Source organism: Candidatus Spyradosoma sp. SGI.093 (assembly GCF_050314555.1).
In the GTDB taxonomy this organism is placed as follows: domain Bacteria; phylum Verrucomicrobiota; class Verrucomicrobiia; order Opitutales; family UBA953; genus Spyradosoma.
The window spans coordinates 1-115,343 of the sequence record NZ_JBNPNH010000003.1; the positions used below are offsets into that span (position 1 = coordinate 1).

Here is a 115,343-nt window from a genome sequence, read left to right on the forward strand (position 1 = left end):
AATTTTTAGAAACACTCGCCCGCAACCCAGCAAAAACTCCACCAAAACACCCCTAGGCGCCCCCGGACACACCAAAACACTCCCGAACACTCTGAACCAACCCCCAAAAGGACCGAAAGGACGGAAAGGACAAAAAAACATTCGGATTCAAATGATGATATGCGTATCTGAATTTTAATTACAAATTGTCCAGAAGGAAGGCTCAAAAAAATCCGCCGCGATTCGCGCGGCGGATTTCAAAGCGGACAGGCGTGAATCAGCCTTCCAGTCCGAGAACGGCTTCCATGCCGTAAACCGCCGGATCCTTGCCGACGACCCAGCCCGCCGCGTGAACGGCACCATTCGCGAAAATCGCGCGCGACTCCGCCTTGTGCGTCAGTTCCACGCGCTCGCCCTCGCCCGCGAAAATCACCGTATGGTCGCCGACGACGCTCCCGCCGCGCAGCGCGTGCACGCCGATTTCCTCGCGGGAACGCTCGCCGACCAGCCCCGCGCGTCCGTGGCGCTCCGCGGACTTGTCCAGCCCGCGCGCCGCCTCGACGACCGCGAGCAGCTTTTCTGCCGTGCCCGAAGGCGCGTCCTTCTTGTGCCGATGGTGCATTTCGAAGACTTCGATTTCGAACGACGGATCGAGCAGCTTCGCCGCCTTGCCGACGAGCCAGTTCAGCACGTTCACGCCGACGGAATAATTGCCCGCCCAGACGATCGGGATTTTTTTCGCCGCCGCTTCGATGCGGGAACGCTCCTCCGCCGTGTGCCCCGTCGTGCCGACGACGAGCGGCTTGCCCGCGGCCGCGCACGCCTCCGCGAGCGCCGGCGTCACTTCGTGAAACGAAAAATCGATCGCGACGTCGCACGCCGCGACCGCTTCCGCCGTGAACGTTTCGCCCACGTCGCATTTCGCGACGACTTCCGCGCCCGCGTTCTGCGCCGCGGTGAGAATCGCCTGCCCCATTCGTCCCTTGTAGCCGTTGACCAAGATTTTCATAAGTAATCCTCTTTAATCATGTTGCCGCGCGTTTTTCAACCGGCGAAAGTTCCGTGCGCCGGCGTGAACTTCTTCAGCCGCTCCCACATGGAATCCATGGATTCCACGAGCGTCCGCGTGTCGGAAATGACCGGCATGAAATTGCTGTCGCCCTCCCAGCGCGGAACGATGTGACAGTGCAGATGCTGCGGAATGCCCGCGCCCGCCGCCGCGCCGAAATTGAAGCCGACGTTGAAGCCGTCGGGCTTGAGCGCGTCGCTCAGAATCTTTTCGCCGAGCACGACGAGATCCACCAGCTCCGCGCGCTCTTCGGCGGAAAGATCCGCGAGCGCGGGAACGGCGCGATAGGGCGTGACGAGCAGATGACCCGCGTTGTACGGGAACGCGTTCATGACGATGTAGCACGTCTTGCCGCGATAGATCAGATGGACTTCCTTTTCGTCCGCCTGATTCGGAATTTCCGCGAACGGATCCGCCCACTTCGGACCGGACTTGTTCGCCTGAATGTACGCCATGCGCCAGTAAGGATGTAAGTGATTCATGATTACAAAAAAAACAAGGATTCGGACGCGCGGAGAAACCGCTTCAGCGCGCGATTTCCAGTAGATCGCGCAGATCGACGCGCTTTTCGTAAATCGCCTTGCCGACGATCGCGCCGTCGAGATTCGCGTACGTTTCCGCGAGCCCGCGGAGCCGCACGACGTCCTCGCGCCGCGACACGCCTCCGGAGGCGACGACGTTCGCGGACGTGCTGCGCAGCATCTCCTCCAGCGCCGAGAAATTCGGTCCTTTGAGCATGCCGTCGGTCGCGATGTCCGTGTAGATGATCGTGCTCACTCCGAGCCGCGCGGCCGTTCCCGCGAGCTCCGTCGCGCGGCGCGTCGTCACGTCCACCCAGCCCTTGACGGCGACGAAGCCGTTTTTCGCGTCGATGCCGACGGCGATTTTCTCGCCGCCGAAACGCGCGACGAGCTCGGCGACGAAAGCGTCGTCGTGCGCCGCCTTGGTGCCGACGATCGCGCGAGCCGCTCCCGCGTCGAGCACGGCGCGGACGTTTTCCGCGGTGCGCAGACCGCCGCCGAATTCGACCTTGAGCCCGGTCGCGGCGATGCGCTCGAGCGCGGCGAGATTCTTCGGCGCGCCCTCGAAGGCGCCGTCCAGATCGACGACGTGAATCCAGGCGCTCCCGGCGTCCGCGAACGCCTTCGCCGGCTCGGCGGGATCTTCGAAATAGCGCGTGGATTCGTTCGCCAGTCCCTGGCGCAGACGGACGCAGTGCCCGCCCTGAATGTCGATTGCCGGATAAATGTTCATGCCGCCATTATTAGTCCGCGCGGCGGAATTATCCAACCTTTAAAAAGGCGGCGCGCGTTCAGACTTCCACGCGCAGACCGTCGTAGGCGAGCTCGACGCCCGCGGGCAGTTTCGCGCTCCATTCGGCGTGATCGACCTGCCACGTCATGTGGATGAGAAACGTGCGCGCCGCGCCGATTCTGCGCGAGACTTCCACCGCCTCCTGCACGGAAAGATGCGTCGGATGCGGCTTCGGGCGCAGACCGTCGATCACGAGCACGTCCGCGCCGCGCGCGAGCTCGACCGCGGCGTCGGGCACTTCGCGGCAGTCCGTGTAATACGCGAGTTTTTTGCCGCTCGATTTTTCGGTGAAGACGAGGCCGAGCGTCGAAATCTTCTTCCCGTGCGGCAGCGTCGTCGTCTCGACGCGCGTTCCCGCGGGCAGCTCGAAGCGCTCCGGCGCGACGCGCGGCTGCAGCGCGACGTAGCCGTCGGAAGCGCGTTCGCGGATCGCGTAGTCGAAAAGCGTCTCCACGCGCGCGACGCCGCCCGGCGTCGAAAACACCGGAATCGCCTCGCCGCCGCGCAGCGCGCAGTAGCGGCGCAGATCCTCCATGCCGAGAATGTGGTCGGAATGCTCGTGCGTCAGAAAAAAGAAGTCCACGGCGGGAACGCGCTCGCGGATGCACGCGACGCGGAATTCCGGTCCCGCGTCGATCTGCACGTGCGCGCCGTCCGCGACGAGATGCGCGCACGAGCGCCCGCGGAAATTCTTCGGATTCGACGCGTCGAAGCCCGCGCAGTCGCGTTCCCACTCGATCATCGGAACGCCCTGCGACGTTCCCGTGCCCAAAAACAAAAGCTCCATGATTCCCGCGAATCTACCACCGCGCGCGCGGGCCCGCGAAGCAAAAAGAATGTTTCCAAGCGGCGCGCGAGCCCGTAGAATCCGCGCACGTTTTAACTGAAAATTCACGATTCCCTTATGAAATCAGAACAGAAATTCCTCATCTCGTGCGCCGCGCTGCTCGCGGCCGGAACGGCTTTCGCGCAGGAGCAGACGAACGTCGCGGCTCCCGCGCCCGCTCCCGAAAAGAGCGGCGGCACGAAAATCGTGCTCGAACTTCCCGAGCTTCCCTCCGCCGACAAAATCAAGGTCAAGGTCTCCGGTCTCGTCCAGGCGCAGTACGTTTACGCGAACGCGAGCGGCGCAAAGGCGTCCGACCAGAACGGCTTCTCGATCCGCCGTTCCAGCATCGGCGTCTCCGCCGACGTCGGCGACGCCTGGAGCGCGAAGATCGTCTATGAGTTCGACAGCACCGCGAACGGCGGAAGCAATTACAACGACTACATCGACACGGCGATCATCTCGCGCAAATTCGACGCGGGAACGCTGACCGTCGGCCACAAGAAGACGCACTTCATGCACGAAGAATATTCGCCCTCGTCGAAATTCCTCTGCCTCGAGCGCTCTCTCAACTCCAATTTCGTCAGCGGGAACAAATACGCGAAAGGCCTCGCCGGCTACCACATCGGCGTGTTCTGGGACGGCAAGCTCGACGAGGCGATCGACTACGGCGTCTCGCTCACGAACGCCGTGGACAAGGACTACGACAGCCGCTCCAACGACCTCGCGCTCACGGGCAACGTCGGCTACACGATGAAGCTCGACGGCGACGCGAAGCTCTACTTCGGGCTCAACGGCACGGTGAACTTCGGAAACGACGGCGAAAGCGGCGCGAGCACGAACAAAGGCACGGTGTACGGCATCGAGCCTTACGTGCAGTTCACGGACGGCGGGCTGACGCTGCTCGCCGACGCGTATTACATCGACGGCGAGAGCGCCGCGGATCTGCATTCGTTCTACGGTCTGAATCTCACCGCCGCCTACCGCCTCGAATGCGGCCTCGAGCCCGCCGTGCGCTTCACCTACCTGAACACGGATTCCGGCGTCGTGAACGCGAACATCCAGAACCGCGTTCCAGCAAGCGGGAACCACGACAACGCGACGACCTACTACGCGGGCGCGAACTACTACTTCAACAAGTACGTGAAGCTCGCCGCCGGCTTCGAATACGGCCACTACTTCGGACAAGGCGCTCACGCGGACGATTCCTTCTCCTTCCGCACGATGCTCCAGGTCTCCTTCTGACCGCAAGCCCTTCGAGGGGACGACGCTGCCGCCGTCCCCTCGAAAATTTCATTCGAACGGGCTTTCTCTTCCCGTTCCCGCGTACTCTGATTTCTTCAAGGCGGTCTCCGGAAAATCCCCGCCGGACGCGCATCAAAGTTCGCGGCCGCGGATTTCGGGGACGACCTCGGCGGAAAGAATCGCCGCGCGCGAGACCGCGTAATCGACGCGAAGCTTTTCCGTCTTGCGCTCGGGCAGATACCAGTACTGCCGCACGCCGGGACGCACGCGCACGACGCTCTCGGGCAGCAACTCCTCGCCCGCGTCCGTGCGCACGCGGAAGGGCTGCCAGAACAGCGCGCCGGGCGCGGAAAGATCCGCAGCGCCCTCGATTTCGAGCACGAGCGCGGGCATGCCGTTCGCGAGCGTGCGGTAGTATTTTTTCTCCGCGTAGGCGCGGACGCGGACGCGCGTTCCCGCGAATTCGAGCGTCGTCGGCACGCGGGAAAGCTTCAGCTCTTTGAAAGAGCGGATTTCCTCCGGCGCGAACGCGAAACGGCGCACGAGCGCGACGCGCACGCTCCACGCCTCGTCCGCGCCCGGGAACAGCGTCTTGGCGAGCGGCGAACGCAGCACGCCGTCCTTCAGCGTCTCGAAAGCCTCGCCGTCGGTGAAGCGCACGTTGACGCCGAGCGCGTCCGGCTCGTCCCAGGAGACGGAGCGCGTCTCCTCGCCCGCGGGCGCGGCGATCGCGACGTTTTCGACGCTCCACGCGCGCGCGGGCGTGCGTTCGTCGCCTTCGATCGCGACGCCGAGCCGCGCGAACGCGTCGTGAAGGTCCGGACTTTCCGAGAAAAAGCGCGCGTGCTCCGGGAGCGAAAATTCGACGAGCTCCGCCTTCGCGGGAACGCGGTCGGGCAGCGAAAACGCCTCGTCGAGCTCGCTTTCCGAGAGCGTTTCTTTCGGCGAAACCGGCGACGGCGGCGCCGCGGGAGCGCCGTTCCCGCCCTTCAGCGCGCACGAAAACGGGATTTCGCCGAGCGTCCGCCAAAGCCCGTTCCCGCCGCGCGCCTCGATCTTCAGCGAAAATTTGCCGGACGCGGGCGGCTTGTTCAGCACGGGCAGCGCGCAGATCGCCTCGCCCGTCTTGGCGTGAAAAATCGTGAACAGCGCGGGCGAAATCTGCACGGAAAATCCGCTTTCGTCCGCCAGCGAAAAGCAATAGCGTTCCCGCGAAAACAGCGACTTGCCGTAGCTTTCGAAGGCGCGGTCCTTCTCCTCGTCCGTGCGCCCGCGGGCGTAGATCCACACGGCGGGAACGGCGACGAAGCGCGAGGCGGCCTCTTCGTTCCCGAAAAATTCCGTCGCGAGCTTTTTGCGCATTTCCCCGCGCGCCGCCGTGAGCGAGAGCCCGAGCCGCCGCATGCGCACGGAAAAATCCTCGCCCGAAAAACTTTCGCGCATGCGCCCGCCTTCCTCGACGCCGAGCACGGCGAACTCGACGAGCTCGTCCCCGCATTCGGCGCGGAAGCGTTCGTCCCACGTCACGAAAAGCCAGACGGCGGCGACGATGATCGCCGCGGCGAGCCACAGGCGCAGAATGACGTTTTTCGGCGGGTTGAGAATGCGGTCGATGCGGTCCATTTTTTCAGTCCACGATGAAGTATTTCAGCCATGCGGCGTAGGCGTAACCGAGCTCGGCGGCGCGGCGGAAGCTCCAGAACGCGCGCGAAAATTTTTCGGGATGCCGGCGCTGAAACGCGATGCGGTCGGCGTCCATCGAATAAATCTGCACGTCGCGGAAGCCCGCCTTTTCGAAAAGAAATTTCGCGCGGCGTTCCTGCAGGCGGCTGCTCGTCACGATGAGTCGGCTCTCGGGCGTGACGCCGGGCAAGAGACAGATCGTGCGCGGGTGGTCGATGGTGCGCCGCGCGAGCGGATCGACCGAAATCGCCTCGTCGGGAACGCCCGCCGCCGCGAGCGCGTCGAGCAGGAAATCCTCGTCCGCGCTGACGACGACGCGCGGCGCGAGCCCGGCGCGGAACGCCTTCGCGGCGCCGAGCGCGCGCGTGCCTTCGTCGCCGCCGAGAATGACGATCGCGTCCGCTTCGCGCAGCTCCGCGAACGGCGTGCAGCCGACGCGCTGCAGATCTTCGAGCGCGTCGCCGAGCGGCCTCGACGCCGCCGCGAGCACGAGAACGCCCGCGACGAGCGTTCCCGCGACGTAGAGCGCGAGCGCGCGGCGGCACCACTTCCTGCGGGCTTCGGGAGAAAAAAGCTTCATGCCGCCATTATCGTGCATCGCGCCGCAAATAGCCAATTATTTTCCGGGAAGAAACTTCCATCGGCTTCAGAAACTTCCGGTAAAATCTCTGCGAGAGCGGATTTCGCGGGCAAGCGGGCGCGTGCCCCGCCCGCCAAAAATTCCGCGTTTGCGGTTTCGGCGGGAGCACGTATGCTTGCGCGCAGTTTATGACGTTCACGCCCGACAATTATCTGCTGATCGGCTCGCTGCTGCTTCTGGGAAGCATCTTCGCCGGCAAGGCGACGCACAAGATCGGCGCGCCGCTGCTCCTGCTCTTCCTCGGGATCGGTCTGCTCTGCGGCGAAAAAATCTCGTTCACGGATTCGGCGGCGCTCAGTCTGCTCGGCGAGCTCGCGCTCGTGTTCATTCTTTTTTCCGGCGGGCTCGACACGAAATACGCGGACGTGCGCCCCGTCGCCGTGCGCGGCGGCGTTCTCGCGACGTTCGGCGTTTTTCTGACGGCGCTTTTTCTGGGCGCGTTCATCTTCGCGGTCTCGAAGCTGGACTTCGTGCCGCTGAATTTTTCCTTCGCGGAATCGCTGCTGCTGGGCGCAATCGTCTCCTCGACGGACGCGGCGTCGGTCTTTTCGATCTTCCGTTCCAAAAACACGGGGCTGAAGCACAATCTGCGCCCGCTGCTGGAGCTGGAATCGGGCTCGAACGACCCGATGGCGTACGTGCTCACGGCGACGCTGGTCTCGCACGTCGCGGCGTCCGGGCAAGGCGAAGCGCCGGCGGCGTTCTGGACGGCCGTTCCCGCCGTGCTGATGAATCTCGGCGTCGGCGCGCTCGCGGGCGCGCTTTTCGGGCTCGTCTTCGTGCGGCTCATCAACCGCATCAATCTGATCGTCGAAGGGCTTTATCCCGTGATGATGGTCGCGCTGACGGCGCTGACGTTTTCGGCGACGAAGACCTGCGGCGGGAACGGCTTTCTCGCGGTTTACGTCGCGGGCATGATCCTCGGCAACGCGCCGTTCGTGCACAAGCGGCTCATCACGAAATTCTACGACGGCTTCGCGTGGCTGATGCAGCTTTCGCTCTTCCTCACGCTCGGGCTGTTCGCGGACGTTTCGGCGATAAAATCCGTCGCCGCGGGAGGCATTCTGATTTCGCTTTTCCTGATCTTCGTCGCGCGCCCGCTCGCGGTGGGCGTGTGTCTCGCGCCGTTCCGCCCGAGCGCGCGCGTGTTCGCGTTCACGTCGTGGGTGGGGCTGCGCGGCGCCGTGCCGATCGTCTTCGCGCTGATTCCGCTGACGACGCCGGGCGTCGATCCCGAGACGGCGAAGATGATCTTCAACACCGTGTTCTTCATTTCGGTCTCCTCGCTCGTCATTCAGGGGACGACGCTTTTCGCCGCGGCGAAACGGCTCGGGCTCACGGTCGAGGAAAGCGCGCCCGCGCCTTCCGCGTTCGACAAGGAGACGGAGGCGATCGACGCCGGCTACGCCGAAATCGCGATCGCGGGAACGGCGTCCGTCGTCGGCAAAACCCTCGCGGAGCTGGCGCTGCCTCGGGGCGCGCTCGTCGTCATGATCCGCCGCGAGAACCGCTTTCTCACGCCGACCGGCGCGACGCGGCTCGAGGCGGACGACATTCTGCGGATTCAGGCGGACACGCCGGAACACCTCGCCGCCGCGCGGGAACGCCTGGAAGGGAGCGCTGAGGCATGAGACGCGGACGCGACGGAACGGCGGCGCGCACGGGAGCGAAAAAACAGGGATTTCGGGGATTTTAAGGGATTCGATCCGGCCCCGCGAAGCGCCCCGCCGAAGCGGGATTGAAGTTTCCGTCCGCGGATTTCGTCGGGCAAGCGGGACGCTTACCCTCCTATTATCAAAAAATCTGCGAAAATCTGCGTCATCTGCGGGAAAAGTTTGTGCGGGCGGATTTCCGAGGAAGCAGTTGGAAAGCCGCCTTTCCCATATAAACTTTCTTTAACTTCCTTTACCTTCGCGGTTTTTCTTTGCGTTCTTTGCGTTAAAGAAGTTTGTATCCGCAGATTTCCGAGGGCAAGCGGGACGCTTACCCTTCCACAAAAAAAGCCCGCGGGGTGCGGGACCTCGCGGGCGTTTTCGCGTCGGGAACGCGGCGGAATCAGCCGCCGGTCATCGTCTTGATGACGGAGATGATCGGCAGGAACATCGCAACGACGATCGTGCCGACGACGACCGCAAGGAAGACGATCAGCAGCGGCTCGATGACGGAAGTGAGCGCGCCGACGGCGTTGTCCACTTCTTCGTCGTAGTTGTTCGCGACGCGGTTGAGCATTTCCGGAAGCTGGCCGGTTTCTTCGCCGACCTGCACCATGGAGCAGACCATCGGCGGGAACACCTTCGCCTGTTCGAGCGGCGCGGCGAGCGTGTCGCCGTCGCGGACGCGGTCGTGAACTTTTTCGAGCGCCTCCTGAAGAACGACGTTGTCGAGCGTTTCCGTGGTGATCTTCATCGCCTGCAGAATCGGGACGCCGGAGGACATCAGCGTGCCGAACGTGCGGCAGAAGCGCGAGACGGTGACGACCTGCAGGAACGTGCCGATCTTCGGCATGCGGAAGAGCACGCGGTCGCGGAGCGCGGTCATCTTCGGGTTCTTGAACATGAAGCGGATGCCGAAGACGAGCACGGCGATGATCGCGAGCGTAAGGATCCAGTGGTCGCGGAGCGCGTTGCCGATGCTCATGACGAACGCCGTCAGCGCGGGCATATCGCCGCCCTGAGACGCGATCATGGACTGGAAGGACGGAACGACGAACGTGAGCAGCACGTAGACGATGACCGCCGCGACCGTGACGACGACGCACGGATAGACCATCGCGGACTTGACCTTCTTCTTGATGCGTTCGGACTTTTCCTGGAACGAGGCGAGACGGTCGAGCACGGTGTCGAGCACGCCGCCGGCCTCGCCCGCCTTGATCATGTTGACGTAAAGGCGGTCGAACATGCGCGGGTACTGCGAGAGCGAATCCGAGAGCGAATTGCCGGACTGGATGTTGTCGCAGATGTTGTCGAGCGCGGTCTTGAAGTTCGGGTCGCGTTCCTGTTCGGCGAGAATCTGCGTCGCGCGCAGCAGCGGCAGGCCCGCCTGGAGCAGCGTGGCGAGCTGGCGCGTAAAGACCGTGAGCTGCTCCGTCGTGATCTTCTTGTTGAAGGCCTGCGTCTTCTTGCCGGACTTCTTTCCGAAGGAAAATCCGTCTTCGGCGATGGAGGAGACCATGAGGCTCTTGCGCGTGAGCGCGGCGCGCGCCTGCTCTTCGTTGACGGCCTCGACGGTGCCGGAAACCTGTTTTCCCGAGCCGTCGATTGCTTTGTATTTAAATTTTGCCATGGGTTTGGAGGGGTGTCTGATGAACGGTTGAATTAGGTATACTTTAAGACTTCTTCGATGGTGGTCAATCCGTCAAAAATGCAGCGCAGCCCGTCGTCGCGCAGCGTGCGCATGCCGTTTTCGATCGCCTTCTGCTTGAGGACGAGCGTCGGCGCCTTCTTGGTGATGAGCTCGCGGACGGCGTCGTTGATCATCATCAGCTCGAAAAGCCCCTGTCGGCCCTTGTAGCCCGTGCGGTTGCACTCGGAGCAGCCCTTGCCGTAGAAGAACTGCTTTTCGGCGATTTCGAGCGGATCGACCTGAAGCATGTTGATGACGGCCTGGTCGGGCTCGTACGCGGTCTTGCAGGAACGGCAGATGCGGCGCAGCAGTCGCTGGCCGAGCACGCCTTCGAGCGACGCCGCGATGAGGAACGGCTCCAGGCCCATATCGACGAGTCGCGTGACGGCGCCGGGCGCGTCGTTCGTGTGCAGCGTGGAAAGCACGACGTGCCCCGTGAGCGCCGCCTGGACGGCGATCCCGCCGGTCTCCTGGTCGCGGATTTCCCCGACCATGATCGTGTCCGGGTCCTGACGGAGGAAGGAACGCAGCGCGGACGCGAACGTGAGCCCGACCTGGTGGTTGATCTGCACCTGCATGATGCCCTCGATCTCGTATTCGACCGGGTCTTCGGCGGTGAGGATCTTCACGTCCACGGTGTTCACTTCGCGGAGCGCGGAATAAAGCGTCGTCGTCTTGCCGGAGCCCGTCGGTCCCGTGACGATGAAGATGCCGTTCGGCCGGTTCACAAGCTCGCGGATGCCGCTCATGATCTCGTCCGTCATCGTGAGGTTTTCGAGGTCGAGGTTGACGACGCCCTTGTCGAGAATACGAAGCACGACGGATTCGCCGAACTGCGTCGGGAGCGTGGAGACACGGAGGTCGATCGGGCGCCCGCCGACGGTGGTCTTGATGCGGCCGTCCTGCGGAATGCGGCGCTCGGCGATGTTCAGACCGGACATGACCTTGACGCGCGCGGTGACGGAGTTCGCAAGCGACTTCGGCGGCGGCGCCATTTCGTAGAGCGCGCCGTCGATGCGGTAGCGGATGCGGAACTGATCTTCGAACGGCTCGAAGTGAATGTCGGACGCCTTCGCCTTGACGGCCTCCTGCAGCACGACGTCCACGAAGCGGATAATCGGCGCCTGATTGGCGGAATTGGAAAGCGCGTTCTCGTCGTCCCCGCCGAGGTCGAGCCCCTCGATTTCGCTCAGCACCGCGTCCATCGACGAATTTTCTTCGCCGTAGTACTTGATGATGGCGTCCTCGACCTTCGCAGGATTGCACACGGAGAATTCGACGGAATCGCGGCCGAGCAGAAACGCGACGTTCTGCGCCGCGGGGAAGTTGAAGGGATCCTTGGCGAGAAAGTAAATCTGGTCCGCGTCCGCCTTGTAGGGCACGATGCCGTATTTGTGCGCCTGCTCCGCCTTGAGGATGCGGATGAGGCTGGCGTCGATGGCGTCGGGAACGTCGGGAACGCAGGAGACGCCGATCCGCTCCGCGACGACTTCAAGAATCTCGTCGCGCGTGAAGTATTCGTTGTCCTCGACGACGTCCGTGAAGGGCTTGCCGGTTTCGTCGTGCTCCGTCCAGCATTCCTTGAGCTGCTCCTCGGTGACTTTCCCGGTGTCCTTCAGGTAGGTGATCAGATCTTCGCTGTGCTCGTCAAACATAACGGTGTGGCGTTGGGGGTTAGTAATTCATTTCGCGCAGTTTCTGCCGCATTTCGTCCGGCTCCTGCGCGTAGGTGATCGCCTCGGCGGGCTCGATGACGCCCTCTTCGACGAGGTTGAACAGGTGCCCGTCGAGCGTGCGCATGCCGAGCGCGCCGCCGGTCTGGATTTCCGAGGTGATGCGGTAGGTCTTGTTGTCGCGGATGAGCGCGGACGTCGAGTCCGTGTTGACCATGATTTCGTAGCCCGCGACGCGCCCGCCTTCCTTGCGGCGGCAGAGCACCTGCGAGATGACGGCGACGAGCGACGAGGCGAGCTGCATGCGGATCTGCTCCTTCGTGTCCGCCGGGAACGCGTCCACGATGCGGTCCACGGTTCTCGCCGCGCCCGTCGTGTGCAGCGTCGCGAAGACGAGGTGCCCCGTTTCCGCGGCGGAGACGGCGGCGGTGATCGTCTCGAGGTCGCGCATTTCGCCGACGAGGATGATGTCCGGGTCCTGGCGGAGCGCCGCGCGGATCGCGTCCGAGAACGTCGGCACGTCGCGCCCGATTTCGCGCTGGGTGACGACGGAACGCTTGTGCTCGTGGAAATATTCGATCGGGTCTTCGATCGTGATGATGTGGCGCTCCTCGTGCTCGTTGATCCAGTTGAGCATCGACGCGAGCGTGGTCGATTTGCCCGAGCCCGTCGGTCCCGTGACGAGAATGAGCCCGCGCTGCCGCATGAGCAGCGACTTCACCTTGTCCGAAAGCCCGAGCTGCTCGAGCGTGAACATGTCGTGCGGGATCTGGCGCAGCACGATGCCGTAGGCGTTCGCGTCGCCGAAGCCGCTGCGCGCCTTGAAGCAGCTGACGCGGAAACGCGCCTTGTTCCCGAAGGAAAAGCCGAAGTCGCAGCCGCCCAGTTCCTCGAGGCGCTTCAGATGGTGCGGCGGCGTGATTTCCTTGACCATCGCCTCCGTGTCCTCCGGCGTCAGCGGAACGCCTTCGACGGGAACCATGCTCCCGGCGATGCGCAGCACGGGAGCCTGGTCCACGTGCAGGTGCAGGTCGGAAGCTTTTTCGGCGACCACGAGGTCGAGCAGATCGTTCAAAAGATAATTCATTTTTTCAAAAGCCTTTCTGTATCGTTTCTTGGTGTCCGCGGGAACGCTCAGTCGACGCTGACCGTCGTCGAGAGCACTTCCTCGATGGTCGTGATGCCGGCGGCGATCTTGCGGATGCCGTCCTCGCGCATCGTGCGCATGCCGAGGTCGCGCACCTTGCGGCGCAGATCGACGAGCGTCGCGTTCTGGTAAATCATTTCCTGGATCTCCTCGTTCACGAGGAAGAGCTCGAACACGCCGCGGCGCCCGCGGTAGCCGGTGTCGTGGCACTTCACGCAGCCGCGGCCCTTGCGGAAATTCGTGTCCGAAAGGTCGCTGACGGTCATGCCGATCGAAATCAGCTCCTTTTCCGTCGGCGTGTAGGATTCCGAACAGTCCGGACAGATGCGGCGCACGAGGCGCTGCGCCAGCACGCCGCGCAGCGACGCGGAGACGAGGAACGGCTTCACGCCGATGTCCACGAGTCGCGAGACCGCGCCGGGAGCGTCGTTCGTGTGCAGCGTCGAGAACACCATGTGACCGGTCAGCGACGCATTGACCGCGATTTCCGCCGTCTCCAAGTCACGGATTTCACCGATCATGATGATGTTCGGCGCCTGACGGAGCATGGAACGCAGCGCGGACGAGAACGTCATGCCCACTTCGCGACGCACCTGCACCTGGTTGATGCCCGCCATCTGGTATTCGACAGGATCCTCGACCGTGATGATCTTGCGGTCCGGCTGGTTGATGTAGTTGAGCGCCGAATACAGCGTCGTCGATTTGCCCGAGCCCGTCGGTCCCGTGACGAGGAAGATGCCGTCCGCGCCCGTGATGATCTTCATGAAGACCTCCTGGTCGTCGGAGAAGAAGCCGAGCTCCGGAAGCCCCAGCTTCAGCCCTTCCTTGTCGAGAATACGCATGACGATCGATTCGCCGTAAACCGTCGGGAGCACCGAGACGCGCAGGTCCACGTCCTTCCCGCCGACCTGGATCTGAATGCGGCCGTCCTGCGGAATGCGCTTTTCCGCGAGCGAGACGTTCGCCATCAGCTTCAGGCGCGCGATGATCGACGCCTGCAGGCGCTTCTGCGGATTCTCCACTTCCTGCAGCACGCCGTCGATGCGGTAGCGCACGCGGAAACGCTTCTCCAGCGGCTCCATGTGAATATCGGACGCGCGCCGACGGATCGCCTCCGTGATCAGCTTGTTGACGTACTGAATGATCGGCGCGTCTTCCAAGCGCGCGTTCTTGTCGTCGTTCCCGGGAATCTTGACGTCCGAGCCGCTCGGATTGTCTCCGAAAATCTCGCTCAGCGAGCCGTCGCCCTGCGTTCCCGCGGAATCGTAGGCGGCGAGCACCGCCTCCTTGATCTCGTCCGGCGGCGCGACCTTGAAATTGAGCGTCTTGCCGACGAGGCGCCCCAGCTCGTCCATCGCCTCCATCGCCAGCGGGTCGCCGATGACGACGAGCAGGAACGAGCCTTCCAGCTGGAGCGGCAGCACGTTGTAGCGCAGCGCGGCGTCCTGCCCGACGATCTGCAGCGCCTCGTCCGTCGGGCGCACCTGCGAAAGATCCGCGGTCTCCATGTCGAACTCTTCGGCGAGCGCGGAGGAAATCGCCTTCCACGTCGTGTAGCCTTTTTCGACGAGCAGCCGGAGCACGGCCTCGTCCGCTTCGCTTTCGCGCGTGCCTTGTCCGAGCACTTCCTGACGCGCGACGCCCACCGTGTCGGGGCTCACGAGCTCTCGGTCCTGAATCAGTTGAACAACGTAATCGTCGGCGGAAAAAATCATAGTCGAGCCTGAAAATCTGTGAACTGGATGGGGAAAAACTTTGGTTGGCGTTCGGCGTTCCCGAACAGGGTAAGAATGCCGGAATTTCTAACAGGTCCTCCCCTCCCGCGCAACAAAATTGAACACGAAGCCCTTCTCGCGCGCGCGAAGGCGGCCCCAGTTTGCTTTTGCAAAAGAGGCGGAATTGCGTCAGCATCGGGGACTTTCCTTTTCACATGTCCGATTCCGAACAAGCGCCGTTTTTCGAGCCCGACGAAATGCCCGCAGAAGTTCCCCTGCCGGAGCCTCCGCCGGAGCGGAGCGCCGCGCCCGCGGCGGCGTTCCCGCGTCCGCGCCGTTCCCGCAGGGACGCGCCCGCGTTCGGCGAGGGCGCGACGTCGGTCTTCGCGGACCGGATTCCGCCGCACAGCGTCGAGGCCGAACAAGGGCTGCTCTCGGCGATTCTGCTCGACGGCGGCGGCGACATTCTGGCGGAATGCCAGACGCAGAAAGTCGTTCCCGAGACCTTTTTCCGCACGGAGCACCAGCTCATCTACGAAGCGATTTCCGCGCTCAGCAACGCGGGAACGGGCGTCGATTCCATCACCGTGCTCACGAAGCTCGCGGAGCTCGGCAAGCTCGAAGCCGCCGGCGGTCCCGTCTATCTGCGCGAGCTCGAAAACAAGGTGGCGACGACGGTGCACGCGCCGCACTGGCTCGAAATCGTCAAAGAAAAATATTTCCGCCGCAAGCTGATCGCGACCTCGGTGCAGACCGTCGAGCGCGCGTTTTCCGACGGCGACGACATCCGCATGATTCTCGACCGCGTCGAGAAGGCCTTTTTCGAAATCGCCGGCGACAACGTGCAGGATTCCGCGGAGAGCACGGACCAGACCGGTCCCGGCGGCCTCACGGCGCGCACGATGGAGATTCTGCGCCAGATGGAAAAGAACCGCGGCGCGATTCACGGCGTGCCGACGGGCTTCACGACGCTCGACCAGATGACGTTCGGCTTTCACCCGGGCCAGATGATCGTCGTCGCAGCGCGCCCGGGCATGGGAAAGACGTCCATCGCGCTGAACTTCATCGAGGCGGCGCTGTTCGACAGAAAGCGCGAAGCCGCGGGAACGCCGCCGCGCACGGTGCTCATGTTCAGTCTCGAAATGACGCGCGAGGACCTGATGCTGCGCCTGCTCGCGTCGAAGTCGCGCGTGAATCTGCGCAACATCCAGAAGGGCTTCGCGCAGCAGGGCGACACGCAGAAGCTCTTCGAGGCGAAGAAGGATTACGAAAAGCGCAAGCTGATCATCGACGACGTCGGCGGGCAGACCATCATGGAAATCCGCGCGAAGGCGCGCCGCATCCACGCGCGCACGCCGCTCTCGCTCATCGTCATCGACTACCTGCAACTCATCAACGGCACGGATTCCCGCATGCCGCGCGAACAGCAGATCGCGGAGGCGTCGCGCTCCATCAAGGCGATGGCGAAGGAATTCGGCGTGCCGATCATCGCGCTCGCGCAGCTGAACCGCGATTCCGACAAGGAAGACCGCAAGCCGCGCGCGAGCGACCTGCGCGAATCCGGCTCCATCGAGCAGGACGCGGACGTCATCATGCTCATCGACATCAAGCGCGGCGGGCAGCGCAAGTCGCCCACCGAAGACGAAGAGGAACGCCAGCGCGACGTGCGTGAACGCGTCCTCATCATCGCCAAGCAGCGCAACGGTCCGACGGGTGACATCCCGCTTTACTTCCACAGCAACATCACGCGTTTCGAAACCCCCGCGACCAATATCAGCGAACCGAATTACTGATGAACCCGACCGCCGCCAGCCGCCACAAAACCGCCGCGTTCGCGGGAACGCTCGCCCTGCTCCTCGCCGCGGGAACGCAGACCGCCTTCGCCGAAGCCGCCGCGACGCCCGCCGCCGCGGGAACGCAGACCGCCGCAAAGCGCGAAGCCGGCAAACTCTACGTCCGCAAAGTCCTCTTCAAAAACGAAGGCGGCCCGAAAATCGACGAGGCGCTCATCGCCGCGCACGTCTCGCTCAAGCCCGGCGACGAATTCTCCCGCCCCGCGCAGTCCGCGACCATCCGCTCGCTCTACGCCACGAACCTCTTCGACTTCATCACCGTCGAGCCGATTCCGGACGTGGACGCCGCCGCCGTCGATCTGCGCGTCTCCTACGTCGCGCGCCCGCTGCTCGTCGGCATCTTCTTCGAAGGCAACAAGGAATGGGACGGCGGCACGCCCGAAGCGCAGACCGAATACGAGCAGATCATCGTGAACAAGCTCGATTCGACGCGCCCGGAAGGCGGCGGCAACGGCGGCGTGATCGAATTTTTCCGCGGCAAGCTCATCAAGGAATGCACGGACGCGGGGCTGACGGTCGGCGCGCCGCTCGACCGCGTTCTCGTCGCCCGCGCCGAATCCAAGATCCGCAAGAAATACGCCTCGCGTTTCCCGTTCGTGAAGATCTCTCACGCCGTGAAGACGGACGCCGACGCGGGAACGGCGACGGTCACCTTCTTCGTCGAGGAAAACCTCGACACACGCGTCACCGAAATCAAATTCGTCGGCAACAAGGCGTTCGACGACTACACGCTGCGCTACGCGATGCAGACTTCGACCTGGGCGTACACCTTCGATTTTTCCGAGTGGCCCGGCAACCGCTTTCTGAAGTTTTCGCCGATCCGCGATCTGGGACGCTTCGACTACGACACGTACCGCCGCGACCTCGTCGCACTGAAGAATTTTTACCAGAACGCCGGCTATCTCGACGTCGAAATTTACGGTCAGCCGCGGGAAGAGCTCGAAGAAGGCTACTCCTTCGTGAACAACGAGGAGACCGAGGGCGACATGCCGCTCGAAATCACGATTTCGGAAGGCATGCGCTACCACCTCGACGCGATCAGGATCAGCGGGAACGATCTCGGCAAGCAGCACGCGCGCTTCACCGAAGAGGCGATCGTCGCGATGCTCGCTCAGTATTCGCCGCGCGGCGTGCGCCGCGGGAACGAGGAGGATTTCGACCTGCTCTTTCCCGGCATGCCCTATTCGCCGCAGGCGGTGAACGTCGCCGTCGAAAAGATCCGCGAATACTACGGCCAGGTCGGCTATCTGAACTGCCGCGTCGCCGTCACGCGCGAGCCCGACGTGGACACGGGCAAGGTCACGCTGAAATTCAAGATTTCCGAAGGCGAGAAATCCTACCTGCGCTCCGTCGTCGTCGAAGGCAACACGACGACGAAGTCCGAAATCATCCTGCGCGAACTCGTGCTCGCGCCGGGCGAAGTCTTCGACATGGTGCGGATGAAGACCTCCGAATCCCGCCTGAAGAACACGAGCTATTTCCGCCAGCCTTCCGGGCAGGCGAGCGTCTCGCTGCGCGCCGCGGACACGCCCGTCGCCGGGCAGAAGGATCTCGTCGTCTCCGTCACCGAAGCGCCCACGGGCTCGTTCAACTTCGGCGGCGGCTTCTCGACGGTGGACAGCCTTTCCGCCTACGTCGAATTTTCCGAATCGAACTTCGACCTCTTCAACTGGCGCAACCATTTCCGCGGCGGCGGGCAGAAATTCCGCTTCCGCATTCAGGTCGGCACGAACTCCACCACCATCGAGCAGTCCTTCGAGGAACCGATGATCTTCGGGCGCGAAATCGCCGTCGGCTACGACGCGTATTACAAGTCCGACACCTACGTCAGCTCCAGCTACAACACGGTGGACGCGGGCGTGAAGCTCTACGCGCGGCGGCGCCTCTTCGAGCGCGTTTACGGCACGTTCTACTACAAGATCGACAACTACGAGATCAAGGACATCGAATGGGACGTGCCGCAGTTCGTCTGGGACGAAGCCGGCTACACGCTCCTTTCCCGCGGCGGGATCACGCTCTCCCGCGACACGCGCGACAGCTACCTGTTCCCGAACACGGGAACGAAGATCGCGCTCACGAACGAGCTCGTCGGCGGCCCCTTCGGCGGCGAATGCACGTATTACAAGATGCGCCTCGACGCCGCGCGCTGGTTCCCGATCTTCAACTACCAGGAACAGACGCTCAAGCTGCGCATGCGCGCCGACACCGCCCACGCCTTCGGGAACAGCTACGTGCCCTTCTTCGAAAAGATCAAGTACGGCGGCCCCTACAACCTGCGCGGCTTCCGTTACGCGCACGTCGCGCCCTTCATCGGCGACGAGCCCTACGGCGGCGACTCCGGCTTCTTCGTCTCCGCGGAATACACGATCAAGCTCCTCGAACAGCTGCGCTTCGCGCTCTTCTACGACGGCGGCTTCGTGAACGCGGACTCCTTCGACTTCTCGCCGCGGGAATGGAACGACGACGTCGGCTTCGGCTTCCGCATGCTCATCTGGGGCGCCCTGCTCAACCTCGACATCGGCTTCCCGATCAACACCTCGGACGACAACGACGACGGCATGCGTTTCAACATTTCCTTCGGCACCAGCTTTTAAATCCTAAAAAATCATGATCAGAAAAATCACCACCATCGTCGCGGTTCTCGCGCTCTCCGCGGGAACGCTCTTCGCTCAGGCCGCCAAGACGGCCGTCATCAACATGGAAGAAGTCATCAACGGCTTCTCCAAGACCTCCGCCGTGCTCGAAAGCCTGAAGGCGGACGTCGCCCTGATCCAGGAACAGGAAAAGAGCGCCGTCGCCGAGCTCAACAAGAAGGCGGAAGAGCTCCAGAAGAAGATCAAGGAAATCGAAAATCCCCTCAACAGCGATTCCGCCAAGAAAAAGGCGGAAGCCGAAGCGCGCGAAATCAACAAGGCGCTCCTGAAGGAACGCCAGGAACTCGCCGCCGCGCTCGACCAGGCGAAGCGCGCGCTCGACGAAAAACGCCGGAGCAAGCTCAACGACCTCCTCAAGGAAATCGCGCCCGTCATCAAGGAATACGCCGAAAAGAACGGCATCGAAATCGTGCTCAACGTCGCGAACGGCGCCGTCGTCTACGCCGCGCCCGCGGCGGACATCACCAAGCCCGTCAACGCCCTGCTCGCAGAACGCTTCCCCGCGGAAAAGAAGACGGAAGCCGCGCCCGAAGCGAAATGACGCGCTTCGCGGAAACGTTCCCGCCGCTTTCCGCGCGCGGGAACGCTCTCCCGCGAGTTTCTCCGTTGACGCGAAACGTCCGAAAGCCGATTATGGCGACTTAATTCTTTCGTAAACACATTCAAAATACATGGCGAATTCCGAAGGCATCATTGAACTGGAAGGCAAAATCATCGCGGTGCTCCCGGGAACGATGTTCCGCATCGAGCTCCCCAACAAGCACGTCGTGCTCGGGCACATCTCCGGCAAGCTCCGGAAGAACTTCATCAAGATTTTCGTAGGCGACACCGTCCGCGTCGAAATGGATCCGAAGGATCTCACGCAGGCGCGCATCACCTACCGTCTTCGCAGCTCCGCGCCGAAACCCGCGACGCCCGCCGCCGCCCCCGCGCGCCCCGGTCAGCGCCGCCGCTGAGCGCGGAAAGAAGCGGCATGGCTCCACGCTTCGCTCATCAGCCGCTTCGTCGAAATCCCTCCCGCACAAATTTTTCTCCCGCAGATTTCGCGGATTCGCGCGGATTTCTTATCCACGAATTGCACGAATTCCACGAAAAGGCGGGTACGCGTCTCGCGTGCCTTCGAAATCTGCTCGCACAAACTTCTCTTTAAGCTCTGCCCCTTAAGCTTTAAGCTCTTTTGACACGGAGCGCCGGAGCTCCGCAGAAACGCGCATCGCTCCCATGCGCGCGAACGCCGCGCCCCGACGGGGCGAAACAAGCGTAACCCCATGCGCGACGCGAAGCGCGCGCTTGGGGAAAAACCGCACATGCGCCGCGCCTGAAGGGCGCAACCGCCCGACGCGCGAGGCGTTTTCGCGACACGCCGTTCCCGCGGGGCTGTTGCGCTTTTCAAGCGCGTGTTTTTTGCGCGGACGCTGCCCCAAGCGGCGTTTCGCCGCATGGGGTTATTTTTGTTCCGCATTTCATGCGAACGCTTGGGGGCGAAGGCATTCCTGCCTTCGTCCGTGAGGCAGGCTTTTTCCCTTTCCCGCGGCGAGGCGCTCCGCGGGACTGAATCAAATCCCTTAAAATCCCCGAAATCCCTGTTCCTTTTCCCGGACCACGAAAACTCACGGCAATCTCCACGGAAAAGCGCCGAAACGCCGACGCCTCGAAATCGCCGCGCGTTCCCGCGGAAAAAAACGTCCCCGAGGATCTCTCCCCGGGGACGCACACACTAACTAACACACACTAAGAAAAATGGATGAGGAAAAGTTTAGAAGTGGAGGAGTTTAAAAAGTTGAAAAGTAATTACCTTTTAAACTCCTCAACTCCTGAACTTTTAAGCTTTCCGGCGGCGTCGGCGCGTTCCCGCGAGCGCGAGCGCCCCGAGTCCCGCCAACAGCCCGAACACCGACGGCTCCGGAATCGCGATGGAAAGCGTTCCCGCGCCGACGTTCCACGAACCTTCGACGTAAGCCCACTGCAGGTCTTTGACCCACGAGCCGTCTTCACCGTACGTGCCGACTTCGACCGCCGAGAAGAAGGAATTGTCGAACGCGCTTGCCGCCGCAATCGTCAGCGCCACTTGCTCGCCCGTCAGAACCGTTTCCGTCAGCGCACCGATGTCGAGATAAAGCACGGCGCCCCCCGCGACCGTGAAGTTGCAGCTCGCGTCCGCCGTCAGCTGCGCGGAATTGTTCGCGAGCAACGAAACGTCGTGAAGCACGACGTTCGCCGCCGCCGCGTTCACGCTCCCGCCGAATGTAATCGTGCCGTGATCGGGATACGTCACGCTCACATCGGAAATCTTGAGCATTCCCGAGCCGAGAGCGTTCGCGTGTTCGGCGCTCACTTTGACGCCGGAGACCTCAAGCCCGCCCGAAAAACGGTTGTCGCCCGCAAGCGTCAACGCTTCGTTCTGAGAAGCATAATACGTCGCCTTCAGCGAACCCGCGCCGGAAATCACGCCCGTAAGCTTGTTTCCGTCGTTCTCGGATTTCAAAGTCAACGTCTTGCCGGAAGCGACGGCGACATTGTTCGCGACCGTCAGCGCTGCTCTGCCGCTCGTTTCTCCAATCTGCAACGTCGCGTCGCCCGTGAGGTTCACAGTGTTCGTGCCGAGCCCTCTCGCGTTCCGCACTTCGACCGTTCCCTCTTCAACGCGTGTTCCCTGGTTATAGGTGTTCGTGCCGCTCAAAACCAGCGTGCCCTTACCCTGCTTCACGAGAACAGAGTTTGTATCTTGGGCTGCCGAAGAAGGCGTCAAAATATCGCCTGAAATCGTCAAGGTCGCGCCGTCGTTCACCTCGAAAGCGAGGGTCGCGCCAGTCTCATTGTGGCGGCGAATCGTCATATTCGCGGCGATTTCGGAATCCGCAGTCACCGTCACGGTGTTGCTTTTGATGAAGTCCATGGCGTATCCGTGCGAATCGCTTGAGCCGTCGCCGGTAATCCTTCCGCCGTTAAGTATGAACTTCACATAATTCGTGAATGTCTGGCGATACGCGCCGAGAGCCAAGACGCCGCCCTCGTTGAGCTCGATGTTTTGAATCGTGTCGTTGTTGTAATTAAAAATATCGGTCCGCGAGGAAACGTTCACCGTCGCGTTTCCTATCGTCAAATTCCCGGAAAGCGAAGTGGCTCCCGTAAAACTAATCGTCGAAGCCGTTCCCGTTCCCGCGAGCGTCAGCGACGAACCCAACGCCATAGACGAAATCGTTCCCGTGACAGCGTTGGCGCCCGAAACGTCGATGACCGCTCCCGTGCCGAGCGCGCCGGAAAGCGCCACCGTGCTCGCGGTCGAGCCGCCGAGGATGAGCTTCGAGTTCGCTCCCATGGACGTGATTTTAATGTTATCGGCGCCGCCGGTGCCGCTCGTCTTCAGCGTGACGCCTTCGCCGAGCGCGATATTTTTGTTGTCAGCCGTGAGGCCGCGAATCGTCCCTTCCGTCACGTCGAGCACGCCTCCGTTGCCGGAAATCGTCGTGTTCACGAGGACGAACGAGCCCCCGCCGCTCTTCGTCAGCTTGTGCGCGCCGAGATCGAGAGTCGTCGCCTCGTGAGCACTCTTCACAAGACCGAAGTCTTTGCCGGAATCGGCGACGACGGAGGAATTCGCCGTCAGCACGATGGAATCGAACTGCCGAGCGCCCGTCCCTTTGCTCTCGCCAGTGTTGGTGAGTTTGCCGCCGGCGAGCGTCACGGTCGTCAGTCCGCCGTAGGACGCGCCGCCGACGCCGTTCATGTCCAACGTGCCGCCCGAACGCACTTCCACTTCGCCGGCGACGTAAGCGCCGTCGTCACTACTTGTGCTCACAGGAGAGAGCTTCAGCGTCGCTCCGGACTCCACGATGAATTTGTCCATAGCCGTGACCTTCCCGCCCGAAAGCGTGACTGTACCCGCCGTGATTTTCACCGTTCCCGCGGTGACACCTGTAGAGGCGACCGTCACCGCGACGTCTCCCGACATGGCGAACGTCACGTTGTCGTTGTTGACGAACGCCGTATTCGCGCCGCCCATCGTCCACGGCATGTTGTCCTCGGCGTAATTCCAAGTTCCGGAGGGTCCTCCGTTCCAAACGAGGTCGCCAGCCGTACCATCGGTGACCGTCATGGTCCCGTCGGCGTTAAAGGTCGCACTCGCGCCGCGAGCAATGAAATTTGTTCCCGTGAAATTGAGATTCGTCGCGTTGAGACTGTCCCACGTAAGCGCCGCCCCGCTTGCGAGCGTAAAGAGCCTGAAGGTCGTGGAGCCGTCCTCGTTGGCCTTTCCGGTCAACCCCGAGAGCGCGAATTTGACGCCGCTCGTCGTGACCGCCGCGCCGCTCGCGACCTCGATCGCATTGGAAAGATTGACCGCGCCCGCGAGCTCGAGCGTTCCCGCCGAAACGGTGATTTTACCGCCGTTCGTCGTCGTAAGCGCCTGATTCGTGCCTTGCGTAAATGTGCCGCCGGAAACCGCGAAATCGAGAATCGAGCCGTCGCCGTTGACCGTCACCGCGCCTGTGCCGAGCGCGTTCGCATGACGCACTTCGACCTCGCCGCCGTTGACGTCGAGCCCGCCGGTGAAGTTTTCGCTCGGTGCGCTCTCACCTTCTCCGTATGTACGGAGGTCAAGCGTCATCTTGCCCGAGCCGGTTTTAATGATTTTTTTGCCGGCTGCCGCGTTCCCGATTTTCCCGGTGATGTTCAGCGTCGCGTCTCCGATGACGTTGAGCGTCAGATTGTTACGCAGACGAATCGACGCGGAAATGGTCGATTCCTTGCCATAGGAATTCAATACGTTGAGCGTTTTCGCCGCATTGAAATCGAGATTGCCGTAGTTTCCGCTCTGGCTTGATCCCGTGATGTTCCCGCCGTCGAGCAAAAGCGAATTATTGGCGTTGAACGTCCAGCGATTGCTGCCGAGAGCGAGCGTGCCGCCGTCCTTGACGACGATGGAAGTCGTGCCGTCGTAGTTCAGCTGATCGCTTTTGTCGTCTCCTTTTTGAATGAACGTCGAGCCGTCGCCGGTAATCGTGATGTTTCCCGAGAGAACCTTGCCGCTTTCTATTTCGTGTTTAACAACGGCTCCTCCGGAAACAATCAAATTTCCGCCTGCGGAAAGCGTTCCCGAAAACGTGTTCGGAGCGGCCGTCGTCCCCGCGGATGCGATTTCGAGCGTCGCTCCCGAGGAAATCGTGCCCGAGTAGGTCAGCACGCCCGTACCGGTTTTCTTGAGCGTTCCCGAGCCGCCGAGATTCGCGGAAAGCGCCATGTTCGACGCGAGATTCAGAGTCGCCGTCTTAGTCCCGGCGACGGCGACAGCGGTCGCGGAGAGCGAACCGGAAGCGCCGACGTTGAAAGTGTAATCTTCCGCGACGGAAATCGTTCCCGCCCTGACGGCGGAATCGATCGCCACGGTTTTCGCGAGCGTGTCTCCCGCGCCGAAGAGCACGTTTTTGTCGTTCTCGAAAGCGATGCTCGTCGAACCGCCGTCCGTCGTCCAATTCTCCGCCGACGTATCCCAGACGGAGTCGTCGGCGGCGGTCGCGTTCCACGCGTAAGTCGTTCCCGCGACGACGTAGGAGACGCTGTAGCCGGAAGAATCTTTCGTGAGCTTGTAGGAACCGGCGTCGGCGCCGGAAATGTTTTCCACGCGAGTAAGCGTTCCCACGCCGGCGCCGGCGGTCATCGTCACGGTCGTGTTCGTGGAGTCGAAAGAAACGTTGTCGCCGAGCGTGATGAGTTTGCGCGTGTAAACGGTGTTTCCGTTGGCGTCGATGGTGTAGCTGTCGAAATCCGCCGTGTTCAGCGTAGCGTTGAGCGTCGAAACTTTGGCGGTTCTCGCAGTAGCATCATACGCGGAAAAATTCAGCACGCCGCCGTTGCCGAGATTGGCGACGAACCCGCCGCCGGTGTAGTTTTTGTCGAGCTTCAGATTAAAGACGCCTTCCGTGTTGACCGTCACGTTCCCGGCAAGCGTACCACTGCCGTTGAGCGTCATCGAGAGAACCGAAGCCGCGTCCAGATTGAGCGTGCAGCCGCCTTGAAATTTATTCAGAGTCGTGACCGTGAGGTTCGCGTTCTGAAGCGTGAGCCCGAGCGCCCACCCTTCGAACGTGCCGACAGTGCCGGAAGCGTTCGCGACCGTCACGCCGTTCCAGGCGTTGGAGTACGGCGTCAGTGGTCCGGCCGCGCGCGAATCCGACGTCGGCCAAGTCGTGCCGTCCGTCAGCGTCCAGGAGCTTTCCAATTGCCACAGATCTGGTCTGATGGCTGCTCCGCCGTTCCAGACGAACCCGGCATACGCGGAGGTCCCCATCGCCGCGGCGGCGAGGAGTGAAGTGATAAGCAATTTTGATGTTTTCATTGTGTGGATTTGTTTTTGGTTTTCGTTGAATTTTTCCGCAATCCTACCCCGGTTATGAATACCGAGGGGTAAACGCCTCCGAAGCCGCATAACCAAAAGGAAGTGAACGACCGTTGAATATCGCTCAAAGGAGGGACGAAATTCCCGACGCTCCCGCGAAAATACTTTTAAGCAAATCTCGGCAAAGCGACAGGAATGTCGCTTCTCCCCTGCGCTCCCGCGAATTTTCACCAAATGACAAATTCCGTGCTTTTCCGTGTTTTCCGTGGTTAAAACTTTTCGCTTGCCTCGGTATTCATAATCGGAGGAACGGCGTAAGGCGGAGAAAAAGCCGGAAACAATGCAGGGGGATTTTCGAGGGCACTCGAGACGGTTACCCTCCGATAAAAATTCGTGGATTCAGGATTCTTCGCGTCTTGGCGTCTTTGCGGGAGAACTTTGCGTTCCTGCGAACGTCCGCGAAAAAATTTCCGCGCTTTTCCGTGGTCAAAAATTCGGGCTTGCCTCGGTCTGCGTAACCGAGGGGCGACGCGGGAACGCCGCTCCCGGAAGTCACTTCTTCACTTCGAGATGGATGGTGGCATCGACGCCGAGCTCGGTGAGGACGGCCTTCTCGATTTTGTCGGCGCAGGCGTGGGCGTCGCGCAGGGGCGTGTCGCCGTCGAAGCGGATGTGGAAAGTCACTTCCGTGTGCGCGCCGTATTCGTGAAAATGCAGGTGGTGCAGATCGAAGTCGTCGCGGCCGCCGACGCGCGCGCAGAGCTCGCGGATCTTCGCCTCGACGTCCGCGGGAACGCGTCCGCCGAGCAGACGGTTGGAGGCGTCGCGCAGAACCGTCCACGCGAGGCGCAGCAGCAGCGCGCCGACGACGCAGGAGAGCGCGCCGTCCATCCACCAGAGCGCACCGCCGGAGAGCTTCGCGGCGATCATGCCGACGAGCAGAATCGCGGAGCTGAGCGTGTCGCTGCGGTGGTGGTAGGCGTCCGCGCGCAGGGAATTGAGGCGCGTCCGGCGCGCCGCCCAAAACGCGTACTGCGCCATGGCCTCCTTCACGACGATGGTCGCGATCATCGCGGAGAGCGCGAGCCAGCCGAATTCGACGGATTCGCGCGCGAGGATTTTTTCGACGCCGCCCTTGCCGAAGGAGACGCCGATGCCGGCGAGCATCATGGCGATGACGACGGAGCTGATGAGCTCCGCGCGCCCGTGCCCGAAGGGATGTTCGGCGTCGGCGGGCTTTTCGGAAATCTTCAGCCCGATGATGAGCACGGCGGAGGAAAGGCAGTCCGAGAGCGTTTCCCAGGAATCGGCGAGCACGGCGAGCGAGCCCGTCACGACGCCGACCCAAAGCTTGAAGGCGCCGAGCAGCGCGTTCCCGCAGATGGCGACCACGCCTTCGCTCTTGGCGACGGCGAGATTGCGCGCCTGCAGGGCGGCGAAAGTTTCGGCACGGGAATTTTTCGGCATGGCGCGGACGTTCCCGCGGCGGCTGCGGCGTCGCGCGGGAACGCAGGAAAATCAGTTGATGTCGCCGAGATAGTCGGTCGGGATCTCCAGCTCGTTCTTGTCGTTCAGAAACGTCTTGAAGAGCGAGGGGAAGAAGCGCGTCTCGCGAAGCTCCGCGAGCGGAATCCATTTGTAGCCGACCTGGCGGGAATCTTCTTCGGAGCCGTGCCCGATGTTGCCTTCCTCGACCAGATCGCAGGCGAAGACGACCTCGACCTGGTGGAAATGCTTGTGGCGCGCCGCGAAATCGTGATTCTTGCCGATGTATTCGCGGACGTAGAGCATCTTGTAGGGCTCGACGGAGATGCCGAGCTCTTCCGCGCACTCGCGGCGCACGGTGTTGTAGAGCTCTTCGCCGTGCTTCTGACCGCCGCCCGGAAGCACGTAGAACGGACCGCTCTGGTCGCGGAGAATGACGGCGAGCAGCTTGTTGTCCCGCACGACGACGGCGCGCGCCGCGACGCGGATGGGATTGCTCGGCACGAACGGTTTCGGGCGTTGCGGACGTTTGTTGTTTTGCGGAGGCGGTTTCATGGGTTCGGGAAATTGGAACGCGGACGGCGGGAACGCCCGGAGGCGCCGCGCGCCGTCCGCTATGCGAAGATGCGCGCGCGGACTCAGTCCAGCAGCGATTCGTCGAAGTCGTCGTTGGAATAGACGGCCTTGACGTCGTCGAGGTCTTCGAGCGCGTCGATGAGCTTCTGGACTTTCTTCGCCGTTTCCGCGTCGGAAATCGGCACGGTGACGTTCGGCAGATAGACGATGTCGGATTCCGCCGGCTTGACGCCCTTGTCCTCGAGCGCCTTGGCGACGTTGTCGTAGTCGGCGATCGCGGTGATGATTTCGTAGTGGTCGCCGTTGTTCTTGAAGTCTTCGGCGCCGGCTTCGAGCGCGAGCTCCATCAGCTCGTCTTCGCCGATGCCTTCCGCGGGAACGAGAATCTGTCCCTTGCGGTTGAAGTTGAACGCGACGGATCCGGAGCTGCCCATGTTCCCGCCGTTCTTCGTGAACGTCGAGCGCACTTCGCCGACGGCGCGGTTCTTGTTGTCCGTCGTGACTTCGACGATGAGGCTGACACCCGCGGGAGCGTAGCCTTCGTAAACCATTTCTTCGTAAACGACGCCGGGAATCTCGCCCGTGCCCTTTTTGATGGCGCGGTCGATGTTGTCGTTCGGCATGTTCGCCGCTCGCGCGCGCGTCAGAATCGAGCGCAGGCGCATGTTGGAGTTCGGGTCGCCGCCGCTTTCGCGCGCCGCGAGCGTGATTTCTTTGGCGAGATTGCTGAAAATCTTGCCGCGTTTAGCGTCCACCAAACCTTTGTGGCGCTTCGTCGTAGCCCATTTGCTGTGTCCGGACATAAGTGAATCGAATGGTTGAAAATTGTGCGGGAACTTTATTCTCAAAGCGCTCCCGCGTAAAACGAAAAAATCAGCGCTTCAGCGTTTTCAGGTAGCGCTCGATGCGCGTGCAGGCTTCGTCGATGTTCGCGTAGGAGGTCGAGAAGCTCGCGCGGCAGAACCCTTCGCCGCATTTGCCGAACGCCGTGCCGGGCACCATCGCGACGCGTTCCGCCGCGAGCAGCCCCTTGGCGAAATCCATCGAGCTCATGCCCGTCGAAGTGATGTCCGGGAACGCGTAGAACGAGCCGCGCGGCGAGTGGCACTTGAGCCCGAGCTCGTTGAAGCGGCGCACGATGAAGTCGCGGCGTTCGCGGTATTTCTCGCGCATTTCGAGCATCGCCGGGCGACCGTTGCGCAGCGCCTCGATCGCCGCCTCCTGCGAGACGATCGGCGCGCAGAGAATCCCGTACTGGTGGATTTTGAGGATGCCGTCGATGATGTCCGCCGGGCCGCACGCGTAGCCGACGCGGAAGCCCGTCATCGCGTACGCCTTGGAAAAGCCGTGCAGGAAGACCGTGCGTTCCCGCATGCCCGGAATCGAGGCGATCGAGGTGTGATCGCCGTCGAACGTGAGCTCGGAATAAATTTCGTCGGAGATGACGAGCATGTCCTTCTCCACGGCGAACTTCGCGATTTCCTCGAGGAGCCCGCGCGAGGCGGTGCCGCCGGTAGGATTCGTCGGGAAGTTGATGAGCAGCGCCTTCACGCCGGGCTGCCACGCCTTGCGCAGCGCGTCGATCGTGATCGCGAATTTGTCCTCCGCCTTCGTCTCGACGGCGATCGCTTCCGCGTGGCAGAGCTTGATCGACGGGCAGTAGGAGACGTAGCAGGGTTCGTGGTAAATGACCTTGTCGCCGGGATTGAGAATCGCGCGCAGCACGGCGTCGAGCGCTTCGGAGACGCCGACGGTCGTGATGATTTCCGTCTCCGGGTCGTATTCCGCGCCGTAGTTGGCGGCGACGTATTTGGAGATTTCCCTGCGCAGCGCGATGAGCCCGCGGTTGTCCGTGTAGCTCGTGTGCCCGCGTTCGAGCGCGGAAATGGCGACGTCGCGGATGTGGAAGGGCGTGACGAAGTCGGGTTCGCCGATGCCGAGCGAAACGGCGTCCTTCATCTGCGAAACGATGGCGAAGAAGTCGCGGATGCCCGATTTGGGCATCGTGCGCACGTGTGAAGCGAGAAAATCTCTCATGACGAATAACGGATAGTTGAAAATTGATGACGGATAGTTGATGAGCGAGAACGGATAAACGAGTGACTGGTCGCCGGAAACTGGTGACTGGAGATTACTTTGGGAAGCATTTTCGAAAGGTTTTGCCGGAGCAAAACCCGCAATGCGCCAGCTACCAGTTACAAGTCACGAGTTTCAGCCCGTTCCCGCGCGCGGAAATGAATTTTTGCCGCCCGCGTGCGCCGCTTATTGAGAAACCGCGGGGCGCTCCGGCTTTTCAGGGGCGGCGATCGCGAAACCCGATTCCTTGTAGGCGCGGAGCATGAAGTGCGTTCCCGTCGAAAGCACGCCCGCGATGCGCGCGAGGCGGTTGTGGACGAAGTTCGCCACCTTGTAGAGGTTGTCCGCGTTCACGATGACGAGCAGGTCGTAGGCGCCCGACATCAGGTAGCAGCTTTCGACCTGGTCGAACTGGCTGATGCGCTCGGCGACGCGGTCGAACCCGCCGCTCACGTCCGGCGAGACCTTCAGCTCGATGACGGCGCGGACGCGCGTCTCTTCGTCGAACGAGGGATTGAGCACGGGGCGCCACCCGAGCAGGATCTTTTCGTCCTTGAGTTGCGCGAGCTGGGCTTCGACTTCGGCGGGCGTGAGCTCGAGAATCCGCGCCATCTGCTCGGTCGAAAGCTGTTCGCCCTCCATGATGAGTTTGAGAACTTTGTTGTTCATGATCGTTGCGGGAGAATCTATCGTTTTCGCGGGAACGCGCAAAAGAAAAAATCCGCCGCGCTTTCGCGTCGACGGATTTTTCGCGGGAAGACGTGAAAAGGCAATTACGCTTTTTCGACGAGACCGGCCTTAAGCGCCTTGACGGAAACCCAGAGACGCTTGATGCTGCCGTTCGGGAGCTTCACGCGGATGCGTTGAAGATTCGGCTTGAACGTGCGCTTCGTCTGTTTGACGAGCTGGAGCCCGATGCCGCCGCTCTTCTTGCTCTGACCTTTGTGAACGATGCTGCGTCCCTTGGTCGGACGCTTGCCTGTGATTGCGCAAACTCGTGACATGATGTTTTCTGGTTTGAAAGGTTGTACTTTTTAAAAATGAGGCTCAACTATCGCGGGAAATCGGCGGCTTGGCAAGCTCTTTTTTCGCGGAACCGAAAAAAACGCGTTTCCGCGCCGAAAAAATGTTTGACGCGCGGGGGCGAAAAAGCCATGCTTTCCTTTCACATTTTCCAATTCGAACCATTTTCAACAGAAACAAGTCAAACCAATGCCCGTAGAAATCAAGATTCGTAAAGGCGAAAGCATGGACAAAGCGCTTCGCCGCATGAAGAAGAAGCTCGACCGCGAAAACATCATCCGTGACGTCCGCGCCAAGCGCTACTTCGAAAAGCCGTGCGAAGAACGCCGCCGCAAGAAAAAAGCCCAGGCGTTCAGCAACATGCTCCGCCAGCGCTACGAAAACATGTAATTCACCGACAACGCAAGGAGACTGTAACCATGTCGCAACACGCCAGCTTCAAAAGCGCCGCCGCCGGTTCCTCGAACCGCACCGTGCTCAAACGTTTCGAACGCGTCGATCTGCTCAAGAAACGCGGTCAGTGGTCCGACAAGCGCACGCGCTTGACGAACCTCCCGAAAACCCGCCCGGAAGAATAATCCGCCGATCCGGTTTTCCGAAAATCCCGTTCCCGCCTCCGCGGAACGGGATTTTTTCGCGCCCGCCGCGCGGGAACGCCGCGCGCTCACTCCGCGAGGACGCGGGTGATTTCGCCGGAGAGCGTGGTCACGGTCGCGGAGGAAATCTTCACGGAGACGAGCTTGCCGAGGAAGGATTCGTCCGCCGGGAACACGATTTTCCTGTTCCCGCCGTTGCGCCCTTCGAAGATGCCCTCGCCGCGCTTGGCGCGCGATTCGACGAGCACTTCCTGCTCCGTGCCGACGAGCGATTCGTTGCGCGCGAGCGAGTCCTTTTCGAGCACGGCGAGCAGCTCCTTGTTGCGCGCGTCCTTTTCCGCCTCGGAAATCGGGTCGCCGAGCGCCTCCGCCGGCGTTCCCGCGCGCACGCTGTAGCGGAAGATGTACGCCATGTCGAATTTCACTTCGTCGAAGAGCGAGCGCGTGAGCTCGAAGTCCTCGCGCGTCTCGCCGGGGAAGCCGACGATGACGTCCGTCGAAAAATACATGTCCGGACGCGCCGCGCGCAGCGCGCGCACGAGCTCGACGAAGCGTTCCCGCGAATACGGGCGGCGCATCGCCTTGAGGATCTTGTCCGAACCGCTCTGCGCCGGCAGGTGAATGTAGCTGCACAGCTTCGGCAGGCGGCGATACGCGTCCACGAGGTCTTCGCGGAAGCCCGACGGATGCGGCGACGTGAAGCGGATGCGCCAAAGCCCCTCGATTTCGCTGAGTTTTTCCAACAGCTGCACGAAAGGCGACTTGCCGTCGACCGCCGGAAATTCGCGGATGCCGTAGCGGTTCACGATCTGCCCGAGCAGCGTGACTTCGCGCGTTCCCGCGGCGACGAGCTCCCGCGTCTCCTCGACGATTTCGTCGATCGGGCGCGCGCGTTCGTGCCCGCGCGTCTTCGGCACGATGCAGTAGGCGCAGCGCATGTCGCAGCCCTGCATGATGGAGACGAACGCGGAAACCTTCCGCCCCGGCGTGTGCGCGCGGATCGTGTTCTGCGAGCCCGCCTCCTCGTCGAGATCGACGATGCTCGACGGCCGCGGCCCGAGTCCGCGCAGCGTCGCGAGCAGCTTGTCGAGGTGCTCGGGAACACGGTGAAACTTCTGCGTGCCGACGAGCAGATCGAGGTCGGGCAGCGAATCGAGCAGCGCGCGCCCGCGGTTCTGCGCCATGCAGCCCATGATGCCGACGATGCGCCGCTTGCCGCCGTCGGCGTCCGTGCGCAGGCGGTTTTTGCGCGAAGGCAGCAGGCGGTACGCCTTGCCGATCGCCTTCTGCTCCGCCTGATCGCGCACGCTGCAGGTGTTGAGCAGAATGACGTCGGCCTCGTGCTCGTCGTCCACGATGGAATAGCCGCGGGCGCGCAGCATCTCCGCGACGGCCTCGCTGTCGCGCTCGTTCATCTGGCACCCGTAGGTTTTGATGTAGACTCGGTTCATGGGAAAAGCGGAAAGTCTCCCGCAAACGCGCCGTCCTTTCAACCGCAAAGCATCGGCCCGCGGGAACGCTTTTTTCGCGCGCGGACGAAAAGATTTCCGGGGCCTCCGCGGGCGCGCGCCCTGCCCGTTCCCGCGATTTTTGGAGTTTACAAAAACGGGAAGCGAGAGTTTAATGCCTATAAATTTGTAATCATTACAAAGCAAAGGAAAACCATGGAAAACGACAAAAAACTCACCAACGAGGTCGGCGCGCCCGTCTCGGACAACCGCAACTCTCAGACCGCCGGCGCGCGCGGTCCGATCACGATGCAGGACGTGTGGCTGATGGAAAAGCTCGCGCACTTCGACCGCGAAGTCATTCCCGAGCGGCGCATGCACGCGAAGGGCAGCGGCGCGTTCGGCACGTTCACGACGACGCACGACGTCACGCGCTACACCTGCGCGAAGCTCTTCTCCGAAGTCGGAAAGAAGACGGACGTCTTCGTGCGCTTCTCGACGGTCGCGGGCGAACGCGGCGCCGCCGACGCCGAGCGCGACATCCGGGGCTTCGCGATCAAGTTCTACACCGAGGAAGGCAACTGGGACCTGGTCGGCAACAACACGCCGGTGTTCTTCATCCGCGATCCGCTGCAGTTCCCGGATCTGAACCACGCCGTGAAGCGCGACCCGAAGACGAATCTGCGCTCGCCGCAGAACAACTGGGATTTCTGGACGATGCTTCCGGAGGCGCTGCACCAGATCACGATCGTGATGTCCGACCGCGGCATTCCCGCGAGCTACCGCCACATGCACGGCTTCGGCAGCCACACGTACAGCCTCGTGAACGCCGCGGGCGAGCGCGTCTGGGTGAAGTTCCACTTCATCACGCAGCAGGGCATCAAAAACCTGACCAACGAAGAGGCGGCGGCGATCATCGCGAACGACCGCGAAAGCCACCAACGCGACCTCTTCGACGCCATCGAACGCGGAGACTTCCCGCGCTGGACGCTCTGCTTCCAGATCATGACGGAGGAACAGGCGAAAAATTATCGCGAAAATCCCTTCGACATCACGAAGACCTGGAGCCACAAGGAATTTCCGCTGATCGAAGTCGGCGTGCTCGAACTCAACCGCAATCCCGAAAATTATTTCGCCGACGTCGAACAGGCGGCGTTCGCGCCCGCGCACGTCGTCCCCGGAATCGGCTTTTCGCCGGACAAACTCCTGCAGGGACGACTTTTCTCTTACGGCGACGCGCAGCGCTACCGTCTCGGCGTGAATCACGATCAGATCCCCGTCAACCGCGCCCGATGCCCGATGCACTCCTACCACCGCGACGGCCTCATGCGCGTGGACGGAAACGCGGGAGCAACCAAGGGCTACGCGCCCAACGGCTTCGGTGAATGGGAGGCGACGCCCTCCGTGCGCCCGCCGCGCCTTGAGACCGACGGCGCGGTCGATCACCACAATCCCTACGAAGACCGCACGGACGACTGCTTCCGCCAGCCCGGCGACCTTTACCGCCTGCTCGCCGAAGACAAAAAGGCGCTCCTCATCGCGAACACGGCGGCGGACATCGCGCCCGTCACCGACAACGTGAAGTACCGCCACGCGGCGCACTGCTTCCTTGCGGACAAGGACTACGGCACGCGCCTCGCCGCCGCGCTGAAGCTCGACCTCCGTCGCGTCGAAGAACTCGCCGCGATGAGCGAAACCGACCGCCTCGCCGCCACGCGCTCGGCGTAAAACGGCGCCCCTCGAAAAAACGGCGTTCCCGCGGGAACGCCGTTTTTCGTCCCCGCCCCGCCCGCGCGCTCAGAGGATGACGTCCGCGTCGGGGCGGAAGCCGGGGTTCGCGCCGTGGTGTTCGACGCGGCGGTCCCAGTTGTTCCCGAGAAAATAGAAGCGCAGCGAATCCTCCCGCGGAGAAAAGTTCTTCAGCAGCTGCGCCTTCAGCGAAACCCACTGCGCGGGATCGACGCGGCATTCGAAGACGGAGTTCTGCACGCGCTGGCCGAAGTTCTTGCAGATTTTCGCGATGCGGGAGAGCCGCCGCGTTCCCGCGGGCGTGCTCGTGGAGACGTCGTAGGCGACGAGGACGAACATTTTTTCGCGCTTTCTTTTCGGGTTAAATCTTCATTTCCACAGAAACGGCAGGTAGTGCGCGAAGTCGCCGCGCAGATGGCGGGCGAGCAGGCGCGCCTGCATCAGCGGCACGAGGCCGAGCGGCATTTTTTCGCCGAGCGTCGGGTGCGTGATTTCCTCGCGCTTGCGTTCCTGCCAGACCTGCAGCAGCGTCCGGCGCGCGTCGTCGGAAAGCAGCACGGAACCGTTTTCGAAAAAGCGGAAATCCCGCGACGAGAGCTGGCGGCGGTTGATGAGCGAGAGCGCGACGCGGTCGGCGAGCACGGGGCGGAATTCCTCCATGAGATCGAGCGCGAGCCCCGGGCGCCCCGGCCTGTCGGCGTGCAGAAATCCGATCTGCGGATCGAGCCCCGCGGCGGCGCAGGCGGAGCGGCAGTCGTGCGCGAGCAGCGTGTAGAGAAAACTGAGCACGGCGTTCACGGGATCGCGCGGCGGACGGCGGGAACGCCCCGCGAGGCGCATTTTTTCGTCGGGCGAGACGATGAGCGCGTTGAAGCCGCGGAAATAATGCGCGGCGGTGTCGCCTTCGATGCCGCGCAGCTCGTCGGTCGTCGCGGCGCGGAGCGTTTCGGAAATGCGGTTTCGGTGAATGTCGGCGCAGAGCGAGAGCGCGGCGGCGGCGTCCGCGTCTTTCGCTTCGCGGGCGGCGCGACGCAGGAGCGTGCGCGTGTTGGAAAACTTCGCCTGGATGCAGCGCCGCGCGATGTCGAGCGCCGCCGCGGGATCGTCCGCCGCGCGGTGCTGACGGCGGCGCAGCAGCACGTTCCCGTTCGGATAGCCGTGAACGGCGGCGAGAAATTTTCCGTGCGGATTGAGAAAAGAGACGGCGATTCCGCGTTCGGCGCAGGCGCCCATCAGCGCGGGCGAGCACGCGATGTCCCAGCCGAGCGTGACGATGCCCGCGAGATTGATGAGCGGAAAACGCCCCAGCGATTTCCCGTCGAGGCGGACGTCCGCGCTTTCGCCGTCCAGGCGGACGTAGGCGTTTTCTTTCGTGACATAGAGCGTGTTCTGCAGGATTTTCATGGCGGGAGAAATGTCAGTCGGCGAGCAGGCGGGAACGCCACGCGCGCTCGAGTTTTTCGGCGGCGTCTCCGCATTCGGGAAGGCAGAGTTCGCGCAGGGAACAGGAATCGCACTTCGCGGGATCGTATTGAGCCCGGGGCGTTTCGCCGCGTTCCCGCAAGGCGTGCGCCTCGGCGGCGAGCGTGCGCGTCTTTTCGCGCAGCGCCGCGTCGATGCTCACGTTTTTCCGCCGCCGGGTCTTGCCGTAAAAAAGCGCTCCCGCGGGAACGGCCCGCCCCGTCATTTCTTCGAGACAAAGCGCCTGCGCGCAGAGCTGGATTTCGTCGGAGCCGTGCGGGTTCGGCCTGCCGTGCTTGTATTCGACGGGGAACGGCGTGCCGTCGGGGAGAAATTCCACCGTGTCGGCGACGCCGTAGAGCCCGAGCGCGTCCGAGGCGAGCGGCATCGCGCGCACGACGAGCGTTCCCGCGGTCGCGTGCGCAGCGGGAACGTCCGTCTTTTCGTGCATCAGGCGGCCTTCGGCGGTCAGGCGGTTTTCCGCCCACAGCCGTTCGACGTGTATCAGCGCGAACTGCCGCCCGCAGAACCGGAAATGCTGCAGCGCCGAAATCGCGAGCTTGTCCTCGTCGTCCATCGGAGCGCGCATTCCCGCGAATTTTCTCGCGGGAACGCCGTTTTTCAGAATCCGGGGATTTCTTCCGGCGCGAGACCGGCGAGCGGCGAAAGCGTGTAGGAGCCGTCGGGCTTGACTTCAAGCGTCCGATGGACTTTCGCGGACGAATACTGACCGGATGCGCAATTGTGCTTCCACCAAAAAACGGTCTTCACTTCCATGCTGCCTTCCGGGCGCGCGGAAGAGGCGTCGCCTTCGAAGAGGCGCGGGAGGACTTTTTTGAGCGCTTCCGCGTCCGCGTCGGAAAATCCGGTCAGCGACGCGAGCTGCGGATTGACGGCTCCGAAGAAGACGTAGGTCGCGGCATCGACGCTGTACTTCATGCCCATGGTGTCGGAGGTTTTCTTCGAACCGTCTCCTTCATTGCTCGTGCTTTTGGTGATCTGCATGCTCGTGATGTTGACCTGTTCCACGGAAAACGCGGGCTGAACGGAAACGGGACCGCGAATGCCGATGGAGACCGCATCGGAACCCTCCGCTTCTTCTTCGCCGTCTTTTTTCTTTCCCGTCCCCTTCTTGCCTCCGGCGGGTTTGTAGGCAAAAACCTGCCCGAACGCGCGGACGTCGAACCAGCGCCTGTTCGCGGCGGCGACGATTTCCGCCTTGCCGGCTTTCGCGAGCTTTTCGTCTTCGAGCATTTTTTCGAATCGCGCCTTCAGCGTTCTGCAGCCGTCGTCGCAGCGGTCGTCGGACTGGACGAAAATCGTCTGCCCGTCCGCCTGCAGCCTGTCACGAATCTTGCGTTTCAGGCAGACGTCGGAAATCTCTCCGTGATCGTCGAGCGTGACGCGCGGGCGATTGCCGTTCAACGGATCCCCGTTCGGGTTGGCGTGCTTCACCGTGAAGATTACGGCGAAATCTATTTTGTTCTTCAATGTTTCGTTGCTCATGGAATTTTACTCTCCTTCGGATTCGTTGTTCTGATTCTGATTTTTCTTTTCGAAATTGCGGCGGCGCTGGCAGTGGTAGCCCAGCAGAAATTCCCCGCTGAGCGGCGCGTCGTTCGTGAAGTCTTCGTCGCCGGAAAGCGATCCGAAGATCGTCATCACTTCGTCGATGTCGCTTTCGATCCGTCTCAGCAGACCTTCGCCGGCGTTCTTGCGCAGAATCGCGCGGTAGGGCGTAAGCGAGAGTTCGATCGTGCGCCAGGTCGAGTACGGTCTGAGCGCGAATCGCGACATCAGCTGTTCCGCCTTGGTCTGGCGCGGATTTTTCGAGTCCGCGATTCTCAGCGCTGCGGCTTCGAGATGCTCGCCCAAAGCGAGCAGGCGACCGTAGAGATAGTCGCGCGTTTTTCTGGATTCATCGAGGTTCATCGTCAATTTTTCCTGTGGGTTTTCTTGGTTGAATCTTAAACGGAATACGGCGCAGGCGACGGCGAGCGCGTTTTCCCAATCTTGCTTTTCCTTGAAGGAATTCGGATTCGCGGCGCGCGCGACGCAGGAGTCCGCGAGGTCGCGCGGGAACGCTTTCCGCTCGATGATGCAGGGCAGAATCCGCATCACGGTGCTCTGCAGCAGCTTGTTTTTCGAGGAGACCGCATTCCCGTAAGCGCAGAGCGCAATCTGCTGCGGCGTCGGCGTTTTCGCCGCGGCGGGAAATTCCCTCGTGCGGGGAAACGGCCAGCGGCAATCCGTGTACCAACGGGACAGATTTTCGAAATAAAGCGACTGCGGGAACGACCTGTAGCAGACGAGGGCGAGACGTCCCGGAGAAGCGGAATCCACCGCCGCCACGAAGACCGTGCGGATTTCCTGCGCGGTGAGCTTCGCCGGATAACCGAGCAGATTTTTGACGATTTTGTTTCCGACCGCTCGATTTGCTCCCAGTGTTCTCGTCTCCTCCGTCGGCGGCGTTTCGGGCTCGTCGTCGAAGTCGTCATCGTCGAGGAAAAGCGGGACCTTAACCGTTCCCGCACACCAGGCGACGACGGCGAAGTCCGCGTTGATGAGCGTGCCTTGGCGGGAAATCAGCCATCGGAGCGCACTGTGCGCTTTTTGCGAAACCTCGGCGGAAACGCTGCAGACTTCGCCGGATTCCGCGAAGCGCCCGCGGTACGTGAAGCCGTCGGCGTCGTTGGAGGAAATGAGTTTCGCGCCGTCTCCCGGATTGCGGATTCTCGCCGCGTGAAATTTCGGGAGCACGGCGTTCTCTTTCCCGGAAACGTAGCAGAATCCGCGCGACGTCGAAACGCTCTCGCGAAATTTCGCCCATGAATCGAAGAGCTCGAAATCGCGCCAGACGGCGGGCTCCGTCTCGTTCGGAATTTCAACTTCCCAGCGAATCAGCGCCTTGTACTGCTCGGTCTGTTTGCCGAGCGCCTTCGCGAGCTCCTCGTTCCCGGCGCGCGCGCTCACTTTCCCGTTTTCGTCGAGAGTGACGATTCCCTTGGCGACAAGGTCGGAGACGAGCGTGCCGCGTGCGATGTAATCGCGGACCGCGCGCAGTTTACGCGTCGCGAACTGAGAATCCGCCCACGCGTTCAGCGTTTCAAAATAGCCGACGACAAGGCGCGTTTTGTCGTTCCCGCCCGCAAACGCGAGCCGCGCCGTTTTTTCGTCCACGAAAAAATCCGGACGATTTCCCGCGAGATACATCAGCCGGTCGCAGAGCGCGTGCGGAGCGATTTTCGCACCCGAACGCGCTTCCGATTCCTCGGTCGCGGGAAGAATCGTCTGCGGATTTTCCGTCACGACGCGCGCGTCCGCGAATTCCCCCTTCGCGTTCAACACGACGGTGACGTGGGCGTTCTGCGCGATGTGGAAAATCGGGAAAAGCGGCGTAAGCGCGAGCGTGATTTCCTTGCCGCCGCGGCCGACGAGCGATTCGGTCTCGTATTTGCCGACGAGTTTGCGGTTCGCGTCGTACGTTTCGTAAAGAGCCTGAAGCCAGTGCATCGTTCTCTCCCTCCATGTGTTCAGACAAGCGTCGCGTCGTCGAGTCCGCGGGAACGCGGACGGGCGGGCTTCATCGGTCGGACGGCGCGCGAGAACGGGCATTCTTCCGGACGCGGGAACGTCAGAACGCCTTTCCTCATCACGGGTTTCCAGAAGTTCGCGCGAAGCACGTTTTTTTCCTGCTCGGGAGCATTCGGATTCGGGTATTCGTCTGGATAGGTGAAGCCGTGAAACATCAGACCGAACGCGAGCTCGGGAACGTCGTCGTAGGCGCCGCGGCCTTCTCCGAAAGCGCAGGGCTCGACGTAGCCCTGACATTCCCGCGTGCCGAGACAGATGTCGCGGCGTCCGCCCTTTTCGATCATGCGCCGCGCGACCTCGAAGTGTTTTCCCGCGATTCGGTCTTTCGCCATTTCGGGATAGTTCAGATTCCACTCGAAATGAGCGCGTACCTGATATTCCACGTCGACGAGATACGTGAAGATGGACAAGTCCGGCGCGGATTTCTGGAAGGGGCGCAGCTTGACGCTCTTCGCGGCGGTCTGGATGATCTTCATCACGCGGACCTGGTCCACGAACCACGAAAACGTCGGCTTGAAATAAATGCTTTTCGTGATGCCTTTGAGCGCTTCGTAAGTGGGTATCTGGTAGCTGCCGCGTTCGCCGCCCATGCGCGTTATGGGGTCCGAGAAAAGTGCGAATCGGCCGTGGACTTTGTATTCCACCGTGTTCTTTGGCGTGTCGTGTTTCATGGAAAATCAGATTGATGATTAAAGAATCAGCGTTCCCGCGAGTTCCGGTGCGAGACCGACGGCCGCGGGCGCGGAATCGTAAAATTCGGGAGAGAGCGAATAAAATTCAACGGCTCCGCGATTCAGCATGAAAAAGCGCGCCCCCGCTTCTCCGCCGATCTTTTTTTCGTGAACGGCGACGGTGAATTTCTGCGCGAGGCGCAGCAGCTTCTTAGCGCGCGTCCATTCGTCCGGCGTCTGCGGGTTGCGCAGATCCTGGAGCGCGGCAAGCAGCTCGGCGCCGGTTTTCTGTTCGTCGGGCGGTTCTTCCTCGCGCGTGTTCCCGTTCCCGCGTCCGTCGGGCGTTCCCGTATAGGGCACGAGCACGGAAACGGTTTTCTCTGAAATCGGCGAATAGCCGCTTGCCGTCGTGTCGAAGGCCTGCGGGAGCGGGAAACGTTCGCGCCCGCGGTCTTCGCGGAAAGCGTCTGCGGCCGCGGCGTTGTCCGTCAGCAGCGCACACGCGTCGAGCCCGTCGTTCATCGGGTAGTAAAGCTCGTCCGCGAATCGCGTGAAATAAAGCGAGAAGTAGCGATTGAGAAAGTCTTCGCCGAGACACTTTTCCGCGCTCAGCTCGCGAATCGTCTGCGCGGCCTTGCGTTTTCCTTCCGCTATCTGCGGAATGGCGTCGGCGTTTTCGAGGGTTTTCGTCGGATGGACGATGAACGCCCTGCCGCCGTCCTTGAGCGCGCCGTCGCGGTTGCAGCGCCCGAACGCCTGGGCCAGAGAATCCGCGCCCGCGATGCTGCGCACGACTGCGTTGAAGTCCACGTCCACGCCGCATTCCACGACTTGCGTGCTGACGCAGAGTACCTTCTTTCCGCGACGGGTCGCGTCTGCGAGCGCCTTGCGCGATATGTGCTTTTCAATCACATGGGCACGGTGCGCGGAGCACATCGAATTGCTCAGATGAAACGTTTCCACGTCGTCGTCCGCACGTTCGCGGGCGCGTTTGAAGAGCGCCGCCGCGAACGGTTTCGTGTTCACGACCGCGAGCGTATGTCCGCGCTCCCGTGTCGTTTTGAGCAGGAATTCCGCGAACGCGTCCAAGTCCCAGCGTTCGGATTCCGGAACGTCGCAGACGAGGATTTTCCTGTTCTGCTCGAACGACGGAAAATAGCGCGCATAGTCGGGAATGACATGTGGATCTTCCCGAAGCGAAAGCGCCCAGAATCCGTCGGGAACGCGGTCGAGCAACGGCTGCGTCGCCGTGCACAGCAGAGCGGACGCGCCGCAGAAATCACACAGAAAATTCAGAGCGCCGTTGAAGAGATAGACGGAGCTCGTCGGCAGCGCCTGGATTTCGTCGAAGACGACGACGGCGTTCCCGAGCTTGTTCATCCGGCGCACGCAGTCCGCGCCTTTCGCGTAGAGGGCATTCAGAAACTGAACCGCAGTCGTGAGCACGATCGGAGCGTTCCAGGATTCCGTCTGTTTCCTGTAGGCGTCGACGTCCGATTCGGGAACGACGTTGGAATGGTGTTCCAGAACGCTTGCGGCGAAATCTTTTCCGACGGCGCGGCGGATGACGTCCGCGTTTTGGCTCAAAATCGACGTGTAGGGAATGACGTAGAAAATGCGTTCCGCGCGATGCGCCTTCGCGTGCGCCACGGCGTAGCGCAGCGACGCCAGCGTTTTGCCGCTTCCCGTCGGCAGCGTCAGCAGCGCGATGCCTTTGGAACGGCGCGTTCCCGCGTCGCGGCAACGTTCGGAAATTTCCGTGCGCAGAGCCGATATCTTTGAATCGTTTCTGAAGCCCGAAATAAAGCGCTCCACGGAGGCTTCGACTCTTCCCCAGTCGGGGACGCTCGGCGGAGGCGCGAATACGGCTTCCCCGGCGGCGCTCGTGTGGTCTGCGTCAATCAGACAACTCAGAAGAAAGCGCGCGGTGCTTCCGAGCGCGAACAGCTTTTTCGCCCGGCGGCGATTCTTCGCCCCCTCCCGTGCTGCGAAATTCTTCAGACGTTCGCGGAATTCCCTCAGCTCGCTTTCGAATGCTGCGGATTCCATAGTTTCGGAAATTTCATTTCGGAGTTTCGGCGGGATTCGCTCGGAAACTTCGTTGAAATGCGTCTTCAGCTCTTCCTCGCGGATGCGGGAAAAGACGGAGGGACGGCTCGCGTCCGGAGGCGCGCAGTCGATGAGCGTTCCCGCATGGTGCGAAAAGCAGCACAGAGCGACGATTTGCCGAAAAGCGAGCTCCGAAAAATTGGCGCTTTCGGGGAAGTGCGCCAACGCCCAAAGCCCGCCGGCGCTGGAATGATTGCCGCCGGATTTCGCATGCCCGCCGATGTAGCTTTGGAAGACCTTGCTGAATTTGCCGAGGTCGTGCAAAAGCCCGATGAGCCGCCCGATGCTCGGAAGCCCGATTCGCGACGCGTCGGCGGACGCAATCGCCGCGCACTCGTGCAAGTGCGTTTCAAGCGTTTGCCCGGGACGGGCGATGGCGTCAGATTCGTTCATCTTTGTTGTTCGACAAGGTAGAGAGGTGTGAAAAGGAAGTCAAATAGATTTACTAAAACATAAATAGAATATTATTTATGGGGCGCGCGGTTGACCACGCAACCTTTATTAAAACAAAAATAGTTTCAATCCGCGCTCCCGTGAGGGAGCGATGCTCCACAAGGCTTACGTGTTCGCCATCGCGAAGTTTCATTCCACGCTCCCGCATGGGAACGACCGAAGAAACGTCGAGTTTCGCACAAACGGGGCGGATGTGCGAGCAGGATTTTCCCGGGCGGATTGCGGTAGTTCGAGAAGTCATTGTGCCGCCATGATTTCCCGCACGAATTTTTTTGCAAGAAAAATTTCGAAATCCCCCGAAACCCTCAGGAAATTAAGGGAAACTTTTTTGCGTCCCGCGGAACATCCGCTCTAAAAGGAGCTACGGACGGATTCAGGCGTCCGTCGGCGCAGAATCCGCATTTTCCGCCGGAGTCGATCCGGCGTATTCCGCATTAAGATGCCTTCCTTCCGGATAAACGAACGCCCAGTGCACGCGGTCTCCGATGCGCCTCCCAAGCGCCACGGACTTTTCGCGCGCCTTCACATGCGAGGGCGCGTAGCAGATAAACGGCATCAGCTTGAACTCTTCGAGATTCCCCTTTTTCGCGAGAACCCAAAGCAAATTTTTCCACGTCCACGCCTTGCGAAGCAGCTTGGAAGCTCGCGCGATTTCGTCAAGAACGCGAACTCCGAGATTCCCGGAATCAAGCTGGATATGCTGTGGAAAATACCTTCCCGGCCCGGAGTAAATGTTCGCAGCGTAAACACCCATTCTTCCAAGGTAGAGCGCCTGATCACCGACAATCGCGATTTCGTTCCCGAAATCCTTGCGCAGACGTTCAATCAGCGCCTTGCGGATTTCCGGATCTTGCGGAAGATTCTCCGCAATCACGTCGCGGGAGAATTTTTTCCCGCTTCCGCCGTCTTCAAATTTTTCGCACGGCGCAGAATCGTCGACCGCATTCGGCTTTCCTTTCGGATACGCGCCGCAGCGCCACGCCTTTGCGCTCTTGTGGAAGGCAAAGGCATGTCTGCACCACTGACAGACGATGTCGTCGTTCGGGCTTTTCCACGCTTCCGGATCGAGACCGCACATGCGCATCTGGGATTCGTTGACGAATTCCAAAACGGTGCCGTCCGGATATGTGTGAGTGATTGCCATTTACATTTTCAAAGATAGCCAAACGACGACACGCTTCAAGCCATTTTCGTGACGCTTCTTTCGTTTTTCGGTGATGGATTTCGCTCCCGAGGTAATCGCCATATCCAAGTGCTCCCGGAAATGGCGGGAGGTTCGCGAATGCGTCTCATCCCGCATGAAATCTAAGCTCTGGCGTGGTCGTTCGAGGCGAGCGTTCGTCGCCGCTGCGAAACCGGCTCGGGTTCGCGAAAGATCCGCTCTTGTCTTTGATTTTTCCCTGTGCGATTCTTCTCCAGTCGCTCCCCTCGCGGGAGCGTGGATTGAAACATAATTTTTATTGTTGGTTTGTTGGTTTGTTGGGTCGCTCCCCTCGCGGGAGCGTGGATTGAAACTTGCGGACGCTAATTCTGCTCGCGATTTGATTTGTCGCTCCCCTCGCGGGAGCGTGGATTGAAACACAGACTAGCCCCGCCATTGTGGCGGGGAACTCGTCGCTCCCCTCGCGGGAGCGTGGATTGAAACACCAAGGTGGGCAAACGCAGGATAGTAAAAGTCGTCGCTCCCCTCGCGGGAGCGTGGATTGAAACGTCGACAGGCTCAAAATCTTCCTGCTCCCGAGCCGTCGCTCCCCTCGCGGGAGCGTGGATTGAAACATCGAGTCGCCAACCCTCGCCAAATTGTGGCCGTCGCTCCCCTCGCGGGAGCGTGGATTGAAACAGAAGCGTATTCTCGAGGACTCCAATTCCGCGCGGTCGCTCCCCTCGCGGGAGCGTGGATTGAAACTTCATTTTTTTTAACCTCCTTTCCGCTTCGAGGTCGCTCCCCTCGCGGGAGCGTGGATTGAAACATTTTTGTCCTCCTTTCCATTACGGGCCTCGAGGTCGCTCCCCTCGCGGGAGCGTGGATTGAAACGACGCCAGCGGGCGGAGGTGGCAACCCTGCCGGGTCGCTCCCCTCGCGGGAGCGTGGATTGAAACAACACGCCTATGGCGGCGCCTAATGCTACCCAAGCAGTCGCTCCCCTCGCGGGAGCGTGGATTGAAACCAACCTTTGCCGGCCTGAGAGGTGCCGGTAGAGTCGCTCCCCTCGCGGGAGCGTGGATTGAAACGTTCCCGCGCGCCTCACGTGGGCCCATTGGGTCGTCGCTCCCCTCGCGGGAGCGTGGATTGAAACACCATTGCCAAAAAGCACCTGTGCACCAAGCACGTCGCTCCCCTCGCGGGAGCGTGGATTGAAACCAGACACGCCAGTACGCGCGCAAGGGTAACGCGCGTCGCTCCCCTCGCGGGAGCGTGGATTGAAACCGAGTGGTATGAGCTGGTCAAAATGGCGCGGGAGGTCGCTCCCCTCGCGGGAGCGTGGATTGAAACGTCCGCGGCGGGGACACCGTCGCGGATTTTTTTGTCGCTCCCCTCGCGGGAGCGTGGATTGAAACCACATCGGGCCTCGAGGTCGAGGCGGTTAATAAGTCGCTCCCCTCGCGGGAGCGTGGATTGAAACCACGTGGAACATGGATTAACATAGAAAGAAGGAGTCGCTCCCCTCGCGGGAGCGTGGATTGAAACCACGTGGAACAAGCTGAAAGTTATAAGCTCCGCGTCGCTCCCCTCGCGGGAGCGTGGATTGAAACTTGGTGGCTTTAGCCAACCTATAAAGATTAACGTCGCTCCCCTCGCGGGAGCGTGGATTGAAACTTAAACAACAATGCAACACAGTTTTGACATGATGTCGCTCCCCTCGCGGGAGCGTGGATTGAAACCAGCCTTTACCTGCCTGAGAGGTGCCGGTAGAGTCGCTCCCCTCGCGGGAGCGTGGATTGAAACCAAATACGCCAATAGCCGCGGAGAGGGAGCACCGGTCGCTCCCCTCGCGGGAGCGTGGATTGAAACATGTTAAATTTTTCGTAGGTTAAAAATTTAAGGTCGCTCCCCTCGCGGGAGCGTGGATTGAAACTGCGTTTCTGCGTGCGCGGGCGTGCGCGCCGCCGTCGCTCCCCTCGCGGGAGCGTGGATTGAAACACGCGCGTCGAAGTGCGCGACGAAACGCCGGGTGTCGCTCCCCTCGCGGGAGCGTGGATTGAAACAAGCAAAAATTTTAGCGACAGTGCCAACGGCATGTCGCTCCCCTCGCGGGAGCGTGGATTGAAACTCGCTTGGCAAGTTGGTTCGTCCGCGGCGGGGAGTCGCTCCCCTCGCGGGAGCGTGGATTGAAACCGTGCTTCCCCTGCGCGCGTACTGGCGTATCTGGTCGCTCCCCTCGCGGGAGCGTGGATTGAAACTTTATCCTCCTTTCTCGCTTCGGCCTCTAAGTCGTCGCTCCCCTCGCGGGAGCGTGGATTGAAACCCTGAGGACTTCTTCCTCGCCCAGCTTGGCGATTGTCGCTCCCCTCGCGGGAGCGTGGATTGAAACCAGCCTTTACCTGCCTGGGTCTCATTAGGCGAGTCGCTCCCCTCGCGGGAGCGTGGATTGAAACCAGCTCCAACGCTTTTATGAGCGACAGGCGCGTGGTGTCGCTCCCCTCGCGGGAGCGTGGATTGAAACAACTCCAGCGCTTTTATGAGCGACAGGCGCGTGGGTCGCTCCCCTCGCGGGAGCGTGGATTGAAACGCTCGGCGTGCAGTTTAACCAGACTGGCACGAGTCGCTCCCCTCGCGGGAGCGTGGATTGAAACGTCAACCGGCTCAAAATCTTCTCGATCCCGAGCGTCGCTCCCCTCGCGGGAGCGTGGATTGAAACATGACGTCTCAATAAAAAGGGGGGCGATCCCTCGTCGCTCCCCTCGCGGGAGCGTGGATTGAAACGCGCCTTTACACGCAGGAAATCACTATTGCACGGTCGCTCCCCTCGCGGGAGCGTGGATTGAAACCTCTCCCCGTCTGAAATTTCAACTTCCTTCCCGTGTCGCTCCCCTCGCGGGAGCGTGGATTGAAACAATTTATGTTTTAATTTAATTAACCTTAGCGATGTCGCTCCCCTCGCGGGAGCGTGGATTGAAACGCGTCGTAAGCTGTCTGCCTATACCACACTATAGTCGCTCCCCTCGCGGGAGCGTGGATTGAAACCTCTATGGCGTAATCGCGGAATCAAAGAACGCCGTCGCTCCCCTCGCGGGAGCGTGGATTGAAACTTCTCGTTCCCGAGCCATTTTTACAAGCTCGGTCGCTCCCCTCGCGGGAGCGTGGATTGAAACCATGATTGTTCCTTTGGTTGATTGTTGATTGTTTGTCGCTCCCCTCGCGGGAGCGTGGATTGAAACAACGCCTTCCGGCGGGGGTGGCAACCCCGCCGGGTCGCTCCCCTCGCGGGAGCGTGGATTGAAACTTCGTTCCCTCGCGATTGGCGTGGATCCATTGGTCGCTCCCCTCGCGGGAGCGTGGATTGAAACACAACCCATTGTGAATAACTGACCCCACCCCTCGTCGCTCCCCTCGCGGGAGCGTGGATTGAAACCGGATCTGCTGCCGCCTCCAAAGCGGAGGACTGTTGTCGCTCCCCTCGCGGGAGCGTGGATTGAAACATGAGGCTTGTTATTCTCGAACTGCGCTCCGTGGTCGCTCCCCTCGCGGGAGCGTGGATTGAAACCTTTTCCATGATTGTTCCTTGGTTGTGGTTGAGTCGCTCCCCTCGCGGGAGCGTGGATTGAAACAATTAGGCGCCCATTAAAAGGGCGCCCCTTAAAGGTCGCTCCCCTCGCGGGAGCGTGGATTGAAACTTTCGACAAACCTGCGGCGCGTTGCCGCGGGTAGTCGCTCCCCTCGCGGGAGCGTGGATTGAAACCCGTGTTTTCGTCCCACGAGAGCAGCGCGCCGCCGTCGCTCCCCTCGCGGGAGCGTGGATTGAAACGGATAAACGAGCTGGATGAACGCGAAGCGCTGGAGTCGCTCCCCTCGCGGGAGCGTGGATTGAAACTCTCGACATTTCGATCCCGACGAAATCGCGCCCGTCGCTCCCCTCGCGGGAGCGTGGATTGAAACTCCTGCCGCGCTCCTCGCGGCTTGGCACAACCGTCGCTCCCCTCGCGGGAGCGTGGATTGAAACGCTTCTTCATTTTTAACCTCCTTTCTCGCTTCGGTCGCTCCCCTCGCGGGAGCGTGGATTGAAACAATTGCAGCGTTTTTATGAGCGACAGGCCCGAGGTCGCTCCCCTCGCGGGAGCGTGGATTGAAACCATGATTTTACCTTTGGTTGATTGTTGATTGTTGTCGCTCCCCTCGCGGGAGCGTGGATTGAAACTCCTGCTCGCGAGCAGTATTAATCTCCTGCTCCTGTCGCTCCCCTCGCGGGAGCGTGGATTGAAACCATGATTTTACCTTTGGTTGATTGTTGATTGTTGTCGCTCCCCTCGCGGGAGCGTGGATTGAAACTTGATGGATGTGCTCAAGGTGACGCGCTTCTCCGCGTCGCTCCCCTCGCGGGAGCGTGGATTGAAACTTCACGCTCTCGCGCCATTTTGACGAGCTCATAGTCGCTCCCCTCGCGGGAGCGTGGATTGAAACACTAAAAATACCCATTGATTACCTCCTATCAAAGTCGCTCCCCTCGCGGGAGCGTGGATTGAAACATTAAAGCTTTTGAAATTATCCACATTTATCCAGTCGCTCCCCTCGCGGGAGCGTGGATTGAAACACTCCCAGTTTTTTCGAGCCTGTCCCCCAAAAACGTCGCTCCCCTCGCGGGAGCGTGGATTGAAACATAATCTATCGTCGTTTGATAGATTGCTGACGAGTCGCTCCCCTCGCGGGAGCGTGGATTGAAACTTTTCCATGATTGTTCCTTTGGTTGTGGTTGATGTCGCTCCCCTCGCGGGAGCGTGGATTGAAACTGTAGTCATACGCCAAAACAGGCGCGCACGGAGGTCGCTCCCCTCGCGGGAGCGTGGATTGAAACCTGCGAAGCGGCGAAGGCTGCGGCGAAGGCGGCGTCGCTCCCCTCGCGGGAGCGTGGATTGAAACAGCAGGGCAAGAGCTCCTTCGCCGTCGTCGCTGTCGCTCCCCTCGCGGGAGCGTGGATTGAAACTTGAGGGAGTGGATGCGCGGCATTCGCCCAGCGCGTCGCTCCCCTCGCGGGAGCGTGGATTGAAACGCTCGAGATTGCCGACGCTCCCCATGATGGCGGGTCGCTCCCCTCGCGGGAGCGTGGATTGAAACCAAACCTGCGCCGCGGCGGAAAAGTAGCCGCGGTCGCTCCCCTCGCGGGAGCGTGGATTGAAACGTTCCACATCACGACAAACACGGGGGAAATGTGTCGCTCCCCTCGCGGGAGCGTGGATTGAAACACTGCGGGAACGTCCCGCTCGAGGTTGCCCACGTCGCTCCCCTCGCGGGAGCGTGGATTGAAACATGCTGGCACGGGATAGGGCACTTCGTCGCCGAGTCGCTCCCCTCGCGGGAGCGTGGATTGAAACATGGCTTGCGGGACGGGAAAGACGCAGACCGCGTCGCTCCCCTCGCGGGAGCGTGGATTGAAACTTTAACGCTATAAGAAAATTCACGAAGGAGGCGTCGCTCCCCTCGCGGGAGCGTGGATTGAAACTGAAACTGCGCCCGAATTTACGCGTCCGCGTTGTCGCTCCCCTCGCGGGAGCGTGGATTGAAACCAAAACACCAATTCGCCGTCGGGCGTGAGCATGGTCGCTCCCCTCGCGGGAGCGTGGATTGAAACCCGAAGGAGTAGGGGATACCCTCATTACGCGATACAAGTCGCTCCCCTCGCGGGAGCGTGGATTGAAACCGTTTTGGAAACAGTTTCGCCTTTCAGCGCGGCCGTCGCTCCCCTCGCGGGAGCGTGGATTGAAACCACGTGGAACAAGCCGAACGCTATAAGTTTTGTCGCTCCCCTCGCGGGAGCGTGGATTGAAACAACTCCGTGGAAATCCGGTTCACGGCGTTCCGCGTCGCTCCCCTCGCGGGAGCGTGGATTGAAACACGTAGATGCCCGCGTAAACGCCCGTCGTGTCGGTCGCTCCCTCACGGGAGCGCGGATTGAAACCGGCTGACGTGTTTTCCGCATGCGCGGCGCGAAGTCGCTCCCTCACGGGAGCGTGGATTGAAGCGCGCTCGACGCGTTCACGCAGAGCGAGCTCGCGACCAACGCGCGGCTGAAGCTCATCTACGACACGCAGTACACGCGAGCGCGCGCGCAGATTCAGCGCAGGGACGACATCGAGAGCGGCGCGCTGAAGCTGTTCCCGGCGCAGGAACTGAAGCGCGGCGGCGCGCGAAAGAAGCCGCGCGATTGGAAAAAGCGGTGGCAGGATGCGGGCGGAAAGCTCGTCGAGGGACGCATGGTCGCCCTCGTCGACGACCCGATCTGGGCGCGCATTTCGCGCTGGGGCGACCCGCTCCCGCCGTTCGACTACAATTCCGGCATGAAGCTCTTCAAGGTTTCGCGCGCGAACGCGATTCGGCTCGGTTTGCTGCCGAAGCCGGAAAGCGCGGCGCGCAAGGCGAAGCCCGAAAGCGGCGAGAAACGCCCCGTTCCCGCGCCCGAAACGCCGAAGGCGAGCGACATTGCCAAGGCGAAGCTCGAACGCGCGCGTGAGGCGATTTTGGGCATTCCCGCGCCCGCGGAGCCGCCGCTTTCGCCGGCAATCAAGGCGAACGCGCAGATCGTCGCTAAGGCGGTGGGCGTCAAGCTCGGCGCGCCGATGACGTTCGAACAGGGCGACGGGAACAGCGTCAACCCGAACTACGCCAAGGCGCGGCGTTTCCGCGACAACTGCCAAACCTGCGTCGTCGCCTACGAAATGCGTCGAAGGGGGCTCGACGTTCAGGCCAGGGGCTCGGGAGATTCACCGCATCAGTCTGACCTCGAGGAAGGGACGCAGTTCGCTTGGAAGGACGCGACGAAGAAGAAGCTGAAATCCTCCGGAAGGCGCGGCCATCTGAAAGCGCTCGATGACGCGACGCGCGAGAAAGGACGCTACTTCGTCGAAGTGAAGTGGGCCCGAGGGAGCGGTCACGTTTTCTGTGCCGAGCGCACTCAAGACGGCGCGCTCAAACTTTACGACCCGCAAAACGCTTCGGTCGGCGATTCTTCTTCGGGGATTTTCGGAGACCGCGGGAACTACTTCGACGACATCGCGAAGAACGGGATTTCCGTTTTGAGGGTCGACGACAGAGAGGCTGACGTCAGGGTTGTTTCAGGCGTTGTCAAACGCAACAAACCTTGAGTTTTTCCAAACAGGCATGAAATCAAAGGAGCCTAATCGATCATGTTTCCCGTCGCTGCCGACACGAATAGCCCCGTAATCGTTAAGAAGCCTTTCCGTGAGCTCGCTCCCGAAAAAATCGTCGCCGCCGAGCCTGCCGAAGTGAATGAGCTTGCCGATGTCTTTGTTCGGATAATCACCCTCGATCGCCTTACGCGCGATTTCCGCCTTTTGTTCCAACGTCATGGCGGCAGTAAACCCCTTTGAACCTCAAATTGAAAGCGAAAAAGCATGAGGAACGGACGCGCGTCGAGCGCGAGAATATCGCTTTAAGTTTCGGCGGGTTTGCGTTTTAATCGGTGGGCATGGCAAACATTCAATTCAACGGAGTCGGCATCCGCGCGGTCGCGGCGTGCGTTCCCGCGGACGTTTCGCGCAACGCGGACGCGCTGCGCGGGCTTCTGCCCGACGACGAAATTGAAAAGACGATTCACGCGATCGGCATCCGCGAAAAACGCCTCGCGCCGAAAAACGTCTGCGCCTCCGATCTCTGCGCCGCCGCCGCGGAAAAGCTCTTCGCCGACAATCCCGACGCGCCGCGCGACGAAATCGACTTCCTGCTCTTCATGAGCCAGACGGCGGATTTCCGCACGCCCGCGACCGCGCCGATTCTCCAGCATCGGCTCGGGCTCCCGCAGAGCTGCGCCGCGCTCGACCTTTCGCTCGCGTGTTCCGGCTACGTCTACGCGCTTTCGACCGCGTTCGCCTACGCCGCGCTTCCCGGCGTGCGTCGCGTGCTGCTGCTCGACGGCGAAACGTATTCCAAGTGCGTCAATCCGCGCGACCGCGTCAATGCGCCGCTTTACGGCGACGCGGGAACGGCGACGCTCGTCGAAAAATCGCCCGAATTCGGCGCCGCCCACTTCACGCTGAAGACCGACGGCGGCGGCGCGGACGTCGTGAAGATTCCCGCCGGAGGCAGCCGCGTTCCCGCGAGCGCGGAGACGCTGCGCGAGGAAACCGACGCGGAGGGCAACGTCCGCTCCGGGTGCGAAGTCCGCATGAACGGTATGGACGTATTCAATTTCGCGATACGCAGCGTTCCCGCCGTGACGAAGGAAACGGCGGCGCGCGCGGGATTCGCGCCCGCGGACGCGGACTGCGTCGTCTTCCACCAGGCGAACAGAATGATGACGGACTTCCTCGCGGCGCGCATGAAGATCGCGCCCGAAAAAATTTTGTATTCGCTCGGCGAATACGGGAACACGAGCTCGGCGTCGATTCCGCTGACGCTCGCCGCGCGCGGAAACGCCCTCGCCGCGCGGGAACGCGCCCTGCTCTGCGGCTTCGGCGCCGGGCTTTCCTGGGCCGCCGCCGCGCTCTCGCTCGCGCCGACGAAATTTTCGGAACCCTTCGACTTCAACCCGACATGAACATCACGAACTTCAGACTGCATCACATCGGCGTCGCCGTCGCGGACATCGCGCGCGCGGCGGACGAGCTTCGCGAAAACGGCTTTCTCTGCGGAGAAAAAATCTTCGATCCGCTGCAGCGCGTAAACGTCTGCTTCGCCGAAAAGCCCGACGAAATTCCGCTGGAGCTCGTCGAGCCCGCCGGCGAAGATTCTCCGGTCTCCGAGCTGCTGAAAAACAGCGGCGGCGAATCGGAAGCCAGCTTCGTCTGCTACGCCGTTCCCGACGTCGAAGCGGCGATCCGCGACCTGCGCGCGCAGTCCTGGCTGCTCGTCAAGGCGCCCGTGCCCGCCGTCGCCTGCGGGAACGCGAAAGTCGCGTTTCTCTTCTCGAAGGACGCCGGGCTGATCGAGCTGCTGGAACAGAAAAACGCGTGAAACGCTTCGTCTTCAGAAACGCGACCGTCGAGCCGTTTTTCCCGCGCGGAGAAACGGAGTTCTCCGGCTACGGCGACGTTTCCCGCGCGCCCGCGGACGCGGAGATCTTCCGCTGGTTCTACGCGCTCCCGCCCGACGCGGAGCCGGGCGAAGCGCGCGCGCTCGTCGCGGATTTCCTGCAGCGGCTCCGTCTCGCGGCGGCGCGCGTTCCCGCGGAAAAGCCGTTCGAGCTCGTCCCGCTCGCCGCGCCGCGCCGCGCGCCGCTCGTGCTTTCCGACTCGCGTCTGCGCGACGCCGTCGCCTTCTACGCCGCCGAGCTGGAAAAATTTTCGCGGGAACGCGGGAACGCGCCCGTGCTCGCCGCGCCGGAATTCGGCGTCGACTGGCGCCTCTGGTTTCTGACGAAAACGCCGTTTTCTCCGGCGAAAAAACTCGCGGGAACGCCGCCGCCCGCGCCGCGCGTTCCCGTCCCGCGCAAAAAAGGCCTCGTGCTCGACTGCGACGGCACGCTCTGGGGCGGCACGCTCGGCGAAGACGGTTTCGCGGGAATAAAGATCGGCGGCGATTACCCCGGGAACGCCTTCGCGCATTTTCAGAAACGCCTCGTCGCGCTCGCCGAAAGCGGCGTCGTGCTCGCGGTGTCTTCAAAAAACAATTACGCCGACGTGCGCGAAGTCTTCGAGAGGCATCCGGACATGATTCTGCGCCCCGAGCACGTTTCCGCCTGGCGCGTGAACTGGAACGACAAGGCGGAGAGCGTCCGCGAAATCGCCGCGGAGCTCAACGTCGGCGCGGACTCGCTCGTCTTCGTCGACGACGACGCGCGGGAACGCGAACGCGTGCTTCAGGCGTTCGGCGGCGCCGTCGCCGCGCCCGCGTATCCGGCGCAGCCTTACGCGCTTCCGGAATTTTTCGAGACGCTCGCCGACGCGTTCTTCCGCGCGGAAACGCTGACGCGCGAAGACGCCGAAAAGACGCGCCAATATCGCGACGCCGCCGCGCGCGCGGAATTTTCGCGGACGTTCGCCTCGCTCGCGGACTACGTCGCCTCTCTCGGCATCCGCCTGCGCCTCGCGCCCGCCGACGATTTTTCGCTCCCGCGCCTCGCCCAGCTGACGCAGAAGACCAATCAGTTCAACCTCGCGACGCGCCGGCGCACGGAAGCGGAACTGCGCGGATTTCTCAAGCGCGGGAACGCCGTATTCTCGCTCGCGGCGGCGGACAGGTTCGGCGACCTCGGCATCGTCGGCGAAGCGGAAATCTCCTTCGCGGACGCGGGAAAATCCGCGCGCGTCGAAAATTTCATGATGAGCTGCCGCGCACTCGGCCGCGGCGTCGAAACGGCGTTCGCCCGGGCGCTGCTGAATCTTCTGCGGGAACGCGGCGTCGAAGCGGTTTCCGCGGACTTCGCGCCCACCGCGAAGAACGCGCCCTGCGCGAAATTCCTGCCCTCGCTCGGCTTCGCGGCGGCGGACGCCGCGGGAACGCGCTTCGCGCTCGACCTGCGCGCGCGCGGAGCCTTCGAAATTTCCTCTGCCTACGAATTCGTATCCGATGAACAACGACATTGAACCGCGTCTCGAAAAAGTCTTTCGGGAAACGCTCGGGCTCGAGCGCGTTCCCGCGGAGCTTTCGCAGTCGAACTGCCCCGCCTGGGATTCCGTCGGGCACCTGAACCTGATTCTCGCGCTGGAGGCGGAGTTCGGCGTCTTTTTCGAGCCCGAGGAAATCGCAGCGCTCCGCACGCTCGCAGACGTTCGCGCCGCGCTCGAAAAGAAGAGCGACAAGGAACCGACAAGCGACAGGTGACAAGTGACAGGAGAATACCTAAGCAGACACTTCCGCTTCCGAATTTTTAATCCCTAATTTTTCAAAAAAATCATGCACATCTATTTCATGGGAATCTGCGGCACGGCGATGGGCAACGCCGCGCTGCTCATGCGCGCGCTCGGGCACGAAGTCTCCGGATCGGACAAGGGAATCTACCCGCCGATGTCGGACATGCTGATGAACTCCGGCGTCAAGATTTACGACGGCTACAGCGCGGAGCGGCTCGCGTTCATCCGGCCGGACCTCGTCGTCGTCGGGAACGTCGTTTCCCGAGGCCATCCCGAGATGGAGTGGCTGCTCGAATCGCGCGCGCTCGACTACGTCTCGCTGCCGGAGCTGCTGCGCACGCGCCTGCTGAAGAACCGCTGCGACATCGTCGTCGCGGGAACGCACGGCAAGACGACGACGTCCTCGCTCACGGCGTTTCTGCTGCGGGAACGCGGCGAAAATCCCGGCTGGCTCATCGGCGGCGTGCCGCGCGACCTGCCGGGCGGCTCCGCGCCGGGAACGGACGGCGGGCCCTTCGTCATCGAGGGCGACGAATACGACACGGCGTTTTTCGACAAGCGCAGCAAATTCATTCAGTACCTGCCGCAGATTCTGCTGCTGAACAATCTCGAGTTCGACCACGCGGACATTTTCCGCGACCTGCAGGACGTGCAGCGCACGTTCTCGCACGTCATACGCCTCGTGCCGCGCAACGGCTACATCGTGGCGAACGGCGACGACGCGAACATCGCGCCGCTCCTCGAAAACGTCACGTGGGCGCCGATCGTGCGCGTCGGCGTCGGCGAAAACTGCGACGTGCGCATCCGCGATTTCCGCGAGACGCCGGAGGGCTCCGAGTTCGCGCTGACTTGGCGCGGGAACGACTGGGGGCGCGTCGCGTGGACGCAGTCCGGCGTCTTCAACGCGCGCAACGCGGCGATGGCGGCGACGGCGTGCGCGCTCTACACCGCGACGGACAAGCCCGAATGGGCGTTCCCGCTCGACGCGCTCGCGAAATTCCGCGGCGTGAAGCGGCGGCGCGAAATTCTCGTGGACACGCCCGCGCTCGTCGCCGTCGAGGATTTCGGGCACCACCCGACGGCGCTCAGGCTGACGCTGCAGGCGCTGCGGGAACGCTGGCCGAACCGCCGCCTCATCGCCGCGTTCGAGCCGCGCAGCAACACCGCCGTGCGGAAGATCCTGCAGGACGCGTTCACGGACGCGCTCGCGAACGCGGACGCCGCGCTCGTCGCGCCCGTGCATCACGCGTCGGGCGGCGCGGAAAAGATGAACACGGAGGAAGTCGCTGCGGCGCTGCGTTCCCGCGGCGTGGACGCGCGCGCGCCGGAAAGCGTCGAGCGGCTTTTCGTCGAGCTGGAGGAACTCGCGGACGCGGCGACGCCGGACGCTCCCGCGCTCGTCGTCTTCTTCTCGAACGGCGCCTTCGGCGGCATCATCAAGCGCTTCGCCGACTTCCACCGCCCCCTCGCGTGAAAGCGTTCGCAGGGGCGAAGGCATTCCAGCCTTCGTTCCCGCGGACGCGATTTCGCGCGCGTCGAGCGCGGGTCATTCCTTCACGATGCCGTGGGGCGTGCGGAAGGCGGGTGAGGCGAGGACGCGGTTCAGAATCTCGATGTTGCGCGCGTCGCGGGAACGGTCGTTTTCCTTGTGGAAAAGGTGAAACTGCACGCCGCCGAACTTCAGCGACTGTCTCCGCACGCCGAGTTTCATCAGGCGGACTTCGAGTTCGGCATCCTCGCGTCCCCAGCCGGAAATTTCCTCGTTGTAGCCGTTGACGGCGAGCAGATCCTTCGTCCAAAAGCCCATGTTGCAGCCTTTGGAGATGTAGGGCTTGCGGGCGCGGTAGCTTTCGCGGATCATGCGCGAGAGCCACGGCACTCGCAGCGCGTTAGCACGGTTTCTCACGCCCCGCGAAAACGCGCCGAGCCCGTCCGCGTCGCCCGCGGTGAGCAGTTCTTCCGTGCGTTCCCGAGTCAGCAACGTGCGGCTTCCGCAGGTGAACCAGCCCGGACGCGCGACGTTCAGATGGTCTTCGACGAAGCGCGGCGAAATCACGCAGTCGCCGTCGATCTGCACGACGTATTCCGAAGCGATCCGCGCGATCGCCTTGTTCCAGATGACGCATTTGCGGAAGCCCGCGTCCTCGTGCCAGACGTGGCGGAGCGGACAGGGCGCCTTTTCGCGGAAGGCGTCGACGAGCGCGCGGGTTTCGGGGCCGCTGCCGTCGTCGGCGACGAGGATTTCGTCGGGCAGGCGCGTCTGCCGCAGGGCGCTTTCGAGGACGAGGCGCAGCGCGTCCGGCCAGTTGTAGGTCGAAATCAGCAGAGCGCATGTCTTCGGTTTTTGCATCAGAGACTGAAATTTTTTTGGAAAAACGGCGGGAACGCAAGCGCGGATTTCGCGGGATTCGCGCCTGCGCGCCCGCGGGCGCGTCAAAATTTGCGTTGAAAAAACGCGGGGGCGCCGCAATCCTTGCAGGCATGGAAAACGTCATCATTCTCGGGAGCGGCTGCGCGGGCGCGACGGCCGCCGTTTACGCCGCGCGCGCGGGATTTTCCCCGCTCGTTCTCGAAGGTTCGCTGCCCGGCGGGCAGATCACGACAACCTCCGTCGTCGAAAATTTTCCGGGCTTTCCCGACGGCGTGGACGGTTTCACGCTGACCTGGAACATCCGCCAGCAGGCGGAAAAATTCGGCGCGCGCTTCGAAGTCGATCTGATCGAGTCGGTCGATTTTTCCGGCGTCGTGAAGAAGCTGAAGGCGAGCTCCGGCAAAGTCTATGAGGCGAAGGCGGTCATCGTCGCGACGGGCGCGGCGCCGCGGCTGACGGGCGTTCCCGGCGAAAAGGAATTTTACGGCGGGAACGGCGTGAGCACCTGCGCGACCTGCGACGCCGCCTTCTACAAGGGCAAGGACGTCGCCGTGATCGGCGGCGGCGATTCCGCGTGCGAGGAGGCGAACTTCATCACGCGCTTCGCGTCGAAAGTCTACATCGTGCACCGCCGCGACAAGTTCCGCGCGTCGGACATCATGGCGAAGCGCGTGACCGAGAACCCGAAGATCGAACGCGTGATGAACGCCGCGCCGGAGCGCATTCTCGGCGGAGCGGACGGCAAGGTGCGCGCGCTCGTCGTCAAGGACGTCGCGACGGGAACGCTCCGCGAGATTCCGGTTTCGGGAATCTTCGTCGCGATCGGGCACGTGCCGAACACGAAATTTCTCGCGGGCGCGCTGCCGACGGACGAGGAAGGAACGCTGATTTCCAACGACAATTCGGGCGTGCACACGCGCGTGCCCGGCGTGTTCATCGCGGGCGACTGCGCGGACCGCCATTACCGCCAGGCGATCACGGCGGCGGGCATGGGCGCGCGCGCCGCGCTCGACGCGCAGCGCTATCTCGAAAACCAGTGATTCCGCGCCGCGCATGAAGCTCTTCCGCGCCGCAATTTTCCGCCGGACGCTCGCCGCCTCCGCGCTCGCGTGCGCGCTCTGCGCCGTTCCCGCGTCCGCCGCGGAGCCCGTCGTCGCCGCGGAAAAATCCTTCCCGGAAAAAATCGTCGCCTGGTACGCCGACCACCTGAACTACGGGACGGTGGCGCTGCTGATGGCGGTGGAAAGCTCGTTCATTCCGTTCCCGTCGGAGGTCGTCGTGCCGCCCGCCGCCTACGCCGCGTGCACGCCGGGCAGCCCGCTCTACGCGACGGAGGACGAGCGCGTGAACGTGGCGCTCGTCGTGCTCGCGGGAACGCTCGGCGCGCTCGTCGGCGCGTTGGCGAATTACTGGATCGCGCTTTTTTTCGGGCGCCCGCTCGTGAACCGCTTCGCGGAATCGCGGCTCGGCAGCCTGTGCCTGATCGACCGGAAAAAGGTCGAAAAATCGGAGGCGTTTTTCCGGAAATACGGCGTCGTCTCGACGTTTTTCGGGCGGCTCGTTCCCGTGGTGCGCCAGCTGATCAGCATTCCCGCGGGCATCGCGCGGATGCGGATGCTGCCGTTCGTGGTCTTCACGTCGCTCGGCGCGGCGATCTGGAACGTCGTGCTCGCGGTCGTCGGCGTCGCGGCGCACGGGCAACAGGACGCGATCAACGAATACAGCCGCGAGCTTTCGTGGGCGATTCTCGTCTGCGCGGCGCTTTTCGGCGCGTTTCTGATCTACCGCTTCTGGCGCGGCGGCAGGAAGAGCGACGACGTGAAGTGACTAGGTTGTAGGAGGTTATGAAGGTTATGGAGGTTGATTGCGTTTCGCTTCGCGAAAAATTTTTCGAAATCCTTTCGGCGAAGCCGAGCGCAAAGAACTTTCATAACTTCGTCACCTCATAACCTTTTCCCCTCTTGCGCGGGAACGCGCTTTGACGCAGAATGAGCGGCAAATGTCCGACCGTTTCATCGAAGAATTTTCCAAGCTCGACCTGAACCGCGTGCCCTCGCCGTGCCACCTGATGCACCGCGGGCTGCTCGAGGAAAACTGCCGCGTGCTGCGCGGCGTCATGGACCGCGCGGGCGCGAAGATCCTGCTCGCGCTCAAGGGCTTCGCGCAGTTCAGCGAGTTTCCGCTCGTCTCGAAATACCTCGCGGGAACGACGGCGAGCGGCCTGCACGAGGCGCTGCTCGGGCGCGAATTTTTCCCCGGCGAATGCCACGTCTATTCGCCCGCGTTCCCGCCCGCGGACATGGACGAGCTGGTGAAGTTCGTCGATCACGTCTCGTTCAATTCGCCGTCGCAGTGGCGGCGTTTCCGCGACGTCGTGAAGGCGAGCGGGCGCGCGGTCTCCTGCGGGCTGCGCGTCAATCCGCAGTACGCCGAAGTCGAGCACGAGATCTACAATCCCTGCGCGGCGGGCTCGCGCCTCGGCACGATCCGTTCGGAGATCCGCGACGGCGATCTCGACGGGCTCGAAGGCCTGCACATGCACACGATGTGCGAACAGGGCGCGGACGTGCTCGCGCGCACGATTCCGCATTTCGAGGAAAAATTCGGCGAGTTCATCCCGCGCATGAAATGGATCAATTTCGGCGGCGGGCACTGGATCACGCACCCGAGCTACGACGTCGACCTGCTCTGCGAGACGATTCTCGCGTTCCGCAGAAAATGGGGCGAGCACCTGCAGATTTATCTGGAGCCCGGCGAGGCCGTCGCCATCCGCACGGGCGTGCTCGTCTGCACCGTGCTCGACGTCGTGAACAACGGCATGCCGATCGCGATTCTCGACACGTCGGCGAGCGCGCACATGCCCGACGTGCTCGAAATGCCCTACCGCGCGGAAATCCTCGGCGCGGGCGCGCCGGGCGAATTCGCGCACACGTACCGGCTCGCGGGCGGCACCTGCCTCGCGGGCGACGTGCTCGGCGACTACTCGTTTCCGCGGCCGCTCGCGCCCGGGCAGCGCCTCGCGCTCCTCGACATGTCGCACTACACAATGGTCAAGAACACGACGTTCAACGGCATCCGCCTGCCCTCCATCGCGAGCTACGTTCCCGAGACCGGCGAATACCGCCTGATCCGCGACTTCGGCTACGCCGACTACAAGAACAAGCTGAGCTGAACGGAAGCGGAAAATTTTCCCAAAAGAAAACGGCGTTCGCGCGCGGGGGAGATTCGCGGGAACGCCGTTTCCGTTTCTTCAGGTTACGAAGTTCAGGATTTTCGTCTCCGGCGGCGGGAGGCGGCGCAGAGGGCGAGCGCGAACGCGCCCGCGAGCAGCCCGAACGCCGAAGGCTCGGGAACCGTCAGGAAAAGCACGCCGTCCGCATAAGAAAACCCGTAATCGTACAGATCCGCCCATTGCGTCCCCGTTTCGTCCCACCAGCCGACGTGCGCGTTTTCGTCGTTGAACGCGAGTGCGGACTCCGCGGCGACGGTCAGGGCGAGATCCTCGTTCTCGCCCGCCGCGCGGGATTTCATCAGCGCGGAAACGTCGAAATAAATCTCCGCCGCGCCGGACACGACGATTTTTCCTCCGTTTTCCGAGGCGACGACCGCCGTCCCGTTCTCGCCCGCCTGGGCCGCGCCGAGCACGAGCGTCAGCGACTGTCCCGCCGAGGAAAGGGCGACCTCCGCCCCGGCGACCAGTTTCGCGCCTTCCCGGACGAGAGACTTTCCCGCGCCGAGCGCGGACGCGTTTTCGAGCACGAGCGTTCCCGCGTTCAGCGTCGTGCCGCCCGTGTGCGCGTTCGCGCCGGAGAGGCGCAGAGCACCGTCCGCGAGATCGAGCGCGAGGCTTCCCGTCCCGGAAATCTTCCCGGCGTAAACGTTCTCCGCCGTCGTTCCCGCGGAAAACTCCACGCGCATTTCGGCGGAGCCTTCGAGAGTCACGTCGCCCTTGAGTCCGTAAAAATCGCGGAGCGCGTACGTGTTCTCGCGGACGAATCCGCCTTCAACGTATTCGTTTTGCGCATACACGCCTTCGCTCATGACGAACGCGCCGCCGTCGCGCACGACGACGTTCCCGCTCAGCCGCGCGTGGGAGCCGAGGCGGAGCGTCGCGCCGCTTTCCACGGAAACGTCCGTCACGGCGTCCGCGTAGTGCCAATCGTCGGCCCGCGTCAGCCGCGCCGCGCTCGTGCCGTCTTCGGAGCCGAGCGCGTGCACGGTGAGCGTTCCCGCGAAGGCGAGCGTGCCGCTCTTCACGGTGACGCCGCTGCCCTCGGCGTTCGACAAATCGGTGAACACGCCGTTGAGTTCGAGCGAAGAGGAGGCGCCGCCGTCGTAAACGAAACGGAAGCCCGCTCCCGCCGCGTCGCGGAACGAGCCGAGAAACGTCTGCGCGCCGCGTTGCGTGAACGTCAGCGTCGTCGTCGTTCCCGCCTTGGCGTTGGCGATGATCGCCTCTTCCGTCAGCGCGTGAATCGTGAAACCGTCCGCCTCGACGCTCTGATCCACGGAATTGTCCCACGTCATGGAATTGCCGTTCATGTCGAGCGTCGCGCCGCCGTTCCCGAACGTGAAGTCGCGGAAAATCTGCTTCGTGTCCTTGATGACCACGGTCGTTCCGCCGTTCGCGAGCACGTTGTAGGCGGCGTATCCGGAATTGTCGTACAAATCGTATTCGAGATAGGTTTTTCCGCTCCCGCCGAGATTGATCAGGACGTGATTCGAATAGAAATCGTCGTCGTTCCCAATGAGATGCATGTCGCCGTCGCCGATTTTACGCCATTCGCGCATGAACGCGTTCCTCGAAGAATTCTTCAGATTCACGTAAAGGTCCACGCCCTTGTCCACGACGAAGCCCGCGGAATTCAGCTGATGCCCGCCGCTCGATTCCAGGCGGAACTCCGCCGTCCCCAGCGTTCCCGCGGAAAAGCGCGCGTAGCCGATTCCCAGATCGACGTCGGCTTCGTCGAGCCGCACGGTCGTCGTCGCCGCGCCCGCCGTGAAGACGAGATTCTCCGTGCGGTAGAGATCCGCGTAGGTCAGAACGGCGGAATCCGTCTGATTCGAGTAGAGCGGGAACGCGGCGTTCATGTAGCCGTCTCCGCTTATGGTCGCGGATTCGTAGGCGTACCAGTCGTCCTTGTCCTTGATCCCGGAAAGGTTCTTCCAGGTGTTCACGCCCTGCTTCACGCCGATGAATTCGACGGCGCCCTCCGCGCCGCCCGTCACCGTTCCCGAATACGGCGTGCGCGTGATTTCCTTTTCGCCGCCGCCCGCGAGATACACCATCGACGTGACGGCTTCTCCCGCGTTTTTCACGGCGGAAACGTAGAGCGTAGCGGACTCGGAGGAGGACGTCACGACCCGGTCGTAGGAATCCATCACGCCCTGCGTCCACTGCGTCGCTCCCGCGGCGGTGGAGCCGTATCCGCCGACGCCCCATACGGCGCCGAGATACTGGTATTCCCGCGCGTCGGCGTTCCAGACGTAGAGAGGGCTCCCCGAGTCTCCGCCCAGGCTCGCCGTCGGCAGCGGATCGGAGGCGGAAACGCCGCCCGCGCTCCAGTCCGGCTGCCACGACACGCTGAACGTGTTGCCGGCGCTCCCGTCCTGCATCGCGGCGCTCGTCGCGGAATCCGCAGTGACGACGCCGCCGGCGACGTAAACGTTTTTGTCCGCGAGCGGCGACGAAACGCCCGCGTGATCGCGCACCTCCATCGTGCCGCCCGCCGCCCGGTAAAGCGTCGTTCCCGCGAGCGAAGTCGTGTCGCCCGTGTAGACGGTCGCGAGCGACGCGTCGGTCACGATTTTGTTCAGGCGGGAAACCTTGTAGTCCGTCGTCGCGTCGTCCGGCGTGTGCTGGTAATCTGAAAGCACGTAATCGACGCTCCCCAACCCGAGCGCTTTTCGCCCGTCGGCGTATTCGATCGCCGAATAGCGCACGGCGTTTCCGGAGCCGAGCGCGCTTTGGGAAAACGTCAGCGAAGCGCCCAGTCCGACGTGAAGCACGGTGGCGACGAAGTTCACGCCTATTCCCGCGGCGGAGCCCGAGTCGGTCACGCCGGCGAAGGAAATCGTCGGCGCGGACAAAGTGTTCTCCGCCTGACCTCCGAGATAGGAAAGCGTCACGCCGCCGGAATTGAGATGCTCGAGCAGCGCGCTGACCGAACCGGTGCGGAAGCGGCCGGCGTTTTGCCCGAAATCGGCGTAAACGGAGACGGGAACGTCCGAATGAAGCTCCGAAGCGGCGGCGGGAACGCCCGCCGCGATGAGGAACGCCGCGGAAAACGAAACGAAAAGCGCGCGACGCGGGAACGCAGGTTTGGCGAAACGGATCATCTTGAAGGGGTGTTTTTCCGGATTTTCGCAAAAATTTCCGCGCGCGATCAAGCCGTTTTCCGCCTGCGATCGAGCGCCGAAGCCGTGCGCGTCCTCGTCTTTCCGAAAAAAAGCGGCGTTCGCGCGCGGGGAAGATTCGCGGGAACGCCGTTTTCGTTTCTTCAGGTTACGAAGTTCAGGATTTGCGTCTCCGGCGGCGGGAGACGGCGCAGAGGGCGAGCGCGAACGCGCCCGCGAGCAGCCCGAACGCCGAAGGCTCGGGAACCGTCGAAGTCAGCGTCACCGTGCCCGTCGCCTCGATCGTGCCGCTCGCGTATTGCGCCAAGTAGCAGACGTTGCCGCTGTAGTCGGAGAACATCTTGACCGCCGTCGTCTCGGTGTAGGTGCTCGCGAGAATGTTCGACGCGATCGTGATGTCGCCGCGCTGACCGCTTTCCGCGTCGACCGTGAACGTGTACGACGTGTCGTGCGGATCATTGGCGACGCCCAAGAGCGGATTCGGCGCGACGAGGCTGAGCTCTTCGCAGCTGCCGATGATGAAAACCTCCGGATTTTCGTAGTTCGCCGTCGAAAAATCGCCGAGGAGCGTCGTGTCGCCCCGCACGGAGAATCCGAGGGCGGGAAGCGTTCCCGCGCACGCGAGCAGGAAGCCGAGAGAAATTTTCGCGCCGACGCGCGCGCCCCGCGCGGGGTCAGAATTCGAAGAGTTCGACGTCGTCGAAGGCGACGAAGTCATCCGGCGCGAAGAGGCCCGCGCTGAGCAGGATTTCGAGCGTCGCGGCGTTTTCCGGCGCCGTTCCCGCGACGACGAAGCGCGTCCATTCCGGCGTTTCGCCGCAGGAGAGGCGCGCGAACTCGACGCGGAGAATCTTCCTTTCCGCGTCGCGCCAGCGCAGCATGAATCCCGCCGTCGCGCCGACGGAGAGGCGTCCGCGCGCGCGCACGCTCAGCGCCGCGCGCGCGCCCGGGCGCGTCTCCACGTCGCGGGAAAGCTCCGTCATCTCGCAGGCACCGGAAATCTTCAGCGCGGACGCGCCGGCGCACGCGTCGGAGGTTTCGCCGCAGAAGAGATTTTCCGCGGGAGCGCTGCGCAGCGTGAACGACGCGGGCGCGGCGACCGTCTTGCCGCGCCGCCAGCCGTTTTCGTCGAGCGCGACGAAGGCGCTCTTCTCCCGTTCCTCGCCGTCTTCGGGATCGCGCGAGAGGCGCGGTTCGAAATTTTCCGCGAAGACGGGCGCGCCCGCGAGCGCGGGAACGAGCGCGCGGAAAAGCGTTTCCGAGACGCGCCCGTCGGGAAGCCCGCGCAGCACGCCCGCCAACTTTCTTTCCGCGGCGAGCCGTTCTTCGTCGCGCGGCATCGCGCGCAGCGCGTCGACGACGCGCACGAACGCCGACGCGCGCGGGTCGGAAACGCCCATGCCGCAGGGCGCGAAACCCGCGTCCGGGTGCGCGCGCAGCCACGCCGCATCGGAATAGATTTTTTCGAAATTCCACGCGGGGCTTTCGAGCGCCGCCGCGCAGTCTTCGGGCGTCTTCAGCGCGCGCGTCCGCGTCTCGAGTTCTTTTCTCGCGTCGTAGCTCTTCGCGAAGGCCTCGGCGCGTTCCCAACAGAGCAGCGCCGCGTCGAGGCGCGCGGCGACGCGGCGTTCCCGCACGTCCTCGGGGGCTTCGGGCAACGCCTTGCGCGCGGCTTCGAGCAGCGTGCGGCACTCGGCGCGCGCGGCGGCGGGAAAGATCTCGACGGAATTTTCGACGCGCCAGCCCTTGATCCAGCGGCATTGTCCGCCCTGCTCCCGCCAGATTTTTTCGCAGAGCGCGAAAAATTCGCGCATCTCCGCGGCGGCGTTCCCGTAGGCGAGCGCGAAGAATTTTTCGAGCAGCGCGTCGGCGTCCGCACGCGGATTTTCGAGCAGCTTCGAGAGCAGCCAGACCTTCGGCGCGTCGAACGGCGCCTGCGGGAACACTTCGCCGTAGAAAAGCCGCGCGCCCGCGGCGTGCGCGAACGCGACGGAATCCGCCTCCGCGCGGAAAAAGACGCGCGGGAACAGGAACGGGTCGCCGTAGTAATAATCGTAAACGCCCCAGCCGCCGACGCCGGACGCCGCCCAACGCCGCATCAGCGCCTTGTCCTCCGCCGCGAACTCGGGGAAAATCCACAGCGAGCGGTCGGCGCAGAGCACGGGAAAAACGTTTTCGGCGACGCGGAAGGTCGGCGCGTCCTGGCAGTCCAGATACGCGATGGCGGAGATTTTTTTGCCGGCGAAGGCGCCGCCGTCCGCCGCGGCGAGCGCGCGCGCGGTCGCGTCGGCGAAGCGCCAGAAATAATCGGACCTGTTCGGCAGATTGCGGAACCAGCGCATCGGCGCGTCGCCGTAAGCGCGCGCGGACTCCTCGGACTCGTCCCAGGAAAAGCAGTCGTTGACGCCGACGGAAAACATCGGCGCGTCGGGGTTTTCCGCGAAGTATTCCTTCGCGGCGGCGAGGGCGACGCGCGGCGCGTCCGGATTCGCGAGATTCGGCTGCGGCGCGTAGCCGCCGTTCCGTTCGGCCTCGACGCGCCCGTTGCAGAACGGCGCCAGGCGCGGATGCTCCGCGTAGATTTCCGGCGTGAAGATGCGGCACAGGTTGTGCGAAAAGCGCGGCAGCTCGCCGAAGCCGAGCCGGCGCGCCCACGCCGCGTTTTCGGCGCCGCCGCCGAGAGCGACCGCGCGGCGCGTCCACGCGGGAACGCAGACGAAATCCTCGCGCGGGAACGGCACGTCTTTTTTCGGCGTCCATTCCGCGCCGTCTTCGCCGGGGAAAAGGAACTCCGCGCCGAAATCGCGCGTCAGCAGCTTCGCCGCCGCGTGCGCCGTCGCCGCGGGCGTCCTGCCGACGAGGAAGAGCGCCTCGCCGCGCGGCGCGACGACGTAGGATTCGTCGCCTTCGGCGGGAGCGGCGACCCGCGCGCGCGCGGCGGCGAGCGTCTTGCCGACGAAAACGCCGCGCGGATTCGCGGCGTCGGCGAAATTTTCCGTGCGGACGCGCACGTTCTCCGCGCCGGAAATTTTTCGGATCCAGTTCGCCAGATCCTGCGCGGCGGCGAGCTCCGCCATGTCGCAGTCTTCCGCGACGAAGACGCTCCCGGCGAAGACGCCGTCGGCGACGAGGGGACGCGGCTCGGCGGGAGCGCCGGGAATTTCCGCGCCGCGCGCCGCGGCGAAGACGAGCGCCGTTCCCGCGAGAACGCCGAAAAAGATTTTTTTGGAAAACGAAAACTTCATCATGAAAACCGCGCGAAGCGCTCACTCACAGCGGGAGCTTCGCGCCGGGAAGCAAATCGTAGAGCGAGCCGCCGATGATTTCCTCGAAGCGCGCCTTGATTTCGAAGAGCCTGCGCCAGCGCGCGAGCGAGCACGCGGGAACGCCGTAGCGCAGCGCGACGTCGAGAATGCGCGTTTCGAGGAAACAGAATCCGCCCGGGAGCGCGAGCCCGTCGCAGAGCTGCACGAGGCGGTCGTAGTCGTCGTATTCGACGCTTTCGAGGTAGCGTTTCAGAAACGCGACGTCTTCCGCGGGAACGTCGAGCCTGCCGACGCCCGCCGTCACGTCGGGAATCATGAACGCGTGCGTGATGCAGATCCGCGCGGCCTGCGTCCAGCCGAAGCGGGAACAGTAGCGGTAGCCGTCGAGCAGATGCTTTTCCTGAAAGACGCCTTCGCGGCGCCCGACGTCGTGCATCAGCCCGAGCACGTACGCCGTTCCCGCGTCGAGATGCGGGATTTTCTCGGCGATTTTTTCGCACGCGAGCGCGCAGAATTTCGAGTGCGCGACCCAGCCGCCGGGATTCATTTTCCCGGCGGTTTCGAGCTCCCGCTCGGCGCGTTCCCGCGTGAGCGGCGGAAGGGCTTCTCCGTCTTCGGTTTTCATGTTTTTTCAGTGCACGGCGTGAACGTAGATGAATTTTCCGTCTTCGGAAACGATGAACGACGCCCAAAGCCAGCCGGCTTCGTTCGTCCCGAAATGCCGCGTCTTTCCGTCGAAGACGCGTCCGACCGTTCTTTCGGAAAAATCATTCGCCTCGGCCCGAAATTCGTCGGTCGTCTCGTTGACGGGCGGCTCCCTCTCGATTCCCGCGAGGGCGTTCTTCACCGCCGCGGCGTCGTTGACCTTCAGCAGCCAGAACGCCTCATAGCTTTGGAAAAATCCCCTGCTTCCGCTGTCGAGGACTTCGACCGCGCGCCGGGGAATACGGGCGATTTCGGAAGGCTCCGCGAAAGCCGCCGAAAAACGCGCCGCCGCGAAAAGCAGACACGCCGAAAGCAGAACGGCAAGAAAGACCGCGCGGCGGAAACGTTTTTTCCGCGGCGTCGCGGCGGCGGGAAGAGGCGGCGGTTCGGACGGCATGAGAGGGCGTTTCGCGCGCGCAGACTGAGATCTGAAGTCGAGGGCGGCGCCGGGCGCGGCGCTCACGCGCGCAGAATCCGCGCGGCGGCGAGGGCGCAGTTCGACGGTTCGAGCACGGTAAGCACGGGCGTCTTCGACGGCATCTGCAGCGTCGAATTGATGTTCACGAGGAAGTCGAGCTTGTCCTTGAACGGCGGGCACGCGAGCACGGGCTTCTTCGAGTTCGCGGCGACGACGCCGGAGAGCGCGTTGGAGCGCCCCGCGATCGTGATGAAGAGGACTTTCGCCTCGTCGTCGTGCGCCTTCACGAAGTTGAAGACGCCCACGGGATCCTTGTGCGCGCTGCGCACGAAATATTCGAAATCGACGCCCTCGTCCTTGAGCCCCGCGGCGATTTTTTCCGCGTGCGGCATGTCGGATTCGGAACCCATAAGAATGTAGGCTTTCATGGTCTTTTCGGTTCTGCGGTTTCGGATCGAGCGTTCCCGCGGCTCAGAGGCTCATCAGCTTTTCGAGCGCGCCGAAATAGAGGTCGCGCGACTTCGCGACGACGTCCGCCGGGAGCGCGGGCGCGGGCGGGAGCTTGTTCCAGCCGATGTCTTCGAGGTAGTCGCGCACGAACTGCTTGTCGAACGACGGCTGTGACCTGCCCGGCGCGTAGCCTTCCTGCGGCCAGTAGCGCGAGGAGTCCGGCGTGAGCACTTCGTCGATGAGGAAAAGGTTTCCGGCGTCGTCGAGCCCGAACTCGAACTTCGTGTCCGCGAGAATCAGCCCCGCGTGGTCGGCGACCTTCGAGCCGAGCGCGAAGAGCGCGAGCGTCGCCGCCTTGACCTTCTCGAAGACGGGCGCGCCGAGGATTTCCGCGCAGCGCGCTTCGGTGATGGGCTCGTCGTGGCCTTCCGCCGCCTTCGTCGAGGGCGTGAAGATCGCCTCGGGCAGACGCTGGCTCTCGAGCATCCCCGCCGGGAGCGCGTGGTCGAGAATCGCCTGCGTCTTCCTGTATTCCTTCCAGCCCGAGCCGGCGAGGTAGCCGCGCACGACCGCCTCGATCGGGAGCGGCTTCAGCTTGCGCACGATCATCGAGCGTGCGACGAGCTGCGGGAAGTCCTTGAGCAGCTCGGCGACGGCGGCGTCGTGGTCGGGCACGAGGTGCGTCGGCATGATCTTCGCCGCCTGCGCGAACCACCAGAGGCTGATCTGCGTGAGCAGGATTCCCTTGCCGGGAACGCCGTTGGGCATGATCGAGTCGAACGCGGAAATGCGGTCGGTCGCGACGATGAGCAGCTTGTCGCCGAGGTCGAAAATTTCGCGCACCTTGCCGGAGGCGATTTTCTTGAAGGGCAGCCCTTCGACGTTCATGAGCGCCTCGGAAGGCAGGCTTTTGCGGATTTCTTCAATGGTCATAATGCAGAGAAAGCATAATCGTTTTCCGCCCCGCGGGAAGCGAATTTTTCGCGCGGGAACGCGCGGACGCGCGAAAAAAGCGCCGAGCGGGAAAACCCCGGACGCTGCGGGAACACCTTAAAAATGGCGGAGAGGATGGGATTCGAACCCACGGTAGGGCTTGACACCCTACGACGATTTAGCAAACCGTTGCCTTCAGCCACTCGGCCACCTCTCCGTCGCTTTTAAGATTGTCTCATGGTACCCGGAGTGGGGGTCGAACCCACACACCTCGCGGTATCAGATTTTGAGTCTGACGCGTCTGCCAATTTCGCCATCCGGGCAGAATCAAAAAAGGAGATTGCATTAAACTCCCCGAACCGCGCCTTGGCAAGCACGAAAATTTCAGAGCATCACGTCCGCGGCGATTTTTTCCGCGACCGCCTTGCCGCGCAGCGCCTCGACGAACGCCAGCCCGAAGGCGAGCGCCGTTCCCGCGCCGCGGGAGGTGAGGACGCCGCCGTCCAGCGCGACGGGAGCGCAGGCGCGCGCGGCGGGAATTTCGTCCCAGGTGCAGGAATGCGCGGAAACGCGTCTGCCGTCGAGCAGCCCGGCGGCCTTGAGCACGAGCGGCGCGGCGCAGATCGCGGCGACGAGCCTGCCCTTCGCGGCGAAGGCGGCGGCGAGCTCGGCGGCGTTCCCGTCCTCGAGCAGCGTCCACGTTCCCGGGCCGCCGGGAATGAAGAGCGCGTCGAAATGCGCGGCGAGCTCCGCGTTCCCGCCGAGGCGCGCGCGCAGCGCGTCGAGCGTCTCGTCCGCCTGCAGGGAGATTTCGGAACGGCCCTTGAGCAGCGTCCGCCCGCCGGCGGCGACCGCGGCGAACGTGTTGGCGACGCCGGCGCGGTGCAGCATGTCCGCGGGAACGACGGTCTCCGTCTCCTCGAAGCCGTCCGTCAGAATCGTGAGCGTCTTCACGGGCTTCATCGCGCTTCGACGGTCTTCGCGTTTTCGGGAAGCGTTTCGACGAGGCCGAGCGCGCGCATCTCGTCGGGCGTGAGCGGCACTTCCGAGCGCAGCGGCGAATACAGCCCCGTCGATTCCGAACGGCGCCAGTAGGTGTAAGTGACGTCCGGCGAATACAGACAGCCGGACAGCGCGACGCCGCAGAGGGCGCAAAGCAGAACGGTGAGAACTTTCATGATGCGCGACATTTTGCGCGCGCGGCGGGAACGCGTCAAACCAAGAGCTCGCCGGAAAACGCCGGGAACGCCCCGCGCGTCCGCGCGCTTCGCGGGGTCAGAGATCCTTCAGCGCGAGGGAGAAGCGCAGCGCGGAGGCGATCTTTTCGCGCTTGAAGGCGCGCGCGGCTCGGAGGCGGTAAAGGCACGGCGGTTCGAGCGGGAAACGCCGCGCGCCCGTGAAGATGTTGGTGGAAAGGTGCCCGAGCGGGAACCAGCGTTCCGCGGAAAAATCGACGAAGAGCGCGATCAGCGGGCACTCGGTCGCGACGGCGAGATAGGCGTAGGCGTTCTCTCCGGAAAAGCACAGGCGCGCGCCGCTCACGAGCCACGCGTCTTCCGGCGGCGTCGTCTTCCCGCGCAGGTCGATGACGTGCGCGCCGTGCGAATCGCGGCTGAAGCGCAGAAACGCCTCGTTCCCGCCGGCGCGGCCGAGCACGATGATCGGCATGCCGGAATCGCGCGTGATGCATTCCGCCGCCTGCGCGAAGACGGAAGAGGCGACGCCGTGCCCCGCCCGATTCGGATCCAGGCTGACGACCGCGTAGCGGCTCCGGGAATCGAGCCCGTATTTCTTCGCGATCTCGGCGAAGATCTCGCGCCTGGCGTCCTTATAGACCGAAAGCTCCATCACCGGGCGCTCGGGAACGGCGACGCCGAAGGGCTCGAGCACCTCGAAATTCAGAAACGCCTCGTGCCCGGCGAGCGCCTTTTTCCCGTCGACGATTTCGAGCGAGACGCCGCCGTCGTGCGTTCCCGCGCGCGCGACGGAAAAAGGAATCCCCGCCGCCTTCACCGCGTCGCCGACCTTGCGGTCGAAGCTCAGGTGCGCGACGGCGTCGATCTTCTGTTTCCTGAAGCGCGCGGCGAGCTCGTCCGACGTGGATTCGGGCGAGATCGTGAAGATGCCGTCGAGCGAAGGATGATCGACGAAGAGAGGCGCGAACTTCTCCTGAATCAGCAGGTAGAGGCGCGCCCCGGGCAGCGCGGCGCGCAGAGGCGCCAGCACGGAGGAGGCGAGGACGACGGAGGCAAATTCCGCCGGCTGGGAAACGACGAGAGCCTGCGGCGCCAGCGAGGGCAGTTCTCCGACGTTCGTCACCATTTTCGGCGAAGCGCGCGGTACGCGCTCACGGGATCGGAGCCGCTTTCCCAGACGGCGCCCACGGCGGCGACGCCGTCGAAGCCCAGCCTGCGGCAGAGCCGCACGTTGTCCGCGGCGACGCCCCCGAACGCGAAGATCGGCGCGGAAAATCCGTGCCCGCGCGCGTAGGCGGCGATCGCGCCGAACTCCGCGGGCGTGCGCGCGGGAACGGTCAGGTCGCGGTCCGCGCGCGGGAACACCGGCCCGAGCATCACGCAGCGGCACGCGCCGCCGAGCTTTTCCAGGTCCGCGTATTCGCGGCACTGAACGCTGATCTTTTCGCGCGGGAGATCCGCCGGAAACGCGGCGTCCGCCGAAACGTGATAGCCGAGCAGCCCGAATTTCTTCACGAGCTCGGGGCACTGGTGAAGCACGACGCGGGAACGGAACTCCGTGGGAAGCGCGCGCAACCACGCGGCGACCTTGTCCGCGTTCCAGCGCGGCCGGCGGAGATGGTATTCGGAAAGCCCCCGTTCAAAGAGCCCGCGGACCGCGTCCTCTTCGTTCTTGAGGTTTCCCGAGGGCGAAAGCACGACGACCGGCGCCGTCTCGCGGGGCGGGAAAAATAATGCGGAAACTGCTTTGAACACGGACATGCGTAAAACAAAAATCCCACGACGAAGCGTGGGGAAACGTGTTTTTTTTCGAAAGAGGAAACGCGCTTCCCGGAAGCGGCGCGCGAGGCGGCTTCCGGGAAAAGCGGCGCGCCGATTCAATCGGCCTAGCCCCAGAGACGCTTCTTGTGGCGGTTCGCCTTCGAGCGTTTCCGGCGTTTGTGCTTGTTCATCTTCAGACGACGTTTTTTCTTGAGATTGCCCATTTGTTTCGATGGTTGATTTGAAAATTGAAGCGCAAGTATCGCCTTTATCCGGGCGCGTGTAAAGCCATTTTTTCGGAAACGCCGGAAAAAGCGCCGCCCGCCCCTCCGAGGACCGCGGACGAAAACGTTCTTAACCACGAATCGACACGAATTTTCGCGAATTTAAAAGTATCCATAAAAAAATTACAATAGTCCCTGCGGGACGCGCGCGGGAACGCGCATGGGAGCGCCGAGCCCCGAAGGGGCGGAACAAACGGAACCCATGCGCGCCGCGGAGCACGCTTGGGGGACGCCGCAAGCACGGACCGCGCCTGAAAGGCGCAACCGTCCGAGGCGTCCGACGCCCCGCGATACGCCGTTCCCGCGGGGCAGTTGCGCCTTTTAGGCGCGTGTTCTTTTTGAGCCGCAGTCCCAAGCGGCATTCCGCCGCATGGGATTATTCTTGTTCCGCATTTCATGCGGATCTGCGCGAGAACATATGGGAGCGGAGACGTCCACGTCTCCGTCGCGGGAACGCGCGGACGCCGCGCGGCGGAAGTTCGTCCACGGGAAATCGCATGCCGCGGGAACGAAGCCGGGAATGTCTTCGCCCCCAAAACCGCAAAACAGAAAGGCGCTGCGCGTCTGCGCCTTTCCTGCCGCTAAAGGAGGGAATGGGGAACTTTCTTCTCCGCAAAAACCTGAATATCGATCATGCCCCAACCCGATTTGCACCATTCGCTTTGGCCCTCCAGCGTATGTTCGGCTCTCCTTATGAGCGGCCGCAGCTGCGCGTCCAGCTCCTTAAAGGCTTTCTGGCGGAGCGTTTTCGGCTGCACGTCTTTTGAAAGCCCTTCTTTTTCCAGCTCCGCCCGCCAATCTTCCTGAAGAGTTTTAAAAGAAGCGCGCATGCTTTTAAAATAAGTTCCGTATGCGGACAAACGCGTCAATATGGCTTGCCGATTCCCTCCCCAACGCGGTAATACCGCTTTCCGGGAGCTTCCTTTGATCATTTGTTCCCCATTAGTCAACGGCACGACGCTGAAGGGAAACAAGCCCAAGTATTCATGGACTCCCCCCAAAGCCGGTATTCCTGAACACGTTAGCCCAAAAACCGGCGTCACGATATCCGGAAAAGTTTCGCCGATATTCCAAAGGGGCGCGCCCAAGCGCTTTTGAATCTCGAATTTCAGCGGATTGCCGCCGGCTAAATGCTTCATCAGATAAGCTTCATCATAATATTTTTGCGGAATATAGTCTTTATATCGATTGCGAATATATTTTATCCTTTTTGGCGAAAAGGAAGAAGTATCTTTTAACGTCGGATCTTGTGAAACATCTTCCAGAGAAACGGGTTTAAAGCGCGTCGGAATCAAGAGGAGCTTGCCGAGATAGGCGCCCCTATACATCTCTTTGAGCGTAAGCTGCGGAATCGGCGAAAACATAAAATGCAGATTTTCGTTCAGCACTTCCGCAAGCGTTTCAAGATAAACCGCGTCTTTCCTGGAAAGCTCCGCCTTCAGCTTGGGAGACAAGGAAACGTAAGGCTTTTTTAGCGGCGTTTTTTGGGGCGCGATCCATTCGGCAGCGCCGAACGTCAGCGGCACGACGAAAATACGCCGGGTGCCGGAAAGATAAATGCCGAGCGCATCCGTCTGATAAAACACAAACGCCATGCTGTTCCTGTGAATGTTCTTTCTTTCGTCTTTTGAGCGCACGCTCTTGGCAAAATTAATATAATCTCTTTTGGAATCGACCAATTTTTTAAAGCGAGGCGTCAGCATGTCTTTCCAGACAGGCACTTTTTTTTCAATCTCGTCCCACCATTGCTTTCTGTCCGGATTACGCTCCGTCAGGCAATCTCCAGCCGGGTCAAGCAGCTTGTCCGCGCCTTTTCTTTCAGCCGACGGTGCCGCATAAAGCGCCGACGGCGTGTTCGTCATTTCCGCGAGAACGGCGGAGGAGACGCCCGCGAGCGCGACAAGAAGCAATGCGATTTTTGTCTTCATGGGTTTTGCGAAATCTCCCCGAAAAGAGCGCGCTTGCGGGAACACCGCGTTCTCGCGACGAAAACGCCTCGTTTTCGAGCTCGCCCGATTCTGCAAAAAAAAACGCGCGACAAGCGCAAACGCGTCGGCGGGCATTTCGCGCCCGCCGTCGCCGCCGAATCCGAGCGCCCGCGGCGAGTTATTCACAGGCTGCACGCTTTGGGAGCGGGGCGTCCGCGTCTCCGCCGCGGGAACGAAGACTGGAATGCCTTCGCCCGAGCGTTTTGGGGACACGATCTGACTCCACGCTTCGCTTACCAGTCGTTTGGCGAAATCGGGAAAAAGAATTTCCTTTTAAGAGGCTCTCGACGAAGCGACAGGAATGTCGCCTCCCCGGAAGAGCCGCGAGAGCCAACGGCGCACGGGAACGTCGTAGAGCCGGAGCGCGAGCCACGCCAGCGCGATGCAGCCGAAATACAGCGCGAGCGCGCCGGGAAGCGACTGCGCGAAGGTGAGGTTTTCGTTCTTCACCCACGCGAAATAAAGGTAGATGAACGGGTAGTGCACGATGTAAAGCGGGTAGGAGATGTCGCCCAGGAAGGTGCACACGCGCGCGGTCGCCCTGCCGCCCGCCTTGCCCGAGGCGCCGAGCCACACGATCAGCGGGAACGCGACGACGCAGCACAGCACGTCGTAGAGCCCGTTCTGCCACGGCGCCGCCTCCCCGCCGACGCGCGGGAACGCCGCGAGCGCGACGAACGCCACCGCGCCGACCCAGAACGCGACTCCGCCGCGCACGCGCAACGGACGGAAAATCCGCGCAATCAGCAGCCCCGCCGAAAACGAGAACGCGAGCCGCAGGAAGCCGCCCGCGAGATTGTTCGGCGTCATCGCGAAGCCGACGCAGACGTCGCCCGGCGCCGTTTCCGCGAGCCCGAACCACGGCGCCGTCAGCGCGAACGCCGCGAGCCCGATTCCCGCCGCGACGGTCAGCGCCGCAAGCGCGAGCGTCGGCAGCCGCCGCACGACGAGCGCGTAGAGCACGTTGCCGACGTATTCGAAGAGCAGCGACCACGTCGGGCCGTTCAGCGGATACATTTCAGTCACGCCGCGGATTTCCGTTCCCGTGCCCGCGGGGATCATCAGCGCGTTCATCAGCGTCGCGACGAGCAGCGCGGCGACGGAAATCTTCGAGACGTCCCAGAACTCGCAGCCCTGCGTGTAGAACATCGCCCCGCCGATGAGCGCGCCGAGCACGACGAGCGGCTGCAGCCGGATCAGGCGGCGCCTGAAGAACCCGCCGACGCTCAGCGTTCCCGCGCGCAGGCGCTCGTCATACGCATAGCCGACGACGAAGCCCGACAGGATGAAGAAAAAGTCCACCGCGAGGTAGCCGTGATTGACGCGCTGGTCGAAATGGCTCGTCGCGAACGCTTCGAAAATGTGAAACCAGACGACGGTGAGCGCCGCGACGCCGCGCAGCCCGTCGAGCAGCGCGTAGTGCGGTTTCGTGTCCGCGAACGCCGCCGCGGAAGTTTCGGGAAGGGGATTTTTCATGCGTTCACCTTAACCCGCGCCGCGTCCGCCTTACAAACGAAAGTTTGATAAAGAAGAGCTTAAAGCTTAAAGGGAAGTTTGCGCGGGCAGATTCCGAGGGCAAGCGGGACGCTCGCCCTCCTTTTCGTTCCCGCGACGCCGAATGAAAAAACTCTTTTTCCGCTTCTGTTCCTTCCCGGTTCAAAAAATTCGGCGGCGCGGTTTTCTTCGCGTGCTTTGCGTTTGAAATTGCGCCGTTCCCGCGAAAGGGGCAAAATCGTCGGTACTTATGAGCAAAACAGTTCTACTCGTCATCCGAGACGGTTGGGGAGCCAACCACCACAAGGAACAGGACAAATACAACGCGCTGAAAATCGCGGACATCCCGTTCTCGAACAAACTTTCCGCCGAATGGCCGCGCACGGAAGTCGCCGCGCACGGTCCCGCGGTCGGGCTGCCCGAAGGCATCATGGGCAATTCCGAAGTCGGGCACCAGAACATCGGCGCCGGGCGCATCGTTCCGCAGGAAATCATGCGCATCGACCTCGGTCTCACCGACGAAGGCATGAAGAACAACGCCGTGCTTCAGGCCGCGTTCGGGAACGTCGTCAAGACCGGCGGCGCGCTTCACCTGATGGGGCTCGCGAGCGCCGCCGGCGTGCACTCGACGCTCCCGCACCTCTACGGGCTCATCCGCGGCGCGAAGGCGGCGGGCGTGAAGAACGTCTGCATCCACGCGTTCATGGACGGCCGCGACTCTCCGCCGACCTCGGGCGTCGGATTCATCAAGGAAATCGAGGACAAGTGCGCCGAAATCGGGCTCGGCAAAATCGCCACCGTCGCCGGGCGCTTCTGGGCGATGGACCGCGACAACCGCTGGAACCGCGTCGAAAAGGCGTACCGATGCCTCATCGGCGAAGACGCGCTGACCGCCGAGTCCGCGACCGCCGCCGTCGAATGGTATTACAAGAATCCGTCCTCGGATTCCGAACAGGGCGACGAGTTCGTGCTCCCGACCCGCATCGTCAAGGACGGCGCTCCCGTGGGGAAAATCGCCGACGGCGACAGCGTCATCTTCTTCAATTTCCGCGGCGACCGCCCGCGCGAGCTCACGCACGCGTTCATCGACGATTCGTTCGACGGCTTCGCGCGCGCGAAGAAGCTCGACATCTACTACGCCACGATGACGGAATACCAGAAGGGCCTCTGCCCGAACGTCGTGTTCCCGAAGCCCGCGCCGATGGTCAACATCCTCGGCGACTGGATCGCGAAGCAGGGGCTGAAGCAGTTCCGCACGGCGGAAACGGAAAAGTTCCCGCACGTCACGTTCTTCTTCAACGACTACCGCGACGAGCCGTTCCCGGGCGAAGAGCGCGGGCTCATTCCCTCGCCCAAGGAAGTCTCCACCTACGACCAGAAGCCGGAAATGTCCGCCGAGGGCGTGTGCCAATCGACAATCGACGCGCTGCGCAGCGGCAAGTACGCGCTCATCGTCACCAACTTCGCGAACCCCGACATGGTCGGCCACACGGGCAAGCAGCCTGCGATCATCAAGGCGGTCGAAACCGTGGACAAGTGCCTCGAGCGCATCTGCGCCGTCGCCGACGAGTGCGGCGTGGACATGCTCGTCACCGCCGACCACGGGAACGTCGATGAAATGTACGACGAGGCCACGCACGGCCCGCACACGCAGCACACGCTCAACCCCGTCGAAGTCGTGCTCTACGGCAAGGGCGTGAAGGACGTGAAGCTGCGCCAAAACGGCGGCGCGCTCGGCGACATCGCCCCGACGCTGCTCGACATGATGGGCCTGCCCACGCCTCCGGAGATGACCGGCAAGTCGCTCATCGTGAAGGGGTAAGGATTAAAGATTAAGGTTTAGAGAGGGCGTTCCCGCGGTTTTTTCGCGGGAACGCTTTTTTTGTTCAAGAAGCGCGGCGGGAAGGCCGTCGCTCCGCCGCGTCTCCGGGAGCGCGGGGGAAAAAAAGCGTTCCCGGGGCAGCTCCGCGGGAACGCTCTTCTTTGAGCTTCGGGCTCTTACTTGTTGATGTCGCCGATCATCTTTCCGCCGAAGACGGCCGTGTCGCCGAGCTGTTCTTCGATGCGGATGAGCTGATTGTACTTGGCGATGCGGTCGGAGCGGCTCATCGAACCGGTCTTGATCTGACCCGCGTTCGTCGCGACCGCGATGTCCGCGATCGTGGAGTCTTCCGTTTCGCCGGAGCGGTGCGAGATGACCGCCGTGTAGCGGTTGAACTGCGCCATTTCGACGGCGTCGAGCGTTTCCGTGAGGGAGCCGATCTGGTTGACCTTGACGAGGATCGAGTTCGCGACGCCGAGCTGGATGCCCTTCTTGAGGAACGTCGTGTTCGTGACGAAGAGGTCGTCGCCGACGAGCTGCGTCTTGGAGCCGAGCTTGTCCGTGAGCTTCTTCCACGTTTCCCAGTCGCCTTCCGCGCAGCCGTCTTCGATCGAGATGATCGGGTAGCTGGAGCAGAGGTCGGCGAGGAAGTCGACCATCTGGTCGCCCGAGAGCTTGCGGCCGTCGGACTTCTTGAAGATGTACTGCTTGGTCTTCGTGTCGTAGAACTCGGAGGAGGCGACGTCGAGCGCGATGCAGATGTCCTTGCCGAACTTGTAGCCCGCGTTCTTGACCGCAGCGGCGATCGTGTCGAGCGCGTCTTCGACGGAGTTCAGGCGCGGGGCGAAGCCGCCTTCGTCGCCGACCGCCGTGTCGAGTCCGCGTTTCTTGAGGACGCTCTTGAGCGCGTGGAACGTTTCAGCGCCCATCTGGACCGCCTGGCGGATGCTCTTGGCGCCGACCGGCATGATCATGAATTCCTGGAAGTCGATCGGAGCGTCGGAGTGCGCGCCGCCGTTGATGATGTTCATCATCGGGACCGGGAGCACCTTCGCGTTCGGGCCGCCGAGGTACTTGTAGAGCGGCTGGCCGCACGCTTCCGCCGCCGCCTTCGCGACCGCGAGGGAGACGCCGAGAACGGCGTTCGCGCCGAGCTTGGACTTCGTCTTCGTGCCGTCGAGCGCGAGCATCGCGGCGTCGACCGCCGGCTGATCGAGCGCGTCGAAACCGACGAGTTCCGGAGCGATGATTTCATTCACGTTCGCGACGGCCTTGAGCACGCCCTTGCCGCCGAAACGCTTCTTGGGATCGACGCCCTTCGCGAACTGCTTCGCGGGAACGCCGCCGTCGCGGAGTTCGAGGGCTTCGTTCACGCCCGTGGAAGCTCCCGAAGGAACCGCCGCGCGACCGATGGCGCCGCAGGAGAGTTCGACGTCGACTTCGACCGTCGGGTTACCGCGAGAATCGATGATTTCGCGACCTTTGATGTCAATGATGGTGGACATAATTTTTTGTGGTTGAAAAAAAGGTTTTGCGCGTGAAAAGGAGTTTGAATGTTCCGCGAGAATAAATTTCGCTTCCGCGGAAATCAAGCGGGAACGCGCCCGGAAGCGCGGAATTTCGCGGCGCGGGAGCGGCGGCTCATTTTTTCGGGTCGAACGCGTCGCGCAGGGCGTCGCCGAAAAGATTCAGCGCGAAGAGCGTTCCCGCGAAGAAGAGTCCGGGGAAAATCAGCAGCCACGGATAGTCCGCCATCGAGTCCGCGCCTTCCTTGATCATGAGCCCCCACGACGTCATCGGCGGCTTCACGCCCAGCCCGAGAAAGCTGATGAAGGCCTCGAGCAGCATCACGCCCGGCACCGTCAGCGTCGCGTACACGATCACCGTGCCGAGGACGTTGGGCAGCAGGTGGCGCGTCATGATCTTCGTCGTGGTCTGGCCCATGCAGACGGCGGCCTCGACGAAGGCCTGCGTGCGCAGCTCGCGCACCTGGTTGCGGACGATGCGCGCCATGGTCAGCCACGAGATCGCGCCGATCGCCACGTAGATCAGCCACATCTCCTGCCCGAAGACGACCGTGAGCAGAATCACGAACAGCGTGAACGGCAGCGCGTAAAGCGCGTCCACGACGCGCATCATCAGCGAGTCGCGCGCACCGCCGACGTAGCCCGCCGCCATGCCGTAGGCGACGCCGATGACGCACGAGACGAACGTCGCGATCAGCCCGACGCGCAGCGAGACGCTCCCGCCGTAGAGCAGCCGCGAAAGCACGTCGCGCCCGAGCGTGTCCGTGCCGAGCCAATGCTCCGCGGACGGTCCCGCCGGTCCGAGCGCGAGATCCTGCGCCTCGAACGGGAACGGCGCGATCCACGGCGCGCACGCGCACGCGAGCGTCATCGCCGCGGCGAAGACGCCCGCCGCCACGCCCGCGCGGTTCGCGAAGAAGCGCTCGCGGGAACGCTTCCACGGCGAGACCGGAGCGCCCGCGAAACGCGCGTCCGAAACGGCGCCGTTCTGTTTTTCCGTTTTCACTCTGGCGCGCGATTATCGCGCGTCGCCCCGTCTTTCGCGAGCGAGAAAAAAGGCTTTTCGCGGACGAAGTTTCCGGAGGCGCGGCGCGCCGGAGGACGGAGGTCCGGAAAACATATGCGGATTTCAACGACGTTTTAGGGCGGCGCGCCGCCGCGAAATTTCATGAAGTTCTAACGTTCCCGCAACACGCCCCGAACACGCGTCGCGTAAGCTCTGCGGCACAATCATTCATAACCCATGAAAAACAAAATGAACATCCAGACGTTAATCACGGCTTCGGCGCTCCTCGCGGGCGTCGCGACCGTCCAGGCCGCCGCCGAAGCTCCCGCGCAGGGCGTTCCCGCGAAGGCCGCCGACGAGGGAATCACGATCAGGCTTCCCGACCTGAAGAAGGCCGCCGAGAACGCGAAGATCAAAGTCTCCGGCTACGCGCAGGCGCAGTACATCTACGCCGACAGCAAGAACAACAATCACAACGCGAACTCGGGCTTCGACATCCGCCGCGCGGCGATTTCCGTCAAGGGCGAGCTCACCGACGACTGGTCCGCGGAGGTCGGCTTCGAAATCGACAGCGGCGACAAGGGCGGCAAGCTCGGCGCGGAAAACAGCACGATCTTCGTCGACAAGGCGATCATCTCCTACAAGACGGACTTCGGCAAGCTGACCGCCGGCTATCAGAAACCCGCCTTCGTCATGGAAGAATACCAGTCCTCCAAGACGCAGCTCTGCATCGAGCAGTCGATCGCCACGGCGTACTTCACGAACCTCGCGGGCGGCTCGCTCGCCGGGCGCCACGGCGGCGTGTGGTGGGACGGCAAGGTCTCCGGCCTCAAATACGGCGTCGCGATCACCAACCAGTACAAGGAGGACATGAACAAGGACCAGAACGACGGCGTCGCCTTCTACGGCAACCTCGGCTACGAGTTCAAGAACGATTCGCTGAAGATCGAAGTCGGCGTGAACGGCGTCTACAATCCCGGCAACGACGACGAGGACGCCGCGGTCGCCGGACTCGCGGGCGCGGTCTACGGGCTTGAGCCCTTCGCGAAGATTTCCTCGGGCGGCTTCCAGGCGATCGTCGACGGGCTTTACGCGGACGGCGACGACGACGTCATGAAGGACTCCGTGTTCGGCGTGAACGGCACGCTCGCCTATCGCTTCGAAAGCGGGATCGAGCCGGTCGTGCGCGTCTCCTACCTCGACGCGGGCGACAACAAGAACATCGACCCGAGCAAGCTGAAGTTCGTCCCGACCGACGGTTCGAAGGACTACGATTCCGCCTGCGGCGTGTACGTCGGCGCGAACTTCTACGCGAACAAGTACATCAAGATTTCCGCCGGCTACGAATACACGAAATTCGACGGCGGCGCCCGCAGCGAAGACGTGAACGCGTTCCGTCTCCAGCTCCAGGCCTCCTTCTGAGAACGCCCGACTCGGAAAGACGAAAAGAAAAAAGCGTTCCCGCGGGAAATCCCTGCGGGAACGCTTTTTCGTCCGCGGCGGCGGCGGAGAAGCGGCGGCTTACTGCTCGCCGAAGTTGACGATGTTGTCCGCGCGCGCGTCGGAGAAATAGTAGTCCGAGCCGTCGGGATTGAGCTCCGGCATGCCCGTCTTCTCCATGTCGCCGGCGAAGTAGTCTTCGTCCTCGACGGGCTCGTTGTATTCCGGACCGGCGGAAATCAGCAGGAACGTCGTGCCGTTCCAGTCCTTGCCGGGCTTGCCGCCGGAAATGTAGTTGTAGCGGTAGCACCACGGATTGTCCCACGGATCGAGAATCTGCGTCGCGTTCTCGACGCTGTTGTCGTCGAGCGTGAAGTCCGCCAGGCTCAGGAACGGCCGCTTCTCCGCGCCGGAACGCCCGTCCGTGTAGTCGATCACCTGCATCTGCCCTTTGCGGCGGACGAGGATCTTGTCGCCGCGGAGGGAATCGACGAGCAGCTGCCGCCATTCGGTTTCGGAGCCCTCGCCTTCCGCCATCGGAAATTCGCCGTAAGTGTCCTTGAACTGGCTCAGCGCGAGCGTGAGCTTGTCGCGCTGCGTCTTCGCGTTCGCCGTCAGAATCGCGGTCTGCACGGGACCGAGCAGCCCGACCGTGACGGAGGCGAGCACGGCGATGACGGCGACGACGACGAGCACTTCCACGAGCGTGAAGGCGGAACGTTTTCTTGGGGCGGAGAATGAAGTTTTCATGCCCGCGAGACTAATCCCTTTTTCCGCGCGCGAAAAGCAGAAACTCGGCGCGCGCGGGAACGCCACCGGGAAATAGGGATTTGCGTTCCCGCGCGGGATCGGAGAGAATGCTTTCGTGTCCAGACCTCCGTTCACCGTTTCCGCGAAAGCGGTCAATCTGATCGCCGAAATCGCCGGTCGGCTCGGGCGCCGCGCCGAGCGCGCCGACCGGACGGAGTCTCTGCGTTTGCGCAAGGCGAACCGCATCCGCACGATCTGCGCCTCGCTCGCGATCGAGGGCAACACGCTCACGGAAAGCCAGGTCAGCGCCGTTTTCGAAGGCAGGCGCGTCGTCGCGCCGCCGCGGCAGATCCTCGAAGTCAGAAACGCGATCCGCGCCTACGAACTTTTCCCGACGCTCGATCCGTTTTCCGCGGACGATCTGCTCAAGGCGCACGGCGTGATGATGGAGGCGCTGACGGACGACGCGGGCACGTTCCGCCGCGGGAACGTCGGCGTGTTCGCGGGAACGCGCGCGGTGCACGTCGCGCCTCCGGCGGACCGCGTGCCGTTTCTCGTCGAAGACCTTTTCCGCTGGCTCCGGACGTCCGTCGATCACCTGCTCGTCCGCACCTGCGTCTTTCACTACGAGCTCGAATTCATTCACCCGTTCAGCGACGGGAACGGCCGCATGGGGCGGCTCTGGCAGTCGCTGATCCTCGGTCTGCAGGATCCGGTCTTCGAGCAGCTGCCGGTCGAAAATCTGGTGTACGCGCGGCAGAGCGATTATTACGACGCGATCAACCGCAGTACGGAAGGCGGCGACAGCGGGCCGTTCATCGATTTCATGCTCGGCGAAATCGCCGCCGCGCTGAACGCCGGGGAATTCCGCCCGTCCGTCGTTTCCGAAAGCACCGCGGAATACGCGGCGAATGTCGGTGCAAACGTCGGAGAAAATGTCGGTGCAACCGAACGCCGCGTTCTGGCGATTCTCGCGGCGGACAAATACGCCACCGCGAAAAAAATCGCAGCCGAGCTCGGGAAAACTCAGCGGCAGGCGGAACGCGTTCTGAAAAAGCTCCGGGAAAAGGAGCTCATCCGCCGAATCGGTCCGGACAAGACCGGCTTCTGGGAAGTCCGCGGGAACGCCGCGCGAACTTTCTGAAACGCTTTCGGCGATGCCGGGCGCAAAGCGCCTTCACGGCTCCGCGCCTCGTCGCTCCGCCGGTCTTTCGTCTTCGAAAAATTTTGCTTTCCGCGGCGGGCGCGGGAGCATTGAATAGCGCCATGAAAATTTCTTTGCCCGTGCTCGCGCTCGCGTCGTCGATTTTCTGCGGAACCGCGGTTTCGCTTCCCGCGGCGGAAGAGCACGCAGCGCTTCCCGTGGATTGGCCGGGAACGGAAATCTTCTCCGGAAAAACGGAGTTTTCGGCGGACGGCGACGCCGCGGCGCTCGGGAACGGCGTCGTCTCGCTGAGCGTCGCCGACGGGAACGCGGTCTTCGATCTCGCGGGGACGAAAATCGCGCTCGCGGACGTCTGTTCGCTCGAAATCACCGACGCCGCCGGCAAAAAGACGACGGTGAAATTTTCGCGCGTCACGCCTTTTTCCGCCGTGGAATACGCGCCGCCGAGCCGCCCCGTCCGCCGCGCGGACAGCCTCGGCGAAGACGGCGCGGCGCTCGAGGCGCGCTTCGAAAACGCGGAGACGGGGCTGGAGCTCCGCTGGCGGATCGCGCTCCGCGGGAACGCGCCTTACTTCACGCAGCGCTTCGCGATTTCCCGGGGCGAAGCCGCGCGCGCGTCCGCCGGCGCCGCGGAAACGCGCGTCCGCGTCACGGGCATCCGTCTCGGCGAGTTCCGCGTTCCCGACGCGGACGCGGTCGCGGCGGTCGGCAAGGTCGTCGGCTCTCCGGTCGCGCTTGCGGACGACGTGCTCTGCGGCGCGGAGTTTCCGAATTTCCGCTTCGAGAAGACGGACGCGGGAACGGTCGCGATCGTCGTTCCCTGCGATTTCGACGCGGCCGCGGCGGAAACGCCGACGACGCTCTCGTCCATGCTCGGATTTTTCCCGAAGGAGCAGCGCAGGCGCGCGTTCAATTTTTACCTCGAACGGGAACGCGCCGCGCCCTCGCGCCCGTTTCTGGTCTACGACGGCTGGTACGACCTGGAGCTCTCGCCCAGCGCGGAAAAAATCGGCGAGACCATCGACGCCTACGGCGACGCGCTCGTGAAACGGCGCGAAATCGCGATCGGCGCCTTCGTGCTCGACGACGGTTGGGACGACCCCGAGCGCGAGCTCTGGGCGCCCGCGGCGGACAAATTTCCCGAAGGCCTGAGCGGGCTCGCGAAAAAGGCGGCGGAATTCGGCGCGGGATTCGGCATCTGGATTTCGCCGACGGGCGGCTGCTTCGGCGTTCCCGAGCGGCTGAAGTCCTGCAAGAAGCTCGGCGGCATCGCCGAAGACGCCTACGCGTTCGACCTCGCCGACCCGCTCTACGAAAAATGGTTCTTCGAAAAATGCCGTTCGCTCGTGCTCGACGACGGCGTGACCTACTTCAAGTGGGACCGCATCGGCGAGGACGCGCCGCAGCACTTTCTGCGCCTGATCGACGTCGCCGACAGGCTTCGCGAAATCCGTCCCGAGCTCTTCATCAACGCGACGGTCGGCTCCTGGCCGTCGCCGTTCTGGCTGAATCACGTGGATTCGACCTGGCGCGGCGGCGCGGACATCGCGTTTCAGAACTCCGGCATCGGCGACGCGCGCGACCGCTGGATTTCCTTCCGCGACTTCGAGCTGATCGAAAACGTCTGCTCCCGCGCCCCGCTCTACCCGATCGGCTCCGTCATGCACCACGGCATCGTGCTCGGCACACACTACCAGGGCGCCACCTGCGCCGAAGCCGGCAACGACCTGAGGCGCGAGATTTTTTCCTACTTCGCGCTCGGCCCCAATCTGCGGGAACTCTACCTGGACTTCCGCATGCTCGACGACGATCCCGCGAAATCGCGCGAATGGGCGCTCGAACACGTCCAAAGCCCGCGCAACGACGCGAAGAAAAACGCGCGGGCGCGCGAAGCCGTCGCGCAGGCGACGTGGATTCCCGGCGGCGCCGTCTGGAACGCGATCGCGCGCGCGTCCGTCTGGGCGCGGGAAAACGCCGCCGTGCTCGCCGACATGCATTGGGTCGCCGGCAAGCCGTGTTACCCGCCCGCGCCCTACGCCTTCGCCGGCTGGCACCGCGGGAACGGCGTCGTCTATCTGCGCAACGCCTCCGACAAGCCAGCGCAGATCTCCTTTTCGCTCGAGGACGCGTTCGAGCTGCCGCCGACCGAACCCGCCGACGCGCGCTATTCGATCGCGGACGTCTACGTTTACGGCGCGGCGGGCTCGACGGCTCCGGCCTACTCCGTTCCCGCCTCCGCCAAGATGACGTTCCGCATGAACCCGCTCGGAATCCGCATCCTTCAGGCCGCCCGCCGCTGATCGGACCGAAAAATTCACTTTCATTCAACCGGAATCATCATGGAACTCATAGACGGAAATCTGATCGCGAAGCAGGTGCTCGCCGAGTTGAAGGCGGAAGTCGCGGAACTCTCCGCGCGCGGCGTCGTGCCGCACATCGTCGTGATGCGCGTCGGGAACGATCCCGCGAGCGTCTCCTACGTGAACAAAAAGGAGAAGACCGCCCGCGAACTCGGCATGAAGAGCACCGTGAAGCTCTTTCCCGAGACCGTTTCCCAGGCGGAGCTCGAGGCGGAAATCGACGCGCTGAACGCCGACTCGACCGTGCACGGCGTGCTCGTGCAGGCGCCGCTCCCGCCGCACGTCGACGCGACCGCGATCTTCAACCGCGTTTCGCCGGAAAAGGACGTGGACGGATTTTCGACGACGAACGTCGGCCGCCTCGTGCAGGAGCTCCCGAACGCGTTCGCGGCGTGCACGCCCGCGGGCATTATCGAGCTGCTCGAACGCTCCGGCGTGAAGACCGCCGGCAGGCACGCCGTCGTCGTCGGGCGCTCGCTCATCGTCGGCAAACCCGCCTCGCTGCTGCTGCTTTCCAAGAAGTCGAACGCGACCGTCACCGTCTGCCACTCGCGCACGGCGGACCTGCCCGCGGTCGCGCGGCAGGCGGACATTCTCGTCGCGGCGATCGGCAGGCCGAAATTCGTCACGGCGGACATGGTGAAGCCCGGCGCGGTCGTCATCGACGTGGGCATCAACCGCGTTCCCGACGCGACGAAGAAAAGCGGATTCCGCCTCGTCGGCGACGTCGATTTCGAGAACGTCGCGCCGAAATGCTCGCTCATCACGCCCGTTCCCGGCGGCGTCGGCCCGATGACCGTCGCGATGCTGATGAAGAACACTCTCGCCGCGGCGCGCCGCGCGCTGAACGGGGAATGACGCACGGCGCCGTTCGATTCACCGTAGTCGGTCATCAGTCATCCGTCATTCACTAAAAAATGCTTCCTCCGCCGCTTCCGAACGAGACTTCCGCCGACGCGCAGCTTCCTCCGCCGGCGCCGCTGTTCCCGCGCACGCTCGCGTTTCTGGCGGACGCGGCGCTCGCCCTGCTCTTCGGCGTGCTGGCGACGCGGCTGCTCGTTCCCGTCTTCGCGGCGGACACGTTTCCGGTCTTCGTCGAAACGCTCGAAGAAATCGCGCACGACTACCGCGAAACGACGCTCTCGCTCGCCGGCGGGAACACGGAAGCCGCCGCGGCGTTTTCGGAACGCGTCGTCGAAAGAGCCTCCCGCCCGGAAGTCGCCGACGCGCAGCTTTTCCTCTCGCTCACGCTCACGCTGACGGCGCTCGCGTATTTCACGCTTTCGGAAACGCTGACGCGCGGCGCCTCGATCGGCAAAAAGATCTTCCGCCTGCGCGTCGTCTCGACGGTCACGGGCGAGCCGCCGAACGTGCTCCAAAGCCTTTCGCGCTCGATCTGGCGCGCCTGCGCCGTCGCGCCCGCGGGGCTGCTGGTGACGCTTCTCGTCCTCGTCGACGCGCACGTGCCGTTCTTCGCTTTCCGCCGCCGCGCCTGGCACGACCGCCTCGCCCGCACGGAAGTCGTCGACGCGCGAAACCGCGGGAACGGCCGCGACGCCTGAGCGCGTTCCCGCAGGGGGCGCAAAAAAAACTCCGTCCGGAAAAGGGACGGAGTTTTTTCGCTTCTCGGAAACGCGGGCTCAGCCCTTGATTTCCTTGTGAAGCGTGCGGCGGCGAAGGCTCGGATTGTATTTCATCTTCTCGACCTTCGTCTGCATCGTCTTCTTGTTGCGCGTCGTCATGTAGCGCGAAGGATTCTTGCCCTCTTTGCGGGCTTCAGTGCATTCGATAATAACGGTTTCTCGTGGCATGATGTTATGTTCCTAAAAGTTTTTGAATGTGAAGCGGAATAATGGATTTTCGCGCGGGAACGCGCAAGCAGAAATTTCGCCGCCTCACATTCTGAAGTCTTCGCCGAGATAGAATTTCCGCGCCTCCTCGTCGTTGACGATGACGTCGGACGAGCCCTCGATGAAGACCTTGCCCTGATGAATCAGATACGCGCGGTCCACGATCGAAAGCGTCTCGCGCACGTTGTGGTCGGTAATGAGCACGCCGATGCCCTTGTTCTTGAGCTCGATGACGATTTTCTGCACCTCCGCGACGGAGATGGGATCGACGCCGCTGAACGGCTCGTCGAGCAGCATGAAGCGCGGCTTCGTCGCGAGCGCGCGCGCGATTTCGAGGCGCCGCCGCTCCCCGCCCGAAAGCGTGTAGGCGGGCTGTTTCGCGAGGCGCATCAGGCCGAGATCCTCGAGCTGCGCCTCGCAGTAGGCTTTGCGTTCCCGCGCGGGAATGCGCATCGTCTCGACGACGCCCATCACGTTGTCCCACACGGAAAGCTTGCGGAAGATCGACGCATCCTGCGGCAGATAGCCGAGCCCGCAGCGCGCGCGCTGCCACATCGGCATCGCCGTGATGTCGCAGCCGTCGAGCAGCACCTTGCCGCGCGTCGCGGGAACGAGCCCCACGACCATGTAGAACGTCGTCGTCTTGCCGGCACCGTTCGGACCGAGCAGCCCGACCACTTCGCCGGACTTCAGGCTCAGGCTCACGTCGTGCACGACTTCGCGCTTGCCGTAAACTTTCGCGAGGCTGCGCGTCTCGACGACGCCGGGCGGCGTTCCCGAAGCCGTCTGCGCGGCGGCGGGAGAAGGGGCGGTGGCGGGAACGGATTCGGTCGGGCTTGTCATGGCGAAACAATTTAAAGATTAAAGCCTGAGGCTTAAAGCTTAAAGCGCGTGCGCGCGCGTCGTCAGCAGGCGAATCCGGGGCGGACGGGAACGGCCTTCAGCAGCGCGTCCGCCTCCGCGTCGCCGCGGAAACGGCCGTTCGCGGCGTCCCATTCGAGGCGACGGCCGAGCCGCTGCGCGATCACGCCGAGCAGCACGATCTCCGTCAGCGGCGCCGCGTAGTCGAAGCCCGAAACCGTCGGCGCGCCCGTGCGGATGCCTTCGATCCAGTTGCGGTAGATGTTCCCGCGGACGCGCGGATATTTCCTCGGCGGCGGATTCGCGCGCACGGCGGCCTCGTCGCGCAGCAGCCGCAGCGTCTCGCCCGACGCGCCGAGCAGCATCGTGTTCGCGCTCCCGTAAAAGACGCTGCCGCCGATGCCGTTCGGGAAAGCGACTCCCGCCGGCAGCCCGGCCGGGCGCGGCGGCACCTGAGAGCCGTCGAACCAGACGATCTTCAGCGGGCCGCGCGACGCGTTCCCGGGGAAAACGTAAGTGATTTTCGACGACGTCGGAAACGCGAGCGGCGTGCCGCCGACGGACTCCGCCTCGATGCTCTCCGGCGCGCCGAGGCCGAAAATGTAATACGCGGGATTGAGCACGTGCTGCGCCATGTCGCCGAGCGCGCCGGTGCCGAAATCCGTCCAGCCGCGCCAGTTGAACGGCGCGATCGCCTTGGAATACGGGCGTTCCCGCGAGGCGCCCAGCCAGAGATTCCAGTCCAGCGCCGCGGGACACGGGTCCGCCGCCGGCTCCTCCGCCATGCCCTGCGGCCAGACCGGGCGGTTCGTCCAGGCGTGAATTTCGCGGACCTCGCCGAGAATCCCCGCCTCGTACCACTCCCGCGCGAGCCGGACGTGCTGCGACGCCGCGCCCTGATTCCCCGCCTGCGTGACGACGCCCGCCTCGCGCGACGCGAGTGTGAGCCGCCGCACCTGGTCGATCGTGCGGCAGAGCGGTTTTTCGACGAAAACGTGCTTCCCGCGCGAAACCGCCTCCATCGCCACGGCGAAATGCGAATGGTCGGGCGTCGCGACGACGGCGCCGTCGATGCGTTCCCGCGCGCGGTCGAAGACCGTGCGGTAGTCAGCGAACGCCTCCGGCTCCGGCATTCCGGCTTCGCGCACGATTTTTTTCGCGCGTGCGCAGCGGCGGGAATCCGGATCGCAGACCGCGACCGCGCGCACGCCCTTTACGTGCAGCAGCGCCTCCAGGTCCGCCATGCCCATGCCGCCGAGGCCAAAGAACGCGAGATTGACCGTACCCGCGTCTTCGCGCGTCTTCGCGGCGTCCGCCGGCGCGTCCGCGTCGTTTCCGAAGAAACCGCGGCAGCCGCCCAAAAACAACGTTCCCGCCGCCAGAGCGCCGAGTTTCAAAAATTCGCGTCGAGTCTGCATGCCGCTATTCTGCGCCCTGCGCCCCGCCCTTGTCCAAGATATTTTTTCCGGGTCCGCGCGGAACGAAAATCAGCGCAAAGATTTCCTCGAAACGGCGGGGCAAAACGCCTATGCTCGCGGCATGATTTTACTCAACTTTTTCGCGCAGGCGGCGCAGGCTTCGAGCGAACTCGCGTGCGACGTCCCGACCTGGGCCTGGCTCGTCTTCGGCGTCTTCATCGTCGGCATGCTCGCGTTGGATCTGGGCGTCTTTCACCGCAGCGACAAGGCGGTGCCCTTCAAGGACGCCGTGCTGTGGAGTCTGATCTGGGTCGGGCTCGCGGCGGCGGCGTGCGCGCTCGTCGGCGTCTGGCACGGGAGCGCGGTCGCGGAGCTCTTCGCGGCGGGCTACCTGCTCGAACTCTCGCTCAGCGTGGACAATCTGTTCGTGTTCCTGCTGATCTTCTCGTTCTTCAAGGTGCCGGACAAATACATGCACCGCGTGCTCTTCTGGGGCATCATCGGCGCGGTGATCTTCCGCGCGCTCTTCATCTTCGGCGGCGTCGCGCTGGTGACGAAGTTCTCGTGGATGATGTATCTCTTCGGCGCGCTGCTGGTCTACACCGGCGCGAAGATGTTCTTTCCGGAAAAGAAGGACGAGGACCTTTCGAGCAATCCGATCGTGCGCGCCGCGACGAAGACGGGGCGTTTTTCCAAGGAGCTCCACGGGCACTCGTTCTTCTTTCTGAAGGACGGCGCGGTCTTCGCGACGCCGCTTTTTCTGGTGCTTCTCGTGATCGAGCTTTCGGACGTGATGTTCGCGGTGGACAGCGTTCCCGCGATTCTCGGCGTCATTCCCAAGAACGCCGACCCGGAGATGAAGATGTTTCTCGCGTTCACGTCGAACATCTTCGCGATTCTCGGGCTGCGCTCGTTCTTCTTCGCGCTTTCGGGCTTCATGAAGATGCTGCGCTTCCTGCGCTTCGGGCTCGGCGTGATTCTCGTCTTCATCGGCGTGAAGCTCTTTCTCGCCGAGCTCGACTGGTGGCACCCGAGCACGCAGCTCTCGCTCGCGGTGCTCTTCTGCGTGCTGACGGCGTCCGTGCTCGCCTCCGTCTTCGCGCCGAAGAAAAAGGAAAGCGCCGCCGAAGCCGCGGAGACGGAGGCGCTCCCGCCGAAGGAAGGCGATGTTCCCGCGGAGGCTTCTCCCGACGCGGAACGCCCGTGGATCGGCGTCGATCTGGACGGCACGCTCGCCGCCTACGACGGCTGGCGCGGATTCGACCACGTCGGCAGACCCGTTCCCGTGATGCTCGCCCGCGTGCGCCACTGGCTCGCGAACGGCTACCGCGTGAAGATCGTGACGGCGCGCGCCTCCGAGCCGGAAAAGGGGATTCCGCCCGTGAAGCGCTGGCTCGCGGAAAACGGCCTGCCCGATCTCGAAGTCACCGACCGCAAGGATTTCGGGATGATCGAGCTCTGGGACGACCGCGCGATCCAGGTCGTGCGCGACAGCGGCCGACCGTTCCTTTCGCTCTATTCCGGCGGTCGCCCGAAAGCGCCCATCCTGCCGGACGAGGCCGACGGCTCCACGTTCCACCTGCTGAAGCCGAAACGCGGCGACGACGCGAAAAAAAATAACGCTTGACGTTTTCGCGCGAAAAGAACAAACTGTCGTCTCAATTTTTCGCCAGAGTAGCTCAGCGGTAGAGCACGGGACTCATAAGCCTATGGTCGGTGGTTCAAATCCACCCTTTGGCACCAATTTTCGGGAGCGTTCCTTCGCGGGAACGCTCCCTTCGTTTCCGCCGCCGCTCATGCGCGCGCGATTTTTCGGAAAAAATTTTCTTGCCTTTGCGCGGCGCGGAATGTTTCATTTGAACTTCAACATTTTTTAGCAAGCAATGAAAGCGACAATCATCACGCAGGGGCGCCAGTTCACCGTTTCCGAAGGCGACATCTTTTCCGTCAACCGTTATCCCGAAACGAAGGCGGGCGACACGGTCACCGTCGACAAGGTCATCTTCGCGGGCGAAGGCGCGGACGCCAAAATCGGCACGCCGGTCATCGAAGGCGCGAAAGTCACGCTGAAGATCCTCGAAAACAAGCGCGGCGAAAAGATCACGATCTTCAAAATGCGTCGCCGCAAGAGCTACTACCGCCGCCGCGGTCACCGTCAGGAGCTTTCGGTCGTCAAAGTCGAATCGATCGCGCTCTGAACTTTCCTTTAACTGAAAACGATTCACAACCATGGCACATCATAAAGGCGGAGGAACTTCTTCCAACGGACGCGACTCGAACGCGCAGCGTCGAGGCGTGAAACTCTACGGCGGGCAATTCGCCACGGCGGGCAGCATTCTCATGCGCCAGTGCGGCACGAAAATGCGCCCCGGCAAAAACGTCGGTCTCGGCCGCGACTACACGCTCTTCGCGCTCTGCGACGGCACCGTCGTCTGGGACCGCGAACACCGCAAGGTTTCCGTCGCTCCGATCGAAGCGAAATAATTTCGCGAATCATTCGTCAAAAAGAGAATCGCCTTCCCGCGGTTCTCTTTTTTTTGCGTCCGCGCGCGGCGGCGTTCCCGCATATCGACGCCGCGAAAGCGCGCGAAAAAAACGCATTCCCGCGCGGATTCGGCGGGAACGCGTTTTCGTCCGGAACGCGGGAAAGCGCTCAGTCTTCCGAGGCTTCCGGAGCCTCCGCTTCGGCGGGAGCGAGAGCGGCCTCTTCCTCCGGTTCTTCGTCCTTCGGCTCGGGCAGGAGCGAGAGCTTCGAAGGCGCCTGCGCCTCCTTCGGCTGCGGGAAGATCTCGTAGGTCAGCAGCTTTTCGATCGGCACATTCATGCCGACGGACATGCCGTTGAACTCCTCTTCGTCGGGAACGAGCATGCAGAGATTCCGCTGCTTCCTGGCGGTCGCTTCGTCCTCGTCTTCGGCGGGAACGCGCGCCACCTCAATGTAATTGAGCCTAGGCGACTTGCGGGTCACGTTGACCGTGCGCTTCTGAATCTTGCCGGTCGTGAAATAGGTCTTCCCGCCGACGGAAATCTTTTTGACGAGCTCGTATTTTTCGTCGGGCAGCAAATCCTGCTGCTTCACGCGAAGGTGTTCGATCTTGCCCATGTTCACGGCCTTGACCTCCGCCTTCTTGTCCTCGGAGCCGCGCGGACGGAAGCGCAGGTCCGCGGGAACGTAGAGCGTGTCGCCGCCCTTGAGTTTGAGGCGCAGGCAGAGATTGTTGTCGCGGGCGCGCGCGATGCGGAAGGTGCCGTCCTCGTTCAGCGGGAACGATTCCGCGTCCGCCGCTTCCGCGAAGGCGGTCTTCAGCTCTTCGGCGTATTTTTCGCGCCAGGCGTTCCAAAGCTCTTCGCGCGCGGTGGCAGAATAGTAAATGCGGTTGTCGTCGATGAACTTCTGGAGCTTGTCGAGGAAGATCGGCATGTCCTGCACGCACCAACGCACCGTCGCGGCCTTGGTCGGATTGTCCTTGGGCATGTTCTCGATCTCCTTTTTCAGCTTGGAGGAATTGATCTTGTTCATCAGCTCCCGCGACGGCTTGCGCGTGAGCAGGCGTTCCTTTTCCTCTGGACGATAAAAGCGCCCCTGATTGTCCTGCACCTCGACTTCGCGCGCGAGCCAGCGAGCCCATTCGTCCGGCTTTCCGGCGATGTCGGCGACCGTGACCTGCCCGAGCTGTTCGCGGAGCGAACCGGAATAGCGCGCGACGCCCTTCGGCGAAGGCACCTGCTCGCCGAGCGCCTCGACGACGCGCGCCGCGAGTTCGATGTCCGTCCAAAGCGGGATCTTCGAAAGCGCGAGCAGCCCGATCTGTTCCTGCAGACCTTCCTTAGCCTTGCTGCTCGGCGATTTCTGCGTGAAGAAGATGCGAATTTCCTCCGGCTTTTCGCCTTCGGGAAGCACTTCGGCGAGAACCGGCTCCGCCGAAATCGTTCCCGAAATGAACTCGGCGCGGCTCTTCGGAATGACGACGCGCTTCACGAGTTCCGGGCGCGACGGGCGGCCGGGCTGCGTCTGAAAGCGGAGCTTTTCCACATCGGCGCGGAGCGCGTCGAGCTTCTCGATGTCCGCCGCGGTCGCGCGGATCTGCTTTTTGTATTCTTCGTTGGGCGCGGAATACATTTCCATGATCGGCGCGAGCAGACCGCGGTTCACGCCCGAAAGCTTCACGTTGTTCAGCGTCGCAAAAAGCCCGCCGAAGACGAGCGCGAACGCGCCGACTCCGACGCCGATCTTCACGTATTTTTCGCGGGCGCGCGCGCGCTCGAAAGTCTCGACGGCGGCCTTCGCCTGTTCCGGCGAAAACTTGTCCACGGAAATCGCGTCCGCCAGATCGTAAAGCATCAGCTTGCGGCGGATTTCCGGATCGAGCTTTTCCTCGCGGGCTTCGCGAAGGCGGCGTTCCTCCGCCTCGGATTTGCGGGAAAGGCGGACGCCCGGACGGACGCCAAACACTTCCTTCGCGGGCTTCCATTCGGTGTCGCCGGGAGCGGCGACCATCACGTCGGCGGGCAGCTCGCCGCTCTTGATTTTGGCTTCGAGCTCCGCCTGCGGGAACGGACCCGCGATTTGACCGTCAACAAAAATGGAATACTCTTTCATGGATTTTCCGTGGCTTTCGGGGAATGGGTGAAGGGGAATTTGTATTGGGCGAAATTATGCCCATGCGTCCGAGCGAGGCAAGGAATTTTCCAAGCCGCGGGAACGCGGGCGTCAGTCGCCGACGAGCTGGTCGGCGGGGTCGGTGGCGACGAGGTAGGCGATCGCGGCGACGGCTTCGCGGTAGTCGTATTCCGCGGAGACGGTCGCGGCGCGCGCCTCCGTCAGCGAGACCTGCGCGTCCGTGCGGTCCAGCGACGAGGCCTTGCCGACGTTGAACTGCTCGGTCACGATTTCGAAATTCTCCTGCGCGGCACGTTCGGAGACGAGCGCGACCTCGTACTGTTTTTTCGCGCGCGTGAGCGTGAGCACGGCGGTCGTGATCTTCGAATACAGGTCCTGCTCGTAGGCGGCGACCTTGCTGCGCGCGACGCGGAGCTGCGCGACCGCGTTCTCGATCGCGCGCACGTTGCGCCCGCCGTTGAACACGTTCTGCGTGAGCGTTCCCGCGCCGATGAGGTTCCAGATCTTCGGCATGTCGAGGTCGTCGCCCGTGAACGCCGCGGAGACGCTCAGCCCGAGCGACGGGTAGAGGTCGGCGACGGTCTTGTCCACGTAGGCGGAGGCGGCCTTTTCCTGCGCGACGAGCGCGGCGAGGCCGGGTTCGCGTTCCCGCGCGAGCGCGAGCAGCGTCTCCGCGTCCTCCTCGAAGGTGCCCATGACGTGCCCGCCGAGCCCGTAGGCCGGCGATTCGGCGAAGCCGAGCGCGAGGTTGAGGTTCGCGCGCGCGGTCTTCACGTCGTTCGCCTTGCTGATCTGGTCGAGCACGGCGTTGTTGTAGTCCACTTCCGCCTTGGTGCACGCGTATTTCGTTCCCGTGCCTTCGGCGCGGCGCACGCGCATCTGGTCGAGGTGTTCGCGGTACTGTTCGACCGCCTGTTCGGCGACGACGTTCAGCTCGGTGCTGCGGCGCAGCTCGAAATACGCCTTGCGCACGTTGTAGCGGACGAGATTTTCCGCCGAGAGCAGATTCTTTTCGGCGGCGAGCAGCTGGGCGACCGCCTGCGCGAGCTTCGCCTCGGTCTTGCCGAAGTCCCACAGCAGCAGGTCCATCGAGAGCGCGACCTTGTCGCTGCCGTAGGAATGGAAGCTGCCCGAGGACGTCGTGTTCTGCGTCTGGCGCGTGTAGGAGGCGGAGCCCTCCACGGTCGGCAGATAGTCGGCGCGGACGTCCTGCACGGCGAGCCGCGCGGAAACGACCTGCTGGCGCGCTTGGAAGATCTGCGGGTTCGCGACGAGCGCGATGTTTTCGAGATCCGAAAGCGAAAGCGCCATGCCGTCCGCGTAGCCGAACTCGGAGAAGGAGACGGTGCGCTCGCCCTGCAGCCGGTTTTCGGGCTTCTGCGCCTCGCGCGCGTCCTCGACCGTCGAGCACGCCGCGAACGCGAGCATCGCGGGAACGGAAAGCGTAAGGAATGTTCTGGAAAGTTTCATGGTCGGAAAAATTTTTGGTGAGGGATGACGGGTGAGAGCTTAGAGGCTTCTGCGTTTCTCCGCGCGAAAATTTTTCGAAAATTCTTTCGGCGAAGCCGAGCACGATTTTCCTCTAAGCTCTGAGCGCTCAGCTCTCTTCTTGTTTGTGCTTCACTCCGTTGTCGGGAAGGTTGACGGTTCTGCGGCAGCTCTCGCGCATGCGCTGGAAGAGCGAATACAGCGCGGGAGCGAAGGCGATGCCGACGAGCGTCGCGACGAGCATTCCGGAGAACGTCGTCACGCCGATCGCGCGGCGGGAACCCGCGCCCGCGCCCGTCGCGACGACGAGCGGGAACACGCCGAAGAGGAACGACCACGCCGTCATCAGCACCGCGCGGAAACGCAGCGACGCGCCGAGCAGCGCGGCTTCCTTGATCGCGTAGCCGGCCTCGCGGGACTGCTTCGAGAACTCGATCATCAGAATCGCGTTCTTCGCCGAAAGCCCGATGAGCATCACGAGCCCCAGCTGCGCGTAAACGCTCAGCGACATGCCGCAGAGCATCAGCCCGGCGATTGCGCCCAGCGTCGGAATCGCGACCGTGAGCATGACGGGAACGGGAATCGTCCAGCTCTCGTACTGCGCCACGAGGAAGAGATACGCGAAGAGCATCGCGAGCGCCATGATGAGCACGATCTGCCCCTGATTCTGCCGCTCCTGGTAGCTCTGCCCCTTCCACTCGACGTGATAGCCGCGCGGGAGCTCCATCTTCGAGATGATGTCCATGAGCTCGCCGCTCGTATAGCCGTCCGCGACCTGCACGGAGACGTCCGCGGACGTGAGCTTGTTGAAGCGCTGGATCTCCGTCGGCCCGACCGTGTAGCGCAGCGTGGCGAGCCCCGTCAGCGGCACCATTTCGCCGGAGCTGTTCTGCACGAGCAGCCCGCGGATGTCGTCCTGCGTGACGCGGAAGCCCTTTTCGGACTGCATCTTCACCTGGAACGCGTCGCCCGCGAAGTTGAAGTCGTTGATGTAATAGGACGCGAGCGCGCTCTGCAGCGTGGAGAAGATCGAGCTCACGGAAACGCCGAGCGATTCCGCCTTCGCGCGGTTGACGTCGAGAAAAAGCTGCGCCGTGTCCGCGTTGTAGGACGAGCTCGCGCGGCGCACCTGCGGCATCGCGTTGAGATCGGCGACGAAGTTTTTGACGACTTCGGAAAGCTCGGCGGGATCGACGTCGCCCTCGCCGCAGAGCACGGCGGAAACGCCGCCGACGGCGCCGAGACCCATGATCGCGGGCGGCGTGAAGAAGATGATGCGCGCCTCGGGGATGTCCGCCGTCGCCTTCTGCAGGTTGGCGACGATCGCGGAGAGCTGCGTCTCGGGCGTCGTGCGTTCGCTCCAGTCCTTGAGCCGCACGAAGCCCATCGCGACGTGCTCGCCGTTCCCGCTCATCATGCTGTGCCCGGGAACGGTCATCAGCGCGCGCACGCCCGGAATGCCCTGAACGCGCTCGCGCACCTTGTCGAGCGTCGCCTCCGTGCGCGCGATCGTGGCGCCGGGCGCGAGCTCGATGTTCATCATGATCGAGCCCTTGTCCTCTTCGGGCAGGAAGGAGCCGGGAATCTTTCCCGAAAGAAACCAGATCGCGGCGAACACGGCGAGCATCAGCCCGACCGTCAGCGACGCGCGCCGCACGAGGCGCACCACGACGCCGAGATAAATCTTCTTCGTCCCTTCGAGCAGCGCGTTGAACGGACGGAAGAACGGCGCGACGCGTTCCCGCGGCGGACGCATGATCAGCGAGCACAGCGCCGGGCTGAGCGTCAGCGCCACCACCGTCGAGAGCACGAGCGCGATGCACATCGTCACCGAAAATTGCATGTAGATGCGCCCGACCATGCCGCCGTAGAACGCCAGCGGCACGTAGCACGCGATCGTGACGAGCGTCGTCGCGATGATCGCGCCCGTGATCTGCCCCATGCTCTTGATCGCCGCCTCCTTCGCCGAAAGGCGTTCCCGCGCCATCAGCGACTGGCAGTTCTCGACGACGACGATCGCGTCGTCCACCAGCGAGCCGATGACGAGGATCAGCCCGAACATCGTCAGCACGTTCACGCTGTAGTCCATCAGATACATGAACGTGAACGTACCCACGAGCGACACCGGGATCGCGACCGCGGGAACGAGCGTCGCCCGCCAGTCCTGCAGAAACACGTAGGTGACGAGCACGACGAGCAGCAGCGCGATCACGATCGTCTCGACGATTTCCTCCAGCGAGACGACGATGAACTGCGTCGGGTCATAGGAGATTTCATAGCTCACGCCCGCGGGAAAGCGCGACGCCACGTCGTCGAGCACCGCGCGCACGCGCGTGACCGTCGCGAGCGCGTTCGAGTCGCTGTTGCGGTAAATCGCCATGCCGACGGACTCGCGCCCGTTGAAGTTCCCGCGCCCGGAATAGCTCTTGGAACCGAGTTCGACGCGCGCGACGTCGCGGATGCGCAGCAGACTGCCGTCGTCGCCCGTGCGCACGATGATGTCGCCGAACTCCTCCGCCGTCGTCAGGCGGCCGTGCACGTTGAGCTTGAACTGGAGAAAATCGTTGCCCTGCTCGGAGCCGAGCGTTCCCGGCGCCGCCTGCATGTTCTGCGACTGCACTGCGGCGGAAATGTCCGACGTCGAAAGCCCGAGCCCGGCGAGCCGCAGCGGGTCGAGCCAGATGCGCATCGAATACACGTCGCCGCCCATCACGTCCGCCGAGGAAACGCCGTCCACGCGCGAGACCGCGTCGCAGACCGTCGTCGAGACGTAGTTGCTCAGCTGCTGCGTCGTCATGGACGTGCCGTCCGTCGTGAACGCGAACATGGCGAGAATGTCGCTCCCGCGCTTGCGCACCTGCACGCCCGTGCGCTGCACTTCGGACGGAAGCTTGGACTCGGCGCGCTTGATCGCGTTCTGCACGTTGACCATCGCGATGTCGTCGTTCACGCCCGTCTTGAACGAGATGCCGCACGAATATTGCCCGCTGTTCGAGCAAGTCGAGGAAAAGTAAAGCATGTCCTCGAGCCCGTTGATTTCGGCGTCGAGCTGCGTGGCGATGACGTCGCGCACCGTCTCCGCGCTCGCGCCCGTGTAGCTCGCGGAAACGCGGATGCTCGGCGGCGCGATGTCGGGATATTCCTCGACGGGAAGGCGCATCAGGCTGATCAGCCCCGCGATGAAGATCACCAGGCTGACGACCGCCGCCAGGCGCGGTCTCTCAATGAAAATTTTGGAAAACATCTGTTTTTTCTCCGAAAAAAAGTAATGAATAATTAATAACGAACAGTGAATAATTCTTTCCGCATTGCGCTGTTCATTATTCGTTGTTCACTATTCACTGAAGCGTCTGCGCTTCCGCCACCTTCACCTTCCGCCCGGGAAGCGCCTTGTGCGTGCCGTCCGTCACGATGCGTTCGCCGACGGCGAGCCCGCTCTCGACGAACTGCAGGTCCCTCGTGGACTGCGCGAGCACGACGTCGCGCCGCGCGACCGTGTTCTCCGCGTCGAGCACGTAAACGTAGGCGCCCTTCGCGTCGTACATCACCGCGGAAGGCGAGACGGCGGGCATGCGCGTTCCCGTCGCGCGCCCCAGAATCACCGAAACCGTGCTCCCGGGAACGAGCCTGCCGTTCGTGTTCGGGAACAGCGCGTAAACCTGCACCGTGTCCGTGCGCTCGTTCGCCGTGTTGTCCACGAAGTCGATTTTCCCCTCGGCCTCGTATTCCTTGCCGTCGGCGAGCAGCAGCGAAATCCGGCTCTGCTCGCGCAGCGTCTTCACGTCGCCGAACATCACCAGAAATTCGCGGTTGCTCAGCGAAAAACGCACGCGCACGGGATCGACCTGCACGACCGACGCCAGCGTGCCCGACGCGAGCGTCACGTAGCTGCCCAGCGGCACCGCGTTCACACCGATGCGCCCGTCCGCGGGAGCGAGAATGCGCGTGTTCTTCAGGTCGTCCTGCGCGACGATGAGGTCCGCCTCCGCCGCCGAGAGCAGCGCCTTGTTCGCCTCGTATTCGCTGCGCGAGCTCTCGAGCTCGTCCTGCGTCGAGACGTCCTTATCGAAAAGCTTCTGCGTGCGCTCGAAATTCGCCTTCGAATACGCGACGCGCGCGCGGTACTGCGCGATCTTCGCCTCCGCGCTCTTCACCGCGGCGACGTAGCGGATGTCGTCCAGCCGGTAAAGCGGCTGCCCCTTGCGGACGAAATCGCCTTCCTTGAACGCGACTTCGAGCAGGTCGCCCGAAACGCGCGCCGTCACGGCGATCGTCGCCGGCGAAACGACGCGCCCGGGATAGCGCCGCATCACGACGTTTTCCGACTCCGTCACCGTTCCCGCGGCGACGAGTTCGAGCCGCTCCGCGCCGCCCGGCGCTCCCGGCGGCTGCTGCGCGAATAGCGGCGTTCCCGCGCACGCGAGCGCGAACGCTCCGGCGGCGGCGGGGATGATCTTCACGAGGGATAATCTGCTCATTGTCCTGTTTCTTTGGCGGTTAAAACGAATTTTTCTTCAAAAAGCCTCCCGGCGCTCTTCAAGGCGCCCGTTGATAAGCGTCAGCACCCGCAAAAACGTCTCCAGATCCCTTTCCGGAATCTCCGCGACAACGGGGTCGAGAATCTCCCGCGTGATGCGGTCCATGCGGTCGCGGAACGCGATCGCCTTCTTCGTCGGGCAAAGGCGCACGGCGCGGCGGTCGGCGGCGTCCGCGCTCCGGCGGACGAAGCCCGTGCGCACGAGCGCGTCCACCGTCTGCGAGACCGCGCCGGGCGTCAGCCCGAGCTCGCGCGCGACGTCCTTGAGCTTCGCGCCCTCCTCCGAGCGCTCGAAAAGCACCTGCATCACCTTCACCTGCGGGAGCGTGTGCGCGCGCACGCGGAACTTGTCGCGCGCGGCGGCGATGTTGCGCACGCGGTTGACGACCCGGAACAGCAGCCCGCGGCACAGCTCTGAATTGTTTTCGCTCATCAAATAATTTATTTCTCTAAAATAAATCCCCCGCCCCGCCCCCGCGCAAGCGTTTTTTCTTCACCACGGAAAGGCGCGGAAATCTTCACGGAAACACACCGAAACGACCGTGCGTTCCCGCGACAAAAAAACGTCCCCGCGGATTGCTCCGCGGGAACGCCAACACACACTATGATATGAAAAAATGCTTTACGCCTTGCGACGACGGCGACGCGTTCCCGCCAGCGCGAGCGCGCCCAAGCCCGCCAACAGCCCGAACGCCGACGGCTCGGGAATCGCAGCAGTATAGGAAGCCGTGATGCCGGAAATCGTATATGAATCCGTATTCGACCCGGAAGAATTCCCGTTTGCGACAACGCCCGCGAGAATCTTATAGCCGCTTTCCCATTTGATTGCCTCCTCGAAAACGATCGTCACGGATGCCGAATCCGTATTCGTGTTGTAATCCTGAAAAGCAAAATCGGTTGTTCCCAAGAAATTTCCGTTCGCGTCGAGCAAGCCGAGTTTAAGCCGATACGAAGAAACGTAAGCTTCATCAGAAATTGCGCCGGCGGAAAGCGTCAGCGAAGCCAGTTCTGTTCCGACCGTGATATCCGAACCCAAAAGAAGCGCGAGGTGGTCTCCGGATGCCCACCCGCGCCCGCAGAAAGTGATCGTCCCGCTGTTGGAGCTGTTCACCCAAGTTCCTTCGCCGTTCTGCGGATAATTCGCAAGTCCGCTGTTGTTTGAAGAAAGCCAAATAGTGTCCAAATCTTTGTTTTTATACGTCTCGACGGAAAACGTTTGCGCCCCAGTATACTCGGCTTTTCCGGATTTCGGAAGCGTCAGCAGAATCGACGGATTTTCGGTTTCCGTCGCGGCGTTCGCGAGGAGCGTTCCCACGGCGAGGAGTGATGTGATGGTGATAAGGTTTTTCATAGTGGCGGAGATTCTTTTGTCTTTGCTTTACGAAGTCAACAAGGAAAACACTTCTCCGTTTGCGATAAAAACGGCGTTCCTTTGACTTTGTCGGGCATGGACACCGTTCAAGTAAATTTACGCCTGTCGCGCGAAATGCTCGACGCGATCATGGCGGTGTCCGGCGGGAAGGCGCCTCGGCGTTGGCTTTCGGTCTACATCCGCCAGGCGATCGCGATGGCGCTGAAGGTGGACGGCGTGAAGGTCGATTCGGCGTGGGTGGAACTGGCTCAGGGCAAGCGCAACGACATGGCGACGCCGGAAGGGCGTTCCCGCGCGGAGAAGCAGCTCGCGGAAGCCCGCGCGGTGCGTTCCCTGCGCCGCGAGCGCCGCAAATGACGCGCGTTCCCGCGGCGAGGAAATCCGTTCCCGCGGCGCGGCGGGTTCTTTAATCTTTCTTTTTGCGCGGGAAACCCTCACACTGAAGGTTCCGTTTTGAAAATTTTGTCATGATGAACAGCCATTCCTTGGAAATCCGTGATCTGTGCGTCTCGATCGGCGAGCGCGAAATCCTGAAAAATTTTTCGCTGACGCTCCCGAAGGGCGAGGTTCACGCCGTCATGGGGCCGAACGGCACGGGCAAATCGACGCTGGCGAAGGCGCTCGCGGGGCACCCGGACTACACGGTCACGGCGGGCGAGGCGTTTTTGGACGGCGTGCCGATTCTCGGGAAGAAGCCGGACGAGATCGCGCGCCTGGGGCTTTTCGTGGCGTTTCAGTATCCGGCGGAAATCCCCGGAGTGACGATCGCGAACTTCATCCGCGCGATGCGGACGGCGCGGCTCGCGCCCGGCGAAACGCTCAACGCGAAGGCGTTTTACGCGGAGCTTTACGAGAAGATGGACGCGCTGAAGATGGACCGCAAGTTCACGTCGCGCGCCGTGAACGAAGGCTTTTCCGGCGGCGAGAAGAAGCGCTGCGACATTCTGCAGATGATGATGGCGGCGCCGTCGTACGCGATTCTGGACGAGACGGATTCCGGGCTGGACATCGACGCGCTGCGCATCGTCTCCGAGGGCGTGAACCGGATGCGCGGGGACGGCTTCGGCGCGCTGGTGATCACGCACTATCAGCGGCTGCTGGACTACATCGTCCCCGACAAGGTGCACATCATGGCGGAAGGGCGCATCGTGCACACGGGCGGCAAGGAGCTCGCGCTCGAGCTCGAGAAGCACGGCTACGCCTGGGTGAAGGAGAACTTCATCGCCGGCGCGTGACGAACCCATGGCGGACGCGAGCCGGAGCGTCGCGTCTCCCCTCTTTTGAACGCCGATGAAAGAGCCGCGCGAGCCCGATGAAATGTCGTTTTGGGAGCACCTGGAGGCGCTCCGCATGACGCTCTTCGCGTGCATCGCGGCGTTCGCGGTCGCGGCGACGGCGTCGCTGATTTTCTACAAAGAGATTTTTGCGCTGCTGCGGCTGCCGCTCGAACGCGCCGCGGCGGGAACGGCCTTCGCCGCCGACGCGGAAACGGCGCTCGCGGCGATGCGCTTTTCGGATCCGTTTTCGATTCTGCTGAACATCGCGCTGCTCGGCGGCGTCGTGCTCGCGGGACCGTTCGCGCTCTGGAAAATCGCGGGCTTCGTCGCGCCGGCGCTCACGGCGCGGGAACGGCGGCGCCTCGTGCCGCTCTGCGCCGCCTCGCTCGGGCTTTTCGCGGCGGGCGCGGCGCTGGCGTTCTTCGTGCTCGCGCCGCTTTCGATCCGCTTCATGTATTTTTTCTCGGAGCAGATGGGGCTGCGCGTCAACTGGCTCGCGGCGGACTACTACGGCTTCGTCGTGCTGCTCGTGCTTTTCGTCGGCGCGCTCTTCGAGTTCCCGCTGCTCGTCGTCGCACTGCAGTATCTGGAGCTCGTCTCGACGCGCGCGCTGCTGCGCGGCTGGCGCTGGGTCGCGGCGGGCATTCTCGTGCTCACGGCGTTCGTTTCGCCGACGGGCGATCCCGTCGCGGTGCTCGCGCTCGCGGGAATGCTCTTCGCGCTCTATCTCGGCGCGGTCTGCGTCGGCGATTTTCTGCTGAAGCGCAAGCTCGCCGCGGAAGCGCGCGAAGCTTCCGCGACGCCCGCGAAAGCGGAAGACGCCACCGCTCCCGCCGGCGAAGATCTGCGCATTCTGTGACGGGAGCGAGTCCGCGCTTCGCCGCCGCAAGCTTCACTTCCGCGAGAGGGGGAGGCGCCAGGCGGAGGCGGCGGAAAGGATTTCGAGGAGCGCGGCGGAATCGTTCCCGCGCAGCGCGGCGTGAAGCGCGTCGAGGCGCGCGCGGAAAAGCTCGAGCGCGGGCAGGATTTCTCCGCGGTTTTCTTCGAGAATGGCGCGCCAGACGTGCGGCTCTCCGGCGGCGACGCGCGTCGTGTCGCGCAGCCCGCCCGCGCCGCATTCGCGCCAGGCGAGGGGCTTTTCCGCGAGCGCGGCGGCGAGCGCGGCGGCGACGGCGTGCGGCAGGTGGCTGACGTGGGCGACGATCGCGTCGTGCTCGGCGGGATCGACGCGACGCGTGCGCATGCCGAGCGCGGCCCAGAACGCCTCGGCGCGTTCGCGCGCGCCCGTGCGGCGGGAACGCGCGTCGTCGGCGATGAAGCAGAGATGGTCTTCGAGCAGGTCGGCGCGCGCGGCGGCGATGCCGCTGAGCTCCGAGCCCGCCATCGGGTGCGCGCCCGCGAAGGCGACGTCCGGCGGGAGCAGGCGGTCCGTCTCGGCGCAGATCGCGGCCTTGACGCTGCCGACGTCCGTGAGCAGCGCGCCGGGCGCGAGCGCGGGAACGCATTCCGCGAACAGCGGCGCGATGCGGTCCACGGGAACGCAGGCGACGACGACGTCCGCGCCGGCGACGGCCTCGCGCGGCGTGTCGAACACGGCGTCGACGTAGGCGGCGGCGCGGCAGGCGGCGCGCGTTCCCGCGCTGCGCGACCAGGCGACGCATTCGGCGGCGACGCCGCGCGCCTTGGCGGCCTGCATGACGGATGCGCCGAGAAGCCCGGCGCCGAGGATGGAAAGTTTTCGGATTTTCACGCGGCTGAGGGAAAGAATTTTCTTTGATTTTGCCTTTATCGCGGATTTTTACAAGTATTCAACGAAACGCGTCGGAAAGCGGCTTTCGCGGGAACGTTCCCGCCCGCTCGTCCGCGCGGGTTCTTCCGAAAAGAAAATGCATTTCCGAAATCAGACGTTTCTTCGAAAAAAGCGCGGCGGCGTCGGCGCCTTTCTGCTGATGATTCTCGCGGGCGCGGTCGTCGTCGCCGCCTGCTGGTACGCGAGTTCGCTCAAAGGCTCCAAGGAGCGCACGGACGATTCGTTCGCGCTCCAGGTGGACGGCGACAAGGCGCAGGCGTGCCACCGCGAATTTCTCGCGCTGGAGGCGAAATTCAATTCCGCGCACGAGATCAAGCGCGAGAAAATCGCGCCCGAAGACATCGACGTCTACGAGCAGGCGGTCGCCGCCTACGAAAAATATCTGGCGTATTCGGGCATCGACGTCCGTTCGAATCTGCGTCTCGACAAGATGCGCCGCAAGCTGCACACGCTGCGCGGCGACAAGATCCGGGAACGCACGCTGAAGCTCGAAGCCGAAGCCGAGCGCCTCGCCGAAAAGAAGAGCTACGCCGCCGCGGAAAAGCTTTTCCGCGAAGCCGCCGAGCAGGAGCGCCGCATCGAGACGCAGTACGCGCTCGCCGAAAAGCGCAGCCACGCGCGCACCGTCGGGCTGCACAACCGCATGCTCGCGATGCAGGCGATCCCGATGGAGGCGCGCGCCGCCGCGCTCGAAAAAAGCGGAACCGACGCGCTCGAAAAGCAGGACTGGCGCGCCGCCAACCGCGACCTGCGCGAGGCGCTGAAGCTGCGCAACCGCCTCTGGAGCGACTACCGCGCCGTTTCCGCGTCGGACTCGCAGAGCATCGCGCGCCTCAACCAGCTCGTCGAGACCGTCGATTCCTCCGCGGATTTCGAAAAGACGGAAAACTTCAGAAAAGAGGCGCTCGACGCCGAGGCGCGCAAAGACTGGAAGGCCGCCGCCGAAGCCTGGGAAAAGACCTGGCGCACGCAGCAGCTTCTCGAAAAGAATTTCCCGCGTTCCCGCTTCGCGTCCGCGGAGCGACGCCGCGAAATCGAGGCGGCCCGCGCGAACACGGAGGCGCGTCCGGACTTCGCCGAATTTCAGGAAAACGACGCGGCGCTCCGCGAGGCGATCCGCGAACGCGGGACGGACCGCGTGCAGCTGCTCGCGCGCAGCAACGCCGTCATCGCCGCGCGCATCGCCGAAAAGTTCCCGCAGAGCACGCTCATCACGCCGGAAATGCGCACGCGCCTCGCCTATCTCAACGTGAAGAGCCGCGATCTGCCGCAGATCCAGAAGGCGGTCTTCGACGCGCTGCTGCCGATTCCCGGCGTTCCCGCGGAAGCGCGCCGCATGCTCCGGACGGAAGTCTCGCAGGCGCTCTACACCTTCGTGATGGACGAAAATCCGAGCGCGGACGCCGCCGAGCCGCTCGCGCCCGTCGAATCCGTTTCGTTCGAAGACGCGGAAGCCTTCTGCGCGCGGCTCGCCGTGCTGCTCGGCCGCGCCGTGCGTCTGCCGACGATCGAGGAATTTCTCGCCGCCGCGGGAACGTTCGACGAAGCGACGATCGAAGAGCACGCGTGGACGCTCGAAAATTCCGACGCGCGGATTCACCGCTGCGGAACACGGGCGCCGAACGCCGCCGGATTCTGCGACCTCTACGGGAACGTCTCCGAGTGGATTTCCGAAAACGGCGACGACGGCGTTTCCGCGACGGCGGTCGGCGGCGACTGCCAGTTCCCGACGAAGCTCCTCGCCGCCGAGCACGTCCAGAAATCGCTGCGCAAGGAAAAAAGCCGCCTGCGCGGTTTCCGCGTCGTGGTGGAAGAATAGCGCTTCGCGCGTGAACGAAGTCGAGGAGTCGAAAAGGTAATTACTCCTAAACTTCTCAACTCCTAAACTCCCTTACACCTTCCACATTCCACCTTACACATTCCACCTTCCAAAGCGCCTCGCGCTCACCATGTTTTCCCTTCCCGACATCGCTCCCGCGCGCGCGCGGCTCGCCGAAATCGAAGCGCTGATGAACGCGCCCGATTTTTACGACGACCGCCGACGCGCCGCCGAAATCTCCGCCGAGCAGTCCCGCCTCGCCGAGACCGTCGCCCTGCACGAAAAATGCGCGGGAACGCTCCGCGCGCTCGAGGAAAACCGCGAGCTCGTCGCCGACGCGGGAACGGACGCCGAGCTCCGCGCGCTCGCCGAGGAGGAAATCCCCCAGCTCGAAGCCGACGCCGAAAAACTTCACGAAAAGCTCATGCTCGCGATGATTCCGCCCGAGCCGACGGACTCGCGCAACACCATCGTCGAAATCCGCGCGGGAACGGGCGGCGACGAGGCGTCGCTCTTCGCGGGCGACCTTTTCCGCATGTACACGCGCTATGCCGAATCCTGCGGCTGGAAGTGGGAAATCCTCGGCTCGGCGCCGTCCGAAATCGGCGGCTTCAAGGAAGTCTCCGTGCTCATCACGGGAACGGACGTCTACAAGATGCTCAAGTTCGAGAGCGGCGTGCACCGCGTGCAGCGCGTTCCCGCGACCGAGGCCGCCGGGCGCGTCCACACCTCCGCCGCGACCGTCGCCGTGCTCCCCGAAGCCGAGGAAGTGGACGTGCAGATCGCGCCCGAGGACATCGAGCTGACCGTCTGCCGCGCGTCCGGCGCGGGCGGGCAGCACGTGAACAAGACCGAGTCCGCCGTGCAGATCATCCACAAGCCGACGGGCATCATGGTCTATTGCGCGGACGAGCGTTCGCAGCTGCGCAACCGCGCCAAGGCGATGAAGATTCTCCTCTCGCGCATCTACGAAAAGAAGCAGGAGGAGGAGCGCTCGAAATACGCCGAACGCCGCAAAAATCAGATCGGCAGCGGCGATCGCTCCGAGCGCATCCGCACCTACAACTTCCCGCAGAACCGCCTCACCGACCACCGCATCGGGCTCACGCTGCACGGGCTCCCGCAGATCGTCGACGGCGAAATCGGCGAGCTGCTCGCCGCGCTTCAGGAAGCCGACATGCGCGCCAAGCTCGCCGAGCTCGGCGTCGCGGAGAAAGCCTGACGCCGCAGCGAGCTCCGAGCCGCTTCCCGAATTTCCGAACGTAAACCTCCATTTTCACTTTCCGTTTCCATGAACGATTCCGAAAATCCCTTCGCCGCTCTCTCCGGGGCGGAAAAGAAAAAACTCCGCGGCCGCGCGCAGACGATCGAGGCGAAAGTCCAGATCGGCCGCGACACCGCGCTCGCGGAAATCGTCCGCCAGCTCGAGCTCGTCTTCAAGCACGACGATCTCGTCAAGGCGCGCTTCCACACGCCCGACCGCAGGGCGATCATGAAGCTCTGCGGCGAAATCGAGGCCGCCGCGGGCGCGCTCTGCGTCTCGCAGGTCGGCAAGACCGCCGCGTTCTTCAAGCCGCGCGCGCCCGAAGCGCGTTGAGAAAGCCGCCATGTCCGACTACGAAAAAGCCATGGCGGACCGCGCCGCGCGCATCGACGCGCTGCGCAGGAAGATCGCGGGAGCGCTCCCGGAAGAGCTCATCGGCGGATTTTCGCTCAACGGGCTCACGCTCGAAATCGGCTGCGGGCACGGGCATTTTCTCGCCGCCTACGCCGCCGCGTTCCCGCAGGAAAGCTGCATCGGCATCGACCTGATTACGAAGCGCGTCGAGCGCGCGCTGCGCAAGCGCGACCTCGCCGGCCTGTCGAATCTCGATTTCTTCAAGGCGGACGCCGAAGAGTTCTTCGAGGCGCTCCCGCCGAAGGTCATGCTCGACAAGCTGTTTCTGCTCTTCCTCGATCCGTGGCCGAAAAAGCGCCACCACAAGAACCGCATCGTGCAGACGGCGACGCTCGACCTCTGGGCCGCGCGTTCCCGCCCCGGCGCGAGAATCTTTTTCCGCACCGACCACGCGGAATTTTTCGAATGGGCGCGGGAACACGTCGCCGCGCATCCCGCCTGGGAAATCCTGCCCGACGAGCCGTGGCCGTTCGAGCGCGAGACGTATTTCCAGTCCATTCTGCCCGACGCGCACCGCGACCTCGTCGCGCGGCGCCGGTAAAAAATTCATACGCCTCACCGCCGTTTTTCATTTTTCGTCATCATGCATACCTCCACTCAGACCACCATCATTTCCGCGATCGCGTTCGGCGCGTTCGTCGCCGCGCCCGCGTTCGCCGGAGCGCCCTCCGACGTCTATCCGCGCGTGCAGAGCGCGAAGGAACTGCGCCTCGCGCCCGTTCCCGCGACGGCGCTCGCGCCCGCGTCCGTCGAAAAATTCCCCGCGCTCGCCGCGGCGCTGCGTTCCCGCGGAACCGCGCCGGCGGGAACGCTCGAAATCGACGCGCGCCTCGCGGACGAAATCGACGATCTCCCGAGCGTCCGCGGCGCCTACGCGCTCGCCGTCTCGCCGGAAAAGATCGAAATCCGCGCGCGCGACGACGACGGAATCTTCTACGCGACGCAGACGCTCGCGCAGATGATCGAGAAGGACGGCGCGCTGCAGCCCTGCGTCGTGCGCGATTTTCCCGACGTGCCTTTCCGCGGCTCCATCGAGGGCTTTTACGGCAAGCCCTGGGAGCATGAGCGCCGCCTCAGCCAGATCCGTTTCTACGGAAAATACAAGATGAACGCCTACATCTACGGGCCGAAGGACGACCCGTATTCCGGCTTCAACTCGAACAGCTGGCGCGAGGAATATCCCGCCGAGCAGGCGAAGCAGATCGCCGAACTCGTCGCCGCCTCGCGCGAAAATCACGTCGACTTCATCTGGGCGCTCCACCCGGGCGCCACGATCCGCTGGGGCGATTCCGACGGCGACGGCGTGCCCGACGACGTGATCGCCGCGCTCAAAAAATTCGAGGCGATGTACGCGCTCGGCGTCCGCGCGTTCGCGGTGTTCTTCGACGACATCGGCGGCGAAGGCGCGAAGGCGGAAAAACAGGCGGAAATGCTGAACTTCCTCAACCGCGAGTTCATCAAGAAAAAGCCCGACGTCGCGCCGCTGCTCATGTGCCCGACGGACTACGCGGGAACGCACGGCAGCGACTACAAAAAGACGCTCGGCGAAAAGCTCGACGCCGACGTGAACGTCATGTGGACGGGGCCGTCCATCTGCGCGGACGTTCCCGCGCCCGCCGTCGAGGCCGTCTCCGAGCACTTCCGCCGCGCACCGTTCATCTGGTGGAACTGGCCGGTGGACGACTACTGCCGCACGCACCTGCTGCTCGGCCGCACCTACGGGCTCGACAAGGCGAACAAGGGCAAGCTCGCCGGATTCGCCTCGAACCCGATGGACAAGCCCGAGGCGTCGAAAATCGCGCTCTTCGGCGTCGCCGACTGGACGTGGAACATCGACGCGTTCGACTCCGAGGAGAACTGGAACGCGGCGTTCCCGCGGCTTTATCCGCAGAAGGGAATCGCCGAGGCGATGAAGATTTTCGCGACGCACAATTCCGACCAGGGCAAAAACGGGCACGGCTACCGCCGCGAAGAATCCGAGGCGTTCGGCCCCGTCGCGGAAGAAATTCTCAAGGAATACCGCGAGACGGGAACGCTGAGCGAGAAAAACGCCAAGCGCGTCCGGCGCGAATTCGGCAAAATCCGCGAGAGCGCCGCCGTTCTCAAAGACGGCGCGAATCTGCCGAATCTCGGGATCGTTCCCGGTCTTCCGGAAGCGGATCCCGCGCTGTGGCACGAAATCGAATACTGGGTGAAATCGTTCGAAAAACTCGGAAAAATCGGTCTCTGCGCGGAACTGCTCATCGAGAAGCCCACGAGAACGGACGCGCGCAAGGCGGCGATTTTCCGCAACGTCGCCGTCCTCTCGACCTGGCAGCAGACCTATTTCGAAGCCCAGAAAAAACGCCACCGCGAGGAAACCTTCCCGAGCGACAAGCAGTGGGCGACCGGCTGCCGCGTCGCGACCAAGGTGCTCACGCCGCTCGCGGACGAGCTCGTCGCCGGCGAGTGGAAGAAATTCTGCGAAAGCTTCGGCGAAAAAGCCCACTCCCCGCAAGGCGAATACAAGGCGTTCACGAACGTGGACGCGCTCGGCGACCTGCAGGCGGAGCGCTCCGGAATCTACGTGACGCTGAAACGCATCCTCGAAGTCGTGCGCCTCGCGCCCGCGCAGTTCATCGGGCTCGAACTGCCCGAAGGCGTTCCCGCGACCTACGTCCACGTGAAGCTCGACGACGCCGAGGCGGCGAAAAAATGCCGCATCGAAATCTCGACCGACGGCGAGACGTGGGAGGACTTCGACGCGCACACGCACGAAGGCGAGCTGCAGAAGGCCGTCGATCCGAACGCGGGCGTGCGCTTCTTCCGCCTCGTGAACAAGTCGCCCGCGCCCGTCGAGTTCCGCATCAATCAGCTCAAGTTCGACGTCCCCGAAGACTCCAAGGCGAACACGCGCGGGGCGATGACGGACGGCGACCTGTTCTCCTTCTACACGCTGACCGAAACGGAAACCTTCACCGCCGACGAGGGTGGGGTGATCTACGTCATCACGGACGTCGGCTGCCGGCAGCCCGAGCCGAACTCGGTCACCGTTCCCGCCTCGCCGGACGCCCCCGCCCGCGTCTTCGAAATCCTGAAGAAGTGACGCGCGGCCGCCCGCGCCTCCGGACGGCGGGCGCGGGCGGCTTCGTTTCCCGGGCGTTCTTTTTTGCTTTTTTTCGCGGGGGGGAAGGTTTAGACTTTCCCGCAATTATGGTTGAAAACGCCTTATTTTACCTGTTCGCCGCGTTCACGCTCGTGAGCGGGCTGCTCGTCGTCGTGAACCGCAAGCCCGTCAACGCCGCGATGGCGATGATTCTCACGATCGCGGGCGTCGCCGCGAACTTCTTCCTGCTGGACGCGCCGTTTCTGGCGACGCTGCTGATCATGGTCTACGCGGGCGCGGTGATCGTGCTCTTCCTGTTCGTGATCATGCTGACGGATCCGGACCTGAAGCCGCTGAAGGCGGGCTGGGCGAAGACCGCCGCGGGCGGGCTCGTGTTCCTCGCGCTCGCGACGGCGGGCGCCGTGTGGCTTTTCGGCTTTTCCGGCGCGCTGCCGGCGGAGACCGCCGCGGGCGAAACCGCGCTCGCCTATTCCGCCGAAGCCAAAGTCTTCGGGCAGATTCTCTTCACCAAATACGCGCTGCTGATCGAGGCGGTCGCGATGCTCCTGCTCGCGGCGATGGCGGCGGTCTTCATGCTGCATTCGCGGCGCCGCACGCTCCCGCGGAACGACGCGCGTTAATCTTTTTTTCGGAAACGACCATGACACTCGCACATTTTCTGATTCTTTCGGGAACGCTTTTCGCGATCGGGCTGACGGGCGCGCTCGTCCGCCGCAACATTCTCGTCGTCTACATGTCGCTCGAAATGATGCTGACGGCGGCGATGCTCGCGCTGGTCTCCTTCGCGAAATTCACGAACACGATGGAAGGGGCGGTCTTCTGCTTCTTCATCATCGCCGTGGCGGCGGCGGAAGTGGCGGTCGGGCTCGCGCTCATCGTCTCGTTCTTCCGTCTGCGCAAGACGGCTTCGCTCGACGAACTCAACAACCTGAAGAACTAAGATGGACAACGCAACGCTCCTTCAAACCATTTTGCTGACGCCGCTCGTCGCGGCGGCGATTTCGGCGCTGTTTTTCCGACGTTCCCGCTGGGGCGCGCCGGTCGTCTCCGTCGCGGCGGCGGGCGTGATTCTCGTGCTTTCGCTGCAGCTGCTGCTCGGGCTCGATCCCGCGAATCCGACGGCGACGGCGTCCCTGCCCGGCTTCACGATCGGCTCGTTCAAGGAGCTGGAGACGTTCGGGCTCATGATCGACAAGAACGGCGCGGCGATGCTCTTCGTCGTGACCTTCGTCGCGTTCTGGATTCACGTCTTCTCCGTCGGCTACATGGACGACGACAAGGCGCGCGGGCGCTTCTTCACGGGGCTGAGCGTGTTCATGTTCTCGATTCTCGGCATCATTCTCGCCAAGAATCTCTTCATGACCTTCATTTTCTGGGAGCTCGTCGGCTTCAGCTCCTACATGCTGATCGCGCATTACTTCGAGACGGACTACGCGGCGATGGCGTCGAAAAAGGCGTTCATCGCGAACCGCGTCGGCGACCTCGGCTTCCTCGTCGGCATCATTTTGTGCTACAGCCTTTACGGCACGACGGATTTTGCGGCGCTCGAGGCCGCCGGCGGAGACAAGTCCGTCGCGGTCGGGCTGCTGCTGATGTGCGGTTTCCTCGGCAAGTCCGCGCAGTTCCCGCTGCACGTGTGGCTGACGGACGCGATGGCGGGCCCGACGCCGGTCTCCGCGCTCATCCACGCGGCGACGATGGTCGCGGCGGGCGTGTTCTTCATGGTGCGCGTGTTCTTCCTGCTCACGCCGGAAGCGCTCACGACGATGCTCTGGCTCTGCGCGGGCATGGCGGCGCTCGCGGGTCTCGCGGCGCTCGGCCAGACGGACATCAAGAAATCCCTCGCGTATTCGACGCTTTCCCACCTCGGCTTCATGGGCGCGGCGATCGGGCTCGGGCTTCCCGAGATCGCGCTGCTGCACATGGCGATGCACGCCTTCTTCAAGGCGACGCTGTTCCTCTGCGCCGGCTCCGTCATTCACGCCTGCCACCACGAGCAGGACATGACGAAGATGGGCGGTCTGCTCAAGAAGATGCCGTTGACGGCGGCGGCGTTCGTCGTCGCGGGGCTTTCGATCGCGGCGTTCCCGTGGTTCGCGGGCTGGTATTCCAAGGACGCGATCATTTCCGGCGCGTATCTGACGGGCAACGTTCCCGCGTTCGTCGCGCTCGTGATCGCGGCGGTCGGCACGGCGCTCTACGTCGGCCGCATGTTCGCGATGGTCTTCCTCGGCAAGGCGCACGGACACGGTGCCGAGCACGCGAAGGAATCCTCGCCGTGGATGACGGTCCCGCTCGTCGTTCTGGGCGTGATCTTCTCGCTCGGCGCGGGCTGGTTCCTCGCGGGAACGGAAGGGCTTCCGTGGCTCGACGGCAAGATGAACGCGCTGTTCCCGGCGGCGGCGACGACGGCGGTCTCCGGCGGCTACCGCGAGCTGCACCACGCGCTCGCCGAGCAGGACCTCGTCGCCCCGATGCTGATTCTGGGCGTCGCGATTCTCGTCGTCGGCTTCGTCGCCGCGATTCTGTTCTACCGCACGAGCACCGGCGAAGACCGTCTGCGCGCGCTGCATCCGACCGCCTACAAGGCGCTCGAATACCGCTACTGCGACGCGCTTTACGACTGGTACATCGCGAAGGTCCAGCAGCGTTTCGCGATGTTCGTCAGCCTGCTCGACACGGTCTTCGTCTCCGGGCTCGGCATGCGCGCGATCGTCGCCGGCATTCCCGCGACGGTCGGCTCGCTGATCCGCCGCTTCGTCCACACGGGCAACGCCGCCGTGAGCGTCTTCTGGATCGCGGCGGGCGCGCTGATCGTCGCGCTGCTGCTCATCACCGGCGCGCTGAACTGAGCTTCGCCACGCCTTCCGAAAAACGTTCCCGCGAAAACACGCGGGAACGTTTTTTTGCGAAATCGTCGATTGACGATTTTCCCGCTTTGCGCTACGCTTGCGCGCAATGATTTTTTCTACGATGAACGTATTATTCCTCGCAATCTCCTGGAGCATCATGGGGTGGGTCATCCTCGGAACGGTCGTTTTTCTGATTCTGGTCGCCGCTCTCGGCCGCGGAATCGCCGCCGCGTTCCCGCCGAAGCCCGAACACATGTCTTCGTTCAAGAAGCCGGCGAAAAAGTCGTCTCCCGTCGCCGCCGTCCGCGCGCCGACGCCCGCAAGCATTCCCGCGCTGCGCGCCGAAAGCGACATCTCGCCGGAAATCCTCGCCGTCGTCGCCGCTTCCGTGGCGACCGTGCTCCGCGGTCAGAAATACAAGGTGCACAACGTCCGCCTCGCCGCGATGAAGACGCCGAACATCGAACACCTGATGACGGAATGGTCGCTCGAAGGCCGCCGCCAGGTCTATTCCTCGCACCAGATCGAACACACGCGCTGAAACGTTCCCGCGTCCCTTTCCCTTTTCCTTTAATTTAAAACATCCTCCCCGAATACCATGAAAAAACTTAAAGTCACCGTTAACGGCAAAGTTTACGAAGTGCTCGTCGAAATCGAAGGCGAAGAAACCGCCGCCGCCGCTCCCG

Annotated in this window: 94 protein-coding genes, 3 tRNA genes, 1 pseudogene and 1 CRISPR repeat array (1 of these 99 running past the window's edge); of the genes and pseudogenes, 41 read left to right on the forward strand and 57 right to left on the reverse strand. The window is 63.1% G+C overall.

The features are described from left to right. Positions 1-256: 256 nt before the first annotated feature. From dapB to ACQREB_RS03930, 4 genes are read right to left on the reverse strand one after another with little or no spacing between them, the layout of a single operon-like run. Positions 257-988 (reverse strand): 4-hydroxy-tetrahydrodipicolinate reductase, encoded by a 732-nt coding sequence (gene dapB, locus ACQREB_RS03915; RefSeq protein WP_427765553.1) that lies wholly within the window; start codon positions 986-988, stop codon positions 257-259. A gap of 35 nt (positions 989-1,023) precedes the next feature. Further along, positions 1,024-1,530, reverse strand: a complete 507-nt coding sequence (locus tag ACQREB_RS03920) for an HIT family protein (RefSeq protein WP_427765556.1) — start codon at positions 1,528-1,530, stop codon at positions 1,024-1,026. A 43-nt stretch (positions 1,531-1,573) separates the two neighbouring features. After that, a complete protein-coding gene (hisA, locus tag ACQREB_RS03925; RefSeq protein ID WP_427765557.1) occupies positions 1,574-2,302 on the reverse strand; it encodes a 1-(5-phosphoribosyl)-5-[(5-phosphoribosylamino)methylideneamino]imidazole-4-carboxamide isomerase in 729 nt (242 codons plus the stop codon). A 58-nt stretch (positions 2,303-2,360) separates the two neighbouring features. Beyond that, a complete protein-coding gene (locus tag ACQREB_RS03930) occupies positions 2,361-3,149 on the reverse strand; it encodes an MBL fold metallo-hydrolase (RefSeq protein WP_427765560.1) in 789 nt (262 codons plus the stop codon). Positions 3,150-3,266: 117 nt separating this feature from the next. Here ACQREB_RS03930 and ACQREB_RS03935 point away from each other — a divergent pair, with 117 nt between their 5' ends. Next, positions 3,267-4,433 carry a porin gene (locus tag ACQREB_RS03935; RefSeq protein WP_427765563.1) on the forward strand — a complete coding sequence of 389 codons (1,167 nt, stop codon included), beginning with the start codon at positions 3,267-3,269 and terminating at the stop codon, positions 4,431-4,433. 132 nt (positions 4,434-4,565) lie between these two features. On the opposite strand, the gene ACQREB_RS03940 is transcribed toward ACQREB_RS03935, so the two are convergent. Beyond that, positions 4,566-6,056, reverse strand: coding sequence for a hypothetical protein (locus tag ACQREB_RS03940; RefSeq protein ID WP_427765565.1), 1,491 nt, complete (start codon positions 6,054-6,056; stop codon positions 4,566-4,568). Between the two features lie 4 nt (positions 6,057-6,060). Next, positions 6,061-6,696, reverse strand: coding sequence for a YdcF family protein (locus tag ACQREB_RS03945; RefSeq protein ID WP_427765566.1), 636 nt, complete (start codon positions 6,694-6,696; stop codon positions 6,061-6,063). A 188-nt stretch (positions 6,697-6,884) separates the two neighbouring features. Here ACQREB_RS03945 and ACQREB_RS03950 point away from each other — a divergent pair, with 188 nt between their 5' ends. Continuing rightward, positions 6,885-8,387, forward strand: coding sequence for a potassium/proton antiporter (locus ACQREB_RS03950; RefSeq protein ID WP_427765569.1), 1,503 nt, complete (start codon positions 6,885-6,887; stop codon positions 8,385-8,387). Positions 8,388-8,811: 424 nt separating this feature from the next. Here the strand turns inward: ACQREB_RS03950 and gspF are convergent, their stop codons facing one another. From gspF to ACQREB_RS03970, 4 genes are read right to left on the reverse strand one after another with little or no spacing between them, the layout of a single operon-like run. Further along, positions 8,812-10,038, reverse strand: a complete 1,227-nt coding sequence (gene gspF / locus ACQREB_RS03955; RefSeq protein WP_427765571.1) for a type II secretion system inner membrane protein GspF — start codon at positions 10,036-10,038, stop codon at positions 8,812-8,814. Between the two features lie 32 nt (positions 10,039-10,070). Next, positions 10,071-11,753 carry a GspE/PulE family protein gene (locus tag ACQREB_RS03960; protein ID WP_427765574.1) on the reverse strand — a complete coding sequence of 561 codons (1,683 nt, stop codon included), beginning with the start codon at positions 11,751-11,753 and terminating at the stop codon, positions 10,071-10,073. Positions 11,754-11,772: 19 nt separating this feature from the next. After that, a complete protein-coding gene (locus tag ACQREB_RS03965; RefSeq protein ID WP_427765576.1) occupies positions 11,773-12,858 on the reverse strand; it encodes a type IV pilus twitching motility protein PilT in 1,086 nt (361 codons plus the stop codon). A gap of 47 nt (positions 12,859-12,905) precedes the next feature. After that, a complete protein-coding gene (locus ACQREB_RS03970) occupies positions 12,906-14,633 on the reverse strand; it encodes a GspE/PulE family protein (RefSeq protein ID WP_427765580.1) in 1,728 nt (575 codons plus the stop codon). Between the two features lie 215 nt (positions 14,634-14,848). On the opposite strand from ACQREB_RS03970, the gene dnaB reads away from it, so the two are divergent. From dnaB to infA, 4 genes and pseudogenes are all read left to right on the forward strand, one after another. Next, entirely contained in the window at positions 14,849-16,426 is a 1,578-nt protein-coding gene (gene dnaB, locus ACQREB_RS03975; protein WP_427765583.1) for a replicative DNA helicase, read from the forward strand. Next, positions 16,426-19,080 carry an outer membrane protein assembly factor BamA gene (bamA, locus tag ACQREB_RS03980; protein ID WP_427765585.1) on the forward strand — a complete coding sequence of 885 codons (2,655 nt, stop codon included), beginning with the start codon at positions 16,426-16,428 and terminating at the stop codon, positions 19,078-19,080. The genes dnaB and bamA overlap by 1 nt, the downstream gene beginning before the upstream one ends. A gap of 13 nt (positions 19,081-19,093) precedes the next feature. Further along, positions 19,094-19,681, forward strand: a complete 588-nt coding sequence (locus tag ACQREB_RS03985; RefSeq protein WP_427765588.1) for an OmpH family outer membrane protein — start codon at positions 19,094-19,096, stop codon at positions 19,679-19,681. 130 nt (positions 19,682-19,811) lie between these two features. Next, a pseudogene (infA, locus tag ACQREB_RS03990) lies at positions 19,812-20,030 on the forward strand (translation initiation factor IF-1); the annotation flags it as partial. Between the two features lie 932 nt (positions 20,031-20,962). Here infA and ACQREB_RS03995 read toward each other — a convergent pair. The 7 genes from ACQREB_RS03995 to rpmB form a co-directional block, all read right to left on the reverse strand. Further along, positions 20,963-25,474, reverse strand: a complete 4,512-nt coding sequence (locus ACQREB_RS03995) for a beta strand repeat-containing protein (protein WP_427765591.1) — start codon at positions 25,472-25,474, stop codon at positions 20,963-20,965. Between the two features lie 552 nt (positions 25,475-26,026). After that, positions 26,027-26,941 (reverse strand): cation diffusion facilitator family transporter, encoded by a 915-nt coding sequence (locus ACQREB_RS04000; RefSeq protein ID WP_427765593.1) that lies wholly within the window; start codon positions 26,939-26,941, stop codon positions 26,027-26,029. A 51-nt stretch (positions 26,942-26,992) separates the two neighbouring features. Further along, positions 26,993-27,514, reverse strand: coding sequence for an NUDIX domain-containing protein (locus ACQREB_RS04005; protein ID WP_427765596.1), 522 nt, complete (start codon positions 27,512-27,514; stop codon positions 26,993-26,995). A gap of 83 nt (positions 27,515-27,597) precedes the next feature. After that, entirely contained in the window at positions 27,598-28,338 is a 741-nt protein-coding gene (locus tag ACQREB_RS04010; RefSeq protein ID WP_427765598.1) for a YebC/PmpR family DNA-binding transcriptional regulator, read from the reverse strand. Positions 28,339-28,408: 70 nt separating this feature from the next. Beyond that, the gene (locus ACQREB_RS04015) at positions 28,409-29,572 is read right to left on the reverse strand and encodes a pyridoxal phosphate-dependent aminotransferase (RefSeq protein ID WP_427765600.1); all 1,164 of its coding nucleotides are present in this window, start codon (positions 29,570-29,572) and stop codon (positions 28,409-28,411) included. Between the two features lie 225 nt (positions 29,573-29,797). Beyond that, positions 29,798-30,280 carry an Lrp/AsnC family transcriptional regulator gene (locus ACQREB_RS04020; RefSeq protein ID WP_427765603.1) on the reverse strand — a complete coding sequence of 161 codons (483 nt, stop codon included), beginning with the start codon at positions 30,278-30,280 and terminating at the stop codon, positions 29,798-29,800. Positions 30,281-30,384: 104 nt separating this feature from the next. Further along, positions 30,385-30,615, reverse strand: a complete 231-nt coding sequence (rpmB, locus tag ACQREB_RS04025; protein ID WP_427765604.1) for a 50S ribosomal protein L28 — start codon at positions 30,613-30,615, stop codon at positions 30,385-30,387. A 208-nt stretch (positions 30,616-30,823) separates the two neighbouring features. Between rpmB and rpsU the strand changes: the two genes are divergently transcribed. Beyond that, on the forward strand, positions 30,824-31,024 hold the full coding sequence (gene rpsU, locus ACQREB_RS04030; RefSeq protein WP_427765607.1) for a 30S ribosomal protein S21: 201 nt from the start codon (positions 30,824-30,826) through the stop codon (positions 31,022-31,024). Positions 31,025-31,053: 29 nt separating this feature from the next. Beyond that, the gene (locus tag ACQREB_RS04035; protein WP_427765610.1) at positions 31,054-31,212 is read left to right on the forward strand and encodes a small basic protein; all 159 of its coding nucleotides are present in this window, start codon (positions 31,054-31,056) and stop codon (positions 31,210-31,212) included. Between the two features lie 86 nt (positions 31,213-31,298). Here the strand turns inward: ACQREB_RS04035 and miaB are convergent, their stop codons facing one another. Then, positions 31,299-32,681, reverse strand: coding sequence for a tRNA (N6-isopentenyl adenosine(37)-C2)-methylthiotransferase MiaB (gene miaB, locus ACQREB_RS04040; RefSeq protein WP_427765613.1), 1,383 nt, complete (start codon positions 32,679-32,681; stop codon positions 31,299-31,301). A gap of 213 nt (positions 32,682-32,894) precedes the next feature. On the opposite strand from miaB, the gene ACQREB_RS04045 reads away from it, so the two are divergent. Then, positions 32,895-34,406: a catalase gene (locus ACQREB_RS04045; protein ID WP_427765616.1), complete on the forward strand. Its 1,512-nt coding sequence runs from the start codon at positions 32,895-32,897 to the stop codon at positions 34,404-34,406. A gap of 69 nt (positions 34,407-34,475) precedes the next feature. Here the strand turns inward: ACQREB_RS04045 and cas2 are convergent, their stop codons facing one another. The 8 genes from cas2 to ACQREB_RS04085 form a co-directional block, all read right to left on the reverse strand. Then, complete coding sequence (gene cas2, locus ACQREB_RS04050) at positions 34,476-34,766, reverse strand: CRISPR-associated endonuclease Cas2 (RefSeq protein ID WP_427765617.1); 291 nt, start codon at positions 34,764-34,766, stop codon at positions 34,476-34,478. Between the two features lie 30 nt (positions 34,767-34,796). After that, positions 34,797-35,831 carry a type I-C CRISPR-associated endonuclease Cas1c gene (gene cas1c, locus ACQREB_RS04055; protein WP_427765619.1) on the reverse strand — a complete coding sequence of 345 codons (1,035 nt, stop codon included), beginning with the start codon at positions 35,829-35,831 and terminating at the stop codon, positions 34,797-34,799. A gap of 13 nt (positions 35,832-35,844) precedes the next feature. Further along, positions 35,845-36,477, reverse strand: coding sequence for a CRISPR-associated protein Cas4 (gene cas4 / locus ACQREB_RS04060; protein WP_427765621.1), 633 nt, complete (start codon positions 36,475-36,477; stop codon positions 35,845-35,847). A 32-nt stretch (positions 36,478-36,509) separates the two neighbouring features. Continuing rightward, the gene (gene cas7c, locus ACQREB_RS04065; protein WP_427765624.1) at positions 36,510-37,394 is read right to left on the reverse strand and encodes a type I-C CRISPR-associated protein Cas7/Csd2; all 885 of its coding nucleotides are present in this window, start codon (positions 37,392-37,394) and stop codon (positions 36,510-36,512) included. Between the two features lie 6 nt (positions 37,395-37,400). After that, on the reverse strand, positions 37,401-39,401 hold the full coding sequence (gene cas8c, locus ACQREB_RS04070) for a type I-C CRISPR-associated protein Cas8c/Csd1 (protein WP_427765627.1): 2,001 nt from the start codon (positions 39,399-39,401) through the stop codon (positions 37,401-37,403). A gap of 20 nt (positions 39,402-39,421) precedes the next feature. After that, on the reverse strand, positions 39,422-40,153 hold the full coding sequence (gene cas5c / locus ACQREB_RS04075; protein WP_427765629.1) for a type I-C CRISPR-associated protein Cas5c: 732 nt from the start codon (positions 40,151-40,153) through the stop codon (positions 39,422-39,424). A gap of 18 nt (positions 40,154-40,171) precedes the next feature. Then, entirely contained in the window at positions 40,172-42,655 is a 2,484-nt protein-coding gene (gene cas3, locus ACQREB_RS04080) for a CRISPR-associated helicase Cas3' (RefSeq protein ID WP_427765632.1), read from the reverse strand. Between the two features lie 433 nt (positions 42,656-43,088). Then, positions 43,089-43,859, reverse strand: coding sequence for a hypothetical protein (locus ACQREB_RS04085; protein WP_427765634.1), 771 nt, complete (start codon positions 43,857-43,859; stop codon positions 43,089-43,091). Positions 43,860-44,133: 274 nt separating this feature from the next. Continuing rightward, positions 44,134-49,763: direct repeats of the CRISPR family, unit length 32 nt; unit sequence GTCGCTCCCCTCGCGGGAGCGTGGATTGAAAC. Positions 49,764-50,122: 359 nt separating this feature from the next. Between ACQREB_RS04085 and ACQREB_RS04090 the strand changes: the two genes are divergently transcribed. Then, positions 50,123-51,010, forward strand: a complete 888-nt coding sequence (locus ACQREB_RS04090) for a toxin glutamine deamidase domain-containing protein (RefSeq protein WP_427765636.1) — start codon at positions 50,123-50,125, stop codon at positions 51,008-51,010. Here the strand turns inward: ACQREB_RS04090 and ACQREB_RS04095 are convergent. Further along, on the reverse strand, positions 50,981-51,235 hold the full coding sequence (locus ACQREB_RS04095) for a hypothetical protein (RefSeq protein ID WP_427765639.1): 255 nt from the start codon (positions 51,233-51,235) through the stop codon (positions 50,981-50,983). The two genes, ACQREB_RS04090 and ACQREB_RS04095, sit on opposite strands and share 30 nt — an antisense overlap. Before the next feature lie 119 nt (positions 51,236-51,354). Here ACQREB_RS04095 and ACQREB_RS04100 point away from each other — a divergent pair, with 119 nt between their 5' ends. The 5 genes from ACQREB_RS04100 (at position 51,355) to ACQREB_RS04120 (ending at position 56,150) form a co-directional block, all read left to right on the forward strand. Further along, the gene (locus ACQREB_RS04100; protein ID WP_427765642.1) at positions 51,355-52,422 is read left to right on the forward strand and encodes a 3-oxoacyl-ACP synthase III family protein; all 1,068 of its coding nucleotides are present in this window, start codon (positions 51,355-51,357) and stop codon (positions 52,420-52,422) included. Beyond that, positions 52,419-52,838 (forward strand): VOC family protein, encoded by a 420-nt coding sequence (locus ACQREB_RS04105; RefSeq protein WP_427765645.1) that lies wholly within the window; start codon positions 52,419-52,421, stop codon positions 52,836-52,838. The genes ACQREB_RS04100 and ACQREB_RS04105 overlap by 4 nt, the downstream gene beginning before the upstream one ends. Next, entirely contained in the window at positions 52,835-54,409 is a 1,575-nt protein-coding gene (locus ACQREB_RS04110; RefSeq protein ID WP_427765648.1) for an HAD-IIIC family phosphatase, read from the forward strand. Before ACQREB_RS04105 ends, ACQREB_RS04110 begins: the two co-directional genes overlap by 4 nt. Then, on the forward strand, positions 54,393-54,647 hold the full coding sequence (locus tag ACQREB_RS04115; protein ID WP_427765651.1) for an acyl carrier protein: 255 nt from the start codon (positions 54,393-54,395) through the stop codon (positions 54,645-54,647). The genes ACQREB_RS04110 and ACQREB_RS04115 overlap by 17 nt, the downstream gene beginning before the upstream one ends. A 72-nt stretch (positions 54,648-54,719) precedes the next feature. Further along, on the forward strand, positions 54,720-56,150 hold the full coding sequence (locus tag ACQREB_RS04120; protein WP_427765654.1) for a UDP-N-acetylmuramate--L-alanine ligase: 1,431 nt from the start codon (positions 54,720-54,722) through the stop codon (positions 56,148-56,150). Positions 56,151-56,222: 72 nt separating this feature from the next. Here ACQREB_RS04120 and ACQREB_RS04125 read toward each other — a convergent pair whose 3' ends face one another. Further along, the gene (locus ACQREB_RS04125; protein ID WP_427765657.1) at positions 56,223-57,026 is read right to left on the reverse strand and encodes a glycosyltransferase family 2 protein; all 804 of its coding nucleotides are present in this window, start codon (positions 57,024-57,026) and stop codon (positions 56,223-56,225) included. 131 nt (positions 57,027-57,157) lie between these two features. Between ACQREB_RS04125 and trxB the strand changes: the two genes are divergently transcribed. The 3 genes from trxB to nspC all read left to right on the forward strand — a co-directional run bounded on the left by trxB (position 57,158) and on the right by nspC (position 60,219). Further along, positions 57,158-58,087 (forward strand): thioredoxin-disulfide reductase, encoded by a 930-nt coding sequence (gene trxB, locus ACQREB_RS04130; RefSeq protein ID WP_427765659.1) that lies wholly within the window; start codon positions 57,158-57,160, stop codon positions 58,085-58,087. A 13-nt stretch (positions 58,088-58,100) separates the two neighbouring features. After that, positions 58,101-58,874, forward strand: a complete 774-nt coding sequence (locus tag ACQREB_RS04135; protein WP_427765662.1) for a DedA family protein — start codon at positions 58,101-58,103, stop codon at positions 58,872-58,874. Positions 58,875-59,046: 172 nt separating this feature from the next. Continuing rightward, a complete protein-coding gene (gene nspC, locus ACQREB_RS04140) occupies positions 59,047-60,219 on the forward strand; it encodes a carboxynorspermidine decarboxylase (RefSeq protein WP_427765665.1) in 1,173 nt (390 codons plus the stop codon). Between the two features lie 92 nt (positions 60,220-60,311). On the opposite strand, the gene ACQREB_RS04145 is transcribed toward nspC, so the two are convergent. From ACQREB_RS04145 to ACQREB_RS04220, 16 genes are all read right to left on the reverse strand, one after another. Further along, on the reverse strand, positions 60,312-63,386 hold the full coding sequence (locus ACQREB_RS04145) for a S6 family peptidase (RefSeq protein WP_427765668.1): 3,075 nt from the start codon (positions 63,384-63,386) through the stop codon (positions 60,312-60,314). 175 nt (positions 63,387-63,561) lie between these two features. Beyond that, a complete protein-coding gene (locus tag ACQREB_RS04150; RefSeq protein ID WP_427765671.1) occupies positions 63,562-64,122 on the reverse strand; it encodes a PEP-CTERM sorting domain-containing protein in 561 nt (186 codons plus the stop codon). Next, positions 64,079-66,652: a DUF4838 domain-containing protein gene (locus ACQREB_RS04155; protein WP_427765673.1), complete on the reverse strand. Its 2,574-nt coding sequence runs from the start codon at positions 66,650-66,652 to the stop codon at positions 64,079-64,081. Before ACQREB_RS04155 ends, ACQREB_RS04150 begins: the two co-directional genes overlap by 44 nt. Before the next feature lie 22 nt (positions 66,653-66,674). After that, the gene (locus tag ACQREB_RS04160) at positions 66,675-67,295 is read right to left on the reverse strand and encodes an HDOD domain-containing protein (RefSeq protein WP_427765676.1); all 621 of its coding nucleotides are present in this window, start codon (positions 67,293-67,295) and stop codon (positions 66,675-66,677) included. Positions 67,296-67,301: 6 nt separating this feature from the next. After that, a complete protein-coding gene (locus ACQREB_RS04165; RefSeq protein WP_427765679.1) occupies positions 67,302-67,772 on the reverse strand; it encodes a hypothetical protein in 471 nt (156 codons plus the stop codon). Between the two features lie 62 nt (positions 67,773-67,834). After that, on the reverse strand, positions 67,835-68,221 hold the full coding sequence (locus ACQREB_RS04170) for an AIR carboxylase family protein (protein ID WP_427765681.1): 387 nt from the start codon (positions 68,219-68,221) through the stop codon (positions 67,835-67,837). Positions 68,222-68,264: 43 nt separating this feature from the next. Then, positions 68,265-69,176 carry a phosphoribosylaminoimidazolesuccinocarboxamide synthase gene (locus tag ACQREB_RS04175; RefSeq protein ID WP_427765684.1) on the reverse strand — a complete coding sequence of 304 codons (912 nt, stop codon included), beginning with the start codon at positions 69,174-69,176 and terminating at the stop codon, positions 68,265-68,267. Between the two features lie 124 nt (positions 69,177-69,300). Then, positions 69,301-69,393: transfer RNA gene (locus ACQREB_RS04180), tRNA-Ser, on the reverse strand. Between the two features lie 21 nt (positions 69,394-69,414). Next, a tRNA-Leu gene (locus ACQREB_RS04185) sits at positions 69,415-69,499 on the reverse strand. 61 nt (positions 69,500-69,560) lie between these two features. Further along, entirely contained in the window at positions 69,561-70,139 is a 579-nt protein-coding gene (locus ACQREB_RS04190) for a DJ-1/PfpI family protein (protein ID WP_427765687.1), read from the reverse strand. Continuing rightward, positions 70,136-70,354, reverse strand: coding sequence for a hypothetical protein (locus ACQREB_RS04195; RefSeq protein WP_427765690.1), 219 nt, complete (start codon positions 70,352-70,354; stop codon positions 70,136-70,138). Before ACQREB_RS04195 ends, ACQREB_RS04190 begins: the two co-directional genes overlap by 4 nt. A gap of 97 nt (positions 70,355-70,451) precedes the next feature. Next, positions 70,452-71,498 (reverse strand): glycosyltransferase family 9 protein, encoded by a 1,047-nt coding sequence (locus tag ACQREB_RS04200; RefSeq protein WP_427765693.1) that lies wholly within the window; start codon positions 71,496-71,498, stop codon positions 70,452-70,454. Then, the gene (locus tag ACQREB_RS04205) at positions 71,492-72,127 is read right to left on the reverse strand and encodes a thiamine phosphate synthase (protein WP_427765696.1); all 636 of its coding nucleotides are present in this window, start codon (positions 72,125-72,127) and stop codon (positions 71,492-71,494) included. The genes ACQREB_RS04200 and ACQREB_RS04205 overlap by 7 nt, the downstream gene beginning before the upstream one ends. Positions 72,128-72,258: 131 nt before the next feature. After that, a complete protein-coding gene (locus ACQREB_RS04210; protein ID WP_427765698.1) occupies positions 72,259-72,357 on the reverse strand; it encodes an AURKAIP1/COX24 domain-containing protein in 99 nt (32 codons plus the stop codon). A gap of 641 nt (positions 72,358-72,998) precedes the next feature. Then, positions 72,999-74,531: a hypothetical protein gene (locus ACQREB_RS04215; protein WP_427765701.1), complete on the reverse strand. Its 1,533-nt coding sequence runs from the start codon at positions 74,529-74,531 to the stop codon at positions 72,999-73,001. A gap of 147 nt (positions 74,532-74,678) precedes the next feature. Beyond that, positions 74,679-75,881 carry an acyltransferase family protein gene (locus ACQREB_RS04220; protein WP_427765702.1) on the reverse strand — a complete coding sequence of 401 codons (1,203 nt, stop codon included), beginning with the start codon at positions 75,879-75,881 and terminating at the stop codon, positions 74,679-74,681. 268 nt (positions 75,882-76,149) lie between these two features. On the opposite strand from ACQREB_RS04220, the gene gpmI reads away from it, so the two are divergent. Next, entirely contained in the window at positions 76,150-77,721 is a 1,572-nt protein-coding gene (gene gpmI / locus ACQREB_RS04225) for a 2,3-bisphosphoglycerate-independent phosphoglycerate mutase (protein ID WP_427765704.1), read from the forward strand. A gap of 176 nt (positions 77,722-77,897) precedes the next feature. Here the strand turns inward: gpmI and eno are convergent, their stop codons facing one another. Then, positions 77,898-79,226 carry a phosphopyruvate hydratase gene (eno, locus tag ACQREB_RS04230; protein WP_427765707.1) on the reverse strand — a complete coding sequence of 443 codons (1,329 nt, stop codon included), beginning with the start codon at positions 79,224-79,226 and terminating at the stop codon, positions 77,898-77,900. A 136-nt stretch (positions 79,227-79,362) separates the two neighbouring features. Next, the gene (locus tag ACQREB_RS04235; RefSeq protein WP_427765709.1) at positions 79,363-80,253 is read right to left on the reverse strand and encodes an ABC transporter permease; all 891 of its coding nucleotides are present in this window, start codon (positions 80,251-80,253) and stop codon (positions 79,363-79,365) included. 237 nt (positions 80,254-80,490) lie between these two features. On the opposite strand from ACQREB_RS04235, the gene ACQREB_RS04240 reads away from it, so the two are divergent. Then, entirely contained in the window at positions 80,491-81,675 is a 1,185-nt protein-coding gene (locus tag ACQREB_RS04240; protein WP_427765712.1) for a porin, read from the forward strand. A 99-nt stretch (positions 81,676-81,774) separates the two neighbouring features. Here the strand turns inward: ACQREB_RS04240 and ACQREB_RS04245 are convergent, their stop codons facing one another. Next, on the reverse strand, positions 81,775-82,443 hold the full coding sequence (locus tag ACQREB_RS04245) for a prepilin-type N-terminal cleavage/methylation domain-containing protein (protein WP_427765714.1): 669 nt from the start codon (positions 82,441-82,443) through the stop codon (positions 81,775-81,777). Positions 82,444-82,558: 115 nt separating this feature from the next. On the opposite strand from ACQREB_RS04245, the gene ACQREB_RS04250 reads away from it, so the two are divergent. From ACQREB_RS04250 to ACQREB_RS04265, 4 genes are all read left to right on the forward strand, one after another. Further along, positions 82,559-83,587 carry a Fic family protein gene (locus ACQREB_RS04250; RefSeq protein ID WP_427765716.1) on the forward strand — a complete coding sequence of 343 codons (1,029 nt, stop codon included), beginning with the start codon at positions 82,559-82,561 and terminating at the stop codon, positions 83,585-83,587. Positions 83,588-83,709: 122 nt separating this feature from the next. After that, entirely contained in the window at positions 83,710-85,908 is a 2,199-nt protein-coding gene (locus tag ACQREB_RS04255) for a hypothetical protein (protein ID WP_427765718.1), read from the forward strand. Between the two features lie 39 nt (positions 85,909-85,947). Further along, entirely contained in the window at positions 85,948-86,826 is an 879-nt protein-coding gene (gene folD, locus ACQREB_RS04260; RefSeq protein ID WP_427765721.1) for a bifunctional methylenetetrahydrofolate dehydrogenase/methenyltetrahydrofolate cyclohydrolase FolD, read from the forward strand. Positions 86,827-86,885: 59 nt separating this feature from the next. Continuing rightward, on the forward strand, positions 86,886-87,530 hold the full coding sequence (locus tag ACQREB_RS04265) for an RDD family protein (RefSeq protein WP_427765723.1): 645 nt from the start codon (positions 86,886-86,888) through the stop codon (positions 87,528-87,530). 78 nt (positions 87,531-87,608) lie between these two features. Here ACQREB_RS04265 and rpmG read toward each other — a convergent pair whose 3' ends face one another. The 3 genes from rpmG to ACQREB_RS04280 all read right to left on the reverse strand — a co-directional run bounded on the left by rpmG (position 87,609) and on the right by ACQREB_RS04280 (position 90,097). Then, positions 87,609-87,779 carry a 50S ribosomal protein L33 gene (gene rpmG / locus ACQREB_RS04270; protein WP_427765725.1) on the reverse strand — a complete coding sequence of 57 codons (171 nt, stop codon included), beginning with the start codon at positions 87,777-87,779 and terminating at the stop codon, positions 87,609-87,611. An 84-nt stretch (positions 87,780-87,863) separates the two neighbouring features. Next, on the reverse strand, positions 87,864-88,661 hold the full coding sequence (gene lptB, locus ACQREB_RS04275; protein WP_427765727.1) for an LPS export ABC transporter ATP-binding protein: 798 nt from the start codon (positions 88,659-88,661) through the stop codon (positions 87,864-87,866). Positions 88,662-88,723: 62 nt separating this feature from the next. Further along, positions 88,724-90,097, reverse strand: coding sequence for a Gfo/Idh/MocA family protein (locus tag ACQREB_RS04280; protein WP_427765728.1), 1,374 nt, complete (start codon positions 90,095-90,097; stop codon positions 88,724-88,726). A gap of 121 nt (positions 90,098-90,218) precedes the next feature. Here ACQREB_RS04280 and ACQREB_RS04285 point away from each other — a divergent pair, with 121 nt between their 5' ends. From ACQREB_RS04285 to rpmA, 4 genes are all read left to right on the forward strand, one after another. Then, positions 90,219-91,724: a TerC/Alx family metal homeostasis membrane protein gene (locus tag ACQREB_RS04285; RefSeq protein WP_427765731.1), complete on the forward strand. Its 1,506-nt coding sequence runs from the start codon at positions 90,219-90,221 to the stop codon at positions 91,722-91,724. A gap of 41 nt (positions 91,725-91,765) precedes the next feature. After that, positions 91,766-91,840, forward strand: a tRNA-Met gene (locus tag ACQREB_RS04290). Positions 91,841-91,980: 140 nt separating this feature from the next. Further along, positions 91,981-92,295, forward strand: coding sequence for a 50S ribosomal protein L21 (rplU, locus tag ACQREB_RS04295; RefSeq protein WP_427765733.1), 315 nt, complete (start codon positions 91,981-91,983; stop codon positions 92,293-92,295). Positions 92,296-92,326: 31 nt separating this feature from the next. Further along, positions 92,327-92,581 (forward strand): 50S ribosomal protein L27, encoded by a 255-nt coding sequence (gene rpmA, locus ACQREB_RS04300; RefSeq protein ID WP_427765734.1) that lies wholly within the window; start codon positions 92,327-92,329, stop codon positions 92,579-92,581. Positions 92,582-92,750: 169 nt separating this feature from the next. On the opposite strand, the gene ACQREB_RS04305 is transcribed toward rpmA, so the two are convergent. The 6 genes from ACQREB_RS04305 to ACQREB_RS04330 form a co-directional block, all read right to left on the reverse strand. Beyond that, positions 92,751-94,697 (reverse strand): DUF4339 domain-containing protein, encoded by a 1,947-nt coding sequence (locus ACQREB_RS04305; protein WP_427765735.1) that lies wholly within the window; start codon positions 94,695-94,697, stop codon positions 92,751-92,753. A 111-nt stretch (positions 94,698-94,808) separates the two neighbouring features. Then, a complete protein-coding gene (locus ACQREB_RS04310) occupies positions 94,809-96,188 on the reverse strand; it encodes a TolC family protein (protein WP_427765737.1) in 1,380 nt (459 codons plus the stop codon). Positions 96,189-96,315: 127 nt separating this feature from the next. Beyond that, positions 96,316-99,450 carry an efflux RND transporter permease subunit gene (locus ACQREB_RS04315; RefSeq protein WP_427765739.1) on the reverse strand — a complete coding sequence of 1,045 codons (3,135 nt, stop codon included), beginning with the start codon at positions 99,448-99,450 and terminating at the stop codon, positions 96,316-96,318. A gap of 94 nt (positions 99,451-99,544) precedes the next feature. Next, positions 99,545-100,684: an efflux RND transporter periplasmic adaptor subunit gene (locus ACQREB_RS04320; protein ID WP_427765741.1), complete on the reverse strand. Its 1,140-nt coding sequence runs from the start codon at positions 100,682-100,684 to the stop codon at positions 99,545-99,547. A 36-nt stretch (positions 100,685-100,720) separates the two neighbouring features. Next, the gene (locus ACQREB_RS04325) at positions 100,721-101,176 is read right to left on the reverse strand and encodes a MarR family winged helix-turn-helix transcriptional regulator (protein ID WP_427765744.1); all 456 of its coding nucleotides are present in this window, start codon (positions 101,174-101,176) and stop codon (positions 100,721-100,723) included. A 189-nt stretch (positions 101,177-101,365) separates the two neighbouring features. Continuing rightward, positions 101,366-102,094: a PEP-CTERM sorting domain-containing protein gene (locus ACQREB_RS04330; protein WP_427765746.1), complete on the reverse strand. Its 729-nt coding sequence runs from the start codon at positions 102,092-102,094 to the stop codon at positions 101,366-101,368. 96 nt (positions 102,095-102,190) lie between these two features. Here ACQREB_RS04330 and ACQREB_RS04335 point away from each other — a divergent pair, with 96 nt between their 5' ends. The 3 genes from ACQREB_RS04335 to tatC all read left to right on the forward strand — a co-directional run bounded on the left by ACQREB_RS04335 (position 102,191) and on the right by tatC (position 104,251). Continuing rightward, on the forward strand, positions 102,191-102,472 hold the full coding sequence (locus ACQREB_RS04335) for a hypothetical protein (RefSeq protein WP_427765749.1): 282 nt from the start codon (positions 102,191-102,193) through the stop codon (positions 102,470-102,472). Positions 102,473-102,582: 110 nt separating this feature from the next. Next, a complete protein-coding gene (sufC, locus tag ACQREB_RS04340; RefSeq protein ID WP_427765752.1) occupies positions 102,583-103,350 on the forward strand; it encodes a Fe-S cluster assembly ATPase SufC in 768 nt (255 codons plus the stop codon). Positions 103,351-103,405: 55 nt separating this feature from the next. Then, positions 103,406-104,251, forward strand: a complete 846-nt coding sequence (gene tatC, locus ACQREB_RS04345) for a twin-arginine translocase subunit TatC (RefSeq protein WP_427765754.1) — start codon at positions 103,406-103,408, stop codon at positions 104,249-104,251. 33 nt (positions 104,252-104,284) lie between these two features. On the opposite strand, the gene ACQREB_RS04350 is transcribed toward tatC, so the two are convergent. Further along, positions 104,285-105,142, reverse strand: a complete 858-nt coding sequence (locus ACQREB_RS04350; RefSeq protein ID WP_427765756.1) for a prephenate dehydrogenase — start codon at positions 105,140-105,142, stop codon at positions 104,285-104,287. Positions 105,143-105,278: 136 nt separating this feature from the next. Between ACQREB_RS04350 and ACQREB_RS04355 the strand changes: the two genes are divergently transcribed. The 10 genes from ACQREB_RS04355 to ACQREB_RS04400 all read left to right on the forward strand — a co-directional run. After that, on the forward strand, positions 105,279-107,021 hold the full coding sequence (locus ACQREB_RS04355; protein ID WP_427765758.1) for an SUMF1/EgtB/PvdO family nonheme iron enzyme: 1,743 nt from the start codon (positions 105,279-105,281) through the stop codon (positions 107,019-107,021). 130 nt (positions 107,022-107,151) lie between these two features. After that, the gene (prfA, locus tag ACQREB_RS04360) at positions 107,152-108,243 is read left to right on the forward strand and encodes a peptide chain release factor 1 (protein WP_427765761.1); all 1,092 of its coding nucleotides are present in this window, start codon (positions 107,152-107,154) and stop codon (positions 108,241-108,243) included. Positions 108,244-108,312: 69 nt separating this feature from the next. Then, on the forward strand, positions 108,313-108,618 hold the full coding sequence (locus ACQREB_RS04365) for a YhbY family RNA-binding protein (protein ID WP_427765763.1): 306 nt from the start codon (positions 108,313-108,315) through the stop codon (positions 108,616-108,618). Between the two features lie 10 nt (positions 108,619-108,628). Continuing rightward, positions 108,629-109,240: a tRNA (guanosine(46)-N7)-methyltransferase TrmB gene (gene trmB, locus ACQREB_RS04370; protein WP_427765765.1), complete on the forward strand. Its 612-nt coding sequence runs from the start codon at positions 108,629-108,631 to the stop codon at positions 109,238-109,240. Between the two features lie 42 nt (positions 109,241-109,282). Further along, a complete protein-coding gene (locus tag ACQREB_RS04375) occupies positions 109,283-111,784 on the forward strand; it encodes a beta-N-acetylglucosaminidase domain-containing protein (RefSeq protein WP_427765767.1) in 2,502 nt (833 codons plus the stop codon). A 107-nt stretch (positions 111,785-111,891) separates the two neighbouring features. Further along, positions 111,892-112,425, forward strand: coding sequence for an NADH-quinone oxidoreductase subunit J family protein (locus tag ACQREB_RS04380; protein ID WP_427765768.1), 534 nt, complete (start codon positions 111,892-111,894; stop codon positions 112,423-112,425). 20 nt (positions 112,426-112,445) lie between these two features. Continuing rightward, positions 112,446-112,745, forward strand: a complete 300-nt coding sequence (nuoK, locus tag ACQREB_RS04385) for an NADH-quinone oxidoreductase subunit NuoK (RefSeq protein ID WP_427765769.1) — start codon at positions 112,446-112,448, stop codon at positions 112,743-112,745. A 1-nt stretch (position 112,746) separates the two neighbouring features. Beyond that, positions 112,747-114,657, forward strand: a complete 1,911-nt coding sequence (locus ACQREB_RS04390) for an NADH-quinone oxidoreductase subunit L (RefSeq protein WP_427765772.1) — start codon at positions 112,747-112,749, stop codon at positions 114,655-114,657. Positions 114,658-114,778: 121 nt separating this feature from the next. Next, positions 114,779-115,198: a hypothetical protein gene (locus ACQREB_RS04395; protein ID WP_427765773.1), complete on the forward strand. Its 420-nt coding sequence runs from the start codon at positions 114,779-114,781 to the stop codon at positions 115,196-115,198. A gap of 57 nt (positions 115,199-115,255) precedes the next feature. Further along, positions 115,256-115,343 carry the start of a biotin/lipoyl-containing protein gene (locus ACQREB_RS04400; protein ID WP_427765776.1) on the forward strand. It continues 320 nt past the right edge of the window, so the window shows 88 of its 408 coding nt (coding positions 1-88); its start codon is at positions 115,256-115,258; its stop codon lies off the right edge, out of view.

Bases quoted from the DNA above. Each gene is read 5' to 3' on its own strand.
- dapB (WP_427765553.1), bottom strand. From the start codon at position 988: ATGAAAATCTTGGTCAACGGCTACAAGGGACGAATGGGGCAGGCGATT.
- ACQREB_RS03920 (WP_427765556.1), bottom strand. From the start codon at position 1,530: ATGAATCACTTACATCCTTACTGGCGCATGGCGTACATTCAGGCGAAC.
- hisA (WP_427765557.1), bottom strand. From the start codon at position 2,302: ATGAACATTTATCCGGCAATCGACATTCAGGGCGGGCACTGCGTCCGT.
- ACQREB_RS03930 (WP_427765560.1), bottom strand. From the start codon at position 3,149: ATGGAGCTTTTGTTTTTGGGCACGGGAACGTCGCAGGGCGTTCCGATG.
- ACQREB_RS03935 (WP_427765563.1), top strand. From the start codon at position 3,267: ATGAAATCAGAACAGAAATTCCTCATCTCGTGCGCCGCGCTGCTCGCG.
- ACQREB_RS03940 (WP_427765565.1), bottom strand. From the start codon at position 6,056: ATGGACCGCATCGACCGCATTCTCAACCCGCCGAAAAACGTCATTCTG.
- ACQREB_RS03945 (WP_427765566.1), bottom strand. From the start codon at position 6,696: ATGAAGCTTTTTTCTCCCGAAGCCCGCAGGAAGTGGTGCCGCCGCGCG.
- ACQREB_RS03950 (WP_427765569.1), top strand. From the start codon at position 6,885: ATGACGTTCACGCCCGACAATTATCTGCTGATCGGCTCGCTGCTGCTT.
- gspF (WP_427765571.1), bottom strand. From the start codon at position 10,038: ATGGCAAAATTTAAATACAAAGCAATCGACGGCTCGGGAAAACAGGTT.
- ACQREB_RS03960 (WP_427765574.1), bottom strand. From the start codon at position 11,753: ATGTTTGACGAGCACAGCGAAGATCTGATCACCTACCTGAAGGACACC.
- ACQREB_RS03965 (WP_427765576.1), bottom strand. From the start codon at position 12,858: ATGAATTATCTTTTGAACGATCTGCTCGACCTCGTGGTCGCCGAAAAA.
- ACQREB_RS03970 (WP_427765580.1), bottom strand. From the start codon at position 14,633: ATGATTTTTTCCGCCGACGATTACGTTGTTCAACTGATTCAGGACCGA.
- dnaB (WP_427765583.1), top strand. From the start codon at position 14,849: ATGTCCGATTCCGAACAAGCGCCGTTTTTCGAGCCCGACGAAATGCCC.
- bamA (WP_427765585.1), top strand. From the start codon at position 16,426: ATGAACCCGACCGCCGCCAGCCGCCACAAAACCGCCGCGTTCGCGGGA.
- ACQREB_RS03985 (WP_427765588.1), top strand. From the start codon at position 19,094: ATGATCAGAAAAATCACCACCATCGTCGCGGTTCTCGCGCTCTCCGCG.
- ACQREB_RS03995 (WP_427765591.1), bottom strand. From the start codon at position 25,474: ATGAAAACATCAAAATTGCTTATCACTTCACTCCTCGCCGCCGCGGCG.
- ACQREB_RS04000 (WP_427765593.1), bottom strand. From the start codon at position 26,941: ATGCCGAAAAATTCCCGTGCCGAAACTTTCGCCGCCCTGCAGGCGCGC.
- ACQREB_RS04005 (WP_427765596.1), bottom strand. From the start codon at position 27,514: ATGAAACCGCCTCCGCAAAACAACAAACGTCCGCAACGCCCGAAACCG.
- ACQREB_RS04010 (WP_427765598.1), bottom strand. From the start codon at position 28,338: ATGTCCGGACACAGCAAATGGGCTACGACGAAGCGCCACAAAGGTTTG.
- ACQREB_RS04015 (WP_427765600.1), bottom strand. From the start codon at position 29,572: ATGAGAGATTTTCTCGCTTCACACGTGCGCACGATGCCCAAATCGGGC.
- ACQREB_RS04020 (WP_427765603.1), bottom strand. From the start codon at position 30,280: ATGAACAACAAAGTTCTCAAACTCATCATGGAGGGCGAACAGCTTTCG.
- rpmB (WP_427765604.1), bottom strand. From the start codon at position 30,615: ATGTCACGAGTTTGCGCAATCACAGGCAAGCGTCCGACCAAGGGACGC.
- rpsU (WP_427765607.1), top strand. From the start codon at position 30,824: ATGCCCGTAGAAATCAAGATTCGTAAAGGCGAAAGCATGGACAAAGCG.
- ACQREB_RS04035 (WP_427765610.1), top strand. From the start codon at position 31,054: ATGTCGCAACACGCCAGCTTCAAAAGCGCCGCCGCCGGTTCCTCGAAC.
- miaB (WP_427765613.1), bottom strand. From the start codon at position 32,681: ATGAACCGAGTCTACATCAAAACCTACGGGTGCCAGATGAACGAGCGC.
- ACQREB_RS04045 (WP_427765616.1), top strand. From the start codon at position 32,895: ATGGAAAACGACAAAAAACTCACCAACGAGGTCGGCGCGCCCGTCTCG.
- cas2 (WP_427765617.1), bottom strand. From the start codon at position 34,766: ATGTTCGTCCTCGTCGCCTACGACGTCTCCACGAGCACGCCCGCGGGA.
- cas1c (WP_427765619.1), bottom strand. From the start codon at position 35,831: ATGAAAATCCTGCAGAACACGCTCTATGTCACGAAAGAAAACGCCTAC.
- cas4 (WP_427765621.1), bottom strand. From the start codon at position 36,477: ATGCGCGCTCCGATGGACGACGAGGACAAGCTCGCGATTTCGGCGCTG.
- cas7c (WP_427765624.1), bottom strand. From the start codon at position 37,394: ATGAGCAACGAAACATTGAAGAACAAAATAGATTTCGCCGTAATCTTC.
- cas8c (WP_427765627.1), bottom strand. From the start codon at position 39,401: ATGCACTGGCTTCAGGCTCTTTACGAAACGTACGACGCGAACCGCAAA.
- cas5c (WP_427765629.1), bottom strand. From the start codon at position 40,153: ATGAAACACGACACGCCAAAGAACACGGTGGAATACAAAGTCCACGGC.
- cas3 (WP_427765632.1), bottom strand. From the start codon at position 42,655: ATGAACGAATCTGACGCCATCGCCCGTCCCGGGCAAACGCTTGAAACG.
- ACQREB_RS04085 (WP_427765634.1), bottom strand. From the start codon at position 43,859: ATGGCAATCACTCACACATATCCGGACGGCACCGTTTTGGAATTCGTC.
- ACQREB_RS04090 (WP_427765636.1), top strand. From the start codon at position 50,123: ATGGTCGCCCTCGTCGACGACCCGATCTGGGCGCGCATTTCGCGCTGG.
- ACQREB_RS04095 (WP_427765639.1), bottom strand. From the start codon at position 51,235: ATGACGTTGGAACAAAAGGCGGAAATCGCGCGTAAGGCGATCGAGGGT.
- ACQREB_RS04100 (WP_427765642.1), top strand. From the start codon at position 51,355: ATGGCAAACATTCAATTCAACGGAGTCGGCATCCGCGCGGTCGCGGCG.
- ACQREB_RS04105 (WP_427765645.1), top strand. From the start codon at position 52,419: ATGAACATCACGAACTTCAGACTGCATCACATCGGCGTCGCCGTCGCG.
- ACQREB_RS04115 (WP_427765651.1), top strand. From the start codon at position 54,393: ATGAACAACGACATTGAACCGCGTCTCGAAAAAGTCTTTCGGGAAACG.
- ACQREB_RS04120 (WP_427765654.1), top strand. From the start codon at position 54,720: ATGCACATCTATTTCATGGGAATCTGCGGCACGGCGATGGGCAACGCC.
- ACQREB_RS04125 (WP_427765657.1), bottom strand. From the start codon at position 57,026: ATGCAAAAACCGAAGACATGCGCTCTGCTGATTTCGACCTACAACTGG.
- trxB (WP_427765659.1), top strand. From the start codon at position 57,158: ATGGAAAACGTCATCATTCTCGGGAGCGGCTGCGCGGGCGCGACGGCC.
- ACQREB_RS04135 (WP_427765662.1), top strand. From the start codon at position 58,101: ATGAAGCTCTTCCGCGCCGCAATTTTCCGCCGGACGCTCGCCGCCTCC.
- nspC (WP_427765665.1), top strand. From the start codon at position 59,047: ATGTCCGACCGTTTCATCGAAGAATTTTCCAAGCTCGACCTGAACCGC.
- ACQREB_RS04145 (WP_427765668.1), bottom strand. From the start codon at position 63,386: ATGATCCGTTTCGCCAAACCTGCGTTCCCGCGTCGCGCGCTTTTCGTT.
- ACQREB_RS04150 (WP_427765671.1), bottom strand. From the start codon at position 64,122: ATGACTTCGTCGCCTTCGACGACGTCGAACTCTTCGAATTCTGACCCC.
- ACQREB_RS04155 (WP_427765673.1), bottom strand. From the start codon at position 66,652: ATGATGAAGTTTTCGTTTTCCAAAAAAATCTTTTTCGGCGTTCTCGCG.
- ACQREB_RS04160 (WP_427765676.1), bottom strand. From the start codon at position 67,295: ATGAAAACCGAAGACGGAGAAGCCCTTCCGCCGCTCACGCGGGAACGC.
- ACQREB_RS04165 (WP_427765679.1), bottom strand. From the start codon at position 67,772: ATGCCGTCCGAACCGCCGCCTCTTCCCGCCGCCGCGACGCCGCGGAAA.
- ACQREB_RS04170 (WP_427765681.1), bottom strand. From the start codon at position 68,221: ATGAAAGCCTACATTCTTATGGGTTCCGAATCCGACATGCCGCACGCG.
- ACQREB_RS04175 (WP_427765684.1), bottom strand. From the start codon at position 69,176: ATGACCATTGAAGAAATCCGCAAAAGCCTGCCTTCCGAGGCGCTCATG.
- ACQREB_RS04190 (WP_427765687.1), bottom strand. From the start codon at position 70,139: ATGAAGCCCGTGAAGACGCTCACGATTCTGACGGACGGCTTCGAGGAG.
- ACQREB_RS04195 (WP_427765690.1), bottom strand. From the start codon at position 70,354: ATGAAAGTTCTCACCGTTCTGCTTTGCGCCCTCTGCGGCGTCGCGCTG.
- ACQREB_RS04200 (WP_427765693.1), bottom strand. From the start codon at position 71,498: ATGGTGACGAACGTCGGAGAACTGCCCTCGCTGGCGCCGCAGGCTCTC.
- ACQREB_RS04210 (WP_427765698.1), bottom strand. From the start codon at position 72,357: ATGGGCAATCTCAAGAAAAAACGTCGTCTGAAGATGAACAAGCACAAA.
- ACQREB_RS04220 (WP_427765702.1), bottom strand. From the start codon at position 75,881: ATGAAAAATCCCCTTCCCGAAACTTCCGCGGCGGCGTTCGCGGACACG.
- gpmI (WP_427765704.1), top strand. From the start codon at position 76,150: ATGAGCAAAACAGTTCTACTCGTCATCCGAGACGGTTGGGGAGCCAAC.
- eno (WP_427765707.1), bottom strand. From the start codon at position 79,226: ATGTCCACCATCATTGACATCAAAGGTCGCGAAATCATCGATTCTCGC.
- ACQREB_RS04240 (WP_427765712.1), top strand. From the start codon at position 80,491: ATGAAAAACAAAATGAACATCCAGACGTTAATCACGGCTTCGGCGCTC.
- ACQREB_RS04245 (WP_427765714.1), bottom strand. From the start codon at position 82,443: ATGAAAACTTCATTCTCCGCCCCAAGAAAACGTTCCGCCTTCACGCTC.
- ACQREB_RS04255 (WP_427765718.1), top strand. From the start codon at position 83,710: ATGAAAATTTCTTTGCCCGTGCTCGCGCTCGCGTCGTCGATTTTCTGC.
- folD (WP_427765721.1), top strand. From the start codon at position 85,948: ATGGAACTCATAGACGGAAATCTGATCGCGAAGCAGGTGCTCGCCGAG.
- ACQREB_RS04265 (WP_427765723.1), top strand. From the start codon at position 86,886: ATGCTTCCTCCGCCGCTTCCGAACGAGACTTCCGCCGACGCGCAGCTT.
- rpmG (WP_427765725.1), bottom strand. From the start codon at position 87,779: ATGCCACGAGAAACCGTTATTATCGAATGCACTGAAGCCCGCAAAGAG.
- lptB (WP_427765727.1), bottom strand. From the start codon at position 88,661: ATGACAAGCCCGACCGAATCCGTTCCCGCCACCGCCCCTTCTCCCGCC.
- ACQREB_RS04280 (WP_427765728.1), bottom strand. From the start codon at position 90,097: ATGCAGACTCGACGCGAATTTTTGAAACTCGGCGCTCTGGCGGCGGGA.
- ACQREB_RS04285 (WP_427765731.1), top strand. From the start codon at position 90,219: ATGATTTTACTCAACTTTTTCGCGCAGGCGGCGCAGGCTTCGAGCGAA.
- rplU (WP_427765733.1), top strand. From the start codon at position 91,981: ATGAAAGCGACAATCATCACGCAGGGGCGCCAGTTCACCGTTTCCGAA.
- rpmA (WP_427765734.1), top strand. From the start codon at position 92,327: ATGGCACATCATAAAGGCGGAGGAACTTCTTCCAACGGACGCGACTCG.
- ACQREB_RS04305 (WP_427765735.1), bottom strand. From the start codon at position 94,697: ATGAAAGAGTATTCCATTTTTGTTGACGGTCAAATCGCGGGTCCGTTC.
- ACQREB_RS04310 (WP_427765737.1), bottom strand. From the start codon at position 96,188: ATGAAACTTTCCAGAACATTCCTTACGCTTTCCGTTCCCGCGATGCTC.
- ACQREB_RS04315 (WP_427765739.1), bottom strand. From the start codon at position 99,450: ATGTTTTCCAAAATTTTCATTGAGAGACCGCGCCTGGCGGCGGTCGTC.
- ACQREB_RS04320 (WP_427765741.1), bottom strand. From the start codon at position 100,684: ATGAGCAGATTATCCCTCGTGAAGATCATCCCCGCCGCCGCCGGAGCG.
- ACQREB_RS04325 (WP_427765744.1), bottom strand. From the start codon at position 101,176: ATGAGCGAAAACAATTCAGAGCTGTGCCGCGGGCTGCTGTTCCGGGTC.
- ACQREB_RS04330 (WP_427765746.1), bottom strand. From the start codon at position 102,094: ATGAAAAACCTTATCACCATCACATCACTCCTCGCCGTGGGAACGCTC.
- ACQREB_RS04335 (WP_427765749.1), top strand. From the start codon at position 102,191: ATGGACACCGTTCAAGTAAATTTACGCCTGTCGCGCGAAATGCTCGAC.
- sufC (WP_427765752.1), top strand. From the start codon at position 102,583: ATGATGAACAGCCATTCCTTGGAAATCCGTGATCTGTGCGTCTCGATC.
- tatC (WP_427765754.1), top strand. From the start codon at position 103,406: ATGAAAGAGCCGCGCGAGCCCGATGAAATGTCGTTTTGGGAGCACCTG.
- ACQREB_RS04355 (WP_427765758.1), top strand. From the start codon at position 105,279: ATGCATTTCCGAAATCAGACGTTTCTTCGAAAAAAGCGCGGCGGCGTC.
- prfA (WP_427765761.1), top strand. From the start codon at position 107,152: ATGTTTTCCCTTCCCGACATCGCTCCCGCGCGCGCGCGGCTCGCCGAA.
- ACQREB_RS04365 (WP_427765763.1), top strand. From the start codon at position 108,313: ATGAACGATTCCGAAAATCCCTTCGCCGCTCTCTCCGGGGCGGAAAAG.
- trmB (WP_427765765.1), top strand. From the start codon at position 108,629: ATGTCCGACTACGAAAAAGCCATGGCGGACCGCGCCGCGCGCATCGAC.
- ACQREB_RS04375 (WP_427765767.1), top strand. From the start codon at position 109,283: ATGCATACCTCCACTCAGACCACCATCATTTCCGCGATCGCGTTCGGC.
- ACQREB_RS04380 (WP_427765768.1), top strand. From the start codon at position 111,892: ATGGTTGAAAACGCCTTATTTTACCTGTTCGCCGCGTTCACGCTCGTG.
- nuoK (WP_427765769.1), top strand. From the start codon at position 112,446: ATGACACTCGCACATTTTCTGATTCTTTCGGGAACGCTTTTCGCGATC.
- ACQREB_RS04390 (WP_427765772.1), top strand. From the start codon at position 112,747: ATGGACAACGCAACGCTCCTTCAAACCATTTTGCTGACGCCGCTCGTC.
- ACQREB_RS04395 (WP_427765773.1), top strand. From the start codon at position 114,779: ATGAACGTATTATTCCTCGCAATCTCCTGGAGCATCATGGGGTGGGTC.